Below are 115343 nucleotides of genomic sequence, written 5' to 3'. Positions count from 1 at the left end.
AAACCGGCACGACGTGATCCTGCTCGGCCGCGATCCATCCCTGATGGCCGACCTCAGGAGCGACCGCGTACATGAGGCGGCGCTGCCTGGCGTCGAACTGCCGGATGTGCTTGAATTTTCCGCCGAGCCGGATATTCTGACCAGTGCCGGCATCGTCCTCTTTGCGATGCCTTCGCAGGCTCATGCCGATGCGGCTCGTCATTATCGTCCTTATCTGGCTAATGACTCGATCGTCGTTACCTGCGCGAAGGGTATCGACCGGAGTTCCGGTCGGCTGCTCACGGAACTTCTGGAAGCGGAATTGCCCCGTCATCCGATCGCGGTTCTCTCCGGTCCGGGCTTCGCGGCCGATATTGCTCGAGGTCTACCGACGGCCATGGCGATTGCGGCGGAAGATGCAACAATAGCCGAGCGGCTTGCGACTACGATCTCCGGCAAGACCTTCCGGCTTTATGCCTCGACAGACCGCATCGGCGTGCAGCTTGGCGGCGCACTGAAAAATATCCTCGCCATTGCCGCCGGCATCGTTGAAGGCGCGGGCCTCGGCGATTCCGCCCGGGCGGCGCTGATATCGCGCGGGCTTGCCGAAATGTCGCGCCTCATCGTTGCCATGGGCGGCAAGGCCGATACGGTACGCGGCCTCTCTGGTCTTGGCGATCTGGTGCTGACCGCCACCAGCCACCAGTCGCGCAACCTGCGTTTCGGCATCGCGCTTGGCCGCGGTAACGGCAAGGACATGTCCGGCGGGCTGGTAGAGGGTGCCTTTGCGGCTGCCGTCGCCGCCCGGCTGGGAGAAAGTCACACCGTGGACATGCCGGTTACCGAAGCGGTGGCCGCTATCATCGACGGAAATCTGGATGTGGCGAGCGCCATGCAACAATTGATGACACGGCCCATCACAACCGAATAAGGCATAAGGAGACGAAAATGCTGTTCGCTTTTATCTGCAAGGACAAGCCCGGCCACCTGAACGTGCGCATGGAAACGCGCCCGGCGCATCTGGAGCATCTGAACAGGCTCAATTCCGAGGGCACGCTGAAGATCGCCGGGCCTTTTCTCGACGCCGAAGGCAAGCCGAATGGCAGCCTCGTCATCGTGGAAGCCGCCGATATCGATGCGGCCAAGGCTCTTGCCGAAGCCGATCCCTATGCAAAGGCTGGCCTGTTCGAAAGCGTGGACGTGAAGCCCTATAACTGGGTCTTCAACAATCCGGGAGCTTGAGCGGGCATGGCGAATTATTGGCTTTACAAGTCCGAGCCGTTCAAATGGTCGTGGGAGATGCAGAAGGCCAAGGGCGAGGCGGGCGAAGAGTGGACCGGCGTGCGCAATTATCAGGCGCGCAACAACATGCGCGCCATGAAGATTGGCGACAAGGGCTTCTTTTACCACTCCAATGAGGGACTGGATGTTGTCGGCATCGTCGAAGTCTGTGCGTTGTCGCATCCGGACTCGACCGCCGAAGGTGATCTGAAGTGGGATTGTGTCGACATCCGCGCCGTCTGCGATATGCCGCAGCCGGTTTCGCTAAAGGATGTTAAGGCCAATCCGAAGCTGGCGAATATGTCGCTTGTCACCTCCATGCGGCTTTCCGTGCAGCCGGTGACGGAAGAGGAGTATCTTGAGGTCTGCCGCATGGGCGGGCTCGCAAATCCTCCGAAATCCCCGGATTGAAGCGTCGGTGAGGACCGATCCCGAACGCTTCATCCTCGACAATACCGGCATCATGCATCCGCCTCATGTGCCGGAACTCTCCCTTCATCTCGCGACCGAAGCGCATGAGCTCTGGCTGAAGACGGAAGAGGAACTGGAGCAGATTGGCTTGCCGCCGCCTTTCTGGGCTTTTGCCTGGGCCGGCGGGCAGGGTCTTGCCCGTTATGTGCTCGATCACACGGAAAGCGTAAGCGGCAAGCGTGTGGTGGATTTTGCCAGCGGCTCCGGGTTGGTTGCCATAGCTGCTGCAAAGGCCGGCGCTGCGACCGTGCTTGCCGCCGATATAGATCCGTGGACGGAAACGGCTGTTCGCATGAATGCAGGCCTGAATGGGGTTGATATCGGCTTTACCCACGCCGATCTGATCGGCCGTGCCATTGAGGCTGATGTCCTGCTGGCAGGAGATGTCTTTTACGACCGGGCCTTTGCGGATCTCCTCGTGCCATGGTTTATAAACCTGACTGACCGGGGCGTCAGCGTTCTCGTTGGAGATCCAGGCAGAGCCTATCTGCCGAAACAGCGTCTTGAGGCCCTCGCGACCTATCAGGTTACCGTCAGCCGTGCGCTGGAAGACAGTGAAGTGAAGAAGACCACCGTCTGGCGCTTCCTCTGATCAGGGGCGAATAATGCAGACACCGTGCTGGTAAACGCAGGCATCATCCGCATTATCGGTATTCACGGTAATGATTTTTGCTCTGGGTGCCGGCAATAAACGGGGTCCGGTCGTGGCAATCTGCGGCGATATTTCGCTGCCAGTCGCGAAATAATTGCCGTTGCCTCGAACTCTTAGTGCGGAAATGCTTCCGACATAGGTGCCCCCAGGCAGCGTGGACGGCAGGCCGTCAGTTGAAAAGCTGACTTGCGATTGACTGTGACGATAGGAATTCTGACTATGAAAATCGCCCGCCAAAGAGGGCAGCGCGTAAGTTGAAATCCCGCCTGAAACGATCATGACCAAGGCAACGATTCGGTGCTGTAACATGAGCTTCATGCTCCGGTTTTTTGAGTTAACCAATCGTAAATTACACCTTTTCGGAATTACGTAAAGGTAAATATTTTGAGGGCGTAAATCTTGGAAACGCTCGATTTTTTATTTTCATGCAAAAAAATTCCAAAAAAAATCCGCGAACCAATCGATTAAATTGGAATCCGCCATGAAATGTGCTTGTGGTGATGCGCCCATGTGATTAAACGTCGCGGTTGGTGCAATGCACATTCCTTCGTCATGTGCTGTTGCTTGGGGGCGTCCTGTCTTGTGGACGCACGGGAAAACGCCGCGAGGTTCTGATGGCGAATGTGACAAATAACCGGCCTCTGTCGCCGCATCTTCAAATTTACAAGCCGATTCCGACGATGGTGGCCTCCATCATCCACCGCGTGACCGGTGGCGCGCTCTATTTCGGTACGCTCCTGGTCGCCTGGTGGCTTATCGCGCTGGCATCCGGTCCAGCTTATTATGACTGGGTCAGCTGGGCGATGGGCACCATCATCGGCAAGATCGTTCTCGTTGGCTACACCTGGGCGCTGGTTCACCACATGATCGGCGGCCTGCGCCACCTTATGTGGGACCTCGGGCACGGCTTCGAGAAGCACTTCACCACCAAGCTGGCAAAGGCCTCCTTCGTGGCGTCTATCTGTCTGACCGCGCTGATCTGGGTCATCGTCCTGATCGTGCGCTGAGGAGATACTTACATGGATATGCGTACACCTCTCGGGAAGGTTCGCGGTCTCGGCTCCGCCAAGGAGGGCACCGACCATTTCTGGCGCCAGCGCCTGACGGCCGTTTCGAACATTCCGTTGCTGACCTTTTTTGTTGTCTTCCTGATCAAATATGCCGGCGCGCCCTATCCGGAAGTCGTCGCTGCGCTTTCCAACCCGCTCGTCGCTGTCATCATGGCTCTGGTGCTGGTCTCCGGTCTCATCCACATGAAGCTCGGCATGCAGGTCATCATCGAAGACTACATTCACGCCGAAGTTTCGAAACTCGTTCTTCTGATGCTGAATACATTTTTCGCGATCCTCATCGGTGGCCTGTCTGTCTTCGCCATCCTGAAAATCGCATTCGTAGGATAAGTTCGTCATGGCTTCGATCAGTTCACCTTCCCAGAATGGCAAGGCCTACACCTATGTCGATCACTCCTATGACGTGATCGTGGTGGGCGCCGGCGGCGCCGGTCTGCGCGCTACACTCGGCATGGCCGAACAGGGTTTCAAGACCGCCTGCATCACCAAGGTTTTCCCGACGCGCTCCCACACCGTCGCAGCGCAGGGCGGCATCGCCGCATCGCTCACCAACATGACGCCGGACTGTTGGCAGTGGCACCTTTACGACACCGTAAAGGGCTCCGACTGGCTGGGCGATGTCGACGCGATGCAATATCTCGCCATGGAAGCGCCGAAGGCGGTCTATGAGCTGGAGCATTACGGCGTGCCTTTCTCGCGTAACGAAGAAGGCAAGATCTACCAGCGCCCCTTCGGCGGCCATATGCAGAATTACGGCGAAGGCCCACCGGTGCAGCGCACCTGTGCCGCCGCCGACCGTACCGGTCACGCCATTCTGCACACGCTTTATGGCCAGTCGCTGCGCAACAATGCGGAATTCTTTATCGAATATTTCGCGCTCGACCTCATCATGGCGCCGGATGGCCGCTGCACTGGCGTCGTTGCCTGGAACCTCGATGACGGCACGATCCACCGCTTCGCTGCCAAGATGGTGGTTCTGGCGACCGGCGGTTACGGCCGCGCCTATTTCTCGGCGACGTCTGCCCACACCTGCACCGGCGACGGCGGCGGCATGATCGCCCGTGCGGGCCTGCCGCTTCAGGACATGGAATTCGTGCAGTTCCACCCGACCGGTATTTATGGCGCGGGCTGCCTCATCACCGAAGGCGCGCGCGGCGAAGGCGGCTATCTCGTCAACTCCGAAGGCGAACGCTTCATGGAGCGTTATGCACCTTCCGCGAAGGACCTTGCCTCGCGTGACGTTGTCTCGCGCTGCATGACGATGGAAATCCGTGAAGGCCGCGGCGTCGGCAAGAACAAGGACCACATCTTCCTGCATCTCGATCATCTCGATCCTGCGATCCTGCATGAGCGCCTTCCGGGTATTTCCGAAAGCGCCAAGATCTTCGCCGGCGTTGACGTGACCCGGGAGCCGATCCCGGTCCTGCCGACGGTTCACTACAACATGGGCGGCATTCCGACCAACTATTGGGGTGAAGTGCTGAATGCCGATGCCAACAACCCGGAACGCATCGCGCCCGGCCTGATGGCGGTCGGCGAAGCCGGTTGCGCCTCGGTTCACGGCGCCAACCGTCTTGGCTCCAACTCGCTGATCGACCTTGTGGTCTTCGGTCGTGCCGCCGCCATCCGCGCCGCTCAGGTCATTAATCGTGACGAGGCGATTCCTGCTCTCGATACGGCTGCCTGCGACAGGATCATGGAACGCTTTGACAGCCTGCGTTATGCCAACGGCTCGACGCCGACGGCGGTGCTGCGCGACAAGATGCAGCGCGCCATGCAGGACGATGCGGCAGTGTTCCGCACACAGGAATCGCTCGAAAGCGGCTGCCGCCGTCTCTCGGCGATCTGGAAGGAACTGCCCGACGTCAAGGTCACCGACCGTTCGATGGTCTGGAATTCCGACCTGGTCGAAACGCTCGAGTTGCATAACCTCATGGCCAATGCCATCACCACGGTCTACGGCGCGGAAGCGCGCAAGGAAAGCCGTGGTTCGCATGCCCGCGAGGATTTCGTCGACGGTCCGTTCGGTGGTCGCGACGACGTGAACTGGCGCAAGCATACGCTTGCCTGGGTCAGCCCCGAAGGCGACGTGAAGCTCGACTATCGCCCGGTTCACACCGACCTGATCGCCGACGGCATCGATCCGAAAAAGATCGAGCCGAAGGCGCGTGTCTACTGATTTGAGGAACTGGATATGGTTGAACTTGCTCTCCCCAAGAATTCCCAGATCAACGAAGGCAAGGTCTGGCCGAAGCCGGATGGTGCCAAGAATGTGCGCGAATACCGCGTCTATCGCTGGAACCCGGATGACGGCCAGAACCCGCGCATCGACACTTTCTATATTGATGTCGATGATTGCGGACCGATGGTTCTCGATGCGCTTCTTTACATCAAGAACAACATCGACCCGACGCTGACGCTACGCCGCTCCTGCCGCGAAGGCATCTGCGGTTCCTGCGCAATGAACATCGATGGCACCAATACGCTCGCCTGCACCAAGGGCATGGACGAGATCAACGGCACGGTGAAGGTTTATCCGCTGCCGCATATGCCTGTCGTGAAGGACCTTGTTCCTGACCTGTCGAACTTCTACGCGCAGCACCGCTCGATCGAGCCCTGGCTGAAGACGGTTTCGCCCACACCCGCCAAGGAATGGAAGCAGAGCCATGAGGATCGCCTGAAGCTGGACGGTCTTTATGAGTGCATTCTCTGCGCCTGCTGCTCCACGTCCTGTCCCAGCTACTGGTGGAATGGCGACCGTTATCTGGGTCCGGCCGTTCTGCTGCAGGCCTATCGCTGGCTGATCGACAGCCGCGATGAGGCGACCGGCGAGCGTCTCGACAATCTCGAGGACCCGTTCCGTCTCTATCGCTGCCATACGATCATGAACTGCGCGCAGGCTTGCCCGAAGGGCTTGAACCCGGCCAAGGCGATTGCGGAAATCAAGAAGATGATGGTTGAGCGCCGCGTCTGAGGACGAATCGCAGACCACAGAGATTTATCGGGCCGCGGTCTCGACCGTGGCCCTTTTTTCAACCCGGCGTGGGAAAATTCGGTAAAAATTGACCGAAATGGTAATTATCCCGGCCATCGCTTGCGCAAGATAAGGCTTTGGTAATAATTCAGCCTTCTTGTTTGATCATCGTCTTTCCGGAAGCGAGAGAATCGGGAGCTTGATATGCAATTCAGATATGTGGTGACGGGCCTTGCGGTTGTGATGAGCCTTGCCGGTTGCCAACGTACCTCCTACGATTACAACAACAACGCCAGCAACAATCCCGGTTATACGCCGCCCCTGCAGGCGCAGCCGGTGCCCTCCGTTCAGTCTGGCGCCCTGCCGCCGCCCGGTGGTGCCAACGGCAGCCAGTTCCCGTCGGCGCCTGCTTCGGCGACACCCGGCGGCACCAATGTTGCATCCGCTGCTCCACCGGCAACAGCTCTCGACGTGACCAAGGAATCCATGGTCGGCAACTGGCGCGTTTCTAATGGCGGGGCCAATTGCGATATGTTCCTGACGCTCACCAATCTGGGCAGCGGATCGCGTGGCGGCACGCGTGGCTGCTCCGGCGAGCTGACGGCGATGGGGTCCTGGGAAGTATCCGGCAAGATGGTCGTCTTCAAGAATCGCTCGGGTGACACGATCGGCCGCGTCTACAAGAGCGCAGACGCACGCTTCGACGGCACGACCAATAGCGGGCAGCCGCTCAGCCTCAGCCGATGAGTTGTTCCGGTGCAGCCGGAACGTTCATTCTGCTCTAAGCCATTCCATTCGTCGCGGGTTCCGTGCTGCATCCGCGACCGGGGCGTCTTTTCATGAAGCCATTGCCTGATTACAATCATAGTGTCGTTGAACAGCTCAACGCATTGACGGCAGCTGGCACCTTGCAGGCCGATGCCGCCCAGCTTGGTGTGGCGGCCCATCTCGACAGAATTCTCGCCGATCTGAAGGCCCGCAAGCCTGCCAAGAAGAAGAGCGCGCTCGGCTGGATGTTCGCACGCAAGGCCGGTCCAGCAACGACGGTGAAAGGGCTTTATGTCTATGGCAGTGTCGGCCGCGGCAAGACGATGCTGATGGACATGTTTTACGAAATGGCGCCCGTTTCTTCCAAGCGGCGTTGCCATTTTCATGAATTCATGGCGGATGTGCATAATCGTGTGCATGCGCACCGGCAGAAGCTGAAGAATGGCGAGACCAAACAGGCCGATCCGATTCCGCCTGTCGCCGCCCAGCTTCTAGCGGAGGCCGAACTCCTGTGTTTCGATGAATTCACCGTGACGGATATTGCTGATGCGATGATCCTCGCGCGGCTATTCAGCGAGCTCTTCGCCAACGGCTGCACATTGGTGACGACCTCCAATGTCGTTCCGGACAATCTCTACAAGGATGGTCTCAATCGCGGCCTGTTCCTGCCCTTTGTCGAGCTGCTGAAGAAGCATGTGGAGGTGGTGACGCTGGACAGTCCCACCGATTATCGGATGGAGAAGCTGGAAAGCCTGCCGGTCTATGTGACGCCGCTTGATGGCGCGGCCGATCAGGCGATGGATATGGCGTGGCGGCACATGACCGGCGGGCACCTTGTTGCACCAACCGAGATACCCATGAAGGGTCGTTCCATCCTGGTGCCGCGTGCCAGCGGCCGTGTGGCGCGTTTTTCCTTTTCCGACCTTTGCGAGAAGCCGCTCGGGGCTTCCGACTTCCTTGCCATCGCCAATCGTTTCGACACGGTCTTCATCGACCACATTCCATTTTTGAACGCGGACAAACGGAACGAAACCAAGCGTTTCATCATCCTCATCGACGCGCTTTATGATCACAGCGTCAGGCTGTTCGCGTCGGCTGCAGCGATGCCGGAAGATCTGCTCGGCAAACGCAAGGGAACGGAAGGTTTCGAGTTCGATCGCACCGCCTCGCGTCTGTTTGAAATGCGTAGCGCCGATTATCTGGCGCTTCATCAAGAAAAACGGCAGAAAGTTTGACACTTTCGTGACGCATTTTCTTACGTTTACGTAAGAAAATATTGATCTAAACGATTGAAAATACTCAGCAGAAAAGAATCTGTTGCCTATTCTGGCCAATGGGTCTAATCGGAGTGCGACAATTTGGCTGCCGGTTTGGCGCGGTGAAATTGAATTGAAGCTCAAGAGGAAGCATTCGATGGCTCGCAAAAAGATTGCACTTATTGGTTCTGGCATGATCGGCGGCACGCTGGCGCATCTGGCCAGCCTGAAGGAACTGGGCGATATCGTCCTCTTCGATATTGCTGACGGCATCCCGCAGGGCAAGGGCCTGGATATTGCCCAGTCCGGCCCGGTTGAAGGCTTCAATGCAAAGCTCACCGGCGCATCCGATTACGCTGCCATCGAAGGCGCTGACGTGTGCATCGTCACCGCTGGAGTTGCCCGCAAGCCCGGCATGAGCCGCGACGATCTTCTCGGCATCAACCTCAAGGTCATGGAACAGGTCGGCGCCGGCATCAAAAAATACGCGCCGAACGCTTTCGTCATCTGCATCACCAATCCGCTCGACGCCATGGTCTGGGCGCTGCAGAAGTTCTCCGGCCTGCCGAAGAACAAGGTCGTCGGCATGGCCGGCGTTCTCGACAGCGCGCGTTTCCGCCTCTTCCTCGCCGAAGAGTTCAACGTTTCGGTTGAAGACGTCACCGCCTTCGTTCTCGGCGGCCACGGCGACACCATGGTGCCGCTCGCCCGTTACTCCACCGTTGCCGGCGTTCCGCTGACCGATCTCGTAAAGATGGGCTGGCTGACGGCCGAGCGTCTCGAAGAGATCATCCAGCGCACCCGCGACGGCGGCGCCGAAATCGTTGGTCTCTTGAAGACCGGCTCGGCCTATTACGCCCCGGCTGCCTCGGCAATCGAGATGGCTGAATCCTACCTCAAGGACAAGAAGCGCGTTCTGCCCGCCGCTGCCCACCTTTCGGGCCAGTATGGCGTAGACGACATGTATGTCGGCGTTCCCACCATCATCGGTGCAGGCGGTATCGAGCGCATCATCGAGATCGAACTCAACAAGGAAGAAGAAGCTGCCTTCCAGAAGTCCGTCGGCGCTGTCGCTGGTCTCTGCGAAGCCTGCATCAACATCGCTCCGTCGCTGAAGTAACAACTTCAAGCGGTTCCAAACAGGGATTATTCCATGAATATTCACGAATATCAGGCCAAGGCTCTTCTGAAGGGCTACGGCGCGCCGGTTGCCGAAGGCGTTGCCATTCTCAAGGTCGAAGAAGCCGAAGCTGCCGCAAAGCAGCTTCCGGGCCCGCTCTATGTCGTCAAGAGCCAGATTCATGCTGGCGGCCGCGGCAAGGGCAAGTTCAAGGAACTCGGCCCGGACGCCAAGGGCGGCGTTCGTCTGGCCAAGTCCATTGAAGAAGTCGTTTCCCACGCCAAGGACATGCTCGGCAACACGCTGGTAACGGCGCAGACGGGCGATGCCGGCAAGCAGGTCAACCGTCTCTACATCGAAGACGGCGCTGATATCGCTCGCGAACTCTATTGCTCGCTGCTGGTTGACCGTTCGGTCGGCCAGGTTGCCTTCGTGGTTTCCACGGAGGGCGGCATGGACATCGAAGCCGTCGCCCACGACACGCCTGAAAAGATCCACACCATCGCCATCAACCCTGAAAAGGGCGTTTCCGATGCCGACGTTGCTGCGATCTCCAAGGCGCTTGAGCTTGACGGCGTTGCAGCCGAAGATGCCAAGTCGCTCTTCCCGATCCTTTACAAGGCCTTCAGCGAGAAGGACATGGCTCTCCTCGAGATCAACCCGCTGATCGTCATGGAAAATGGCCATCTGCGCGTTCTCGACGCCAAGGTTTCCTTCGACGGCAACGCCATGTTCCGCCATGACGACGTCAAGGCGCTGCGCGACGAGACCGAAGAAGACGCCAAGGAAATCGAAGCCTCCAAGTGGGACCTCGCTTACGTCGCGCTCGACGGCAACATCGGCTGCATGGTCAACGGCGCAGGTCTTGCGATGGCCACCATGGACATCATCAAGCTTTACGGCAAGGAGCCGGCAAACTTCTGCGACGTCGGCGGCGGCGCCGGCAAGGAGAAGGTTGCGGCAGCTTTCAAGATCATCACTGCCGACCCGAAGGTCGAGGGCATCCTCGTCAACATCTTCGGTGGCATCATGAAGTGCGACGTTATCGCCGAGGGCGTTATCGCCGCGGTGAAGGAAGTCGGTCTGCAGGTTCCGCTCGTTGTTCGCCTCGAAGGCACCAACGTCGAACTTGGCAAGAAGCTTCTGAATGAATCGGGCCTTGCGATTACGGCTGCTGACGATCTGGACGACGCAGCCAAGAAGATCGTCGCGGCGATCAACGGCTAATTGAGGGACCGGAAATAATGTCTATTCTCGTTAATAAAGACACCAAGATCCTCGTTCAGGGTCTGACCGGCAAGACCGGTACCTTCCACACCGAACAGGCGCTTGCCTATTACGGCACGCAGATGGTCGGCGGTATTCATCCGAAGAAGGGTGGCGAAACCTGGACCGGTTCCAAGGGCGAAACCCTGCCGATCTTCGCAACGGTTGCCGAAGCCAAGGAAAAGACCGGTGCAGATGCATCCGTGATCTATGTTCCGCCGGCAGGTGCAGCAGACGCGATCATCGAAGCCATCGATGCGGAAATTCCGTTCATCACCTGCATCACCGAAGGCATTCCGGTCATGGACATGGTTCGCGTCAAGGCTCGCCTCGACCGTTCGAAGTCTCGCCTGCTCGGCCCGAACTGCCCCGGCATCCTGACGCCGGAAGAATGCAAGATCGGCATCATGCCGGGCTCAATTTTCCGCAAGGGTTCGGTCGGTATCGTATCGCGCTCCGGCACGCTGACCTATGAAGCCGTGTTCCAGACGTCCAACGAAGGCCTCGGCCAGACGACGGCTGTCGGCATCGGCGGCGACCCGGTCAAGGGCACCGAGTTCATCGACGTCTTGGAAATGTTCCTCGCTGACGACGCCACGCAGTCGATCATCATGATCGGCGAAATTGGCGGTTCGGCTGAAGAAGATGCGGCGCAGTTCCTGATCGACGAAGCCAAGAAGGGCCGCAAGAAGCCGATGGCCGGCTTCATCGCGGGTCGTACGGCTCCGAAGGGCCGCACCATGGGCCACGCCGGCGCTGTTGTTTCCGGCGGCAAGGGCGATGCGGAATCCAAGATCGCTGCCATGGAAGCAGCGGGCATCAAGGTTTCGCCTTCCCCGGCGCGCCTCGGCAAGACGCTGGTTGAAGTCCTCAAGGGCTGAGACCACATGAAACGGTGACGGGCGGCGCGGCTTCAAGCTCGCGCTGCCCGATGCCGCAAGAAGACAGACAGACGGCATACCGCCCCGGCGGCAGACAGCAATAATCAGAGCGGCAGGCCGGTCGAACGGCCCTAACGGCATCGAGGAGGCGGACGGACAAGTCCGCAAGAACACAATGGCAAGGCAAGAAGCGAACGAGCAGTTTCAGATCACGTCGTTTCTGGACGGCGCGAATGCAGCCTATATCGAGCAGCTCTATGCCCGGTACGAAGAGGACCCCTCTTCCGTGTCGCCGGAGTGGCAGAGCTTCTTCAAGGCACTGTCCGATAATCCGGAAGATGTGAAGAAGGCGGCCAAGGGCGCCTCCTGGAAGCGTGCCAACTGGCCGATCCCGGCAAATGGCGACCTGGTTTCCGCACTTGATGGCAACTGGGCCACGGTCGAAAAGGCCATCGAAAAGAAGGTTCAGGCAAAGGCTGAGGCCAAGAGCGCCGATACCGGCAAGCCGGTCAGCGAAGCCGAAGTGCTGCAGGCGACCCGTGACAGCGTTCGCGCCATCATGATGATCCGCGCCTACCGCATGCGCGGCCACCTGCATGCCAAGCTCGATCCACTCGGTATTGCCGTTGCCGTCGAGGACTATAACGAGCTTTCGCCGAAGTCCTACGGCTTTGAAGAAAGCGATTACGACCGCAAGATTTTCATCGATAACGTGCTCGGCCTCGAATATGCGACCGTGCGCGAGATGATCGATATTCTGGAGCGCACCTATTGCTCCACTATCGGCGTCGAATTCATGCACATGTCCAGCCCGGAAGAGAAGGCCTGGATTCAGGAGCGCATCGAAGGTCCGGACAAGGGCGTTGCTTTCACGGCCGAAGGCAAGAAGGCCATTCTGTCAAAGCTGGTCGAAGCCGAAGGTTATGAGCAGTTCCTCGACGTGCGTTTCAAGGGCACCAAGCGTTTCGGCCTCGATGGCGGTGAATCGCTGATCCCGGCGCTCGAGCAGATCATCAAGCGCGGCGGCCAGGAAGGTCTCGAAGAAGTCGTTCTCGGCATGGCCCACCGCGGCCGCCTGAACGTTCTGACCAACGTCATGGGCAAGCCGCACCGCGCCGTATTCCACGAGTTCAAGGGTGGTTCGTTCAAGCCAGACGACGTCGAAGGTTCGGGTGACGTGAAGTATCACCTCGGTGCCTCCTCGGACCGCGAGTTCGACGGCAACAAGGTGCACCTGTCGCTGACGGCCAACCCGTCGCATCTTGAAATCGTCAACCCTGTCGTCATGGGCAAGGCCCGTGCCAAGCAGGACCAGCTGGCCAAGGTGTGGGAAGGCGATGTCATTCCGCTTTCCGAGCGCGCCAAGGTTCTGCCGCTGCTTCTGCACGGCGATGCCGCTTTTGCGGGCCAGGGCGTGGTTGCTGAAATTCTCGGCCTCTCCGGCCTGCGCGGTCACCGCGTTGCCGGTACCATGCACTTCATCATCAACAACCAGATCGGCTTTACGACGAACCCGGCCTTCTCCCGTTCGTCGCCCTATCCGTCCGACGTCGCCAAGATGATCGAAGCGCCGATCTTCCACGTCAACGGTGACGATCCGGAAGCTGTGACCTATGCGGCCAAGGTTGCCACCGAATACCGCATGAAGTTCCACAAGCCCGTCGTCGTGGACATGTTCTGCTACCGCCGCTTCGGCCACAACGAAGGCGATGAGCCGGCGTTCACGCAGCCGAAGATGTACAAGGTCATCCGCGGCCACAAGACCGTCGCGCGCATCTATGCCGACCGTCTGATCGCCGAAGGCCTGCTCAGCGAAGGCGAATTCGAAAAGATGAAGGCCGACTGGCGCGCCCATCTCGAGCAGGAATTCGAGGCGGGGCAGTCCTACAAGCCGAACAAGGCCGACTGGCTGGACGGTCAGTGGTCCGGCCTGCGTGCCGCCGACAATGCGGATGAGCAGCGTCGCGGCAAGACCGGCGTGCCGATGAAGCAGCTGAAGGAAATCGGCAAGAAACTGTCGACCATTCCCGAGGGTTTCAACGCCCACCGAACGATCCAGCGTTTCATGGAAAACCGCTCGCAGATGGTCGAGACCGGCGAAGGCATCGATTGGGCGATGGCGGAAGCGCTTGCTTTCGGTTCGCTCGCCGTCGAAGGCCACAAGATCCGCCTCTCCGGTCAGGATTGCGAACGCGGCACCTTCTCGCAGCGCCATTCGGTTCTCTACGATCAGGAAACTGAAGAGCGTTACATCCCGCTCGCAAACCTCGCGCCGACGCAGGCCCGTTACGAAGTCATCAACTCGATGCTTTCGGAAGAAGCCGTGCTTGGTTTCGAATATGGTTACTCGCTCGCCCGTCCGAATGCGCTGACGCTCTGGGAAGCCCAGTTTGGCGACTTCGCCAACGGCGCACAGGTGGTGTTCGACCAGTTCATCTCGTCGGGTGAACGCAAGTGGCTGCGCATGTCCGGTCTGGTCTGCCTGCTGCCGCATGGTTACGAAGGCCAGGGTCCGGAACATTCGTCCGCCCGTCTGGAGCGCTGGCTGCAGATGTGCGCGGAAGACAACATGCAGGTTGCCAACTGCACGACGCCGGCAAACTATTTCCACATCCTGCGCCGCCAGGTGAAGCGCGACTTCCGCAAGCCGCTGATCCTGATGACGCCGAAGTCGCTGCTGCGTCACAAGCGCGCCACCTCTTCGCTGGCCGAGCTTGCAGGCGAGTCCTCCTTCCACCGTCTCCTGTGGGACGATGCTGAAGTCATCAAGGACGGCCCGATCAAGCTGCAGAAGGATTCGAAAATCCGCCGTGTCGTCATGTGCACGGGCAAGGTCTATTATGATCTGCTGGAAGAACGTGAGAAGCGCGGCATCGACGATATCTATCTGCTGCGTATCGAACAGCTCTATCCGTTCCCGGCCAAGGCGCTCATCAACGAGCTGTCGCGCTTCCGCAATGCGGAGATGGTCTGGTGCCAGGAAGAGCCGAAGAACATGGGTGCGTGGTCGTTTATCGACCCTTACCTGGAATGGGTCCTGGCGCATATCGACGCCAAGTACCAGAAGGTCCGTTACACGGGCCGTCCGGCTGCCGCCTCTCCGGCGACCGGCCTGATGTCCAAGCATCTGGCGCAGCTTGCTGCGTTCCTGGAAGACGCGCTGGGAGAGTGAGAACTCTCCCGCATCGCCCCGCAAAAAAGACACCTGAATAACGGAACTAGATCATGGCCACTGAAATCCGCGTACCAACCCTCGGCGAATCCGTCAGCGAAGCGACCGTCGGCACCTGGTTCAAGAAGGTCGGCGACACCGTCAAGGCCGACGAACCTCTCGTTGAACTGGAAACCGACAAGGTTACCGTCGAAGTCCCGGCGCCTGCCTCTGGCGTTCTGACTGAAATCGTTGCGCAGAACGGCGAGACCGTTGGGCTCGACGCGCTTCTCGGCCAGATCGCCGAAGGTGCTGCCGGCGCTGCGACCTCCGCACCGGCTGCCGAACCGGCAAAGCCTGCTGCTGCCGCGGCCGCCGCTCCGGCTCCCGCTGCTTCTGCCGCAAGCGCCATGCCGCCGGCACCTGCCGCTGGCAAGCTGCTTGCTGAAAGCAACCTGTCTGCCGATCAGGTCGACGGTTCCGGCAAGCGTGGCCAGGTGCTGAAGGGCGATGTGCTCGCTGCTGTCGCCAAGGGCGTTTCGGCTCCGGCCGCTCCGGCTCCTGCTGCTGCACCGCGTCCGGTTTCCGCCGAACAGGATCAGGTTCGCGAAGAGCGTGTGAAGATGACGCGCCTGCGTCAGACCATCGCCAAGCGCCTCAAGGACGCGCAGAACACCGCCGCCATGCTCACCACTTACAACGAAGTGGACATGAGCGCGGTTATGGACCTGCGTAACCGTTACAAGGACGTGTTCGAGAAAAAGCATGGCGTCAAGCTCGGCTTCATGGGCTTCTTCACCAAGGCCGTGACCCACGCGCTGAAGGAACTGCCTGCCGTCAACGCCGAAATCGACGGCACGGACATCATCTACAAGAATTATTGTCACGTCGGCATGGCTGTCGGCACGGACAAGGGTCTTGTCGTTCCGGTCATCCGCGATGCCGACCAGCTTTCCATCGCCGGCGTCGAAAAGGAACTCGGCCGTCTTGCGAAGGCGGCGCGCGATGGTTCGCTCGGCATGGCCGACATGCAGGGCGGCACCTTCACCATCACCAATGGTGGCGTTTACGGCTCGCTGATGTCTTCGCCAATCCTCAATGCACCGCAGTCGGGTATTCTAGGCATGCACAAAATCCAGGAGCGTCCGGTCGCCATCGGCGGGCAGGTCGTCATTCGCCCGATGATGTATCTGGCGCTCTCCTACGATCACCGTATCGTTGACGGCAAGGAAGCCGTGACCTTCCTCGTTCGCGTCAAGGAAAGCCTCGAGGATCCGGAACGTCTGGTTCTTGACCTCTAATCGCTCTTGCTTTTCGTTTCAGCGGGGCTTCAAGTGAAGCCCCGCTGAAAGACTAACAGGGAGAGCAGACGTGCAGCCGACATTTCTAGCCGCTTCGCCTTTTTTGCCGCTTGTCGGTCTGAGCGTTCTTCTCCTCGTCGTGCACGTCATGTTGCAGGGGATGACGGCGACCACGGAATTCGGGCTTGAATGGAATGCCGGCCCGAGGGATGGCAGCCGAGAGCCGGAGGGCAGGCTTTCCGGCCGTGCCTCACGCGCGTCTGCGAATTTCCGGGAAACATATCCGGCTTTTCTGGCGCTCGCTTTCGGGGTCATCATGGCGGGTGATCCTGCCGGTCTGGCGCTCACTGGCGCCTGGATCTGGCTGATCTGCCGGGTGATCTATATTCCGCTCTATCTGGCGGGCATCCCCTATATACGGTCTTTCGTCTGGCTGGGGTCGATGCTCGGCCTGGCGCTCATGTTTGTCGTGCTGATGTTCTGAAGGCTGCTTTACGATGCATCAATATCTCATCGAACTTGCATCCCTGATGGCGATTTTCTCCTTCGCGATCGTGTCGCCTGGCGCCGATCTCGCCATGGTCATGCGTCAGGCGATGGTGCATGGGCGCAAGCAGGCCATTATCACCAGCTTCGGCGTCGGGACATCGCTGATGTTCCATGTCACCTATACGATCCTCGGCCTTGGCCTGATCATTTCCCAGTCGATCTATCTGTTCAACATCGTCAAATGGCTGGGTGTCGCCTATCTGATCTATATCGGCATCAAGGCGCTGCGCGCTGGCAAGACCGAATTGCCCGCTGCCGAAGGTGAAGACGTTCAGGCGAAAAGCAGTCAGACGGCGCTGAAGGCGTTTACGCTCGGTTTTGCGGCCAATGCGCTCAACCCCAAGCCGGTGTTTTTCTTTCTGTCGATCTTTTCGACGGTGGTTCACGCCCACACGCCGGTGGCCGTCAAATTCGGATACGGTCTCGTCATGGCAAGCTGCCTCATCCTTTGGTTCGTCGGCGTCAGCCTGTTCATGACGACACCACGGATGCGCGCCGCGTTTCAGCGCGCCAGCCAATGGATCGACCGCACCAGCGGGGTGGTTTTCATCGCCCTCGGTATAAAACTCGCAACGGAAAAAGCGGCCTGAGTTTCAGGTCAAATGGAAGCTGGGCAATGATCCGATATCTTGCCCCTATAAAACAGGAACCAGAACATGGCATATGATGTAGTTGTAATCGGCACCGGCCCCGGCGGTTATGTTTGCGCGGTCAAGGCGGCGCAGCTGGGCCTCAAGGTCGCTGTCATCGAAAAGCGCGCGACCTATGGCGGCACCTGCCTCAATGTCGGCTGCATTCCCTCCAAGGCGCTGCTGCACGCGTCCGAAACCTTCGCACATGTTGCCCATGGTGTCGACTCGCTCGGCATCGAAGTTGCAGCGCCCAAGCTGAACCTTGAAAAGATGATGGGTCACAAGGACGGCGTGGTGAAGGCCAATGTCGATGGCGTTGCCTTCCTGTTCAAGAAGAACAAGATCGATGCTTTCCAGGGCACCGGCAAGGTTGTGTCGGCCGGCAAGGTTTCCGTCACCAACGACAAGGGCGAGACACAGGAAATCGAAGCAAAGAATATCGTCATCGCCACGGGTTCTGACGTTGCCGGCATTCCGGGTGTTCAGGTTGATATCGATGAAAGCGTCATCGTGTCCTCCACCGGCGCAATCGCTCTCTCCAAGGTTCCGGAAAAGCTGATCGTTGTCGGCGGCGGCGTCATCGGCCTTGAACTCGGTTCGGTCTGGTCGCGTCTCGGCGCCAAGGTTACCGTCGTCGAATATCTCGACAACATTCTCGGCGGCATGGATGCCGAGGTTTCCAAGCAGGCGCAGCGTCTGCTCGCCAAGCAGGGCCTCGATTTCAAGCTCGGCGCAAAGGTAACGGCTGTTGAAAAAACCGCTGCCGGCGCCAAGGTCGTGTTCGAGCCGGTCAAGGGCGGCGCTGCCGAAACGCTGGAAGCAAACGTCGTGCTGATCTCCACCGGCCGCAAGCCCTACACCGAAGGTCTCGGCCTTGCCGAAGCTGGTGTCGTGCTCGACAGCCGTGGCCGCGTTGAAATCGACGGCCACTACAAGACCAATGTCGATGGCATCTATGCGATCGGCGACGTGGTGAAGGGCCCGATGCTGGCGCACAAAGCGGAAGACGAGGGTGTTGCGCTTGCGGAAATCCTTGCCGGCCAGCGCGGTCACGTGAATTACGACGTCATTCCGGCAGTCGTTTACACGCAGCCGGAAGTGGCTTCCGTCGGCAAGACCGAAGAGGAACTCAAGGCCGCCGGCGTCGCTTACAAGGTTGGCAAGTTCCCCTTCACCGCCAATGGCCGCGCCCGCGCCATGCAGGTGACGGATGGTTTCGTGAAGATCCTTGCCGACAAGGAAACCGACCGGGTTCTCGGCGGTCACATTGTCGGCTTCGGCGCTGGCGAAATGATCCACGAGATCACCGTACTGATGGAGTTTGGCGGTTCCTCGGAAGATCTCGGCCGTACCTGCCATGCGCACCCGACCATGTCGGAAGCCGTGAAGGAAGCGGCGCTGGCAACGTTCTTCAAGCCGATCCACATGTGATCGGCGTTTGAGCCCGACGCTCGAATATTAAATTTCCGTCATCTGCTGAACCCCGGCTTGCCATGCAGGCCGGGGTTTCTCATACTCGCGCTAAAGCCTGTCTAACCTTTTGATAAAAGGCAATAAAATGGCGCATTCCACTCAAGTTTCCTTCTCCATTCCGCAGCGTGTCATCCATTGGACAATGGCGCTTCTGATTTTCTTCAACCTCTTGTTTCCCGATGCCATGGCCCATGCCTACCGGCTGATGCGGCGGGGTGAAACAGTGACGCCAGATCAGATTTCTTCTGCCAATATCCATGCCTATGTCGGCTTCGCCGTGCTGTTTCTTGCGGTACTGCGCTTCTGTCTGCGGCTGATCCAGGGCGTTCCGTCACATCCGCCTGAAGAGCCGCGTTTCGCGCAGATTGCCGCCAAGATGGCGCATTTTACGCTTTACGCGCTGTTCTTCATCCTGCCACTCTCTGGCATCGCCGCCTATTACTTTGGGGTGAGCGCGGCAGGGGAGCTACACTCCGGCCCGTTCAAGGTGCTGATGTGGGTTTTGATCGCGGGCCATGTCGCGGCTGTCCTTGTTCATCAGTTCTATTGGCGCACCAGTCTCCTCCGGCGCATGACACACGGCTGAGCGGCGGTTTGTCACGTTCCCCCTGCCGCGTAAAAACGGCATGTTTCCCTTGCTGCAAAGGAGCGGCTGGGGATCAAAGATGCCAAATATTGAAGATATATTGCCAGGTGCCGATTGGTACGATTGCTTTCAGGGTGAATTGACAACGCCTGTAACGTCCTCGCTCGATGTGAGCAGGCTTTTTCTGGAGCATCCTCCGGCATGGATCAGCGGCCTGATGTCGCTTCGAAACGGTATCGTTTCGATGGTCGGTTTAAAAACGGTCGAGCTGGCGGCGGGCAGTTCTGCGGGCGGGTTCCCGGTCATCACCTCCACGCCAGAGCGAACGGTCCTCGGCTTTGATGACCACCACCTCGATTTTCGCATCGTCATCGATCTCGAAGATGCGGCAGACCGCCAGCTGGCGAGCGTCACCACCATCGTCAGGCGCAAGAACCTGTTCGGTCGGTTTTATCTTCTTCTCGTTGGTCCGTTTCACCGCCGCATCGTGCCTGCGACGATGCGACCGTTCTGCGCCTCTATCCGGCCCGTCGAAACAGGAACTGTTCCGGTCACTCAACCCGCGTCAGCGTGAAGCCTTTCGCGCGCAGCAGTTCCACGAGGCCTCCTTCGCCCGGCAGGTGCAGCGCGCCGACGGCCATGAAGACATTACCCTTGGCAAGCTCATTGGTGGAGCGGTCCGCCATCACATGGTTGCGATCGGTGATGATGCGCTGTTCGAAAGCGGCGTAGCCCTTATCGTTGTCGGTGGCCTTCTTGGGATCCAGACTTTTCAGCATCGGCATGGTCATGCCGATGTCGCCCGCGACGTAAAGATCGGTCATGGTCGTCATCACGTCATCCATGCGGTCGCCAAGCTCAAGCGTTTCGATAAGCGCCTGCAGATGAAATTCCATCGGCAGTTCGGATATGGCGGTCAGTTGTTCGACCATGGTCTCCAGTCCGACGAGGCGCTTTCCGTTCGCAGCCGCATCTTCGGCAAGCTTCTTGTCGAGAAAGGAAAGGCCCGTTGCCTTGCGGGCAAACTCGCAGGCGGGAAGGGCAACGAAGCTCGAGAGCATCCAGGGCTTCATGCGCGACACGGCATTGAGTGGAATGCCGCGCTCCTTCAGGCCCTTTTCGAGGCGCGCGACATTGTCGGGCGGCAGGATGTCGGTGATCGATTTGCCGTCCAGAAACATGGTGAGTTCGGGCTTGCCCAGCAGGGATGCCGCTATTTTCTTGTCATCAAGGATCTCGTCCGATTCCACGATGACAGTCGCTGCCTTCTCAAAAGCGGGGCTGGCGGCGGCCGGCATCTCCAGAACGCGCGGATCGGTCACATGCATGGTGCCGAGAAGATAGGATGGGGCCGTATCTGCCTTTTCGATGCGCCAGAAATTGCCCTTGCCGTTCGGGATCGCGGCCGCTTCCTGTTCAATCTTTGCGAAAGCTTGCGGATCGGTTTTGCGCATCTCTACGAGAATATCGCTGCCCGTGCAGGTGATCTTCCGCTCTGTGGCCCCCGCTTCACTGAGTGACAGCAAGGTCATGAGCAGGATGGCAACGGCGGTGACATGCAGGGCGGCCAGCAGCCAGAGCAGCGCGTCGCCGGTCTTGCCCATCAGGGTGGCGGTGAGATTTTGAGGCTTTATCAGGCTGTGCATCGGTCCAATCCGGTTCTTGTTCGCTTATAGAACGGCGGTTTGGACGTCTGGTTAATGCCTATGGTTAACCATTTTCCTGCATCATGCACGTGGGTGAGCGTTGTCGTAGATCTCCAACAGTCTCGCCGTATCGACGCCGGTATAGACCTGTGTGGTGGAGAGGCTGGCATGGCCGAGCAGTTCCTGAATGGTGCGCAGATCCCCACCGCCGGCCAGAAGATGGGTGGCGAAGGAATGGCGCAACGCATGCGGGGTGGCGTTTTCCGGCAGGCCGAAAGCGCCGCGCAGCTTCTGCATTTCACGCTGGATGATTGCAGGCTGGAGCTTGCCGCCGCGTGCCCCGAGGAACATCGGTTCGTCCGCCGACAGGGCATAGGGGCAGAGCTTTTTGTATGTATCGACCGCTTCCGTCACCACTGCGAGCAGCGGCACGATCCGCGTCTTGTTGCCCTTGCCGGTGATGCGCAGGCTGCGCGCGCCGGGTGGGAAATCGACCGGGGTAAGACCCAGTGCCTCGGAAATGCGCAGGCCACAGCCGTAAAGCAGCGACAGGACCGCAGCGTTGCGGGCGGCAATCCAGGGTTCATCGTTCAACTGTGCCTCGGCCGTGGTGATCTTCAGCGCCTGACGGTCGGTCAGCGGCTTCGGCAGCGATTTCGGCTGTTTTGGCGCGCGCATTGCCGTGGCGCCGGCCGCATTGACGAGTCCCTTTTTCTGCAGGTGGTGCAGTAGCGAGCGCAGGCCCGCCAGATGCCGCCCAAGCGACCGCGCGCCGGCGCCCTCCTTGCGTCTATTGGCCAGAAAGGCGCGAAGATCAACGGGGCGCAGATCGGCAATATCGATTATGGAGGCTGGTTTGCCGATGTAGCCGGTCAGGAACGTCAGGAACTGACGCGTATCGCGCTCATAGGCCTCGACGGTGTTGTCGGAGAGGCGGCGCTCGCCTGCAAGCGCCGTCAGCCAGGCTTGGCGCTCGGCGAGCAGATCGGGTTCGGCAAATGTCAGGATTTCGGTCACGCGGCGCTCCATTCCACAATTTGAAACTATGCGCTTGTGGTCAGCATTTGGTTAAGAGGTGGACTTTGCGTGGCGCGGCCACTACATCCGGGCGGTTTCCTTTTTCCTGTCGCCGGGGCATGGTCGCCACATCATGGCAAAAGATTCGTCCGATCTGTTTGGGGCTCTGTTCGACCCGCCGTCGCCCACGCGCACGGTGCCCGTTCTTGTGCCCATGCCGGCGCCCGGGCCCTATAGCTACGCTGTGCCTGAAGATATGGTGGTGGAAACTGGTTCCGTTGTTCAGGTGCCGCTTGGCCCCCGGCAGGTGTTCGGCGTGGTGTGGGACGAAACCGGAGAGAAAGCTGTCGATCCGAAGAAGTTGCGGCCCATTACCAAGAGTTTCGAGTGCCCGCCCATGAAGACGGAAATGCGCCGCTTCGTGGACTGGGTCGCCGCCTATACGCTTTCTCCGCCCGGCCTCGTGGCACGCATGGCGTTGCGTGCGCCCGCCGCTTTCGATCCCGAACCGATGATCGAGGGGCTTCGGCTGACCGAAGGTAGGCCGGAGCGCCTGACCCCCGCCCGCGAACGGGTGATGGAGCTGGCGGCCGAAGGGCACGGCTGGACGAAGAGCGGGCTTGCCCACGCTGCAGGTGTTTCGACCAGTGTCATCGACGGGCTTGTCAAACAGGGCGTGTTCGAGACGATATTCCTGCCCGCGCCGCCAGTGGTGCCCGAGCCTGACCCCGATTATGTCGAGCCGCGTCTGGAAGGCCCGCAGAGACAGGCGGCATCGGAGATTCTCGAGGATGTGCGCAAGGGCGGTTTTCACGTCTCGCTCATCGATGGCGTGACCGGCTCCGGCAAGACCGAGGTCTATTTCGAGGCCGTGGCCGAGACGCTCAGGCAAGGCAAGCAGGTCCTCATCCTGCTGCCCGAAATCGCGTTGACGGCGGCGTTTCTGGAGCGTTTCCAGGATCGTTTCGGCGCCAAGCCGGCCGAATGGCATTCGGACCTGTCGCCGCGGATGCGCGAAAAGGTCTGGCGGCAGGCGGTGTCCGGCGAGGTGAAGGTGGTGGCTGGGGCACGTTCGGCGCTTTTCCTGCCGTTCGACAATCTTGGTCTCATCATTGTCGATGAAGAGCACGACCCCGCTTACAAGCAGGAAGATCGCGTCTTCTATAATGCCCGCGACATGGCGGTGGTGAGGGCGCGTATCGCCGAATTCCCGGTCGTGCTGGTTTCGGCCACGCCTTCGGTGGAAAGCCAGGTCAACGGCAGTTCGGGGCGTTACAACACCATTCACCTGCATACGCGTTTCGGCGATGCGGCAATGCCCGATCTGCATCTTGTCGATATGCGCCGTCATCCGCCAGAGCGGGGAGGGTTTCTGTCACCTGTCCTGCTCCGCGGAATCGGCAAGACCATCGAGAAGGGCGAGCAGGCGCTGCTGTTCCTTAATCGACGCGGTTATGCGCCGCTGACGCTGTGCCGCGTCTGCGGCCATCGTTTTCAGTGCCCACAATGTTCCAGCTGGCTGGTGGAGCATCGTTTCCGCAATCAGTTGCAGTGCCATCAGTGCGGCCATAATGAGCCGACGCCCGACCATTGCCGGGAATGCGGCACCTTCGATCATCTCGTGGCCTGCGGGCCGGGGGTTGAGCGCATCGCCGAAGAGGTGGAGAAACATTTCCCCGATGCCCGCACCATCGTGCTCTCTTCCGATCTCATGGGCGTCAAGCGGTTGCGGTTGGAGCTGGAGGCGATCGTCAAAGGCGAGGCGGATATCGTCATCGGCACGCAGCTCGTCGCCAAGGGGCATAATTTCCCGCTGATGACGCTCGTTGGCATCGTCGATGCCGATCTCGGCCTAGCCAATGGCGATCCGCGGGCGGCGGAGCGAACCTTCCAGCTGCTTTCGCAGGTGACGGGTCGCGCCGGACGGACGGGGCGCAAGAGTCATGGCCTGCTCCAGACCTATCAGCCGCAGCATCCGGTTATGCAGGCGATCGTCTCCGGTGACGCCTCGGCTTTTTACGAGAGGGAAATCGTGGAGCGCGAAAAGGCTGTCCTGCCGCCCTTCGGACGGCTTGCCTCGATCATCGTCTCAGCCGATACGCGCGCAGAGGCGGAAACCCACGCGCGTGGATTGCGGGCTGCGGCCCCGCAGGTAACCGGCATCATGCTGCTCGGCCCGGCGGAAGCGCCGCTCGCGCTCATCCGCGGCCGCCATCGCTTCCGGTTGCTGGTGCACGGGCGACGCAACTCCGACATGCAATCGTTCCTGCGAGCGCTTCTGGCAAATGGCCCTAAAGAGCGCGGCAGCGTGCATGTTCAGCTGGATATCGATCCGCAAAGTTTCCTTTGAACTTTAGCAAAGAAGGGCTTTTTCCTGCTGTCATGACCGTGTCATAACGCCAGCGGGAAACAGAATGATTTGGGGAACGATATGGAGTTTTATTTTCCGACCGAGTTCGGCGAACAATTGGCCTTCGGCGCGGCGGTGGTATCAGCCATCATCGGGCTGTTTTTCATGTTCGCACCCGGCTTGACGCTTCGCGCTTTCGGTCTGCTGCCCGCCGGCGAACGCCGGGATGGCTATGCGTTGGTGCGCTCGTCGCTTGCCGGCTTTTATCTGGGCCTCGGCGCCGCCGCCCTGCTTCTCGCTCAGCCCATGGTCTATCTCGCCTTCGGTGCGGCATTCGGCCTCAGCGTGTTCGGCGGGATACTCTCCATCCTCTCGGATGGTGGCGCAACCATGCGGAATCTCTTACTTCTGGTTGTGCACTTTCTGCTCGCCGCACTCTCGTTGAGCTACGTGTTCGGGCTGGTGTGAAGCCGGGTTTTTGCCTTTTGTGCCGCACAGGCACCGCATCCTGAGCGAAATCGGAAAATTTAACGCATTCCCCCTTGCCCAAACGGCGCTTTCCGCTATTACGCGTGTTGCGAGTCCCGGCATCCTATGCTAGACGGACCGCGAAATTGGGAAAAGGCAGGGGGGAATTCCGGTCTTTTTCGGGGAAATTGAAACGATTTCAAGAATTTGATGCGGTGGAGCCCCATCGCTGATGGTCTTGGACGATTAGCAGGGAAAAAGTGCCCGTGGCAGAGACCTCCCAGGGAACATCCGGTGTAGCGGAAAGGTATGCGTCGTCGCTTTTCGAGCTTGCTTTGGAAGCGGGTACGGTCGAAGCGGTTCAGGCCGAACTGGACAAGTTTGGCGCACTTCTCGACGAAAGTGACGATTTGAAGCGTCTGGTTGCGAGTCCGGTGTTCTCCGCCGAGGACCAGTTCAAGGCAATCACCGCTATTTGCGAAAAGGCCGGCATCACCGGTCTTGCGCTGAATTTCCTCAAGGTTGTTGCGAATAACCGCCGTCTCTTCGCCGTTCCCGGCATGATCCGCGCCTACCGCACCATTGCTGCCGCCCACCGCGGCGAAATTACCGCCGAGGTCACCTCGGCACATGCGCTCGACGAGGCGCAGGAAACTGAACTGAAGGCGGCGCTGAAGAGCGTTACCGGCAAGGATGTGGCGGTTTCCGTTACCGTCGATCCCTCGATCCTCGGTGGTCTGATCGTCAAGGTCGGCTCCCGCCAGATCGATACGTCTCTTCGCACCAAACTTTCCACCCTTAAGCTTGCACTGAAAGAGGTTGGCTGATGGATATCCGCGCCGCGGAAATTTCCGCAATTCTGAAAGATCAAATCAAAAATTTCGGCAACGAGGCGGAAGTCTCGGAAGTCGGCCAGGTGCTTTCCGTCGGTGACGGTATTGCTCGCGTTTACGGTCTCGACAATGTTCAGGCTGGTGAAATGGTCGAGTTTCCGGGCGGCATCCGCGGTATGGCGCTCAACCTCGAAGCCGACAATGTCGGTGTGGTTATCTTCGGTTCCGACCGTGACATCAAGGAAGGCGACACCGTAAAGCGGACTGGCGCTATCGTTGACGTTCCCGTTGGTCCGGAACTGCTGGGCCGCGTCGTTGACGCGCTCGGTAACCCGATCGACGGCAAGGGCCCGATCAACGCCGCCAAGCGTTCGCGCGTTGACGTCAAGGCTCCGGGCATCATTCCGCGCAAGTCGGTTCACGAGCCGATGTCGACCGGCCTCAAGGCCATCGATGCGCTCATCCCGGTTGGTCGCGGCCAGCGCGAGCTTGTCATCGGCGACCGCCAGACCGGCAAGACCGCAATCATTCTCGACACGATCCTGAACCAGAAGGCCATTCACGACAATGGTCCTGACGGCGACAAGCTTTATTGCGTCTACGTCGCTATCGGTCAGAAGCGTTCGACCGTTGCCCAGTTCGTGAAGGTTCTGGAAGAGCGCGGCGCGCTGCAGTACTCGATCATCGTTGCTGCGACCGCTTCCGATCCGGCTCCGATGCAGTACCTGGCACCGTTTGCCGGTTGCGCCATGGGCGAATACTTCCGCGACAACGGCAAACACGCCCTCATCGGTTACGACGACCTTTCCAAGCAGGCCGTTGCTTACCGTCAGATGTCGCTTCTGCTGCGCCGTCCTCCGGGCCGCGAAGCTTATCCGGGCGACGTTTTCTACCTCCACTCCCGTCTTCTCGAGCGCGCTGCAAAGCTCTCCGACGAAATGGGCGCCGGCTCGCTGACAGCTCTGCCTGTCATCGAAACCCAGGGTAACGACGTTTCGGCCTTTATTCCGACCAACGTGATCTCGATCACCGACGGCCAGATCTTCCTTGAAACCGACCTGTTCTATCAGGGTATCCGTCCGGCTGTTAACGTCGGTCTGTCGGTTTCGCGCGTTGGCTCTGCCGCCCAGATCAAGGCGATGAAGCAGGTTGCCGGCTCGATCAAGGGTGAACTCGCCCAGTATCGCGAAATGGCCGCCTTCGCCCAGTTCGGTTCGGACCTCGATGCCTCGACGCAGCGCCTGCTGAACCGCGGAGCACGCCTGACCGAACTCCTGAAGCAGCCGCAGTTCTCGCCGCTCAAGACGGAAGAACAGGTTGCGGTGATCTTCGCCGGCGTCAACGGTTACCTCGACAAGGTTCCGGTCGCACAGGTCGGCAAGTTCGAGCAGGGTCTGCTCTCCTACCTCCGGTCGGAAGGCAAGGCGATCCTCGACACCATCCGCACGGAAAAGGCTATCAGCGACGATACCAAGGGCAAGCTCAAGGGCGCTCTTGATAGCTTCGCCAAGTCTTTCTCTTAAATCAGGGCTCTTTTACTCGGACGGATAACGGATGCCTTCACTAAAGGATCTGAAAAACCGCATTGCCTCCGTAAAGGCGACGCAGAAGATTACCAAGGCGATGAAAATGGTCGCCGCGGCGAAGCTTCGGCGCGCCCAGGAAGCTGCGGAGGCCGCCCGGCCTTATTCTCAGCGCATGAGCGCCGTTCTTGCCAACATCGCGAATGCGGTCGAGGCGGACGTTGCTCCGGCGCTGATGACCGGCACCGGCAAGAACGACGTGCATCTGCTCGTCGTCTGCACGGCTGAGCGTGGTCTTTGCGGCGGTTTCAACTCGCAAATCGCCCGTTTTGCCCGCGATCACGCCCGCAAGCTGATTTCGGAAGGCAAGACGGTCAAGATCATCACGGTCGGCAAGAAGGGTTACGACGCCCTGCGTCGCGAATTTGCAGCCAACATCATCGAGCGCATCGAGTTGCGCGACGTGAAGAAGGTTGGTTTCGAAAATGCCGACCAGATCGCCAAGAAGGTGATCTCGCTCTTCAACGCCGGTGAGTTCGATGTCTGCACGCTGATCTATTCGGAATTCAAGTCCGTCATCAGCCAGATCCCGACCGGCCTGCAGCTCATTCCGGCCGCAACGCCTGTTGTGGAAGAGGATGCAGCAACGCAGAACGCTGTCTATGAATATGAGCCGGATGCGGCTTCTATTCTGGAAGACCTTATTCCGCGCAACATTTCGGTTCAGGTTTTCCGGGCTCTGCTCGAAAACGTTGCCGGTGAAATGGGCGCCAAGATGAGCGCGATGGATAACGCAACGCGCAATGCCGGTGAGATGATCAACAAGCTGACGCTGTCCTACAACCGTCAGCGTCAGGCTCAGATCACCAAGGAACTCATTGAAATCATTTCGGGCGCGGAAGCGCTCTGAGGTAAGGAAAGAGGGTAAGGATAATGGCTAAGGCAGCTACCCCCAAGAAAACCGCAGCGGTGAACGGCGCGGGCAAGGTTACCCAGGTTATCGGCGCTGTTGTCGACGTGGCGTTCGAAGGCGAACTGCCTCCGATCCTGAACGCGCTCGAAACCGAGAACAACGGCAACCGCCTGGTTCTGGAAGTCGCGCAGCACCTCGGTGAAAACGTCGTTCGCACGATCGCCATGGACTCGACCGAAGGTCTCGTTCGCGGTCAGAGCGTTTCGAACACCGGCGCTCCGATCTCCGTTCCGGTTGGTCCGGAAACGCTCGGCCGTATCATGAACGTCATCGGCGAGCCGGTTGACGAAGCTGGTCCGATCGTGACCGCTTCCAAGCGCGCCATCCATCAGGACGCTCCTGCTTACGTCGAACAGTCGACCGAAGCACAGATCCTCGTCACCGGCATCAAGGTCGTCGACCTTCTGGCTCCTTACGCCAAGGGTGGTAAGATCGGCCTGTTCGGCGGCGCCGGCGTTGGCAAGACCGTTCTCATCATGGAACTCATCAACAACGTTGCCAAGGCACACGGCGGTTACTCGGTATTCGCCGGCGTTGGTGAGCGTACCCGTGAAGGTAACGACCTCTATCATGAAATGATCGAATCGAACGTCAACAAGCTCGGCGGCGGCGAAGGCTCCAAGGCTGCGCTGGTTTACGGCCAGATGAACGAACCGCCGGGCGCCCGCGCTCGTGTCGCTCTGACCGGTCTGACGATCGCTGAAAACTTCCGTGACGAAGGCCAGGACGTTCTGTTCTTCGTGGACAACATCTTCCGCTTCACGCAGGCTGGTTCGGAAGTGTCGGCTCTGCTCGGCCGTATTCCTTCGGCCGTGGGTTATCAGCCGACGCTGGCAACCGACATGGGCCAGATGCAGGAACGCATCACCACCACGACCAAGGGTTCGATCACCTCGGTTCAGGCTATTTACGTCCCCGCCGACGACTTGACCGACCCGGCTCCTGCTACCTCGTTCGCCCACCTGGACGCCACGACGGTTCTGTCGCGCTCGATCGCTGAAAAGGGCATCTACCCGGCCGTTGACCCGCTCGACTCCACCTCGCGCATGCTCGACCCGATGATCGTCGGCGAAGAACACTATGAAGTGGCTCGTAAGGTTCAGTCGACCCTTCAGCGCTACAAGGCTCTTCAGGACATCATCGCCATCCTCGGCATGGACGAACTGTCGGAAGAAGACAAGCTGACGGTTGCCCGCGCCCGTAAGATCGAGCGCTTCCTGTCGCAGCCGTTCTTCGTTGCCGAAGTCTTCACCGGTTCGCCGGGCAAGCTCGTTGCGCTCGAAGACACGATCAAGGGCTTCAAGGGCCTGGTCAACGGTGAATATGACAGCCTGCCGGAAGCTGCCTTCTACATGGTCGGTTCGATGGAAGAAGCCATTGAAAAGGCCAAGAAGCTGGCTGCCGAAGCTGCCTGATCATGAATTGGCGGGCGCGTGGTTCAGCCGCGCGCCTTGCCGACAATGGTGGCGAAACCGATAAGGCTTTGTCGGCGTTGTAACAGACAAGTCCGTGACGCCCGCGTAATTGAAAAGAAGTGAATAGCCATGGCTGACAGTTTCAAATTCGATCTCGTTTCCCCGGAGCGTCTGCTCGTTTCCGAAACGGTTACGGAAGTCGTCATCCCGGCCACGCTGGGTGAAATGACCGTTCTGGCCAACCATGCGCCGACGATGACCACGATCAAGCCGGGTTTGGTCACGGTGAAGTTCGCTTCTGGTGAAACGCATAAATATGTCGTCTTCGGTGGCTTCGCCGATATTCTCCCGACGGGCTGCACACTTCTTGCCGAATCCGCTGTTTCGGCCGATGACATGTCTCCCGACACGTTGCAGCGTCGCATCGATGCGGCCAAGGCCGAAATCGAAGAAGGCAATCATCACCACGAGCATCTGACCAAGCTTGAAAAGCACCTTTACGAACTGACGAACCTGCATGAGGTTCTCGTCGCTGCTTGAAAGCACCGGGCGGGTTCGAAAGAATGACTGCCCACAAAAAATCCGAACCAGAAAGCGGCCGTCTCGGTCGCTTTTTTTGTTTTGACCTGCTGCTTAACGGGTCAGCGGGTACGATTGCCTTCGTCGTCCTCAGCCTGCCTACATAAGCTTCAAAATCACGTTGACCGGGTTGCATCAATTATCGCCTATGGAACATGAGTCCAGCAAAGGCGCGCTTCAACGATTGCGTTTCAACCGGGGCAGCCTCGGAAACCGATTCCGATTTTCAGAGCTTTCGTTTAGATGTGATATCCCGAAGAAATGCTGCTTGGGCTGTGCGCAACACGAAGCAGATTTGGTGATGGAGGAGTGATCGGCGTGTCGGCAAAAGCGAGCTACAGAGGGGTCGCGAGAACCGCGTTGCGGTCAGGGACCCTGATCGAGGGCGAGAGAGCGGTGCCCGAGGAAGTGCCGGTTGCTTTTTCCTATGGTGGCAGCACCCATGCCGTGATGATGGCCAGCCCCGCAGATCTTGTCGATTTTGCAGTCGGATTTAGTCTGACGGAAGGCATCATATCCACACGGGCGGAAATCCGGTCAATCGAGGTGATCGAGGCGGGGCAGGGCTTCGACGTTCAGGTGGATTTGCAGGATGCCAATGCGGATGCGCTCAGGGCGAGACGGCGGCATATGGCAGGCCCTGTCGGCTGCGGTCTTTGTGGCATCGAATCGATAGAACAGGCGGTCCGAGTGGTCCCGGTCCTGAGCGGCTCTGAACTCTCCGTCTACGGGGATGATATTGTTGCTGCGATGAAAGCACTGAATGAAGCGCAAAGCCTTAATCGCGAAACGAGAGCGGTTCACGGCGCGGGTTTCTACAATCCTCAAAAGGGGCTGCTTGCTGTTCGTGAAGACGTCGGTCGCCATAATGCGCTCGACAAGCTTGCAGGTGCAGTTGTCAATGCAGGCCTGCCGCCGAATGCCGGCATTGTGGTTGTGACCAGCCGCCTGTCGGTAGAAATGGTCCAAAAGACCGCCATCCTTGGCAGTCCCATTCTGGCGGCGATTTCCGCACCCACCGCGCTCGCCATCGAAACCGCTGAAAGCTCGGGTATCACCCTTGTCGCACTCGTGCGGGGTGAAGATTTTGAGATATTCACCAAGGCGGATCGTATCATTTTATGACGTAGAGGCCGCCGCTACCGACGGCCTTTAGACTTCAAAGAGACCCTTAGAACTCCGCCCATTCGGCTGCTGCGTTTCCATGAGACCTTGGCAAAGCAGCATATCGCGGTTGCGGCACCGGCAGCCTGGTGAGGACGGCTGGTTTCTTGTCGACGGGGCGTGCGGGTGACGCGTCGTGCGCGATTCTGAACTGCCGCAGCAGTTCATGCAGATTTTCCGCTTCTGTAGCGAGCCCGTGGCTGGCGGCGCTGGTTTCTTCTACCATCGCAGCGTTCTTCTGGGTGGCCTGATCCATAACGTTGACGGCCTGATTGATCTCCCTGAGACCGTTCGCCTGTTCGCGGGATGCTTCAACGATGGCCGAGACATTAGTGTCGATCTCGCCCATCTGCGACTGGATGTCCCGCAGGGCGTCGCCGGTTCTGCCCACCAGATCCACGCCGTTGGAGACCTGCTCGCGAGAGGTGTTGATGAGGGATTTGATCTCCTTGGCCGCAACGGCGGATCGCTGTGCGAGTTCCCGGACCTCCTGTGCGACGACGGCGAACCCCTTGCCCGCTTCCCCGGCGCGCGCTGCTTCAACGCCCGCATTGAGGGCCAGAAGATTGGTCTGGAAAGCGATGTCGTCTATAACGCCAATGATGTTGGTGATTTCGCCTGAGGACCTCGAAATCGCATCCATGGCGGAAATTGCCTGCTGAACGATGTCGCCGGAATGCTCGGCATGTTCTCTTGTCCGCAGCACCAGTTTACCGGCCTCACCTGCGCGGTGGCTTGCATCGGTTACGGTGGTGGTGATCTCCTCCAGCGCCGCAGCGGTCTCCTCCAGTGAGGCGGCTTGCTGTTCGGTGCGTTGCGAGAGCTGATCGGCGGCGATGCGGATTTCGCCGGATCCTGATGCGATTGTCGAGGCATTGTGCGCGATTGTCTGCATCGTGGCCTGCAGCTTGGCGACGACCTCGTTGAAATCTGCCCGCAGTTTTTCCATGCTGGGCACGAAGCTGTTGTCGAGGCGTTGTACAAGGTCGCCTTCGGCCAGCGCCCGCAGGGCATCTGCAAGCATGCGAATGGCGCTCATGCGCGGTGTGACGTCGGTGGCAAATTTCACCACCTTCACCACTTTACCGGTTTCATCGACAACCGGATTATAGGCGGCCTGGATCCATATTTCCTTGCCGTTCTTCCCGTAGCGGACAAACTCGTCCGAGATGAATTCGCCTGATGCCAGTCGTTGCCAGAAATTTGCATAGGCGGGCGAGGCGGCATAGGCAGGATCACAGAACATGCGGTGGTGCCTGCCCTCGATTTCCTTGAGGTCATAGTTCACCGCAGCGCAGAAGTTTGGATTGGCGGTGATGATCGTACCGTCAGGAAAGAACTCAATGGTGGCTTGCGAGCGGGAGAGCGCCTCCAGTTTGCCCGCATCTTCCGCGGCCGTGATCTTTTTTGCGGTGATATCTGTTGCGATCTTGACCACTTTATAGGGCTTGCCCGAACGGAAAACCGGGTTGTAGGAGGCCTCGATCCAGATCACCGAGCCGTCCTTGCGGATACGGCGAAATTCCCTGGCCTGAAACTCGCCACGGGCGAGAGAGTCCCAGAATTCCTGATAGGCGCGAGACGCGGCAAGCTCGCTGTCGCAGAATATGCGGTGGTGCTTACCGACGATCTCGGTGAGATCGTAACCCAGCGCCGCGCAGAAATTCTTATTTGCGGTGAGGATATTACCTTTGAGATCGAATTCGATGACCGCCTGCGATCTTGATATCGCATCGAGCATATTTCTACTGTCTGCGCTTTTTCCTAACCCCAGCATTACAAGTCCCCCAAAGTCAGCCCACGGCGCGGCAAGCCGCAAAGAAGATGCGGTCCACGCCATATCACGTTGAACACCGAACAGGTTTTGCCGCCGAAGGCAGCAATGCAGGCACTTCTCTATGTTGGCCCTGGGTCAGGTATCGGCCCGCGTATAGGCTTGCCGGCGCGGTACTGATCTATGGCGTTAATATTAGATATCTATAATATTAAAATGTTCTTATTTAATAAAATGCTTGAAAGAAAAAACAAAACCGCCGGCAGGTGCTCCGGCGGTCTGGATTGTTCCTTATCATTCTTCAGCGAGGCCTGCGCAGACCTTGTCAGGCCGCGAGATCTTCCGCCTCAGTGCCCTTGAACATTTTCGCAAGGTTCAGGAAGCAGATCATGCCATGTTCGTTGGCGATGATCCCTTCGGAATAGGACTTGTCGAAGGAGGCTGAAATTTCGGGAACCGGCTGGACCTGGTTTGCCGGGATCGTCAGAATGTCTGAAACGCGATCCACCAGCATGCCGATGACCATGTTATGCACTTCGGCCACTACGATTGCGCTGCGCTCATTGGCAACGGTGCTTTTCATGCCGAGTTTGTGAGCCAGATCGATGATCGGGATAACAGAGCCGCGCAGGTTCATGACGCCGATGACGTCTTTCGGTGCGTGGGGAATGGGCGTCGAAGGCGCCCAGCCGCGGATTTCGCGAATGGTCGTCGTCTTCACGCAGAATTCCTGATCATGCAGGCGGAATGCGATGATTTCGAGCGTCTCACCGCCAAAATTGGTAGAGTTAATCATTGCCATCAGAATTCTTCCCAATGCTCGCTGTGGAGGCCGGCGCAAGTGCACCGACACTTGCAATGCGAATTTGGCGTTCTGCCTGGTGCCTGAACAGCCGGAAACAATATTTCCGCCTTCAATGGAAGATTCCTAGCATGAGATGGTTTCGCAAACCTAAATGCGAACCATCTCAATACTCTTTCTCGTAAAATATGCCTGCTGCGCCTTCGCCATCGCCGCCCGCTTCCCCGCGCAGCTTCACACCGCGTCCTACGTCGAGATTGATGATGGCTTTTGCGCCGGATTCGCCGCTTTGCTGCAGCTCCAGATAGGTTCTTTCGTTCAGGTATTTACCGGCGGAAACACGGGCCTGTCCTTCGGAGTCGGTCGAAATATCAAGATCATCGACGCCGAGATTGCTTCTGAGCTTGTCGAACAGCGATGTGGAACGCCCGCCGGCCAGTTGAGCGGCGGCATCCGCCAACCGCGCGATCTGCAGCGCGGATAGTTTTGACATGGACTGGCCGAAGATCAGCTGTGCCATCACCTCATCCTGTGGCAGAGCGGGAGCCGAGGAGAACGCAAAGGTCGGATCGTTGGCAGTACCGGAAACAGATACGGTGATGGTCGTTGAACCAACCGTTGAGTCCGCCTTCATGTCGAGGACCGGAACGAGGCCGCCACCGAAACTGATATTTCCTGTCGTGAAATCAAGGCGGCGAGTGAGGATTTCAAGCCTGCCCCGACGCATTTCGAAGCCGCCGGAAATGACCGGAACCGCTGCCGTGCCACGGATCGTCAGATTGCCGGTCAGTTCTGCATCGATACCCCGACCGCGCACGAATATACCGCTCGGTGCATTGACCTGCAGATCGAGATTGATGGTGGACGAGCTCCCGCTTCCGCCCTGATCGGCTCCAAGCGCCTTGGCCTGCGCGCGTACCTTGGGTGGTGCGTTCTTGTGCTTGACGTCGATCTCCGTCAGTGAAGCCGGCAGCTTCTCCGGAATGGTGATGGCGCTTCTGTCCAGCGTCAGGTTGCCGCCCAGCACGGGGGAATTCAGCAACGGGCCTTTCAGCGTCAGCGTGCCGCTCACCACTGTCGTTACCAGCGTGCCGTCGTTGTAACCGGCGCGATTAAGCGTAATCGATATATCGGCAGGAAAACCCGAACCACCGGTTATGCCGACGCTGCCGGTTCCCGAGATCGTTCCACCGCCTGCCAGCCTGCCGGTCAATCGGGAGATGACGGCACGATCACGGTCGAAGGTGATGGTGGCGCCCAGATCGTTGATGGTGAGGTTTCGGCGCACGTCGGTCAGGCGCGTGCCATCAGTGGTGATGCTGCCGCTAATGACAGGTGCGGAAGCGCTGCCGGAAATCTTCACGTCGATGGCGGCGGTGCCATTCACATCGAGGCCCTGCGCTGCTGTTTGTGCCGCGACGGCTGAGAAAGGCAGTCTGCCGGAAAACGCCATCGAAAGCGGACGATTGCCGGCGATACCGAGCGAGCCGCCGCCTGAAAGCGCCATGCCGCCCTGACCGGAGACATTCGTGTCGATCTGCAGGGTGCCACCGGAAAATTGACCGTTCGCCTTGATGCCGAGGGCGGCGAGACCCGCCGCGCGCGTCTGCGCGACCTCGGCATTTACCCAGTTGAGATTATAGTCGACCGCAGGGTTCGATGCCGCACCCTTGGCCTTCACCGTGCCGGAGATGCTGCCCGCCGCATCCAGTCCGGTGGCAAAGGCATTTGCGAGACTTGCGGGCAGCGAACGGATATCGGCATTGATATCAAGCGTCGACCCGGCGGTGCCGTTGACCTCGACACGTCCTTCGCCCGTGATGATGGTCAAATCGGAGATCCGGGCCGTACCGTTCTGGATGGCAATGGTGGTGGGCTTTTCAAGGCGCACGGCAATGCCCTTGGGCGCGGCGGAAAAGGCGTCGAGTCTTACCGTCATGGGCGATCCGCCCGTCTCGGCGCTGCCATTCACCACCAGCGGTGCGTTGTCGTAACGCGCGTTGACGTCGAACTGCGTCGTTGTGCCGGAATGACCGATTGTGGCTTTCAGGTCAGATATCGCAGCCGCGCCGGCATTGACGGTATCGGCGTTGACCTTGCCGTTGATGGCGATTGCCTGAAGGTCGTCTATTGAAATATCGGCCGCCAACCCGGAGATCGTTGCCGTGCCCTGACGGATGCTGCTGCCATTGGCTTTGATCGTCGCGGCGATCCGGCCATTGGCGTTGCTAAGGGCGATGTCGCCGGCAATATCGCCATCCGCCTGCTGCGCAGCGAGAGCGGCGAGTAGCGCAAGGTCGGGAAAGTTGAAGGAAAGATTGCCGGATGGCAGAAACTGCTGCGAGAATTGCAGTTGCCCGTTCAAGATATTCCGGCCTACCGCCACGCGCAGCTCGGGAATCGCAGTGCCGTTTTCGGTTTGCACCAATTCGGCATTGGCATCGATCTTCTGTCGGTCAAGGCTGCCGCTGGCGGTAAGTTTCGCCTGAGGAGCGGCGGGATCGGCCTTGCCTGTCGCATTGACTTGCAATGATTCAAGCGTACGTCCGGCAAGGATTGCGCTCTCGGAAGTCAGGGTCACGTTGAAATCCGGCGCTGCCAGCGCGCCGGTGGCCTCGATCGCAAAATCGGCGACGCCCTTTGCCTGTGGCGTCAACTTTTCAAGAGCGAGAAATTTACCCGTCAGGCTGGCGCTCAATGCATCGTTTTCGAGACTGGCATTGCCTGTCGCCTCGATCGTTCCCGACTTGACGACGAGGTTTTCAACGCTGGTGCGTCCACCGATGGTCACGTCGACATCACCCTGGAGGGCGATGGTGGTGTCGAACTTTTCCGCGAGAGCCGGTGGAAGGGTAGCGGGCAGTGCGAAGAGCTGCACGCGGGAGGTGAGGCGGTTGCCGGTAAGGTCAAAACTGCCGTTCAGTGTTCCGCCAACGCTGGCGCTTTCAAGCGTCGCGCTGTCAAAGCCGATGGCGGATGGGCTCAGGCGGAGCGGTGCATTGATGGTGAGCGGCGCACGCACCAGCCGATCAATATCCGGGCTGACAAAGGACGATTGCGCTACGGAGAGAGCGGTGGCGATTGTGCCGCTCCGGTCAGCGATATTGAGATCAGCGCTTTGCGCCGTCAGTTTGACGTCGTCCAGCCTGCCTTGCGGCAAAGAGAGGCTGCGCAGGGAAACGGTCGTGTCAAGATGTGCGGCGTCTGCCCCACCCTTTAACGAAAGATCGAGGCCGTTGATGAGGGCCTGCACCTCCCCATCGCTCAGCGGCCAGCGAAAATCGACGGGCCCGGCTGTGCCGATGAGGTTGGCGGCAAGGTCGTTCTGGCCGTTCGGATCAATGGTGCCGGAGGCCGTCAGCAGCAGGGTGCCGGTTTCCAGTGTACTGCTGCCGATTTCGATGCGCCCCTGTGGGGAAAGGGTGGCGTTTGCGTCGAGCTTCGTCTCACCGGCAAAAAGCTGCCGGAAGGCGGGCGGCAGAAGCAGATCGGGCTGGCCGCCACCCGCAACTTCGATGCGGCGGGTGCCATCCTCCGCGAGGAGGTGCCGGCCGGTGACGTTGACAACAGGGTTACCAGCGACGTTGCCGCGCATGCTGCCGGTCCAGTTTGAAAGCGGTCCTTCGCCGTTAAGGTCGATGGCGACCGCAGGTGTGCCGGGCAGAGACAGCAGCGTGGCAAGAAGTCCGCCCTCAGGCTCCCGCATCTCCGCTTTCAGCTTCAGGACATTTTCGTTGGGAAGAAATGCGATGTCGGCGTTAACGGCCGCATCCGGGGCATTCAGCCGGTGGGCCGTGAGCGACAGTCTGATATCGTCGCTGGCGGCCTTGAGGTTGCCTTCGGCCGTCAGTTCAAAGGGGCGGCCGAGAAGGGGCTGGCCGAGACGAATATCGGGAAAGCTGAAATTGTCGATCGCTATTTCAATCGGCAGAGAGGAACTGCCGGAGCTTTTGCTCGTCGTTTCCTCCACCGGAACCGGTTGGCGCTGGACATCGATCGATCCCGCCGATACCCGGTCCGCATGGAAGGTGCCGGCAAGAAGCGAGAAGGGTGACCAGTCGACGGCGATCTGGTTCACGCGGGCATAAGGGCCCTGCCGATCCGAAAGAGTGACGTTGTCGAGCCTCAGATGCCCCGTCAAAAGCCCGCTGGGCGGAGAAATCTCGATTATCTGATCGGGTGTCGATACAAGCGATGAAATCTGCTTTGCGGCTATTCTCGCGCCCATCGGCGTAAAACCGACGAAAAAGGCTGCAAGCAACAGAAGTACCACGCCGCACAAGGCAGCGTAGCCCAGCCATTTCAGCAATCGAATCAACGTTTTCATAAAGGGTAATCTACACTCTGTTGCAAGGGTGTTCGACTGCGGCGTTTAAAAAGACTGACCGATGCCAGCATAAATGCCGAAACTGTTGCCGCCATCGTATTTGTCTAGCGGCGTGGCGACATCCAGACGCAGAGGCCCGAAGGGTGTCGCGTAACGCAGCCCGATACCGGCGCCAGCCCGAATGTCGGAAAAGTCCGGGGTCACGTCTTCCGAGACCACACCCGCATCGATAAAAGGTACGATACCGATCGTGTCGGTGACCTTGATGCGGGCTTCAATGGAGCCAACGACATAGGAGCGACCGCCGGTCGCGTCGCCTGCCGCATTATAAGGCGATATTTCCTGATAGCTATAGCCACGCACGGACCCGCCGCCCCCGGCATAAAAGCGGCGGGTGGTGGGGATGTCCTGCAGGTCGCTTCCGCCGACGAGCACGCCGCCCGACAGTTTTCCGGCCATGATCAGCCTGTCTTCGGCGCCCAGCCCCTTGTACCCGGTAATCGAACCTTCGAAAGAGGAGAAGAAGGTGCCGTTCAGGGCCTCATAGCTGGGCTTGGCGGCCACCGATGCACGAAAGCCTTCGGTTGGGTTGAGCTTGTCGTCGCGGGTATCGCGAACGAATTCCAGCGGAATGGACGTGGTAAGATATTCGTTCTTTCCGAAGGCGTCGTCTGTATCGGCCCACTGCACCTCCAGGCCCGCGGCAGCCGTGTCGGTATCGTTTAGTTCATAACTGAAACCGGCAGTCCCAGTCAGCGTCTTGGCTTCGTAGGTGTCCGGATGCTCGGTCTTGGCAATCAGGCTGGTCTTGAATGTCGTGCGGGGATTGAACATTCCGGGCTTCGTAAAGGTAATGCCCGCCGAATAGTCCATGCCTTCCACGCTCGATGCCTCTGCAATGCGCGAGACCGAGCCCTCGATGCGCAGCGATTCGGCCTGGCCGAACAGGTTTCTGTGGCCCCAGTAGCCCTGAAGACCAATGCCTTCGGTGGTGGAATATTGTGCGCCGACGCCGAAATAGCGGTGCTTGCCTTCGGACACTTCGATGGTCAACGGAATGGTGCCGTCGCGGGCGAGCGTTCCTGCCTCCTTGATCGTCAGGCTGGAAAAAACGCCGAGCTGGCGCAGGCGATCGGCGGCCTTGCGCAGTTTTTCCGGCGAATAGGGCTCGCCGCCATTGAGGCGCGAATAGCGGCGGATGAAATCCCCATCGACGGTTTTTTCACCGGTGACGGTGACCGTGCCGAGTGGGGCGACGGGGCCGCCTTCGGCCGCCATGGTGATGTCGACAGTGTTTGTCGCGTGGTTTGCAACGGCCTCGCGTTTCGTCAGCTTGGCAAGCGGGCGGCCTTCGGCCTTCAGATCATCGATCAGCTTGTTGCCGGCGCGGATGATCGCCAGGGAGCCGGCATCGCCGCCCGTCGTCAGGCCGTATTCCTCGAGATTGCGGCCTGTGACGTCGCCTTCGAGACGGATATTGCCGAGTGTGAATTTGGGACCGGGCGTAACGGTTATGACCACGGGAACGGGCGCGCTATGGTCGAAAACCGGGTTGGGCGGCAGGTCGTCGACATTCCTCCCGGCCACGGTGACATTGACAATACCGCCATAGCGGGCGTTTTCATAAAGCGCTGCAATCAGCCTGTCCCTGTCGTCCCTTGCCTTTATCAGGAGTCCGAGATCGCCTGAGGCAGGCTTGTCCTTGTCGGCCAAAAGAAGGGAACTGTTTTCGAGGCTGTCCGTCAGGGATTTGTCGGCGTCGGGAGCGTTGAGCGTGACGGCATATTTGACGGGGTTGATAACCTCGACCTCCGGTTCTTCCGAACCCCACAGGCGCATGCCGAACAGTTTAAAGGCGAAGGCATCACGCGCAAAAGCCGGATACAGGGCGAACGTCACAGCAACCGCAAGCGCGGTGCCAGCTTTCCGATACGCAATACCTGTCTTCGGGTTAGTTCGTGTTCTTCGCATAAGCTGCTTTATGGTTGAGCCTTTATTGTCGCCCTAACCCGTTTCCTCTCCGTTAACATTGCAATTTAATCATAAATAAACGGCTTTGAGGACCCTCGGCATCTGTTTTGCAGCCCATAACGCAAAAAGCCCCGGATGACCGGGGCTTCTGTGCAACGGTATTTCGCGAAGCGATTAGCGGCAACGTGCCGTGTAACGCTGGCCGTACTGGTCGCGGTAATAGCAATAGCCCGGCTCGGAAGCGTTGCCAATCAAAGCACCACCGACGCCACCGATCGCTGCGCCAACAGCTGCGCCACGAACGTTGCCAGTGACCGCGCCACCGATAACGGCGCCGGAAACGGCACCAATCGAAGCACCCTTTTCAGTCTGCGTGCAGCTTGCGAGCGACAGGCCGACCAGCGCAAATATGATTGCCTTTTTCATGAAACTCTCTCCAACGTTACAATGAGCTCTTTGGCTCGGTAGGCGTCCCATATTTATCTGCGGCGACTGCTACCTCCGACCGCCACAGATAACTAACAATTCGATGTCGTTTAGGGAAGCCTCCACTTAAGGCATTCCTCCGAGCGTAAATCGATTGTGCCCCAAACAACGGCGCGGCGCAAAAAAGGTTCCAAAAATCCGCTTTTTTGATGTGAATCAATTTTGCGCTTTTCATGAGCGGCTATAAACGGTTTATTGGAATGGTTCAAAACAACGGCGAATTGACGCAGTGGCGGCTAAAATAGCCCGGAAGGGTTGACGGTCCCGGCAACGAGGCAGAGAACGAGCTGGTCAATTCTGGAGCATGGCATGGACTTCGAGGCATTTTTCACGACGGAACTGCAAAGCCTGCATTCTGAGGGACGCTATCGCGTTTTTGCGGATATCGAACGCCAGCAGGGCAATTTCCCCCGCGCGACCCGGTATAACGCCAATGGTGAACGCAAGGACGTTACTGTCTGGTGTTCCAACGACTATCTCGGCATGGGCCAGAACCCGAAGGTTGTCGAAGCCATGAAAGCCGCCATTGATCACTGTGGCGCGGGTGCGGGAGGCACCCGGAATATTTCTGGCACCAACCACTATCACGTCCTGCTCGAGCGCGAACTTGCTGACCTCCATGGCAAGGAATCGGCGCTGATCTTCACCTCAGGCTATGTGTCCAACTGGGCTACCCTCGGCACGCTCGGCCAGAAGATACCTGGCCTGATCATCTTTTCGGACGCGCTCAACCATGCCTCAATGATCGAGGGCATCCGTTATGGCCGTTGTGAGAGGGTGATCTGGAAGCACAATGATCTCGAGGACCTCGAGGCCAAGCTCCAGGCCGCTGATCCGAACGCGCCGAAGCTCATCGCTTTCGAATCCGTTTATTCCATGGACGGCGATATCGCGCCGATCAGGGAAATCTGCGATCTTGCCGATCGTTATGGCGCCATGACCTATCTCGATGAAGTCCACGCTGTGGGCATGTACGGCCCGCGCGGCGGCGGCATTGCCGAGCGCGAAGGCCTGATGGATCGCCTGACGATCATCGAGGGAACGCTCGGCAAGGCCTTCGGCGTCATGGGGGGTTACATTACCGGCTCCACCGCGGTCTGCGATTTCATCCGCTCCTTCGCTTCCGGCTTCATCTTCACCACGGCATTGCCGCCGTCGCTCGCCGCCGGAGCGATTGCTTCGATCCAGCATCTAAAGGCAAGCCCTTTCGAGCGGGCCCGGCATCAGGACCGCGTGCGGAAGCTGCGTGGACTTCTCGATGCGCGCGGCATTCCGCATATGGACAATCCAAGCCACATCGTGCCGGTCATGGTGGGCGATGCTGCCAAGTGCAAATGGATATCTGATATCCTGCTCGACAGTCACGGCGTCTATGTGCAGCCGATCAATTATCCGACCGTGCCGCGTAAGACCGAGCGTCTGCGCATCACCCCGACCCCGCTGCATAGCGACGCGGACATCGAGCATCTGGTCGGCGCGCTGCATCAACTCTGGTCGCATTGTGCGCTGGCGCGTGCGGTGGCGTAAGGAAACTCTTCGGATAGGGAAATCGGGCCGCGTTTACGCGGCCTTTTCTTTGGTGGAGATGAGTTCGCCGGCATGGCGGCGGGCTTCCTCATCTGCCGCGAATACATCTTCGATCGTGCCAGCGCTGCGGCCGTCATCCATCCGGTCCATAACCGTTTCCACGATGTCCGCCATATCGAGGAAACCGATGGCGCCGTCGACGAAGGCGTGAAAGGCGGTCTCCTCGGCGGCGTTCAGGGCGGCACCCTGTAAGCCACCGCGCTCCAGCGCGGTTCGCGCCAGCCGAAGTGCCGGGAACCGTGCCTCATCCGGCGCCTCAAAATCGAGCCTCGCCAGTTTTGCGAAATCCAGCCGTTCGACGTTCAGCTGTCCGCGCTCAGGATAGGTAAGGGCGTAAGAAATGGCGGTGCGCATATCGGGAGATCCGATCTGCGCGATATAAGAGCCGTCGCTGTAGCCAACCATCGAATGCACGATCGACTGCGGATGGACTATTACCTCAACCTGATCGGGCCTGAGATCGAAGAGATATTTCGCCTCGATCATCTCCAGTCCCTTGTTGAACATGGAGGCGCTGCCGATGGAAACCTTCAACCCCATTGACCAGTTGGGATGGGCGCGGGCGACGTCCGCCGTGACATTGGCCATTTCTTCGCGCGACCATGTGCGGAACGGGCCGCCGGAAGCCGTCAGGATGATGCGTTCCACAGCCTCTCTGTGATCGCCCGTGAGGCACTGGAAGATTGCGCTGTGCTCGCTGTCGACCGGGATCAGCCTGCCGCCACCCTGCTTGACCGTGCGTATAAAAACATCGCCCGCCGAAACGAGGCACTCCTTGTTGGCGAGAGCGATATCTGCGCCACGCCTGGCCGCAGTCACCGTGGGGGCCAGACCGGGGGTTCCGGCAATGGCCGCCATCACCCAGCCGGCATCCATCGAAGCCGCCTCTTCAAGACCGGATTTGCCTGCCGCGGTCTTTATGCCCGTTCCTGCGAGAGCGGACTTGAGGTCTTCGTATTTGTCGTCCTCGGCGGTGACGGCAAGCTCCGCGCCGAATTGTCGCGCCTGCTCCGCCAGAAGGGCGATATTCCCGGCGCCGGTCAAAGCCACGATCTCGAATTGGCCCCTGCCGCCCAGTTGACGGACCACATCCAGCGTATTGGAGCCGATCGAACCCGTCGAACCCAAGATCGTCAGCTTGCGGGGCATTTCACTGGCATTCGTCATTTTCAGTCCGTCGGTCCGTTGCTGGTCGCAATTCTTCGGGCGTGCCGTTCTCCCGAAGGTACTGCACGTTTTCGGGCTATATGCTTTAGCCTCTACCCGCGAAAACAAGCCATAACAAGGACAAAGCCAGCCTATTGTTTTTGCGGATGGCAAAGCCATATGCAAGAAAAACGATGAGAGGATATTGATGCGGCGTTTTCTCGTTTCCAGCGGATGGATTTTTGCGGCGAGCCTTGTGCTGGTTGCGGCCTTTATCCCTTTTGATCCGCGCCTCTCGGAAAGCGCGCAGGCGTTGCCCGGTGCAGTGGTATCCTTTAATCGTGCGATTACCGATTTCGGAACTTTCCGCTGGATGCTTTATTCCGCCGGCGCGCTGGCCATTCTTGCCTATGTCGCGGCGCGGGTTCTCAGCGCGCAGACCTATCATGGCCGGTTGCGGACAGCGTGGCGGCTTCTCTCCTATTTCTTTCTGACAATCGGGACCGCGAGCATTCTCGTTCATACGCTAAAGTTCCTGATCGGCCGGGCGCGACCGGAGCTCCTTCTGGAAATGGGGGCGTATAGCCTCACACCCTTCACCGGAGACAATCTTTATGAAAGCTTTCCTTCCGGCCATTCCACGGCTGCCGGAGCGTTTTTCGGTGTCTTTGCCATGCTTATGCCGCGCTTTCGCTGGGCGTTTCTTCTGCTTGCCCTTGTGATCGGTGTCTCACGTGTCATTGTCGGCGCGCATTATCCGAGCGATGTGGCGGCCGGGCTGCTGCTCGGCATGTGGACGGCCATGGCCTTCGCCTTTATCTTCGCCAGGTCCGATATGTTGTTCCGGTTCGACGCACAGGGGTGGCCGCAACCGAAAAACGTGGCCTTACCTGCGCAAAAGACTTGATGGTGGTGGGGGATCGTATGGTTGCCGGGAGCCTTGACGCCGAAATGCCAGAGCGGAAGCGGATCATCACAAGGGTTGCCATTGCCGGAGCTGGCCCTGCCGGGCTCATGCTCGGGCTCCTCCTTGCGAGAGCAGGTATCGATGTCACCATCGTTGAAAAGCATGGCGATTTCCTGCGCGATTTTCGGGGCGATACCATTCATCCTTCCACTCTCGATATTGTTGAGCAGCTAGGCTTCATTCGGGAGTTTCTGGCGCTGCCGCATACGAGAGCGCAGAAACTTCATGCCGAGATTGCGGGTCGGACGGTCACCATCGCCGATTTTTCCCGGCTGCCTGCGAGAAACCGTTTCATCGCCTTCATGCCGCAATGGGATTTCCTAAGCTTTCTTGCCGGCAAGGCAGGGCAATATGAGAATTTCACGCTGCTCATGAATGCAGGTGTCTCGGGTCTGCGCGAGCGCGATGGCGTTGTTGCGGGTCTCGTGGTGGATACGTCCGACGGGCCGCTGGAGATCGATGCCGAGCTCGTGATCGGGGCGGATGGCCGCAATTCAATCGTGCGGGACAAGGCAGGTCTGTTGGTGGAAAGCTTCGGGCAGCCGACGGAGGTTCTCTGGATGAAACTATCCAGGCAGCCGGGCGATCCGGCGGAAACCATGGGGCATGCCGGCCCCCAGCAGGGTTTCGTCCTGATAGATCGCGGCGATTATTGGCAGTGCGGTTTTGTGGTCCGCCGCGGAACCTTCGCCGAGATGAAGGTTCAGGGTATCGCAGCGTTCCGCGATGCGGTGGCGAAAGTGTGCCCGCTGCCGCAGGAACGGCTTCTCGAACTTCAGACCTTTGACGATGTGCATCTGCTGACGGTCAGGATCGACCGGCTGAAGCGATGGTGGAAGCCTGGCCTCATCTGCATCGGTGACGCGGCTCACGCCATGTCGCCCATTGGCGGCGTCGGTGTCAATCTTGCCATTCAGGATGCCGTTGCCGCCGCAAATATTCTCATTCCCGTTCTTGCGCGGGGCGAAAAGCCCGGCGAGCGGGAATTGATGGCCATCGAAGCGCGGCGCTCATTTCCGACAAAGGCGACACAAAAGCTGCAATTGATGATGCGCAGCAGCCGGAAGAAGGATCAAGGCGATAGCCGCAAGGCGAAAGGGCCCCCCGCTTTCGTGCGCATCATTGCCCGCGTTCCGCTTCTCGCCCATCTCGCCGGCCGTTTGATCGGCCTCGGTTTCCGACGGGAGAAGTTGACCCGTTGATCCTTCGGTGGCGTGCAAGCGTCCGCTCAGGCCTCTTCGATCACCCGTGCATGTTTAAGCCCGAGAACGGCCGAGCCGATCAGTCCCGGTTCAATCCTGCAGATGGCAGGTACGACAAGCGGCCGGGCGAAGCGACGGAGAATTCGGGCTCTGACCGCTTCATCCAGTGTGGCAAGCAGTTCCCTGGAGTTTGACAGGCCGCCGCCGACCGGCACGATGGTTGCCCCGGTGACGTTTATCACCATCGCCAGCGGCGAAGCGAGAATATCGACAAGGATATCGATGGTTCTTGCGGCGTCCGGGTTGCCGCCCAGCCAGGCTGCGATGATCTCCTCGCTGGTCATGTCCTGCCGGTGGAGATGCATATGAAGCTTTTCCATGCCGCGGGCGCTGCCAATGGCATCGATACAACCCGTGAGGCCACAGCCGCATTCGAACCGAGGCAACTCGACCGGCGGGTTGCCGGCCCGCGTTGCAGCCACGGGTCCGTGGCCCCATTCGCCGGCGAAGCCACCCTCGCTGTTGATGAGCCGGCCGTCGATCACCAGACCTCCGCCGACACCGGTTCCGAGGATGACGCCAAAAACCACGCGATGGCCCCGCCCGGAACCGATCTCCGATTCGGCCATCACGAAACAGTCGGCATCGTTGGAGACGATGACAGGAAGGCCCAGCGCCTGTTCCAGTTCGTCCTTCAGCGCGCGGCCATGAATACTTGGAATATTGGCGACAGTGGCCCTGCCGGTGTCGGCATCGATGACGCCGGCAATCGACAGCGACACGCAGGCGGGTGTGCCGCCACTATTGTCGATGACGGATTTCAGGCCGGCGGCAAAGTCTTCAAAGCTGGTCTTTGGAGTCGGGATGCGCGGCACGGGGCGAATATCGTCAGGAGCGTAGGCAATCGCGCCCTTGATGGTCGTTCCGCCTATATCGAAACAAACGATCATGATTCAGCCTCCGGAGCGTGCGGCATCGTGGATCTTATCTCCGCCGATCCATGTCGAATGCATCTGAAGGTCAGGTGTAAGCATGACAAAATCCGCATCGAAACCAGGCAGAAGTCTGCCTTTGCCAGAAGCGCCGATTGCCTCGGCAGGATAGGCTGACGCCATTCTCAAGGCCTCTTCCAGCGGCGCGTCCAGCTTTTCGTGCATGAAGCGAATGCAGGAGAGCATATCGATATCCGCCCCCGCCAGCGTACCGTCTTCAAGCGTCAGCCGGCCGCCGTTGCGATAGACACGCCTGCCATTCAGTTCAAAACCATCATCGTCGGTGCCGATAGTCGACATGGCATCCGTGACGAGGAAGATGTGGGCCGGGCCATTCTTTGCGCGCAGCGCAATGCCGATCGCGGCCGGATCGACATGGAAACCGTCGGCGATCAATCCACAATCGAGCTTGCCGTTTGAAAGTGCCGCCCCCACGAGCCCCGGCTCGCGATGACCGAGCGGGCTCATGGCATTGAAAAGATGTGTGACCATCGAAGCACCTGCTTCGGCATAGGCAGTCGCCATGTCGAGTCCTGTGTCCGTGTGGCCGAGACTGACGACGATGCCGGCTTCTGCCAGCGCCTTGACCTGTTCCAAGGTTACATTCTCTGGGGCAACGGTCGTCATCACGAAGGGGAGTTTTGCCTTGCATCCGGTCAGCACCGCCAGATCAGGCGCTTCCATTTTGCGGATCAGTGCCGGATCATGTGTGCCCTTGCGGGCAACCGAAAGATGCGGGCCCTCGAAATGCAGGCCGAGAAAGCCGGGCACCCTTTCTCTTTGGGCGTCAATGCCCGCTTCGGCGGCTCGCAATGTGATATCCGGCCGGTCGGTGATGAGCGTGACCATTAGCGCCGTGGTGCCGAATTTCGCATGGGCAGAGCAGATCCGGGCTATTCCTTTCGCATCCGGCTGGTTATTGAACATCACCCCACCGCCGCCGTTGACCTGAAGGTCAATGAAGCCAGGCGTGATAAGCAATCCTGGCGCGTCGATGATCTCGGCTTCTGCCGGTGCGGACATGCGGCCACTGATGTCGCCGACACGGCCATCCACGGTCACGAGCACCCTGTCGTCGTGCCATGCGGCACCATCGAAAATGCGGGCGCCGACAAATGCCTTTATGCCGCTCATTGAGTTTCCGTCACCTTCTTCAACGCCACCGGCGCATCCGGGTTGAAGCCGCGCAGGCGCGACAATTGCTCGATGAAGCCGTAAAACGGCGCGATCAACAACAATGCATCGGTCAGCGGATGGTTGGTTTCCACGAAGGGCAGGGACTTGGCGGGGCTGCCTTTTGAGGATGTAACGAAAACATTGGCGCCCTTGCGGGAGAGATTTGCGGCAATTTCCGTCACGGAGGTCTCGGCGCGGTCACGGGCGGCAAAGGCGATGACCGGAAATCTCGGCGCGACCAGCGAAACCGGGCCATGCATGACTTCCGCCGACGAATAGGCTTCCGCGTGCAGTTCGCAGGTTTCCTTGCATTTCAGCGCGGCTTCCGCGGCGATGGCGAGAGCAGGACCACGGCCAAGCATATAAAGCGATTCCTCACCCTTGACCGCCTCGCCGATGTGGCTCCAGTCAAGGGCGACAGCCCGGGCGAAATTCTGCGGCAGGGCGCTGATCGCCTTGGCAAGCAGGTTGTCTTCCGTCCATTCGGCAAGGATCGCGAGACCGGCAACGATGGAGTTGACGAAGGATTTGGTGGCAGCCACGGCTTTTTCCGGGCCAGCCTGTATATCGATGGCGTGATCGGCGGCATCGCCGAGCGCAGATGGCAGGGTGTTGACGAGCGAGAAAGTGAGCGCGCCGCCATCGCGCGCACTTTGCGCCAAGGCGACGATATCCGGGCTCTTGCCCGATTGCGAAACGGCAATGGCCGCCGCCCGTTCCAGCCGCAGCTTGGTCTGGTAGATCGAGGCGAGCGACGGGCCGAGCGAGGCGACCGGAAGCCCGGTCTGCAGTTCGACGGCATATTTCAGGAAATGGGCGGCGTGATCGGAAGATCCACGGGCGATTGTGACGATAACGGCCGGATCACGGGCCTTCAGCTTGGCGCCGGCTTCCTGGAAGTCCGAATTGGCATTGTCGAGCAGGCGGGCGACTGCATCGGGAATCTCATCGATTTCCTGGCGCATCAGGGTTGTCATTGTTTCTGTCCTTGATCACTGGTGGTCACTCGGGGCCCATCGTCAGTTCGGCGACGAGGTCATAGGCGTCGCTGCGGTACAGCGCACGGGAGATTTCCATGAGGCGCCCGCTTTCCAGATAGGCCATTCGCTGAACGGAAAGCGCTGCCGAGCCCGGCGGAACGCCAAGCAGCAGGGTTTCTTCATCGGTAAGGTTACGGGCAGAGATGCGCTGGATGGCGCGCACCGGGCGAATGCCACTTTTCTCAAGCTCAAGATAGAGCGAATTTTCGACCTGTTGCGGGTCGGGCAGAATATCGCCTGGCAGGCTCGTGACTTCGAGCGCGATCGGCTGGTCATTGGCAAGGCGCAGACGGGTGAGCCGCGCCACCATGGCCGATTGTGAAAGACCAAGCGCCATCATTTCGTCGCCGGTGGGGTGAAAGAGGCCTCTGTCCAGCCATCGGGTGCTCGCCGTCATGCCACGCCGGCGCATGTCCTCCGTAAACGAAGTGAGCTTGGTCAGAGGCTGTTGCATGCGGGTGATCGGCTTGACGACAAAGGTACCGGAACCGTGCCGCCGGACGAGGAGGCCGTCGCGCACGAGGTCATCCACAGCCTTGCGCACCGTGACGCGGCTGACGCAGGCACTTTCCGCAATGTCGCGCTCTGGCGGCAAGGCATCGCCATGTTTCAGGCGGCCACCATTGATGGCGTCTTCAATCGTCTGGCGCAGCTTTAGGTAAAGCGGGCCGCCACCCGATTGCAGATCCTCCAGATTAAGCGCTGCCCCGTTCATCCATAACCTCTGTTACAATACGATATGGCTGCTTCTGGCTATACCACACAAGTCGCGATCAGCAATACCAAAATAGAACCATTGGCGAACTTGTATTATTAATCGGAGCTTTTTTCGTTCTAGTGCCTCAATTTAAGGCCTTATGATCGAAATTTCCGCATTAACCAAAAAAATTTTCTGAGCATTGTAATTGCTCTAGACGATTGGCATTTTTTTGGTATTGTTTTGGCATCGGTTGCCGGTGAATAGCTGTTGCGCGTCCTGCTGGCCTGGAAGAATCGGTTTCATATCCGCGACTTGCCAGAGTAAATCGAATTTTGCTTGACCGTTTTGAAAACTAATTTCATCATGGTTGGAAATTATCGCAGATAACTGAATAGCCAGCGGAGAATTGGCTGAATCTGCGAAAATTATTTACTAATGAGCAGGGAACAAAGTTCATGAAGGTGGGAATTATCGGACTCGGATTCCGTCTCGGTTATCTGGGCTACGTTTTTCATGAGATCGACAAGGATTTCGAGATCGTCGGTTATGTCGATCCGGCGCCGGCGGGCTTGCCGGGTCTCAAGGAAAAGGGGATCTCGGCCGGCAAGGCTTACGACAGCCCCGAGGCCTTGATCGCCAATGAAAAATTCGATCTCCTGATGATCGGTTCGCCGAACCACATGCATCTCGACCATATCCGCATCGGTCTTGAGGCGGGTTGCACCATCTTCTCCGAAAAGCCGATCGTCGTCAGCATCGAGGAAAGCCTCGAACTTGCCCGGCTCCTCAACAAGCATGGTCACGAGCGGTTGCTGGTGGGTCTCGTTCTGCGATATTCGCCGCTTTACCGCGATCTGCGCGCCGCACAGGCTGAAGGTAAGCTTGGCGATGTCGTTTCCATCGAGGCTTCCGAGCATATTCCGCCCTATCACGGCGCATTCTTCATGCGCGACTGGCGGCGTTATGAGCACTATTCCGGCTCCTTCATGCTCGAAAAATGCTGCCACGATCTCGATCTCTACAATGGTGTTGTCGGCGCGCGACCCCGTTTCGTATCGAGCTTTGGCGGGCGCAAAAGCTTCACGCCGGCCAATGCGCCGCAGAATGATGGCATCAACGACATGGAGGTTTACCATCGCAAGCCGAGCGGCTGGATGGGATCCGACAAGGTTTTCGACAGCGACGGCGACATCATCGATTATCAGACGGCGATCGTCGAATATGAAAACGGCGCTTCGCTTGCTTTCCATACCAATCTCAACGTTCCCGATGATTTCCGCCGTTTCTGCGTCATCGGCGCCAAGGGCATGGCGGAGGGCGATTTCGTGCGCGGTTTTCTCAACGTGCATAATGCCCGCACCAATGAAAAGACCCTGGCCAAGACCTATTCGGCGGCAACCACGCTCTCGCAGCATTATGGTGCGGACGAGCAGATGGCGGAGGATGTCATCGCCCATGTCGTCGAGGGCGCGCCGCTTCCGGTTTCCGCGCTCGACGCAATCGAGGCCGGTATTCTGGCGCTTGCGATGGATGAAGCGCGTCATGGCCGCAAGGTGGTCGATCTGAAGCCGGTTTGGGAGGCATATGATCTGGCCCTGCATGGGCAGCCGAAATCCCCCGCCGTGAAAACGGCTTGAGGGGCAGCGCGATGGAAGCGAAACGCAGCGCTGTCGTCTTTGCCTGGCTCCTTCTTTTGCCGGCGCTTTTATACATCACGGTTATCGTTGCTTATCCGCTTGTCGATACCTTCATCCTGTCCTTTACCGATGCGTCGCTCAGGAAAACGACAAATTGGGTCGGCTTCATCAATTACGAGAAGATCTTCAACGCTACTTTTGCCGATGTCATCACGCGGACCTTTATCTGGACGTTCTTTTCCGTCTCGATAAAGATGATCATCGGCACCTTTGGTGCAGTGCTGCTGAACTCCGCCGTTCCCGGCCGGGCGCTGTTTCGCATCCTGACAATGCCGCCATGGATCGTGCCGATGGCTATCGGCATCTTCATGTGGGGCTGGATGTATAACGGCCAGTTCGGCATGATTTCCGGCGTGCTGCAGAACCTCGGCCTGGTGGATGGTCCGGTCGCATTCCTCGCCTATGGCAGAACGGCATTCTGGGCAACGATCGTCACTGACGTCTGGATCGGCGTGCCGATGGTGACGCTCTATTTGCTGGCGGCCATCCAGGCCATTCCGCAGGATCTCTACGAGGCCGCATGGACAGACGGGGCAAGCCGCCTCTACCGCTTCCGCCGCATCACGCTGCCGCTGATGCTGCCCGCGATGATTACCATGTCGATGATCTCGCTGATTTCGACCTTTAATTCCTTCGATATCATCTGGATCCTGACGCAGGGCGGACCGACCGGCCAGACCACGACCATGATCATCGACACGTACAAGACGGCGATCGGCTCTTACAAATATGGTGAGGGTGCCGCGCGCGCCGTGCTGATCTGCATCTTCCTGTCGATCTTCACCTATTTCTACTTCCGCATTACCAGCCGCATCTCGCAGGAGGCCAGCCGATGACCGACAAGAATGCGATGATCAACCGCTACAGGTGGTATGAAATTGTCGGGATTTATTGCGGTATCGCCGTGTTCCTGACCTTCGTGCTGGCGCCCTTCGTCGAAGGATTCCTGGTTTCGCTGAAACCGCTCAGCCTGCTGTTTTCCTCGCCTTACAAGTTCTGGCCGACAAACGGTTCCTTCGAGGCCTACCGCACCATGTGGGTCAGCGTTCCGGGCTTCGCCCGCTACGTTTTCAACTCGTTCTTCATTTCGACGATCTCCACGATCATCGTTCTGCTTCTGGTGGTTCCGGCGTCATATGCCTTCGCCCGGTTCCAGTTTCGCGGCCGCGGGCAATTGCTCGGTGCATTTCTGGCGATCAACATGTTCTCCGGCGCCGTGCTCCTGATCCCGCTTTACCGGCTGATGCGCAATATGGGTGTGCTGAACACCTATCTGGCGATGATCATTCCCGGAGCCGCTTTCCTGATCCCGACCGCGATCTGGCTTTTGCGCACCTATATGCTGCGTATCCCGCGGGAACTGGAAGAGGCGGCCTATGTGGATGGCGCAAGCTACTTCTACACCTTCCGTCGGGTGATCCTGCCGCTTGCGATGCCGGGTATCGCCGTGGTCTCCATCACAACCTTCATCGGCGCTTATGCGCAGCAGTTCATCTTCGCGCTCACTTTCAATTCCAAGACCGAATATATGCCGCTGCCCATCGGCCTCTTCGCCTATTTCGGTCGTCAGGAAGTCATCTGGAATGAGTTGATGGCGGCCAGCTTCGTCGGCATTGCGCCGGCCATGGTCGTGATCTTCTTCATGCAACGATATCTCGTCAGCGGGCTGACCGCCGGCGCGGTGAAATAAACAACAACCGGAACGACCACCAAAACGGGAGACTACCTATGGCACTGAAACATTACGGATTGGCGCTCTGCGCTTTCGCATTTGCCGGTTCCACTGCCCTTACCACGGTGACGGCGCACGCGGCCGACAAGGAGATCAGCTGGATCTATTGCGGCGACAAGATGGACCCGATCCACGAAAAATACATCAAGGAATGGGAAGGCAAGAACGAGGGCTGGAAGGTTGTGCCCGAGGTCGTCGGCTGGGCGCAGTGCCAGGACAAGGCGACAACGCTTGCCGCTGCCGGCACGCCCGTCGCCATGGCCTATGTCGGTTCGCGCACGCTGAAGCAGTTCGCGCAGAACGATCTGATCGTTCCGGTGCCGATGACCGAAGACGAAAAGAAGAGCTATTACCCCAACATCGTCGACACGGTGACGTTCGAGGACACGCAGTGGGGCGTTCCCGTCGCATTCTCGACCAAGGCGCTCTATTGGAACAAGGACCTGTTCAAGCAGGCTGGTCTCGATCCCGAAGTGCCGCCGAAGACATGGGCTGAAGAAATAGCCTTCGCCAAGCAGATCAAGGAAAAGACGGGTATTGCCGGTTACGGCCTCCCCGCCAAGACCTTCGACAACACCATGCACCAGTTCATGCATTGGGTTTATACCAACAACGGCAAGGTGATCGACGGCGACAAGATCACGGTCGACAGCCCGCAGGTTGTCGCGGCGCTGACGGCCTATAAGGACATCACGCCCTATTCCGTGGAAGGCCCAACGGCCTATGAGCAGAATGAAATCCGCGCCATCTTCCTCGATGGTAAGGTCGGCATGATCCAGGCCGGCTCGGGCGCCGCAACACGCCTGCAGGAAACCAAGATCAACTGGGGTATCGCGACCCTGCCGCTCGGCCCGGAAGCCAAGGGTCCCGGCACGCTGCTCATCACCGACAGCCTGGCGATCTTCAAGGGAACCGGGGTTGAAGAAAAGGCGACCGAATTTGCCAAGTTCATCACGTCGCCCGGCCCTCAGGGCGAATATGAGCTGCAGGGCGGCGCGGGCCTCACCCCGCTGCGTCCGTCTGCCAAGGTAGACGAATTCGTTGCGAAGGATCCCTTCTGGAAGCCGCTGATCGACGGTATCGCCTATGGTGGGCCGGAGCCGCTCTTCACGGACTACAAGGGTTTCCAGGACGTGATGATCGAGATGGTTCAGTCTGTCGTTACCGGCAAGGCAACGCCGGAAGATGCGGCAAAGAAGGCTTCTGGCGCTCTCGAGCAATATAAATAATCCGATTGCGACGGTTGCGGGCGCAATGCCCGCAGCCGGTCCGTTTCGCCGTGAGATTGGTCGCCGCCCCCTGTGGCTGCTCTTTCTCGTGTTTTTCAACGGTTCCGGTCTGACGCGGTTTCCGCCTCATGGTCCGGAACGTCTCTGAATGCGGCCAGATTTCGGCCGCTGACGGGAGAGGCAAGTCTTGGGTCAGCTTTATCTCAACAACGTCCGCAAGAACTATGGACATTTCGAAGTCATCAAGGGCGTTCAGCTCGACATCAGGGATGGCGAGTTCGTCGTTTTTGTCGGCCCCTCGGGATGCGGCAAGTCCACTTTGCTGCGCATGATCGCCGGCCTTGAGGATATTTCCGGCGGCGACGTCGTCATCAACGGCGTGAAGGTCAATGAACTGCCGCCGGTCAAGCGTGGTATCGCCATGGTCTTCCAGTCCTATGCTCTCTATCCGCATATGACTGTTTTCGAAAACATCGCTTTTCCTTTGCGCGTCGAAAAGATGGAAGAGGGCAAGATCAAGGACAAGGTGGAGAGCGTCGCAAAGATTCTTCAGCTCGACCAGCGCCTGCAGCAACGCCCCGGCATGTTGTCCGGCGGACAGCGCCAGCGCGTTGCCATCGGTCGCGCCATCGTTCGTGAACCGAAGATATTCCTGTTCGACGAACCGCTTTCCAATCTTGATGCCGCCCTTCGCGCCGATATGCGCATCGAGCTCACCAATCTTCACAAGACGCTCAAGGCAACGATGATCTATGTCACACACGATCAGGTGGAGGCCATGACCATGGCGGACCGCATCGTTGTGCTGAATGCCGGCGAAATCGCCCAAGTGGGCGCGCCGCTCGAACTTTATCATAAGCCGGCGAACCTGTTCGTCGCGGGGTTCATCGGTAATCCGAAAATGAACTTCCTGAAGGTCACCTGCAAATCCGTCGGTCCCGAGGGTGTAACGGTGGCTTATGAGGGCCAGACGATCACCGTGCCGGTGGAACCTCGCGCTGCTCTGGAAGGCGCCCAGCTAACGCTTGGCATTCGCCCCGAACATACCGGCCTCGAGCCGGCGGACCTCAACATCAAGGTGGCTCCCAGTGTCATCGAGCGGCTCGGTGTGAACACGATTGCCTATGGCGTCGCGCCGACAGGTGAAAATTATTGCGCGCTGCTTTCCGGCTCCGCACCCGTGGTGGTGGACGAGCCCATCGTCACCGGCATCAAGGCATCGGATTGTCACCTGTTCGACGAAAGCGGCATTGCTCTCGAGCGGCGCGTCGATCTTTCCGTCCTCAAGCTGATACAATAACGGCTGGGAGTCGGGCCATGCACTCTGTCCTAACGCGCCCGGCTTTTCCTGATGCGATCGGTGTCCGGCGATTTTTGTCCGTCACCGGGCGAAAAAACAACGCCGGGCTTTTGGCCCGGCCTTCACTGAACTCCAGCATCTCCGTTGGATCACGGCATGGGGTTGGGCATGTAGCCGGTAAAGCCGCTGATCTTCCAGCGTCCTTCATGCAGCCGGCAGTAATAAAGCGTCTGCCACTTCATGACGTCGAAACCGCCATCGGCCCTGCGAATTCCGCCGTCGAATTTCTTGCGAACCAGCGCGGTTTCGCCTTCCACTTCGATTTCCTCAAGCGTGGTAGTGGTGAAGATCGCATGGCGTGGGTCTTCAGCAAATTGCTGGGTTTGGAAATCCTTCGCCTGCCGCAGCCATTCGTCGCGATAGGCGGCAAGGGAGGGGAAAGACAGGCGCCAGTTGTCAGGATTTGCATCCCGACTGGCATTGATGCCGAGGAAGCCGTCTTCAACGAAATCATCCGCTACCCTGGACCAGTCGGCTGTAAGGAAAGCGTCGATGTCCCGCGTTACCAGCATCTCCCAGATGGAATGGCGGGCGCTGTCGGTTTCGGCGAAGGGGTTTTGGAAGGGATCGCGCATGATTCTGGTCCGTTGTTGAAATTATTTTCAGGAATTGGAAATTTCTCTGGTGATTATTGTTGGCATATGCTCATCTTCCAATCAACAGAGAAAACCGTTTTCATGTCGAGGATGTCAGGCGTGTCTTCGGGAGGACGGAACAACGGCGGTTCCCGGCTTTATTCGGTTGACGGGCGGCCTGGATTAGGGTGCATCGGAAACGGGGCCAAGCCTTAAGTTTTGGCGGAACGGAGACCGGTGAGCATGGATATTTTCGCAAGAATACAGGAAGACAGGGGACAATTCTCGCAATCGGAGCGGCGGATTGCCGATATTCTGGTTTCGGATTTCGAATTCGCCGTCAATGCGTCGATCATTGAACTTGCCGCCCGCGCCGAAGTGTCGCCGCCGACGGTGACGCGGTTTTGCCGCCGGCTGGGCTGCCAGAGCTTTTCGGATTTCAAGGTCAGTCTCGCCAAGACGGCCTATGTCGGTATCCGGTACCTCACCTCCGAACCGTCCAGCACCGGCCCCTCGGACGTCGCGGAAGAGGTGCTTGCCAAGGCTCAGGAAGCACTTTTCCTGTTGGACAGGACGCTCGATCCTGCCCTTGCCGATGAAGCGGCGATCAAGATCGCCAATAGCGGCATGATCTATGCCTTCGGCGCGGGCGGCAACTCCTCAATGATCGCTTCGGAAATCCAGAACCGGCTTTTTCGCCTGGGTTTGCGTGTCTCCACCAGCGCCGATCACAGCATGCAGCTGATGATGACCGCCGCGGCCCGAAAGGAGGACGTGATTATCGGCTCCTCCTTTTCCGGCCGCAACATGGAGCTGGTGAAGTGTTTCAGGCTGGCTCGCGACATGGGGGTTACCACCATCGCGCTTACCCAGAGCGACACGCCGCTTGCCGCGGCCGCGGATATGGTGGTGGGTGTCAACGTGCCCGAGGGAAACAATATCTTCCGCCCGACTTCATCGCGCTACGCCTATCTGGCTGCCGTCGATGTTCTGGCGACGCTTGCTGCTTATCACCACCGGCAAAGATCGATGGTGACGTTGCGTCACATCAAGCAGCAGCTCGTGGAGCATCGCGATTCGGATGACAAGCAATTGCTCGGCGACTGAAGGTGGGATGATGAAAACGTGGGCTGCTCGGCCCGAGACCCCGCAACAGGGGTCGTGAAACTTCAAGGGAGTTGCAGGAGATGAAGGACAGGAAAGACCAGCTCGCCATCGTGACCGGCGCGGCAGGTGATATCGGGCGGGCGATTGCCGCGGCGCTTTCTGAAAGCCATGCGAAGGTGGTGCTGGTTGATATCGATGCTGAAGCCCTTTCCAATGCGCTTTCTCTGCTTTCCGGATCCGGTTTCGTTGCAAAAACCTGCGATGTCACCGATCCTGCAGATCTTTCGAGGCTGGCGGCTGACGTCGCGGAGCTGGGCGATGTCGCGACACTCGTCAACAATGCCGGTGCCGCGAGGGCTGTCAGTCTGCACGACACGACCGCCGAAATATGGCGGCAGGACAATGCCCTTAATCTCGAAGCACCGTTTCTCTGCTTTCGCGCTTTTGAAGACGCGCTGAAGCGGACACAGGGTTCCGTTGTCAATATTACGTCGGTCAACGGCATGTCGGTTTTTGGCCATCCAGCCTATAGTGCGGCGAAGGCCGGATTGATCCACCTGACGAAACTCATCGCCGTCGAATACGGGAAATTCGGTATCCGTTCCAACGCTGTCGCGCCGGGCACCGTTCGCACCCAGGCGTGGGAGGTGCGGGCCGCTGCCAATCCCCAGGTCTTCGAGGAGGCGAAGCGCTGGTATCCGCTGCGGCGCATCGTGAAACCCGAAGACGTGGCGAACGCGGTCGCCTTTCTGGCGGGACCGCAGGCGGCGGCCATCAGCGGCGTGTGCCTGCCGGTCGATTGCGGTCTCACGGCGGGGCAGGCGCCGCTGGCCCGCACTTTTTCGCAATCCGAACACTACTGACCGAGCCCTTTCATAGGGTCAAATGCGCAATAAAGGGGAGCATCATGGCGCTCGCAAACTATCGTCTCGAAAATTCATGGCATCCACTGGCGGAATCGGCATCCGGAGGCTTCACCTTCACGCTGATCAATCTTTCCCGAGAGCCGCTGAGGGATTTCCGTATCGTTTACACGTCGCTGACGCGGACGGTAGACAAGCCGGTTTGCGGCAATGCGGTTTATCTGCGCCGTAACGCCAATTTCCATGAATTCGCGCCGCCTGCCGGTTTCGTGCTGGAACCCGGCAAATCCTGGCGTTTCACCGTCGATGGGTTGCTGAGGCCCGCCAGGCATCGCACGGATGGTGCAAAATCCGCCTATATCAGCCTTGCCGACGGCACGCATCGCGCCGTTGATGTCGGGGACCTGATGTTGGACGGGCGTCACAGCGAGCCGGCGCCGGTGCTGCTTCCAGAAGGCAAGCTTGTTCTGCCTTTTGCCATCCAGCCCTGGCCTGCCGAAATCGATGCCGAACCCGGCGACGGCTTTCCCGTCGCGCTCTTCCCGTCGGAAGATGCCAAGGCCAATGAAGTCCTTGCGGTGGAAACCGTGCTTTCGCTGTTCCGCAGGCTATTTGCCGTCGGGCACGTGCCCTTCAGCCTCGCCCCTGTGCATGAGGGAAAGGCCCTGCACTTCAAACAGCATAGCGGACTGGAGGCGGAAGGTTATCGCCTTTCCTTTTCCTCTGACTTTGTTGTCGTGGAATACTCGGCCGCTGCCGGGCTGCAGTATGGCCTGACGGTTCTGGCGCAATTGCTGCATGGCGCCCGTCTCGATCCGAGGTTCCGTTTTCCCGCGTCCGGCACAATCAGCGATGCGCCGCGTTATAGCTGGCGCGGCTGCCACTTGGATGTCTCGCGGCAATTTTATCCGACGCAGGATGTCGTGCGGCTCATCGATATTCTTGCATGGCTGCGCATGAACCGCTTCCACTGGCATCTGACGGATGATGAGGCGTGGCGTCTTGAAATCAAGGCTTATCCGTTATTGACCACGGTCGGCGCCACACGCGGCCCGGATGCGCCGCTTCTGCCGCAGCTTGGCAACGGCGCGGAACCGGTCTCCGGTTATTATACCCAGGACGATGTGCGCATGGTCGTTGCCCATGCTGCGGCGCTGAATGTGGAAATCGTGCCGGAAGTCGATATTCCCGGCCATAGTACGGCTGCCCTCGTCGCCTATCCGGAACTGACGGACGGGCAGGAAGCCCCTGACAGCTATCGCTCCGTGCAGGGATATCCTAACAACGCGCTCAATCCGGCCATCGAACTCACTTACGAATTCCTCGGCAAGGTTTTCGACGAGATGGTAGAGCTGTTCCCGTCTCGGCTGATCCACATCGGCGGCGATGAGGTTGCGGACGGATCCTGGCTCGCCTCGCCACTCGCCAAGGCGCTGATGGAAAAGGAGGGACTGGATGGTACTTTCGGTATCCAGTCCCACTTCATGAAACGCATTCAGGCCATGTTGCACGAGCGCGGCCGTCAGCTGGCCGGCTGGGACGAGGTTTCTCACGGCGGCGGCGTCGACCCCGCGGGAACATTGCTGATGGCGTGGCAGAAGCCGGAGGTCGGCCTTGAACTCGCAAGGCAGGGTTACGATGTGGTGATGACCCCGGGGCAGGCCTATTATCTCGACATGGTTCAGGACGAAGCCTGGCAGGAGCCGGGTGCCAGCTGGGCCGGCACCGTTCCGCCTTCCCACACCTACTCTTATGAGGCGATCGGTGATTTTCCAGAGGAGTTGAAGGAGAGGATGAAGGGCGTTCAGGCCTGCATCTGGTCAGAACATTTCCTCAACCGCGCCTATTTCAACCATCTGGTCTTCCCGCGGCTACCGGCCATTGCCGAGGCGGCCTGGACACCGAAGGCGCAGAAGGATTGGTTGCGTTTTGCGGCCATCGTTCCCTTTAGTCCGGTGTATTGAGGGGAAGGTGACATGCGTATTGCCGTTGGTGGAATCCATACCGAGTGCAGCACCTACTCGCCGGTGTTGATGGGGCAGGAGGATTTTCGCGTCTTTCGCGGCGCGGAGTTGCTGGAGGCCGAATATTTCAACTTTCTCGCCGAAGGCGGAGCGGAGGTGCTGCCGCTTCTGCACGCCCGGGCGGTGCCGGGCGGTCCGGTGTCGCGCCCGGCCTACGACGCTTTCAAGCGGGAATTCCTCGAGCGTCTGAAAGCCTCATTGCCCTTGGACGGACTTTATCTCGCCATGCATGGCGCGATGAATGTTGAAGGCATGGACGATGCGGAGGGCGACTGGATTTCAAGCGCCCGCACCGTGGTCGGACCGGATGTCGTCATCTCCGCGAGCTACGACCTGCACGGCAATGTCAGCCAGACGATCATCGATCAACTCGACATATTTGCCGGCTATCGAACTGCGCCGCATATCGATGTGCGGGAGACGATGGTGCGCGCCTGGACGATGTTGATCAGGGCCCTGGAGACAGGGACAAGACCCGGTATCGCCTGGGCGAAAATCCCCGTTCTGCTGCCCGGCGAGAAGACTTCCACGGAAGACGAGCCGGCCAAGAGCCTTTATGCTTTCCTTCCTGATCATGACGCCCGCCCTGGCATCTGGGATGCGAATTTCATGATCGGCTACGTCTGGGCGGATGAACCGAGAGCGACTGCTTGCGCCGTGGTGACGGGAACGGATAAAGCGGCCGCACAGGCAATTGCGGCCGAGATCGCGCAATCCTACTGGGACGCCCGGCAGGATTTTCATTTCGGTCCCGTGACGGAGCCGCTCGCGAAAATTCTGGATATTGCGGAAACGACGACCACCCGGCCGATCATTCTGGCGGACTCGGGCGATAACCCCACTGGCGGCGGGGTGGGCGATCGCGCCGATGTTCTGGCGGCGCTCCTTGCGCGTGACTGGCAGGGTGCATTGGTGGGCGGCATTACCGACAGGCCTGCGGTCGAAGCCTGTTTTGCGGCGGGCGAAGGCGCGATCCTTTCCCTGAAGATCGGCGGAAGTCTTGATCCGAAGAGCCCGTCCGTCACCGTTGAAGCCGAGGTTGTGACACTGGACGATCCCGGTGCGGCGGATCAGCGACAGGCTGTGATCGTCATCGGCGGAATCACGGTCATTCTGGCCGCCCGTCGCCGGCCCTATCACATGATTTCGGATTTTACCCGTCTTGGCTTCGATCCGAAGGACGTGCGGCTTCTGGTGGTGAAATCCGGTTACCTGTCGCCGGAGCTTGCGCCGATCGCCAATCCCAACCTCATGGCGTTGACGGAGGGGGTAATCAATCAGGATATTGAAAATCTTCCCAATCGCCGTCGGGAGGGCGATTTTTATCCCTGGAAGCCGCACTTCGATTATATCCCGAATCCTGCCCTTTCGGTCCGCTGGCGATGACAGCGGTCCGGTAGCTTCAATCCAGCGATCCGGCTTTGCCGGATCATCTCAGGCGAACATCCATGCCGTCGGCTCTTTCCATCGTCATCAACAATCCGTCGATCCGCATCGGGGCGCTCGCCATCCTGTTCTTCGGATTTTCGAATGCGGCGACCGCGCCCTATCAGGCGGTGATCGGCATTCGCGAAATCGGGCTCAGCAACACCGTCTATTCGCTGCTGATGCTGTTTGCCGCCGTCATCAATGTCAGCGCCAGTGTGCTGATGGGCATCGTCGCTGACAGGCTGGGTGAATATCGCAAGCCAATGCTCTATATTGCGCTGTTCGGTGTCAGCGGTTACCTGCTGGTTTATCTCGCCGGTAATGCCACTGCCTTTGTGGCCTCCAAACTCGTGCTTTTGCCAATTTTCGGCGCTATGAATTCGCTGATCTTTGCGCATGTGCGTGCCGACGCCCGCAATCTTTCGACGGGCGAGATGATCGCGGTGAATTCCATCATGCGGGCGACGATCTCGCTTTCCTGGGTGCTGGTGCCGGGGCTTGTAGGGGTATTTCTGGTTAATTCCGGAAACATGCTGACCGCGTTTTTGTTCTCGGGCGTCTGCGCGCTCGTCTGTTTTCTGCTGGTGGCCTTCTGCCTGCCGCGCGCCGCCACGCCCGCCTCGGCCAGTACCGAAGCGCGTTTTGGCCTGCGCGCCTCGCTTGGTGAAATCGGATCACGTCGGGTGCTGCTTCGGATCGTCGCCATCGCATTGATCTGCTCGATGCTGCATTTGAACGATTCCGTGCGCTCCCTCATCATTACCGGCCAGGCCAAGGGTACGGTGGCCGATATCGGGATCGTCGCCGGTATCGTCGCCGCGCTGGAAATCGTTTTCATCCTGCTGTGGGGCTGGATAGAAAAGAAGGTGCCCCAGACGCTGACGCTTGCCGCGGGCGCACTGCTTTACGCTGTTTACCTGATCCTGCAGGGGCTCGCATCGGCGCCGTGGCATATCTATGCCCAGACCGTCATCAGCGCACTGGGGGCGGCGGCGATCATCAGCATACCCATCACCTACCTGCAGGAACTGATCGCGGACCGGCCGGGCCTCGGCAGTTCGCTGATCGCTGTCAATATTTTTCTTGGAGCGGGTCTGGGCGCCCTGATTTTTGCCCTTGGCACGCTCGTCTCCAATTATTCGGGAACGTCGATCCTCGGGGCGATCGTCGGGATTGGCGGGGTTTATATGCTCTACGCCCTTGATGGGATCGGTCGCCGCAGGTAACCGCCATCGAATGAAAGAGGCTATGATGATTCTCGAGATTTGCGTGGACGATGTGGCCGGCCTGGAAGCCGCAGTGAGAGGCGGGGCGGACCGTATCGAACTTTGCGCGGCACTGTCCGGCGGCGGGGTCACCCCGTCTGTCGGCTTTATGCACCGCGCTGCGGCTTATGGGTTGCCCGTCAGCGTGATGATCAGGCCACGCGCCGGCGATTTCGTTTTCACGCGTGATGAAGCGGATGTGATGAAACGCGATATAGATGCGGCGCGCGCCGCGGGCCTTTCCGGCGTGGTGCTCGGTGCATCGCGCGAGGACGGCTCCCTCGATCTTCCGTTGCTCGAAGAGCTGCGTCGTCATGCCAACGGTCTGGATGTGACGCTTCACCGGGCTTTCGATGTCGTTCCCGCCATGGATGAAGCCCTCGAGGCCGCCGTTGCGCTGGGCTTTTCCAGAATTCTCACTTCCGGCGGCGCACGTTCAGCGCTGGAAGGGGTGGACACTCTGGCCCGCTTGTCGGAGGTCGCTGCCGGCCGGATCGCTATCATGCCGGGTGCCGGCGTGCGTCCGCAAAGCGTGCAGACGCTGCTTGACCGGCTTCCAATCACCGAAATCCACGCATCCTGTTCCGCCGTTCCTCATTATGATCCGGAAAGCCGCGTGGCGAAGCTCGGTTTCACCGGGGCGGGGCGCAAAGTCACGGATGAGGCAGCGGTGCGTGAACTAAAGGCGATCCTTACCGCTCATCATAAAGCCGATGCAGCGTCCTAGCCGTCCCGGCGGCGCCATCGAGATTGAGGTGGACCGTACCGGGTGGCGGCAGGACGAGTGCCGCCTTGATCGCTTCGGCCATGGAGGCTGGCGAAATATCTTTCTCTTCCAGCACATGGGCAAGCCCAAGCCCGGCCAGCCGCTCCGCACGGGCGCTCTGTTCGGTTTCACCGCCGGCCGCGAAAGGGATGAGGAGCGAACGGCATTTTGCCTGAAGAATATCGCAGACGGTGTTGTAGCCGGCCTGTGATACCGAAAGGCGCGCGCCGGCGAGCAAGCTCGCGAAATCCTTGCGGAAGCGGAAAACGGAGATATTTTCCGGTGCCGCAGCCAATATCGCATCGAAATCCGCCTGTGGCATATTGGGACCGGTGACGAGACACCAGCTCTTGATACCGTCCAGCAGCGGCGCGGCCTCAAGGGCGGCCCGGACAAGGGCCGCACCGACAGCGCCGCCGCCGGCGGAGACCACAATATCGAATTTCTCGACCGGTTCCGGCGGTGGAAGCGGGGCCACCAGGCCGGTATAGACAATACGCTGACGTATCTCGCTGGCGAGGGGAAAGGTATCTTCCAGCCGGGCGAAATCCGGGTCGCCGTGCACGAGCACGGCGTCGAAATGTTTCTTTACCAGCGAGACGGTTTCTTCATCCCGGCCCGGCTTGGTTTTTCCTGCAATATATCTCGCAATGACGCCATGACGAGCGGGCGCGGTTCGCTATCCTCGATCTCATCGAGAAGCGGAAGCAGTTCGAACCGCACCTGCCTGCGGCCGAAGGGAAAAGCCTCAATGATGACGATATCGGGTTTGGCGCCATGATAGGCACCGATCAGCATATCGGTCCTGAGCCTCTTGAAGTCGTCATCCACCGGTTTGCCGGAACTGTCGACCAGGCCGGCAAAACTGCCATCGCTGACGGCAATCGGCGGCAATTCGACATGACGGATGCCTTCACCCGGAAAACCCGGGACAGGCGTTCCGCCCGTCACCAGAACTACGTCGAAACCATCCGTCTGAAGGGCATTGGCGATGCGGCTGGCGCGGGCTATATGGCCGATGCCAAGAAGATGCTGGACATAAAAGAAAACACAGGGCCGCTTTTCCATCTCGGTCATGGTGTCTTTTCCCATTCGGTCTCGAAGAGCGTCTTCAGTTCGGCAATGCTGGTGCGATGATCGAAGGCGGTGCGCACGCGGTTTTCGGCGGCGTTGCCAAGACGCAGGCGCAATTGCGGATCGGTAATAGCCAAGCGCAGGGCATCTGCGAAGGCCGCTGGATTTTCCGGCTCTGTGAGCAGGCCGTTTTCACCACCGACGAAGAACTCCGGAATGCCCGATATGTTGGTGGAGATGCAGGTCATCGCCTGGCTCGCAGCCTCGACCAACACGTTGGGAAGACCGTCGCGGTCGCCATCGCTGGTGATGCGGCAGGCAAGGGCAAAGAGGTCCGCTTGCCGGTAATTCTCCAGCACCTGCTTCTGGTCCATGGCTCCCGTCCAGACGACCCTGTCGGAGACGCCAAGTTCGTCCGCGAGTTTTTTCAGCGCAGCCAATTCGTCCCCGCCGCCGATATGGGTAAAGCGCCAATGGATATTGCGTGGCAGCGAGGCGAGCGCGCGCAACAGAATATCGATTCCCTTTTTCTTGACCGCACGGCCGACACTCAAAATCCTGACCGGATCCTCGGCGTCTGAACCGTCTCTCGCCGGCCGCGGCGTGTCGAAATGCGGGAAACGCGTGAGATCGAGGCCATGATAACTCAGATGCACGTTCTGCCTCACCCCGGAAAGGGTCGACAGATGCCGAAAGCCGCTGGCAGTGCAGGTCACGGCCCAGCGGGCGCTTTGCAGCTTGGCGGCAAGGTCACGGTCGCTGGAGGTCCAGATGTCCTTGGCGTGGGCCGAAATCGTCCAGGGCGTGCCCGTGATGAGATGGGTATAGGCCGCGACTGAGGCGGGCGTATGAATGAAATGCACATGCAGCCACCCGGCATCCTCCGGCCATTCATTGGCCAGCACGGCCGCCTGACCGAAACGGCGAAAGCGGTTGCGGCTGAGATCATGGGGCAGGTCGCTGAGAAACTGGCGAAGCGCCTTGGTGAAGCCCGGCTTTTTGCGACATACCCACAGGGCTTTCAGCACACGCAGAGGTTCCTCATGCAGATACTCCGGCAGGTAGGTGACGGGCGCGCGGATCTCATCATGAACGGGATGGCGTTTCTTGTCCGTTGGCCGGCGCATGGACATGAGTTCGAGCTTCAGCCCGGCCTTCTCAAGCCCCAGCAATTCCTGGGCGATAAAAGTCTCGGACAGGCGCGGATAGCCCTTGAGGAGCACCACGATTTTTTTTGCATCAGTCACGTTGCGCGCGTCTCTTCTGAACGTTGGTTGCCGAGGCCGGGTTACGCGCTGAGCGTGATCGGCGTCTTGTCGCCCTCGGGCGGCAGCCATTCGGCAATCCTGCGTGATATGTTTTCCAACCCGTCGAGCTTCAGCCCGCACGAATTGACGGATGGCGGCGCGCGGTGCGGCAGGGCTTTGAGGGCGGCCGCCATCTTGGCTGGGTTCTCGGCATCTTCCGGCAGGAGCATGTCGAAAAGACCCAGCTCCGATGCGCGGCTGGCGCGGATAAGCTGCTCCTCCCGCGGCACCGTGCGGGGCACGACGAGTGCGGGTTTGTCGAAGGACAATATTTCGCAGACAGTGTTATAGCCACCCATGGAGACCACGGCCTGCGCACCAGCGACGAGATCTTCCATGCGATTGTCGAATTCGATGATTTCGATGTGCGGTATATCGGCTACGCTGCTCATGAAGCGCTGGCGCTGATCCGCCGGCATATAAGGGCCGAGCACGACCAGCGCCTTGTGCGTCAGCTCCGGGTCATGTCGGTAGGCGTTGATGACGTCATCGATCAATTCACTGCCGTCGCCACCGCCGCCTGTGGTGATGAGAAGATAATCGCCTTCCGGCCGATGCGCCGCGGTCTCCGCCTGTGTCTTCGATCTCTGAAGAAAGCCCACGAAATCCATCTTGTCGCGCACCGTCTGCGGAACGTCGAGCCCTGTCAGCGGATCGTGGAAATCCGGCGGGCCATAGACCCAGACATGGTCATAGAACTGGCCGATCTTGGTCATGACGTTGTTGCGCTTCCACTCCGCCTCGAGCAGCTGCGGCGCATCCATGACATCACGCAGGCCGATAACGAGCTTGGTGCCCTGTCCCTTGAGATAAGCGAGTGTTTCCTCCACCTCGCCGCGAAGGCCCATCGGCTCCTTGTCGACGATGAAGATGTCAGGCTGGAAGCTTTCGGCGGTATGGTAGATGATGGACCGGCGCATCTTCAGCGTTTCCTGAAGATCGATATGCCTGTCCATCGAGGTGTATTCGCCATTGCGCAGCTTGATGACGCTCGGAATTTTCACGAAATCGACGCGGGCGCGATAATCGAAGGCACCTGCAATGGTAGCCCCTGAAATGATGAGGACGTTGAGACCGCGATAATCCTCCACCAGGGCATGCGCAATGGTGCGACACCGCCGCAGATGGCCGAGACCGAAGGAATCGTGGCTGTACATGAGAATGCGCGCGTCGTTCAAACGGGAGCTCATGGGCCACACCTCTTTTTGCCTTTCACGATGAAGGCGGCTTCGGAAGGGCAGTTTATCAAGGTGTATTCCATTTTATCTGAAGGGGTCCGCAGCATCACGTAGTCCGTCACCGAAGAAATTAAAGGCCAGAATGACGAGAACGACAGGGATCGTCGGGATGAGAAGCCAGGGATATAGCGCAATGACGCTGACGCTGCGCGCCTCCGTGAGCAGAATTCCCCAACTTGTGATCGGGGGGCGCAGGCCGAGGCCCAGGAAGCTGAGCGCTGTTTCGCCAAGGATCATGCCCGGTATCGTCAGGGTGGCCGAGGCGATAAGATGGGACATGAAGCCCGGAATAAGATGTCGGCCAATGATACGCGGTGTGCCCGCTCCCATCAATTGCGCAGCCAAAACATAGTCTTCCTCGCGCAACGCCAGTAGCTTTGAACGCACGGCGCGCGCTAGCCCGGTCCAGTCCAGCATGCCGAGAATGATGGTGATGCCGAGATAAACGAGGATCGGACTCCAGGTTACCGGCATGATGGCCGCGAGCGCCAGCCATAGCGGAATGCTGGGAATGGATTGCAGGACCTCGATGATGCGCTGGACAATCAGGTCAAACGTGCCGCCGCGATATCCCGCCAGGCCACCGATCACAATGCCGAGAACGAAGCTCATGGCGACGCCGAGGAGGCCGATGGTCAGTGAAATGCGCGCGCCGTAGATGATACGGGACAGCACGTCACGTCCGAGGCGGTCGGTGCCGAGAAGGAACAGTTCACCGCCTTCTGCCGGGCAAACGAGATGGGTTCTGCCCTCGAACATGCCCCAGAAACGATAGGTGTCACCCTTGCAGAAGAAACGCAGCGGCTGGATATCGGTCGGCACGTCCCGGTAGACACGCCTCAGATTTTCCATGTCGAGCGTCATTTCACGGCCATACACGAAGGGGCCGACAAATTTCCCGTCATTGAAGAGGTGGATGGCCTGGGGCGGGGCGTATATGTGTTCGATATTGCGTGTGTGGAGATTATAGGGGGCGAGGAACTCGCAGATCAGAATCGAAAGGTAAAGCACCACCAGAAAGGCGCCGGACCACACCGCGATCTTGTGCTGGCGGAACTGCCACCACATGAGCTTCAACTGCGAGGCTTTGCTGAAGGCCGCCATGCCAGACGTGTTGGGTTCGATCAGCGACGGGTCGAAGGGCGCGGTCGAGACATAGTGCGGCAGGGCTTCGCCGGGATTCGGAATGGATGAAGTCATTTGACGTTACCACCTCCGAAGCGGATTCTCGGATCGAGTATGGCAAGGGCGATATCCGACACCAGAACGCCGATCACCGTCAGGAACGCAAGGAACATCAGGAACGAACCCGCCAGATACATGTCCTGGCTTTGCAACGCCCGGATGAGCATGGGGCCGGTGGTCTCGAGCGACAGGACGACGGCGGTAATTTCCGCGCCCGATATGATGGCAGGCAGGATCGAGCCGATATCCGAGATGAAAAAATTCAGGGCCATGCGCAGCGGATATTTGGTCAATACCCTGAAAGGGTGCAGGCCCTTGGCGCGGGCGGTGACCACATATTGCTTCTGTAATTCATCCAGAAGGTTGGCGCGCAGGCGGCGGATCATGCCGGCCGTGCCCGCCGTTCCGATGATGAGAACGGGAATCCAGATATGCTCAAGGATCGACTTGAACTTCGCCCAGCTCATCGCCTGGTTCAGATATTCCCGGTCCATCAGATGGCCTATGGAGATGCCGAACCATATGTTGGCGAAGTACATCAGAATTAATGCCAGCATGAAGTTGGGGATCGCGATGCCGAGCAGGCCGAGGAAGGTTAGCCCGTAATCGCCCCAGCTGTATTTATGCGTGGCGGAATAGATGCCGATTGGAAAAGCCAGCAGCCAGGTGACAATGATGGTAACGAAGGAAACCAGAACCGTCAGCCACAGGCGATCTCCCACCACGTCGCTCACGGGTAGCTGATATTCGAAGGAATAACCGAAATCGCCGACAAGCATGCCGGTCGCCCAGCGGAAATAGCGGATCGGGGCCGGCTGATCGAAGCCGTAACGGACGCGCAGTTCCTCGATTTCGGCAAGATTTGCCGTTTCGCCCATGGCGCGCAGCTCAGCGACATAGCTTTCGAAATAATCGCCTGGGGGCAGTTCGATGATGGTGAAAACCAGCATCGAGATCAGGATGAGCGTCGGGATCATGACGAGGACGCGCTTCAGAATATACCGCAGCATATCAGGCGTCTCCGTCATACCAGAAGCTATCCGGCATGTAGACGCCGAGATAGGAAGTGGGTTCATAACCGAAAAGCGCCTTTTCCGGCACGTTCCGCATGCGCTTGACATGGACGACGGGCTGCAGCGCGCCGTTGACGATGCCGATGGAAAATACTTGCTGCGTATAGACGCCAAGCATTTCCAGCCAGATTGCCTGACGTTCTTCCTCGGTGACGCTTCGACGCCATTTTTTCAGAAGATCAAGCAAATGGGCCGCTTCCGGCAGATCGGGCTCTTTGCCTTCACGGCCGCCGGATAGATAGTGAATCCCCCAGACCGGCCATTGCAACTGGTCGTCACCGGTGGGGGCAAGGCCGGAAGGCAGCATGTCGGCCGTTGGCACGCCATTGTCCATACCCATCCACACCGACATCAGTACTTCTCCGCCCATGGCGCGCTTGCGGAAAACATCGCGCTGGGTGGGGCGTACAGAAACGGCAATGCCGATATGTCGCCAGTGATCCGTCACCAGCTCCATCACGTCTGTTTCGAGCGTGCTTTCGCCTGTCGTCTCGACAATGATATAGGCGGGTCGACCATCAGGCAGGAGCCGAAGGCCGGCACTGTCGCGCTTGTCGAGACCCGCTTCATCGAGCAGCCTGTTGGCCGCTGCGCGGTCGAAAGCGCTCCAGGCGTCCGCAAATTCCTGCCGGTAAAGCGGGCTTTCCGGCAGTACGGTATCTGCGCTTTCCTTCGCGAGCCCGTAAAAACAGACCATGTTGATTTCGTGCCGGTTGATCGCGAGCGAGAGCGCGCGGCGCACACGCACATCCTGGAAAGCGCTGCGCCAGACCGGGTCGGCGCAATTGAGATTTGGCAGCAGCGCGATGCGCGAGCCCTGGGAGCGCTTGTAGAGGTTAACTTTCAGGGGGAAGCGCTTTTCAGCATCCTTCAGGAAAGTGTAATCAGCGAAATCGAGGCCGAAATATTGCAGGTCGCTATCGCCCGACGCCGTCTTGGCCGAGATGATATCCGACGAGGTGACGTTGAGCAGGAAGCGGTCGAGATAGGGCAGTTGCAGGCCGTTTTCATCGACGCGGTGATAATAGGGGTTGCGTTCGAACACGAATTGTTCGGCCGGCGGCGCGGTGGTGTTACGCCAGGCATCGAGCGTCGGCAGATCCGGATTTTCGGGACGCACCTGCCGCGACATCTTGATATGCAGCCCGCTCCAGTCGTCTGTCTTGTTTTTCTTGATCAGCTTGGCGAGCTTTTCCGCCGTCTGATATTTGATGTGGAACTGTTTCATATAGGCGGCAGGCAAGAACAGCCGCGCCGGCGAGGCGGCCGCCAGTTTCGCCAGAAAATCTGGATTGGGGCCGTCCCAGGTGTATCGCACGGTCAGCCGGTCAACGACCTCGATCTGGGGCGGTTTGCCATTGACCAGAAGCTCGATCGGCGGACCGCCCTTGTGGATTTCCTTATTGAGGGCAACATCTTCCCAGAAATAGCGGAAATCCTCTGACGTGAAATCACTGCCATCGGACCACTTATGGCCTTCGCGCAGCCTGAAGGTGAAGATGCGTTCTTCCTGTACGTCGTAGCTTTCGAGAATATCCGGATGAAGTTCGAATTTTTCGTCGTAACCGACAAGGCGGGCATAGCTGCTGATCGGCATCAGGCGAATGTCGCGTTGGCCGCCAATGAGCATCCGTACCGAGCCGCCATGTTTCCCCGGCTCTCGGCCAAGTGCCTTCATGTCGATGACGCGCGGGTTTTTCGGCAGGCGCTCGGCGATGTCGGGCAATTCGCCCTTTTCGCGTTTTTCCTTGAAATAGGTGGGGTCGGTATAGGAGGCCCGCGCATAAGCCGGCACAAAGACAGAGGCCAAGAGGGCAAGAGCGGTGCGACGCGTGATCAAGGGCGAAGCTCCCGCATGTCGGCATTGCCGTTCGCAAGTACGAAATGGCCTTCCCCAAGATCGGCCGATACCATCTCGCCGTCCCCCTCGTCGCGGAACTGTTTGCCCCAGTCAAATTTGCCCGTCGCGCTGATCTTGCCGATGGTGCGGAAATCGAGCGGACGGTCGAGATCGGGGAAAGGCACGGCGGCCAGCAGGGATTTCGTATAGGGATGCACTGGAGCGCGCATCAGGATTTCCCGTGGCGCCAGCTCCACGATGCGGCCCTCGCACATGACCGCCACGCGATCGGCCATATAATCCACCACCGCAAGATTATGCGAGATGAAGAGGTAGGTAAGCCCGAGATCCTGCTGCAAATCTTTCAGCAGATTGAGAATTTGCGCCTGCACGGAAACATCGAGAGCGGAGACGGGTTCGTCGCAGATCAGCAGTTCCGGGCCAAGTGCGAGGGCTCTTGCAATGCCGATACGTTGTCTTTGCCCGCCCGAAAAACTGTGCGGATAACGGTTCAGCGCGCTTTCCCCAAGCCCGATGGCCCTGACGAGATTGCGCACTTTTTCGGAGCGATATTTCGCATCACCCCGACCGTGGATTTCCAACGGCTCGCTCAGGATGTTTCCCACGGTCATGCGCGGCGATAGCGACGATATCGGGTCCTGAAAGACCATCTGTATCTTCGACCGGAGCTCTTTCAGGTCATCGTCCCGGGCGTTGAGGACATCGATATCGCCCTGCGGACGGTGGAAGGTGACGGAACCCTGATCCGGGCGAACGGCGCGCATGAGGATTTTGCTGACGGTTGTCTTGCCGCTGCCGCTTTCGCCGACCAGCCCCAGACATTCTCCACGACGGATCTCAAAGCTGACGCTGTTTACCGCTTTGGTTGCGCTGGCGTCACCTTTGCGGAACCAGCTCGATTTGCGCGTCGTGAACGTCTTGCTGATATTGTCCACGGTCAAAAGCGGACCAGGGGTTTTGTTGACCGTCGCGGTTTTCTTGCCCACCAGGCTTTCATGGTCGACGTTGATTTCGCGTAGCGCCTTCAGCCTCTCGCCCGGCTTCATGTCGAAATGCGGAACGGCTGCCATCAAACCCTTGAGATAGGGATGGGCTGGCGATTTGAAGATATCATCGACCGTGCCGGCTTCCATGATCTCGCCCTGATAGATCACGGCAACCTCATCTGCAATGTTCGCCACCACGCCGAGGTCATGGGTGATTAGCAGCATGCTCATATTCAGCCTGCTCTGCAGGTCACGCAGCAGCTTGAGGATTTGCGCCTGAATGGTCACATCAAGCGCCGTCGTGGGTTCGTCGGCGATCAGAAGCGCGGGACGACAGATCAGCGCCATGGCGATCATGGCGCGCTGGCGCATGCCGCCTGAAAGCTCGAAAGGATACATGTTCACGACCTTCTTCGGGTTCGAAAACCCGACGAGATCGAGTGTCTCATACATTTTTTCCGCACGTTCCGCCGGCGAAAGGATGCTGTGGATTCTGAGCGCCTCGTCAATCTGGTTGCCGATGGTGTGCAGCGGCGAAAAAGAGGTCATGGGCTCCTGAAAGATCAGCCCGATGCGGTTGCCACGGATGGCGCGGATTTCGCGGCCGTCTTTGGGCAATTGCAAAAGATCGACGGGACCGCCCGCAGTGTTTTCCGGATCGGTGAACAGCACGCGGCCATTCACACGAGCGGTCTTGGGATGGATGCCCATGATCGTCTGGCCAATGACGGATTTTCCGGAGCCGGATTCACCGACCAATGCGGTTACTTTTCCCGGAAGAATGCGGAGGCTCGCCCCCCTGACTGCATCGATCGTTCCACCCATGAGAGAAAACGAGACCTGCAGATTTTCGATACGGAGCAAATCTGCGCCTGCGCTCATGCCAAAGGGTTCCTTGCCGCCTCTTTATCGTTGCCTTGTGACAATTGCTCGGGAGGGCTTAAAGCAACGTTATCGCAGGGTTTGTTGTCTGTCTATCCTTCTGAAACATCGAATTCTTTAGCAAATTTGAAGCCGGCTTCCGAAATGCTGCGACTTGCCCCACCGCGCTTGTTTCGTAATATGCTGACGGGAGCTTTCGAACGAGGATCCATGTCCGACAAGAAATATTACGACGCCAAGCTGAACGATGCGCGTCAGTTGCAGAATAACGGCCAATATGCTGAGGCGAACGCGCTTCTCTTATCGCTGGTTGCAGCAAAGGACGGGCATCTGATGGGAGAGCAGACGGTGCTCGGCCTGCCGCGCCGGCTGCATGCCGCACGGCTGCGTCTTGCCAAGGCCGAAGGCGATATGGTCGCGAAGATCGGTTATCAGTATACGCTGGTGCCACCCCCGCAGGTGCTGGAAAAATATGCGCGATTTTCCGTGGAAGAACGCCGCACAATAAACCTCAAAAGCCGGGAGGATGTGCCGAGGCTCATTCATCAGATATGGATTGGCGAGAAATCGCCGCCCATGTCGGTCGAGGCCTGGGCTGCCCATGCGCTGAAGCACGGCTACGATTATCGCCTTTGGCGGGAAGCCGATCTTGAGCGGGAAGGGGTTTTTGCGAATAGCGTCTTTAACAGGATGCTGGGCGAGGGCGACTATCCGGGTGCTGTTGACGTCGCCCGCTACATCCTGCTCGAGCGGTTCGGCGGCATCTATCTCGACTGCGACTGGTATCCGGTGCGCGACGACGTGAGTTTCGATTCATTCCTTCCCCTTGCGGGTCTCACGGCATTTGATGAAAAAACGCCGAGGAATACCGGACAGGGAAGTATGCTTCTCGCTAATTCCTTTATTGCCGCTCCAGCTGCGCATCCGGTCTTTCGCAAAATGCTGGCCGCCTTTCCCGACATTCTCGAAGAAATGCCGCGCGCGCCGGCGTGGTGGTCCACCGGCCCGTTGATTTTCACCGTTATTGCCCGGCAGGGAAGCATCAGCCTTGCACCGGCAGCGTTTGTCGCGGCATCCGTTCCGGACCGAACGCCGTTTGATACAGTTGATGCGATCAGGCGGGATCTGGCCAAGGATGCCGGCGGGCTGCTGATCGCCTGGAAATCATGGTGAGATTGCTTCGACGAGGTCTTCAGAGGAGCACCAGCGTGCTGCGCGGTGCCGTGCGGTCACCTCGAAAAGCCGCCGGAGGAAATGCCAGACGGTGTCATCGTGCACGAGATGATGGGTAAGGATGCCGATTGTGCCGCCTTCCTCGGCAGCGCGCAGGATGCGGGCCGCCGTCTCGGCAAACAGGACATCGTGGTCACGGCCGCCGCGGCTGCCATGCCAATCGATCACATCCACATGCGTATTCAGACATGGCGGCGCTGTGTCCTTCTCCGGACCGAAAACGGAGAGGGCCCGATATCCAAGCCCTGTCAGTTCCCTCACTATATGGGCGTCGATGCGGTTCCATGGGGGCACCAGCATGGGCACGACACGTGGTCCATGCAGATCGTAGAGTTTTTCCAGCCCGGACTGCAGCTCGTCGAGAACGAGGGGAAGTTCCCGGTGGAGGCCAAGCTCCTGTTTCTTTTGTCCATCGCCGGCATAATTGGTATGCGACCAGCCGTGAACCGCCACCTGGGCAATGTCCGAGGCATCCAGATGCTGCGCGAGCCTGCGGGTCGTCGTTTCGGGAATGACCGCGAGGGTGACCGGAACCGAGAAACTTTCGCAAAGATCAAGCAGGGTATCGAGTGCCCCCGTCGGGTCCACTGCATCGTCGTCCCTGAGCCACAGATCGGCCGAAATGCCGCGACGTCCGCATTCGTCCAGTGCTGCGACGAGTTTTTCGAGACTCATGATCTTCGTGCCTTTGCTTGCATCAAAATATCGTTCAGCTTGGTTGCGGCATTTTCCAGAGACCGTTCATGCATGACGAACCGGCGGGCTGCTTTTGCCAGTTCCTGTCGCCGCCTGTCGTCGTAGAGCAAGGCCTTGATCGCATCGGCATAAGCGGCACTATCATTTTCAGGTGTCAGTAATCCGGTGGCGCCAGATTTTACGACTTCGGGAACGCCCGCCACTTTTTCGGCGATGACGGGCAGGCCGGCTGCCTGTGCTTCCAGATAGGCAAGGCCGTAGGCCTCGCCGTGACCCGGCCAGACATAAATGGCAGCTTTCGAGAGAAGCGCTGCGATCTCGTCTGCGGCTTTTTGCCCGTGCCAGACGAGGCGATTTTCAGGGAAGCCGCTGAACATGGCTCGCACCGCCTCGCGTTCCGGACCGTCGCCAACGATCTCAAGTGTCCAGTCTAGGTCTTGTGGTAGCAGGGCGAGAGCGTTCGACAGGGCGCGATAGCTCTCAAGTTTGTCGCCCGCCCTCATCATGGCGACGGTGATGAGCCGTGTCCGTTTCGGCTGGGGAACAACCTTGAGGAAGGGCGCGGGGTCGATGAAAGGCGGAAGCATCGCCCATTGAAGCCCAGGAGAGGCCTGTACGAGCCCTTCGCGATCCCGTTCGGTGAAGCAGATATTGACTGCGGCTTCGTTCAACGACGACAACAACCCGTCCTGCACTGCCTGCCAGCCCATGGCGTTGCGCTTTGGCGAATAGGATGCTTCGGCGGTGACGTAGGATATATTGAAACGGCTGGTGAGTTCCGGTCCGAGCAGGTCTGGAGCCTTGTAGTACGGGTGATAACAAAACCACAGGTCCGGTGCGCCGTGCAACCGCCAGCGCTCCGCAATAGTCTCTACTTCACGTTCGGCCCGGTCGGCGAGGGACGACCGCTCGGGATCATCCGGCTGTCTCAGGAAGCTTCGCAGCTCGGACGCGACAAAAACCTCATGGCTACCCATTGCCATCGCCTGCATCAACAGGCGGGCCATCAACCGGTCGCCGGAAGGAACGGGGTGGTTGGGTGCTTTGAGCGGCGAATAAAACGCGATCTTCATGCGGATGGTTGTGCGTTGGTCGTGCCTCTGGCGTCAACCGGAATTTGAAGACGCGGAGCCTTGACAGCCTCGCCATTCTTGCCCAACTGAAAGACATCTTTTGCACATGCGCGGAGCGTGACACGCTTTGACTTCTCCAGACATTTCCCAAGCCCTGCTTTCCAGCATCGAGAACAAGAGCGCCAAAGCGGGCGTGATCGGCCTCGGCTATGTGGGCCTGCCGCTTGCCATGACAATCGCCAGAGCTGGTTTCAAGGTTGTCGGTTTCGACATCGACCCCGGTAAAATTACTGCGATAGATGCGGGTCAGAGCTATATCGAGGCGGTTTCGGATGCCGTGCTCGCAGGAGCCAGGCAAAATGACGGCTTTGTTGCCACATGCGACTTCTCCAGATTGGCCGAGTGTGACGTGATCGCCATCTGCGTACCGACGCCGTTGACGAAGTATCGCGAGCCAGACCTTTCCTATGTCGAGAAGACCTGTCACGACATTGCCGCGCATCTGCGCAAGGGGCAGCTTGTGGTGCTGGAATCCACCACCTATCCCGGCACTACCGATGGGATTGTGAAAACCATTCTGGAGAGCACCGGTCTCGTCTCAGGTATCGATTTCTTCATCGGCTTTTCCCCTGAGCGGGAAGATCCCGGCAACCGGGACTTTGAAACGTCGACCATTCCGAAGGTCGTTGCGGGTGACGGCGAGGCTGCTGGGCAGCTAATGGCGGCTTTTTACGGATCGGTGGTCAAGAAAATCGTTCCGGTCTCGACCAACGCGACGGCGGAGGCCGTGAAGATCACCGAAAATGTCTTCCGCGCCGTCAATATTGCGCTCGTCAACGAACTTAAGGTCGTCTACGAGGCCATGGGTATCGATATATGGGAAGTCATCGATGCGGCAAAAACCAAGCCGTTCGGTTTCATGCCATTTTATCCCGGCCCCGGTCTTGGCGGTCACTGCATACCGATCGACCCTTTCTATCTCACCTGGAAATCTCGCGAATATGAATTGCCAACGCGGTTCATCGAGCTTGCAGGTGAAATCAACACCGGCATGCCGCGCCACGTTGTGGGGCGGGTTGCGGAAGCGCTCGACATCCATTCCGGCAAGGCGCTCAGCCGCTCGAAGGTGCTGGTCGTCGGTCTCGCCTACAAGAAAAATGTGCCCGATATTCGTGAAAGCCCTTCATTGAAGCTCATCGAGCTTGTTCAGGAGCGCGGTGGCGAAGCGGCCTATTTTGATCCGCATGTGGCCGAAATCCCGAAGACACGGGAATACAGCCACCTGATGGGCATGAAGTCCGTCTCCTGGGACAGGCAGTCCATCAGCGCTTTCGATGCTGTTCTGGTTGCGACCGACCATGACAATGTGGACTATGCCGCCCTTGCCGAATGGGCTCCGCTGATCATCGACACGCGAAACGCCTTCGCGCGCCGGGGCATTTCCGCAAGACACATCATCAAGGCCTGATAACGGACGGATCATGAGCAGACTGGACAGTTTCATTCGCCGGTTGACCGCGCAGCGTGACATTCTCAATCATGTCGCCGCCAATCTTGATATGCCGGATGAGGGTGCGCTCATGGAAATCGGCCTTGGAAACGGGCGAACTTTCAATCATCTGCGGGAACTGTTTCCGGGGCGCAGGATCATTGCGTTTGACAGGGCCATGGGTGCCCATGCCTCGTCCGTTCCGGCAGACGAAGACCTGGTGATCGGCGAGATATCGCAGACCGCTCCCGCATTCGTCGGTGCGGAAGCGGCAATGGTGCATGCCGATATCGGCACGGGCTATCCGGAAAAAGATGCGATCACATTGACATGGTTGCCCGATCTCGCCGCCGGCATGCTGGCGAAAGGCGGCGTCGCTGTCAGCGGTCTGCCTCTCGATCATCCCCTGCTGAAACCGTTGCCGGTTCCGGAGAGCGTGCCGACGGACCGTTATTTTCTCTATCGCAAGATATAAAAGATCGGTCCGACCCCAAACTTCCGGGTCCTGTCACAAATAGCGTTCGCTCTCTTCCTCCGAGAGTAGAAACACCTTCATTTGTGAGTTTCGACCGCGAATGGCGACCTGTTCGCTTCTGAGATCGGTAATATCCTGTCCCGCCTGTATGATGGCCGGTTCGGAGACCACGATTGCGGCGCCAAATTCCTTGGCTTTGGATTCAAGCCTGCTTGCCACGTTGACGGTATCGCCAATGGCCGTCAGCGTTTTGGCAGCCCCATATCCCATGACCCCGACGATGCTCGGACCTGCGTGAATGCCAACCACCACCTCAAGACGCACGGCGAATTGTTTCTCCAGCCCTTCGTTCAGGATCGCAATATCGCGCAATATGATTGCTGCCGCCTTCATGGCATTGCGACAGGCGTGCTGGCTGTCGTCGCCTAGTCCAAAAAGCGCCATGGCGCCGTCACCGATAAATTTGTCGAGATGGCCCCCTGCCTGTTCGACGGCCTGGCCGACGATGGTGAAATAGCGGTTCAGGAGAAAGACGACATCGTAGGGCAGCTTCGCTTCCGACAAAGTTGTGAAATTGCGCAGATCGCAGAAGAGAATGGCGATCTCCTCTTCCCGGCCCGGCCGGGCCGGCTGGGCGTCCGCCGGCAGGTCACTGTGCTGGGGCGGTGAAACCAGAAGGGCAACGCCGAGATCATGGGTGGGACGCAGCTGGCAGCCGAGCCGCACATCCGAATCGGCATGGATGCGCCTTAATGTGGTTTGCTCGATGTCTCCGGGTGGAGGGAGCGGCCCCTTGCTTTCCATGACTCTAACCCGGCAGGTCGAACATCGTCCTTTACCGCCGCATACGGAATAATGCGGGATGCCTGCCAGACGGCTGGCTTCCAGAATGCTGAGTCCCGCCGGCACGCGCGCCTGCGCACCATGTTCGTAGCGGATTTCGATGGCCGTCAACCGCTGTCGCCAGCTTCTTACACCGCGCATCGCGAAGACCAGCATCACCGCGCCGGCAAAAATCGCCTCTGTCGTCCCGGTGATAAACCGGATTCGTGTTTCCATCTCCCGCTGCAGCGGAAGTTCGTCTCTCTGAACGATGGTGTCGCCCAGTCCCGGAGGGAGCGCATATTTGCGGTCGACTTCCTCGAGCCAACGGCCGGCATCACTGAAGCCCAGCAGCGCCAGAAGCGGCAGCATTACAGCTATGGTCATGAAGATGCCGGCGATTTTCGGGTACCAGTCGCGATAACGCAGCCAGAAATAGAGGCCGATACATCCGTGTATCCAGATGACGATCAGGGCGAGACTTTGCCACGCGCCACCCATGGGATTGTTGATCCAGAGCCGGCGGACGACGGTATAATAACCGATGTCGATGCCGTAGAGCATGTGCGACACGCGGATATTCACTGCATGGCTCAGAATGAGGAAGGGGATCGACAGGCCGAAGATGACCTGAAGCGCTTCACGAAGCGGCATGCGCAACGTTCGGCGCTGGTAAAGCGAGCGCAGGACCAGGCTGACATGCACCAGGACCGAGCCGTAGAAAAGCAGGCTGCTAACAGGGTTGAGCCAGATGAGGCTGAACCATTTTCGTGCCCGTTCGGCGGTGTCGATGGAAATGAGCGCAAGGGAATGATTGAAAAGATGCGAAAAGACAAAGGCAAATATAATCAGGCCGGATAAAATCCGGGCGCGTCTCAAACTGGTTTCCGAAAAGAAACGGATCATGCAAATCCCATCGTGAGGTCGTTCGGCCCAGAATCATCAGTCGGTCGATCGTCGCGTCTTTAGTGCATGACATCTCGTGGCAATATCGTGGAGCAAACGAGCGGCGATGGTCAATTATGCGTGTTTAAGTACCCGAAGCCACCAATGACTGGTGAGGCCCCTTCAGATTTCCGGTCAAATAGTCACGCGAAGTCAAAAACACCATGACGGCGGCTATCAGATTTCGATGACCTGACCGTCCATGGCTGCGAATGCGCCGCTGAACAGGGCTTTCGCCTGTTTTTCGATCATGTCCAGCTCTTCGTCGCTGCGGCTTGGGGCGTGATGGATGAAACCGACATTTTTCGCATCGGCCAACTGGGCGAGGCGGATCGCCTGCTGCCAGGACGAATGGCCATAGCCGCGATAAAGGCCCATCTCGTCATCGGTAAACATGGCGTCATAAAGGAAAAGATCGGTATCCCGGATGAGATCAAGCACAGTTTCGTCGATGCCGCCGGGCTCGTGTTCGGTATCGGTGATGATGGCGAGGGACTTTCCCTCCCAGTCCAGCCGGTATCCGACGGCGTTGCCAGGATGGTTCAGCATGCCGGTTCGGATCGAGAGGCCCGGATGGACGTCTAGGGTATCACCGGGCATGAAATCCCGCGTGTCGATTTTTGCGCAGCAAATTTCCAGCGGCACGGGAAACCAGGGCGGGCTCATGAAGTCCTTGAGCATTTCCCGTGTCGTCATGGCGCCCGCGAGATGACCCGACCAAATCGAGACGTCATTGCAGCTATTATAGAATGGCTTGAAATAGGGAAAACCGACAATGTGGTCGTAGTGGCAATGGGAGAAGAAAAGATCGACGTCGGTAACCCCCTCCGCCCGAAGCGCCATGCCCGCAGGATGAAGTCCCGACCCCGCATCGAACAAAAGGACATGGTCGCCGCATCGAACCTCGATGCAGATGGTATTCCCACCGTATTTTCGGAAGTTTTCACCTGAAACAGGAAGCGTTCCCCGCGCCCCCCAGATCTTCACCCGAAAATTTCTGTTACTTTCCCGACCCGCAGTGTCGGAATTGAACGCCATGACACACCCCAATGACAACGGAATCTTGCACGCTTTCCTCCCATGAAGCCCGTTGTCTCTATAGATCTTATTTCCCGCCCTTTTCGGGCGGATGCCTTTACCCCTTATTCAGTCAGCATTTCATTTATATTGCAATAGTACGACATTTATTTTTCCAATATCGACCGCCGGGGTAGCATAGAATTGCCGCTTATGTTCTGGCGTTTGTCCTGGCTTTGCTGAGTTCAGCCGTCGTCTGGGTGAGACGTTCGGCCAGAACGCGCATGACCTTGATAGTGATATCGGGGAAATCAGACATCAGCTTGAAGAATTGTTCCTTGCCGATCCGAAGAGCTTCCACATTGGTGGAGGCGCGGACGGTGGCGGTTCTGACGCTGTCGCAGAGAATTGCGATTTCCCCGACGATGGCGTTGCCGGTCATTTCCGCCACTTTCAAAGTGCCAGAGGGAGAATCGACCAGAACATCCACCTTTCCAGTCAGCAGCACATAGGCCGCGTCGCCGACGTCACCCTGCCGGAACAGCACGTCGCCGGCGTGATAGGAAACGCGGTCCGATGCGAATGCGAGCAGTTTCAACTTGGAGGGTTCCATTTCGGAAAAAAACGGCACCCTTTTCAGCATCTGAATTTCGTCTTTGAACAGCATTGCCTTACCCTGTTATTGTTCCACCTCGGTCACATTCTTGGAATTATGTCGCGACCATCTCCTTGAATGTACCGTTTTCCTCGACCAGAGTCTCGTAACTTCCGTCAGCGGTGATCAGCCCCTGATGAACAACGATGACCCTCTCGAACATGCGCGAGAGGTGCGCATTCGACAGAACCCATATGATCGAGGGGTTATTGTTGTTCTGTTTCAGGAGTGTGATGACCCGTTCAACAATTTCTTCCTGCTGTCTCGGGTCGAGGCCCGGAAGCGGGCGGTTGAAGACGTAAATGTCGGATTTCCGGATCAGCGCCCTTGCCAGATTAAGCTTCTGGCGCTGTAGCGGGCCTAGCCGCTTGCCGCCTGCACCCAGATTGAAATCCAGACCCACCGCCAGCACCCGTTCGTAAACGCCCTGCTTGCGCATGACGTCAGCAACGATGCGGGTGATGCGCCTTGAAGCATCGGTGTAGCGGTGGCTTACCTTGCCGAAGAGAATATTATCCAGAAGACTGGTGGCGCTCATGTATTTGGTCGGATCGTAGATTTCGATCACATTTTTCAGACTGTCGGGCAGCTTCTCGTGGAACATGTGCCGGACCTCGACGATGCGGTTCATGATTTCCGGCGTCAGCAGGCCGAAACGCTGGCGGGGCTCGATATAGAAGAAGCTCAGCCGCAGCATCGCGCGTTTTTCGCTTTCATTGGCCTCGTCGAAATTCCGGCCCTGAAGGCGTTGCAGCATCTGCTGATAGACAGGAATATCGTCAGGCGTCATGAAGGTGAGCTGCTGGAAGAAGGGGTGATCCCCCGGCAGATCGGCGAAGATTTCCACGATGTTCTCGGCGATCGTGTAGCCCATTTCGAACAGGGTTTTGACCAGGCCGGTCTCGCGCATCAAAGAGCGGAAATAGTCGCTTTCGATGACCGTCCTGATTGACTGGGACGAGTCCCGCATGGTGCCGAAAAGCAGGTTTTCGCCGACCGTCGCCTCGCTATTGTAGCTCTCCAGCTCGAAAGGCGCGATCAGGCCGCTCAGATTTTCCTTTTCCAGCTCGGCGCGCAGGACATGTCGCAATTCAACGATCCGGGCGGCGAGATGCAGGTCTGTCAACGGGTCGATCGACGATCGCAGGGCGAATTCCAGAATGTCCTGCGACAGTTCCACACTGTCGAGAACAGCTAGAATCGCCTGTATGAGATTTTCCGGTTTGCCGTCGCCTGCCGGACTCGAAGCATAATCGATCCATTCGCTGTTGATGTCGATCAGCGGATTGCCGGCCATCTTCGCTTCACGGATTTCCCATTTGCGATGGTCCAGCGCCGGGCCCTCATAGTTTTTCTCTGCAAGCGGCGCGTGTTTGAGACCGTATAGCAGGTTGTCCTTCAGGCTGGCATGGAAGAAATAGCTGTCCGAGGACACGTAGGAGATGCGCCGTCCCGTCAGCGATTCCGGCAATTCCAGAATGTCGACGTCGTTGATGCTGATCTTGCCTGAGCTCGGCCAGAGCGTGCGGCCTATCGCATCCGCCAGTGCCTCGCCTCCCGCACCACCGACGATGGCGATAACCTCACCCGGCTCGATCTTGAGGGATGCCTGTTCCAGAAGCCGGCTGCCGCTATCGTCTTCGAGCGTCAGATTGGCGACGACGAGCGGTGCGCTGATGGCTGCGACGGCACCGGGAGAAAGTTTCTGCACCTTCTCGTCGATCATGTTCGGCGCATCGAACTGTTCGAAGACCTGCTCGTACTTTACCTGCACATCCTGCCGGGCCTGATCCCAGTCGATCAGCTCCTTCAGCGGACCTGGCAGTTCCTTATAGGCGTTGATGACGGCGACCAGCTGCCCCACATCGAGGCTGCCCTTCAGGGTCAGATATCCGCCCAGCGCATAAAAGAAGAAGGGGGTCAGCTGGGCAAGGAAGTTATTGATGAATTTGACCAGAAACTTCCACTGGTAGAGATCGTAGCGAATCTTGAAGATGTCGCCGAGGCGATGCGAAGCATCCGCACGCTCGTAATTGGACGTGTCATAGGCATGAATCGTGCCGATGCCGTCGACCATTTCACCGATACGTCCGGCGAGCTGGCGTGCACTCAGCTGCCGCTGACGGCCGAGTTCGATGAGGCGGCGGCGCATCTTGGGAATGATGCCGACCTGAATTGCTGCCATGAAGGCCGCGATCAGGCCGAGCCAGAAGTTCTGCACGAGAATGAAGAAGAGGGCGGAGAGCGCCTGGCCGCCGAGAAGGGCCGGCTGCACGAAGGCGTCGCCGGTAAAACCGCCGAGCGGCTCTACCTCGTCCTTCACCATGCTGGAGATTTCTGCACCCTTCACCCGTTTGAAATGGCTGGGCGGAAACCTCAGGATCTTGTCGATAAGTTCGAAGCGAATACGCCGCAGAAGCCGTTCGCCAAGCCGGCCCTTGTAGGTATTGATGTAATATTTGAAGAGCCCATTGATGATAACAAGCGCAAGGAACGTCAGGCTGAGCGCCATCAGCATCGACATGCGGTTGAGCTCAAGCCCCGGGAACAGGGTCACGGTGCCCCAATACGGGATATCGACCGTGAGATGCATGAAGAGCTGGGTTGCATTCGCTCCTTCGAAGCCGTCTCCCTGAATGGGGCCGTTGACGATCTGCTTGGGCAGGTCGAAGGCGAGGAAATAAGGGATCATGGACAGGGCGACGATCAGCAGAATGAAAAGCTGCTGCCGCTTGGTATGCGACCAGATGTAACGCGTAAGGCTTTGTTCCATATAAAACTTCTATGACCTGTCGGGGCGGGCCCGGCGTGTTGGTTTGCGCGGTGTCTAGATGATCCGGCGGCCGGGTGGCGCAACCTCCTCCTGCAAATAGGTATGTGACTCGCTATTTATCAGCATATTCAAGCGGTTTCGAGAAAAATAGCGGCTCAAACGCGACCTGTCGCCACGCGAAGCCATTCTGTCTGCATCGCATGCGTTTTCGTCGATCCAGACGACATGGTATTTTTAGGATTCTCTAATGTTATTGTTTTTATTGTAGAACAGGCATTAAGACACTTCGGTATAGTGATCCCGTAATGGTTGAGCCCGACGCTGGCGCAATGGTGGCAAGGTCTATGGCAATAGATATTTCAGAGCATACAAGCAGCAATTCTTCCCTCGATGCATTATTGCTTTCCGGCACCGCGGCGGACGGCACGATCGCCCGTCCGGTTTCCTTTGACGGGCTTGCGGGTATTTTTCATCCGGCACGCCAGGACTTGCGGCAGGAACACGCCGTTCTTTTTGTCAGTCCGTGGGGCATGGAGGAGCTTTGCAGCCGCAAGTTCCAAAGGGTTCTGGCCGAACGGCTTGCGGCTTGCGGCGTCGCCAGCCTGCGGTTTGACTATCTTGGCACCGGAGATGCACTTGATCCGGAAGATGCGAGCCGCGTGGCGGACTGGCTTTCCGATACGCGGGCGGCGCTGAACTATCTCAGGCGCCTCTCCGGATGCTCGGGCGTGGTCGTCATCGCCCAGGGCCTCGGTTGCCCGATCGCTGCCGAGGCGCTTGCCGGAGCCGCCAGTTCCATGGCGTTTCTGGCACCCGTCGTCTCAGGACGTGCCTATCTGCGCGAACTGGCGATGTGGTCCTCGATGATCGACGATGGACTTGGCCTGCGTGCCAGCCAACGCATGCCACAGGCTGGTGCAATCGCCGGCATGGCGATGCCAGCCGGTGTGGCCGATACCGTCAAGAAGATCAATCTTTCGAATCTCGATGCCGCTCCGGCTCGCCGCATTCTCGTTTTGTCGAGGCCGGGCCGCGTCACGGACGGTGATTTCGCCACACACCTCACCGCAATCGGCGGTGAGGTGGAGGAGGCCGAATTTTCGGGCTATGACGATCTCGTTTCCAGTCCCACGCTGTCGAAAATATCGGAAAATGTGGTGAGCCGGCTGGTGGGCTGGGTCTCTTCTCAGACACAGGCCTCAGGCTCCGCGGCCTGCCCGGCTGATTTCGTCATCAACGCGGCGCAGCGCGGTCAGGGTTTTTTCGAACAGCCGGTGCAGTTTGGTGAGGGCGGGCGACTTTTTGGCGTTTCCTGCACACCGGACGACCGGCGTGCGGTCTCCTCGGTTTTGCTGCTCGGGGCGGCCTATGACCGGCACGCGGGCTGGGGCAGGCTTTCGGTGCAGATCGCCCGGGCGCTTGCCCGGGAGGGTGTCGCTTCCCTCCGTTTCGATGCGGCCAACATTGCCGATAGTCCGCCGGTCAAAGGCGTGCCGGATCAGGTTCTTTACGATGCCGCGCAGAATGACGATGTGTCCGCCGCGCTCGATTTCCTCGAACGGGGCAGCAATGGTCCGTTCATCGCGGCGGGCCGATGTAGCGGCGCATACCTTGCCTTTAATGGCGCGCTTGTCGATGACAGGATTGAAGCGGTGGTTGCCGTGAACCCGGTTGTCTTCCACTGGCGGAAAGGCCGTTCGGTCGATGAGGCGTTGCACAAGCGGCCTCGCTCCTTTGGGGAATACAGTCAGCGGTTTCGTCAGGGCGCCACGTTCAAGCGTCTCATCAGCGGCGATGTGGATGTTGTCAGTGCCGGATTGAATATCGTCAAGGCGACGATGAAGAAGCTTTCGACAAAAACGGCGAGGCTGTTCCGCCGTGGCAGCGAGGAGGGACGGGCCGTATACCGCGCTTTCGATCTGCTGAAAGCAAAAGGGACTGCCGTCAATCTGCTTTACAGCGACAATGATGATGGTCTGGAGCATTTCCGCTATTATTTCGACGCCGACGGGCAGGGGCTGTCCGCCTATCGAAATGTGTCGCTGACCATCATCCCCGATGCCGACCACAACCTCTCCACGCCTGAGGCGAAGAGAACCTATATGGAGACCGTGAAGAGCGTGGCCCTAAAAGGAAAATTGTCGTCTGGACCCCAATGACACCACGTCACCGGAAGGAGGCGTCTGAGATCCTACGGTCTCCGGCACAAGGCCGATCTTTCTGCTCTCGTCGGGGGCAAGGTGGAACCAGTTTTCCGAAGCGCGGTAACCTTCTGCGGCAACATGGACGGACTGCGCCAGACGGTCAGTGCCGATCTCAAGCGACCAGATATCGTTGTTTTGGCTGATGGCGACCTGGAGGTTTGCCGCGTGCAGCGCCTTTTTCCGGCCGAGCGGAAAATGGAATGCATCAGCAATGACTTGTCCGGTCGCAACGTCGCGAAGCCGGGCCACCGTGACATCATGGGACGGCGGGCCGAAACGGTAAGTGTAGGTCGTATCGAAAAACGCCCCGAACAGATCAGTCGCGGCAATCGTCTGGCTCTGTCGCGATGACAGCGTGATCGATCGCTTGGCATGAACCACGGGTTGGGCGCCGTCGCGCAGGCAGGTGAGTTCGAGCATGCCCTCCAAGGCGTTGCCGGTCTCGTTGATCAGCTGAATGTCCAACCCGTTCGTGCCCTCGTCGAGCAGATTGACCTGGACGGGGCGAAACGCCCTTTTCAGCGCATGCCAGACGGATTTCGGCCTGCCGGTGGCATCGATGATACCCCAGCCTGCACCGGGAAGGAGGTCCTGCAGGGTCCAGACAAGAGCGCCCTGGCAGGGTGAACCGCTGCGCCGCCATTCGGCGAAAGTCGCCTCCATAACTTCGGCCGTCGCGGCCCGGGACATGTCGAGATAAAGACCGCCGTCTTCTCGCCGCAGAACGTCCGGTTCGACATCATAAAGCAGCTTCAGATAGTGATCGCGAACATCCTCGAAATCCCAGGAGGCGCCGCGATCACGCGGTGCATGCGCTTTCCACCGTGGATCGTGCACGGCCACGCCGGGTAGATACCTGTCCAGCGTTTCCTGTTCGGGTACATTGGCGAAGGCCAGGCACTCTGCGGCAAAGCGCAGACCGGCGCGACGCGCATCTTCCAGCGGACGGCAATAGGCGCCGACGCCGTAATAATGGCCGACCCCGGTGTTCGGAAAAAAGGGCAATGCGCCGCCGGAGGGGGAATTAGCGACATAGGCCGCGTCCGGCCGCTTGTCGGCAAGAAGTTCCGGCAGAACCTCTTCGGTCAGCGTTCCCTTCCATATCTGTTCCGGAAGGCCGAGCATCGCGCCCTGCTGGTACATTTCACTGCCACCGCAAAAAATGGCGAGCGATGGAGAAAGCGCGGTGGCTTCAAGGAACTGCGAGATTTCCGTGACGATGTGCTGGCGCAGACTCTCGTCCCTTGCCGGATAATCGAAATTGGCGAGCATGGCGTCCTGCCAGACCATGATGCCGAGTTCGTCGCAAAGTGCGAAGAATTCCGGGGTCTCATAGGTCATGGTGCCGCCGATGCGGATCATGTTCATGCCCGCTTCCGCTGCTTTTCGAAGCCATGGCTCGTAGTCCGGCCTCGTTCCCGGCAGGCGCACGATGTCGGCCGTCGTCCAGACCGCGCCACGGCAGAACACCGGTTGACCGTTCACCCTGAGGCCGAAACCTTTACCGTCTTCGCCGTGATCGATCTCGACCTGCCGGAAGCCCGTGCGTGCAAGGCGATGTTGCGTGCCGTCCAGCTCAAGAACGACGTCATGCAGAGTTGGCCTGCCATGCGTGTGTGGCCACCATTGCTCCACATCAGTTATGCGCAGTTCGCCGGAAAGTGTGCCGCCTTCGTCTAGAGAAAGATCGGCGCTGTAACCGGCGCAGCCAAGCTTTGCCGACTTTATCGGGCGGCTACCTTGTAGCGCGATGCTGACCGTTCCCGTTCCGGCCCCGTCCAGCGAAGATTGCAGCGTGCAGAGAATTCCGTTCTGCCGTATCAGGCTGATGGGTCGCCATGGGCCGGCGGCGTGTATTTCCGGGCACCATCCAGGCATATAACCCAGTGCAGTGGTGCGGATCAGCCGCAGCCCCTGCGTATTCATCATTTGCGGCCGCCAGCGAGCGCGGGGACCGGTTTTTTCAAGTCGGGGTGCCAGCGCTCTGAAGCAGATCGCGAGTTCATCCGCACCCGTCAGTTCCACAGGCACTTCCAGTCTTTCAAACATGCTTTGGCTTGCCGCGATCAGCTCACCGTTGAAGAAGATCTCCGCGATGGTGGAAAGACCGTCGAAGCGCAGGGTGGCACGCTCCCGGACATCGGAAATCATCGTCAGCCTGTACCAGGCGTCCCTGTCATTGAGGGGCGTCGGAGCGAGGCGGTCGAACTTTTCAGCGGCTTCCAAAGCCTGCGCCACGGTTCCGGGAACGGAGACATGGAGGCTTTCGAGCGAGGCGGGAATATCGGAGGGCGTTTCATAGGCATCGGCGGGCGTCAGCGCCAGCGTCCAGCCTTCGCTCAGCAATTCCTCGCTTTCACCCGGAAGATAGGTCCTCACGCGGCCTCGCTGGCATCAGACAGTTTTTTGCCAAGGCTTTGCATCAGACCATCCCATGCATCCGCGGCCGGATCGAGAACGGTGGCCAGCGCATCGAATTTGCGGCGGGTGACGGCGCGCGCAAGCTGGAACTGCACGGTCTTGGCAACCTCGGAGATTTTTAGCGCGTGGTTCTTTGCCTCAGAAAAACTATCCGCGTCCAACCATTCGAAGTGGCTTGCCGCCAGTTCGAAATTGGCACCGAGCTGGCGTAGCGTATTGAACGCGTATTTGTGGAAAAACCCGAAGGGCCGGTCTGCGACCTTTTCCACCTGTGCCGGAAACACCTTTGCAAAGGCCCGGACCGGGTTGGAGGATGGCCGCCGGGAAAAATGAAACTTCAGGAGCCGTTCGGCGGTCTTGCGAACATGCGCCGGCGAAGGATTGCCGTCCGCGAATTTCGCAAATTCCGTATAAGGCAGGAAAGGCGGGTCGGTTTCAGCCAGATGATGCTGGAAAAGCCCATCAAAGTCCTCGCCGGAGAGATGGAAGAAGCCGGCATTGTGGAAATAGTCGAGTTCCCGCTTTTCGAGATCGAGCCGGTTGATGGCGATCGTGGTCTTGCCGTGTTCCTTGCGGTAGCCCACCCCATGGGTATCGGGCATATAGAAACTGTCCATCTCGATCAGACAGATGCGGCCGCGTTCCAGCTGCGCCTCGATGTGGTTTTCCACCTTATCGAAGATCGCAAGCTCGGTGGCGCGAACGCCATAAAGGGCTTCGAGGTCTTCCAGCGGCACCTTGAAGAAGGTGAATTGGTCGCCTTCGAAGTCCTGCGTCAGGGTGAAACCGAACATGGCTTCCGGGGATAAGCCTTTCGAAGCCAGCACCTCGATCCATAAATCAATATAGCAATTGGTTTCCGGCCACATTCTTTCGGAAGAATGAAGCGGATGCTGCACATAGTTTTTGGGATCGAGACCGGGAAAAATCTGCTGCATGGATAATCAGCCCCAGAGTGTTTCCACGACTTTCGCAGGCCATTTCTTCACATCGAGACCGTGATGGGCAAACAGTGCCAGCGCGATGCGTTCAAGGCCGAAACCGACGCAGGCGGTGTGGGCGACATCGCCATTATCGAGGTTCAGACCCCATTTCTGGCCGAAGGCGTCCTGATGGTAGTTAAAGCTCATGCAGGCTGTCGGGCTGGTCGTTGACGTGACCGGGATCAACAGTTCGAATTTCAGGTTCTGGTCGCGCTGGTTGTTGGCGAGCATCTTGCCCGCGCGGCCGAAGAAAGGATCGTTGGCGATATCGATGGTGACATCGAGCCCGACCGCTTTCATCATCTCAACGCCGCGATCCATCCAGGTCTGGCGGAATTCGGTGACGTTGGCCTCGGTGCCCATGCAGACATATTCGCGCATGCGGAAAAGCTGCTGGCGGGCCGGATCCTTGGAGGGCTCGTGGCGGAAGCAATAGGACTGGATGTCATAGAGACCGCCGCCGGCAGGCAGCGCGCCACGCTTGGCGATCGTTGGATAAAGCGGGTAGCAGGCCGCTGGCGTCAGTACGATATCGGTTGCTTTCTGATCCTTGGTCCAGTCGCCGCCCTCATCCATGGTCTTCAGCAGGCTGACATGGTCCAGTTCGCAGCCGCAAAAGGAATGGACCGTGCCGGCGAGCTGCGGGAAGCTCTTCATGTAACCGCTTTTTTCGAAATAGGCGCGGTTGATGCCGGGCGGGAAACGGATCGCTTCAGCGCCATCGGCGCCACCGGTGCGGTCGATCAGCCGCTCGAAAGCGGCAATCACGTCCTCGAACTGGCCGCTGCGTCCATAAAGACCGTCCACACCCGTTTCAATCAGCAGGCCTTCTTCGAACAGTCGATCGAGGAACGATGTTTGCATGTCCATGGTCTTATCCCAAGAGGCTGGTGTCCTGCCTGTGAACCAGCAGGAGATTGGCGGAATTGCCGAGAATACGGTCGTTGGAAATCATCAGACGGGCGGAGTGCGCGTCGCGCAGATGCCGGCCGAGGCTGTAGGGCGTGCCATTCTTGTAGCCCATGATGCCGCAGACCAGCATGGCGTGGTGGATGATCTCGAGAATGGTTTCCGAAGAGCAGATTTTCACATTGTTCATGGCAACGGCAAAGGCCATCGACATCAATTTTTCCGGATCGCTCTTGGTGTCCTCATAGGCCTTGATACCGGCTATGATGTTGGATTTCACCACCTGCAGCTTGGTGGAAACCTCGGCAAGGCGGATCGCGCCGGGAGGAGCCGTTCCGGGCGACTTGCGGGCCGCAGCTCTGACAAAAGATTGGGCGCGCAGCACCGCATCCGACGCGATACCATACCAGACGGCGCTCCACAGCAGATGCGAGCTTGCAAGCATGGATTGTGCAGCGATTTCTGCGAAAGGCTTTGGGAAAATCTGCGCCGCCGGCGCTTCGCCGCGGAACAGGAAGCCGTCCGAACAGGTGCCACGCATGCCGAGCGTATCCCAAACATGGGTCTTCTCAAGCGTATACTGGTTTTTCAGGAAGACGGTCATCACCTGATCGGCGGGCGCGGCATCCTTGTGGGCGCGCGACGTAATCAGGATCGCATCGGCGTTGCTGCCATAAGAAATGACCGTGGCGTCCTTCTCCAGCCGGCAGCTATCACCTTCGACTTCGATTGCGCAGATGGAGTTACGCAGATTGCCGCCGATGCCGCCTTCGGTGGTGGCGGAACCGAGCAGAAGCTGTTCGCCGGCGACGCGGCGCATGAAGTCCGCGTGCCATGCGCTCGCCTCTCCATGTTCCACAAGACTCGACAGTTTGATGTGGTGCATGGCGAAAATCATCGCCGTTGCCGAACAGCCCTGCCCAAGCCGGGCGCAGATATCGGCGATTTCCTGAAGGGAGGCGCCTTCGCCGCCCAGCAGTGAGGGGACCTGTATGCCGAGCAGACGTTCCTGCCTCAATGCATCAATGGCTTCCTGCGGAAAGCGACCGGTGACATCCACCTCGTCCGCATATTTGGCGGCAATTGCCGCGACACGGCCCGCGCGCGCGGACAGCGTTTCATCCTGCGGCGCGACGGTGACGTTCATCAGGCTGCCTCTTTACCATCGAGAATGAGTTTAACAGTGTCTTCAATGGCCTTGATGCTGGCGAAAGACTTGCGGTTCAGCAGATTGTCCGGGAATTCGATATCGAATGCTTCTTCGATGCCGAGCATCAATTGCACCGATGCAAAGGAAGAAAGGCCCGCCGCGTAAAGATCGGCTTCATCTGCAATCGTATCGACGGGGGTTGGAAGCTGGCCGAATTTTGCCAGTATTTCACGTATAGTCGCATTCATTCCGACGTATCTCCCATGAATTTCACATCAGGATGGTTTGTGCTTATGGTTACGTTGCAAACGATAATATTCGCCTAAACCGTTAGGTTAATTACAACTAACGGCAGCATGCGCCATTCCCGCACCTTTGCCAAGCATGGATCGCCGGTCTTGACAAAAGCCTAAGGGTGTTTTTTGCTGGGGCCATTCACCAGGGGTGTCCCGTCAAGGGGCTGAGATTCTGCTTTCATGCGCAGTGACCCGTTGAACCTGATCCAGTTCATACTGGCGTAGGGACGGTGCAAAGACCTGATGTCGGGCGGCGCATGGCGCCGCGTTTCGGCACACAGGTATTTTCCATCATTCCGGCTCGAACTGGGTCTCCACTGTTAAACTTTGGAGCCTCAAGATGAATATCGCTGCCAAGACTATACCGCTTACGGTCACCACCGGACCGCATGCCGCCTCCACGAAAATCCATAAGCCCGGAATTTTGCATCCGAATATCCGCGTGCCGATGCGCGAGATCGCGGTGCACCCGACGGCGGGCGAGCCGCCGGTGACGGTCTATGATTCCTCCGGCCCTTATACCGATCATGCTCATACAGTCCTTATCGAAAAGGGTCTGCCGCGTCTGCGTCATGACTGGATCGTCGCGCGCGGTGATGTCGAGGCCTATGAGGGTCGGCACGTCAAGCCGGAGGATAATGGTTTTGCCACCGGTGAGCGCCTGACGCCTGAATTTGGTGTACGTCATCAGCCGCTGAAAGCGACGGCGGGCAAGGCGGTGACGCAACTTGCCTATGCGCGGGCGGGCATTATCACGCCCGAAATGGAATTCATCGCCATTCGCGAAAATCTCGGGCGCGAGGCAGCGAAGGAGAAGCTCGCGCGTGACGGTGAGAGTTTCGGCGCGCATATTCCTGATTATGTCACGGCGGAATTTGTGCGTCAGGAAGTGGCGTCGGGCCGCGCCATCATTCCAGCCAATATCAACCACCCTGAACTTGAGCCGATGATCATCGGCCGTAATTTTCTGGTGAAGATCAACGCCAATATCGGCAATTCCGCCGTCACCTCCTCAATGGCGGAAGAGGTTGAGAAGATGGTCTGGGCGATCCGCTGGGGTGCGGATACGGTCATGGACCTTTCAACCGGCCGCAACATCCACAATATCCGCGAATGGATCATCCGTAATTCGCCGGTTCCGATCGGTACCGTGCCGCTTTATCAGGCGCTGGAGAAGGTGAACGGCATTGCCGAAGACCTCAATTGGGAAGTGTTCCGCGATACGCTGATCGAGCAGGCGGAGCAGGGCGTGGATTATTTCACCATCCATGCCGGCGTGCGGCTGCATTACATACCCCTCACCGTCAACCGCGTCACCGGCATCGTCTCACGCGGCGGCTCGATCATGGCCAAGTGGTGTCTGCATCACCACAAGGAAAGTTTCCTCTATGAGCATTTCGACGAGATTTGCGACATCTGCCGCGCTTACGACGTCTCCTTCTCGCTGGGCGATGGCCTGCGTCCCGGCTCGATCGCTGACGCCAATGATGCGGCGCAGTTTGCGGAGCTGGAAACGCTGGGCGAGTTGACGCAGATCGCCTGGGCAAAGGATTGCCAGGTGATGATCGAAGGCCCCGGCCACGTGCCGATGCACAAGATCAAGGAGAATATGGACAAGCAGTTGAAGACCTGCGGCGAAGCGCCCTTCTATACGCTTGGGCCGCTGACCACGGACATTGCGCCCGGTTACGACCACATCACGTCTGGCATTGGTGCTGCAATGATCGGCTGGTTCGGGACCGCCATGCTCTGCTACGTTACGCCGAAGGAACACCTCGGTCTGCCGGATCGTAATGACGTGAAGGTGGGTGTCATTACCTACAAGATCGCCGCTCACGCCGCCGATCTTGCCAAGGGTCATCCGGCCGCGAAAGTGCGGGACGACGCGTTGTCACGTGCAAGGTTCGAGTTCCGCTGGGAGGATCAGTTCAACCTGTCGCTCGATCCCGATACGGCTCGGTCCTTCCATGACGAGACGCTGCCGAAGGAGGCGCACAAGGTTGCGCATTTCTGCTCCATGTGCGGACCGAAATTCTGCTCGATGCGGATTTCCCACGATATCCGCGCCGAGGCGCAGAAGGAGGGGCTTGAGGCCATGGCCGCGCGCTTCAAGGAAGGCGGTGAGCTTTACATGCCGCTTCCGACGCCTGCGAATGCCGAATAAAATGCACGTCCTTGTCAAGGGAACGGGGGTCGCCGGTTTGACGGCGGCCTTCGAATTGGCACGGAGGGGCGTTGTTGTCGAGGTGTCGGAGCGCAGTGGCGAGCCTTCTCGTGGAGCGTCGTTTTATGCCGGCGGCATGCTAGCGCCCTGGTGCGAGCGCGAAAATGCGGAGGAAGCGGTCCTGACGCTTGGCAAGGTGGCGCTTGACTGGTGGGACGAGGCAACTCCCGGCCTTGTGGTTCGCAATGGCACGCTGGTCGTCGCGCCAGAACGCGACAGGGCAGAGCTCACACGTTTCGCATCGCGGACCACCGGTTATCGCTGGGTGGATGAGGGCGAGATCGCCGCTCTGGAGCCTGATCTTGCGGATCGCTTCCGCTCCGGGCTTTATTTCCCGGGCGAGGGGCATCTCGATCCGCGTCTCGCGCTGAAATCGCTGCATGAGCGGCTTTCTGCCATGGGTGTGCGGTTCCACATGGGCATCCCCGTCGATGAACGATTGTTCGACCGGGTGGTGGACTGCACCGGAGCTGCGGCAGTGGGAGAAATTTCCAACCTACGCGGCGTGCGTGGAGAGATGCTCTACCTCGCTACGTCGGAGCTATCCCTCTCCCGTCCCGTCCGGCTGTTGCATCCGCGCATTCCGCTTTACATCGTCCCGCGCGAGTCTGGCCGCTTCATGGTGGGCGCCACGATGATCGAGACGGAGGATGCCGGGGCCATTTCCGTCCGTTCGATGATGGAGTTCCTGAATGCCGCCTATGCCGTGCATCCGGCTTTTGCGGAAGCTCGGATCATCGAATCCGGCACGGGTGTGCGTCCTGCTTATCCCGACAATCTCCCCAAGGTCATGCAGGACTGCCGGACCATTTTCATCAACGGCGCGCACCGGCACGGCTTTCTGCTTTCTCCGGCCATGGCGCGGCAGGCGGCTGACATCATTCGCCAAACTCTCTCAGAAGGAACAGGATCATGAAACTTCTTGTCAATGGCGAGGAGCTTGATCTCGCCGCCGAGACGCTGGCCGGCCTGCTCGCCAGCCTCGAATACGAAGGCGATTGGCTGGCGACGGCGGTGAATGGCGAACTCGTGCACTCGGAAGAGCGCGCCGATTATCAACTGAAGGATTTTGACCGTGTCGAAATTCTCTCGCCGATGCAGGGAGGCTGAGCTATGCTGATGCTTTATGGCCGTGAAATCTCGTCCCGTCTTCTCCTTGGTACGGCGCGATACCCATCCCCCGCCGTGCTCGCGGATGCGGTCCGGGCCAGCAACACGGATATTCTGACGATTTCGCTGCGCCGGGAAATGGCGGGCGGCAGGAAAGGCGGGCAGTTTTTCGAACTGATCCGCGAACTGGATCGAAACGTCCTGCCGAATACGGCTGGCTGCCACACCGCCAAGGAAGCTGTGCTGACGGCAAAGATGGCGCGCGAGGTGTTTCGCACCAACTGGATCAAGCTGGAGGTCATCGGCCATCACGATACGCTGCAGCCCGATGTCTTTGCGCTTGTGGAAGCCGCGAAAATCCTCTGCGACGATGGTTTTGAGGTCTTTCCCTATACGACCGACGATCTGGTCGTCGCCGAGAAGCTGCTGGAGGCGGGCTGCAAGGTTTTGATGCCGTGGTGCGCACCGATTGGTAGCGCCATGGGACCGCTCAATCTGGCGGCGCTGAAATCCATGCGGGCGCGTTTCCCCGACACACCTTTGATCGTTGATGCCGGTATCGGCCGCCCGTCGCATGCAGTCACCGTAATGGAGCTTGGATACGATGCCGTTCTGCTCAACACGGCGGTGGCGGGAGCGGGAGACCCGGCGGGCATGGCCGAAGCTTTTGCTCTGGCGATAGAAGCCGGCCATCAGGCATATCTTTCCGGACCGCTGGAGCCGCGGGACATGGCCGTTCCCTCGACGCCCGTGATCGGGACTGCGGCTTTTTCCTGATCGCGGCTCGTCGCCGACCTCAGGCGTGTCACGTTTTGCGTTGACAGTGCCTGATGGTGGCGGGATACCGGGAGAAAAGGGAAAAGGCATGGCGGCACTCACCAATCTTCTGACTGACATAGACGGCGTTTCGGTCGGTAATGTTACCGATCTTTCCCTCGGCTCCGGTGTTACGGCGATTGTTTTTGAAAAGCCCGCCATTGCCTCAGTTTCTGTTCTGGGCGGTGCGCCTGGCGGGCGTGACACGGGCCTGCTCGACCCGGCGATGACGGTTGAAACCGTGGATGCCTTCGTGCTGTCGGGCGGCTCGGCCTTTGGGCTGGATGCGGCAGGCGGCGTTCAGGCCGGGCTGCGCGAGATCGGCCGCGGCCTTCAGGTCGGTTCCACCCGCGTTCCCATCGTGCCGCAGGCGATCCTCATGGATCTTCTGAATGGCGGCGACAAGGACTGGGGTTTGCATTCGCCCTATCGCGACATGGGATATGCGGCTTTCAAGGCGGCGCGTGCGGCGCCCTTCGAACTCGGGACGGTCGGTGCCGGGACGGGAGCAACGACCGCGACCTTCAAGGGAGGGCTGGGGTCGGCAAGTGCTGTCAGTTCCGGCGGATATAAAGTGGCGGCTATTGTCGCCGTCAATGCGCTTGGCTCGGCAACCCTCGGCGCGAGCCGCCATTTCTGGTCGGCTCCGTTTGAGGTGGCGGATGAGTTTGGCGGAAGCGGTTTTCCGCAACGGTTTGAGCCTGAAAATACCGCCTTGCGCCTCAAGGGGGTCAATCTCACGGCAACGACCATCGGTACGGTGGTGACGGATGCCGCACTCACGAAAGCGCAGGCACATCGCCTTTCCATCATGGCGCATGACGGGTTGGCCCGCGCCGTTCTGCCCGCCCATTTGCCGAGTGACGGTGACACCATGTTCGCGGCCGCGACGGGCGAGAAGCCGCTTGAGGGCGGCGTTCATTTCGCCGAACTTTGCCATCTTGCCACCATTGTGATGGCGCGGGCCGTGGCGCGTGGCGTCTATGAGGCGACGGCCTTGCCGGTGGATGGAGCGCAAAAGGCCTATCGCGATCTTCATGGACGGAGCCTTTAACCGATGAGTGAGGCTCTTCCGCCACTGAAACCTGTCCTTCGCATTGATTTTCCGCCCGGAGAACGCCTCGGCCACGGCAAGATCGAATTGATGGAACTGATTGTCGAAACCGGCTCGATCTCCGCCGCCGGGCGGGCGATGGACATGTCATATCGCCGCGCGTGGCTGTTGGTGGATGCGCTGAACCATATGTTTCGACAACCGGTTATCGAATCGCAGCGCGGCGGCAAACAGGGCGGCGGGGCGGCGCTGACCGTCTTCGGCACCGAATTGCTGGCGCGTTATCGCGACATGCAAAAGCGGATGAACGAGGCCTTACATCAGGATATCGACTGGCTGGAGGCCAACCGCAATCCTGACGCTGCTCTCAATAGGGATCGATAGCCGCTGACTTTATGATTGCATGCACCGGTTTTCCGGGTTCCAGCTGCAACCTTTCGCGAGAGAGGTCTGTGATGCGCGACTGGATGATGTCACCGCCGCAATCCACCTGAACCGTGACCATGGCGTCTTCGCTCACGGAAACGTTTGCGACACGGCCGTTGAGAATGTTGAGCGCGCTCAAGCCTTCAGGTTTTACGGTTGCAAGCATTACATCGCGTGCGGGTATGAGCACGCGCACCGGGCTGCCGCATATTCCGCTTTTTGCCGGAACGTGAAGCAGCATGGTTTTTAGCTTTACGGCGGCAAGCCCATGCCGCTCGTCGAAGCTTTCAATGCGCCCGGAAAGAATGCTGCCCGCCTCGCGCCTTTCGAGATGGGTGCTGAAATCGGGTCTTGCCAGCACTTCGGCGGCTTTTCCCTGCGTTTCCACCGTTCCGTCCTTCATAACAACGATGCGATCGGCCAGACGGGCGACCTCGTGGATCGAGTGGCTGACATAGACAACAGGGATTTTCGTCTCGTCCCGCAGCCGTTCGAGATAGGGAATGATCTCCGCTTTCCGCTGTTCGTCCAGCGAGGCGAGCGGCTCGTCCATCAGCAGCAATCTGGGTGAAGAAAGCAGGGCGCGGCCGATAGCCACACGTTGCTTTTCGCCGCCGGAAAGTTTGTTCGGGCGTCGGTGCAGAAGATGGCCAATGCCGAGCATGTCGACGATATGGTCCCCATCCGTGCCCGTCGTTTTATTTGCAGTGAACCACCTGCCATAGTTCAGGTTTTGGGCGACGCTGAGATGCGGGAAGAGCCGCGCTTCCTGAAAAACATAACCGAAATGGCGTTTATGTGCCGGTAGAAACAGTCGTTTTTCGCTGTCGGTCAACACTTTGCCATCAAGTGAAACCTGTCCATCATCCGGCCGCAGCAGGCCGGCGATGATGCGCATCATTGAGGTTTTGCCAGAGCCCGAGCGCCCGAAAAGCGCGGTCACTCCGCCTTCGGACGTGAATGACGCGTCAAGTTCGAAGGCGCCAAGACGGTGGCGGATGGAAACCGAAAGCGTCATTCCATGCTAATCCGTTTGCCGATTACGCGGGCCAGCAATTCCGAGAGGAGCAGAGCGAGCATGGAGATCGCAACCGAAACGATTGTAAGCCGCAGCGCACCGGCGTCGCCGCCCGGGACCTGCGTGAAGGTGTAGATGGCGGCGGACAATGTCTGCGTTTCACCCGGAATGTTTGAGACGAAAGTGATGGTCGCGCCAAATTCGCCCATGGCCTTGGCGAAAGCGAGAATCATGCCGGCGATGATGCCGGGCAGGGTCAGGGGCAGGGTAACGGTGAGGAACACCCAGAGCGAATTGGCCCCCAATGTTCCCGCCGCCTCTTCCAGCTTGCGATCCACCGCTTCGATGGAAAGGCGGATGGAGCGCACCATCAGCGGAAAGGCCATGACAGCGCATGCGAGAGCTGCCCCCGTCCACCGGAAGGAGAAGACGATGCCGAACCAGCTGTCGAGAAATTGTCCGATGGCGCCCCGGCGGCCGAAGAGAACCAGCAGCAGAAAACCGGTTACGACGGGCGGCAGGATAAGCGGCAGGTGGACGATGCCGTTGAGGAGAGACTTGCCCCAGAAGCGGCCGCGCGCCAACGCCAAGGCGATGAGAATGCCGAACGGCAGGCTGGCGAGCATGGCAACGGAGGACACCCACAGGCTGAGCCTGATCGCCGTCCATTCTTCAGGGCTGAGTGTCCACCAATGCAACGCCATATCCCGTAACCGTCATCTCTTGCGGCCCCCTGGGCCAGGAAAAGCAGTTTATTTCAAAACCGTAAAGCCTTGCTTTTCGAAGAAGGGCGTTGCCTTTTCGGACTTCAGGAAATCCAGATAGGCTTTTGCCGCTGGCGATTTTGCCTCCGAAAGAATGGCCACGGGATAGATGATCGGTGGATGGCTGTCTTCAGGGAACGTGCCGACGATCTTCACACCGGGATCGGCAGCCGCATCGGTCTGGTAGACGATGCCATAGGGCGCCTCTCCGCGCGAGACGAGCAGCAGGGCGGCACGCACGCTTTCCGCGCCGGCGACCTTTTGTTCGACCGACGACCAGACGCCGAGTTTTTCCAGCGCGGCCTTGCCGTATTTGCCGGCGGGTACGGAATCCACCGCGCCCATGGCCAGGCGGCCGTCACCTACCAGAGCCCCAAGATCAAAGCCCTGCTTGATCTCGACCGGCTTGGCCTTGTCGGCGGGAGCGACGAGAACGATGCGGTTGCCTAGAAGATTGGAGCGGCTGTCAGCGTTGATCAGCTTCTTTTCAGCGACATAATCCATCCATGCAAGGTCGGCGGAAATGAAGATATCCGTTGGTGCGCCCTGCTCGATCTGCTTGGCGAGCGCTGAACTTGCGGCATAAGAAGCCGCCGCTTCATTACCGCTTTCCTTCGCCCACTCGGCGTTGATGCCGTCCAGTGCGTTTTTCATGCTGGCTGCGGCAAACACCGTGACTTTTTCGGCGGCATGGGCCGGAACGGCTGCAAAGGAGGCCGCCAGCCAGAAGGACGTCACTGTGGCGATGGTTTTGAAGAAGCTGCGACGCAAAAGTCTCATGGTGTGATGCCCCGGTACGAGATATTCCTATGAATATATCGATAGGCCTATCGCGCATTCATTATATTTTCAAGGATATATCGAAGGATGACAAAATTCCCGGGGTTGGGGGGCTTCCAACCTCAGTTCTCTGCTTGCAACAGGAATGCATGGGATGAGCGTCTGCGCCACGGGAGTGTCTTTTCAGACCGAAGATTTGGGCTGACTGAAACGCCGTGACAGCTGTGGGGGATGGCAAGCACACAAGAAACGGCAAAAGGTCGTAATCAGATATCGGGCCCGATGTTTCTGTCGGACCGTAAGTCGGATCAAAAACGCTCGCCGGCGAAATGGGCTATCTGTGCACCTGCTTCGTAATAGGCTTCCTTCAGAGCCCTGAAGGGCTGCGCTTTTGGTTCCGTTAAAGGCAAAGGCAATTCCGCCTCGGTTATCTCACCGAGAACATGCTGTGCAATGACTTTGCCGAAGGCCGTGCCCGGTGCGATGCCGCGGCCATTATAGCCTGAAAAGCCGACGACATTTTCGGCGAATTTGTGAAAGCGGGGCACGGCATTGTCGGTCATACCGATCTGGCCATACCATTCACACTCGAACTCGGTATCCCCAAGCTGCGGAAAAAGCCGCTTCAACGACCGTTTCGCCCAGGCGCGGTGAATGGCGGCACCCGTGCCGCGCAGCGCCCCGACACTGCCGAAGACCAGCCGGCCAGCCTTGTCCATGCGGAAGGATGAGAGAATTTCCTTCGTGTCCCAGCAGCCCTCGCGGCCGGGGAGGATGCTTTTCTGCAGATTGTCGCCGAGAGGTCTGGTCGCGAAGTTGAAATAGGGCAGATAAATCTGTTCATCGCGAACGACCTGCCACGGTCCCGTGCTGTAGGCTTCGGTCGCCACCACGATCCATTTGGCGGTTACCGATCCGTTTGGCGTCTTCACGACCCATTGTCCACCGTTGCGTTCGGTGGCTACCACGGGGCTATCCGTATACAGCCGTGCGCCCGCCTTCTGCGCGGCAGCGGCGAGACCGCGAACATAGGCGAGCGGCTGAATTGTGCCTGCGCGGGTATCCAGAAGTGCGCCGGAATAGGCTGTCGTGCCCGTGCGTCTGGCCGTTTCCTCTGCATCGAGAACACGAACGGGCGCGCCCCTTTCGGCCCATTGTTCGCAGCGTTCGCGGATTTCACGGAGCCCTTTTTCACCAACTGCGCAATGCAGCGTTCCGTTTTTTTCGATCTCGCAGGGAATTGCGTGTTTTTCCACCAGGTCTCGCACGAGAAGTGGCGCATTGCCCAGAAGGCCGAGAAGCCGCTCGCCGTAAGTTTCGCCCAGCACGCCAGGCAATTCCTTCGGCATGACCCACATGCCGCCATTGACAAGGCCGACATTGCGCCCCGCGCCGCCGAAGCCGATTTTCCTGGCTTCGAGCAGGGCGACATCTATGTTCCGGTCGGCAAGGTGGAGCGCCGCAGATTGCCCGGTGAAACCGCCACCGACGATAACGACATCGGCAGCCACGGAGCCTTTTAACGCAGCTGTTGCGGGTGGCTGCGGCGCGGTCTTTTCCCAGAGGCCGTGCGAGCGGGGGTCATTATACATCGTTCCACCATGTCCGGGCGAGTTCATTTGGTTTTTGTATGAGTGACAAGCCCTTGTTTATAAGACTTTACAAGCCTCGCCGCCTGTTGAATATCGACATATCGTCAAGAGTTCATTCCGTGAGGGAATATGGTTCTGCCGCCCCGCCGTTTTTTGCCGTCGCTTTCGCTACTCGCGGCATTCGAAGCCGCTTCGCGCACCGGCAGCGTTACCGCGGCTGCGCGGGAGCTCGGCCTGACCCAGGGTGCCGTCAGCCGGCAAATCCTGGCCCTCGAAGAACAGCTCGGGGTGGCGCTGTTCCTTCGCGAGCGACAGACGATCCGGTTGACAAGGGCAGGGGAGGGTTATGGCCGGGAAATACGCGAAGCCCTGCGGCGCATATCGACGGCTTCCCTCAATCTACGCGCCAATCCGGATGGCGGCACGCTCAATCTCGGGGTGCTGCCAAGCTTCGGCACACGCTGGCTCGTGCCGCGCCTGCCCGCTTTTATCGCACGCCACCCGGGTATTTCCGTCAATCTTCTGACGCGGTCTTCGCTTTTCGATTTCAAGACCGATACGGTCGATGCGGCGATTCATTTCGGCTTGCCGCACTGGCCGGGTACCGAACTTGTTTTCCTGATGCACGAAAAGATCGTTGCCGTATGCAGCCCCGCTTTCAAAACGCGACACCGATTTTCAACGCCTGATGATCTGCTTCATGTGCCGCTACTCCACATGACAACCCGACCAGATGCCTGGGAGCAATGGTTTCGCAGTCACGGCGTGGTATTCGACAACGTACACGGCATGCTTTTCGATCAGTTCACCACCATCGCCGAAGCGGCGAGCGCCGGTCTCGGTGTGTCGCTCATTCCTGCTTTCATGATCGAAGAGGAGTTGCGAAGTGGCCGACTTGTCGCGGCCGTTGCCGGCGAGGCGGAAAGCGAGGAGGCGTATTATCTCGCCTGCATGCCGGATCGCGCCGGTTACGCGCCGCTTGAAAGCTTTCGGCGCTGGATCGTTTCCGAGGCAGGAGGTGGAACCGGCGTCGAGGCCGGGGAGTTTTCCGCTTAAACCCTTGCGCGGTCTTGCAAGAACGATGCGGCTCAGCCAATAGTGCGCTGTGACGCGTGGCGCCAGAGCCGTGCCCTGAAAGTTTCAATACGGGAGATGTCCGTGAAGCCCATTTTTGTTCAGCTTCAATGCGAGCCCGGCAAGACTTATGATGTCGCCGACGCCATCTATAAAACCGAACTGGTTTCCGAACTTTATTCCACCAGCGGTGAATATGATCTTCTGCTGAAAATCTATCTTCCGCCGGAAGAGGATATCGGCAAATTCATCAATCAGAACATCGTCAATATTCCGGGCATCGTTCGTTCGCTGACAACGCTGACCTTTACGGCCTTCTGACATCAAACTTGAGAGTCAGCGACGGCCTCTCATTCTGCCCGTCCCGGGAGCCTGTCAGCTCAGCGCCTTGTCGGAACAAGGAAATGTGGGGGCTTAGGCGCGTTTGCGAATTTCGCAAAAACCTGCATAGGCAGACCTATTAAAGTGGAAGGCGGTGTCTTGCAGGCAGGACTGTCAGCCAAGGAAAAGCGCGCCGCAGGCCCACAATGTCGGGTCCGATATGGGGCGCGCTTTCGTTTTGACGGTTTTGTAAGCGGGCGATGGCTTTCGCGCATCAGGCTACCGCGGCCAGGTTCCGATTACGCACGAGGTCGCGAATCGCGATCCGCACATCGTCCGCACTGTCGAACTTCTGCTCGTCCAGATCGTGAACGTGGAACTTCACCGCAATAAACTTCAGCCGGTCGTTGTCCGGGATGACGATGCCGACGGGCTCGCCGGCGAATTCAATAACTTGCTTCTGCATAGATAAACTCCCGCTGTGGCTACTTCTCACAGCATGTTGTCGAACTGATTTTCAGGAAATTGAGACTGTTAAGTCACATTCGACAGCAGCGGGAACACGTGGATTTAAATCCAGCATTCCAGGATTCAAGACCAAGGATTGCGTTGATGCGATTGTATTTTGACATGACACACTCCCTGTATTGGTGTTGATCCGGAATCAGGAGACTCGTTCTCCAGTTCCACACTGATAACCCAGACCAGCACTAAAATCAATGCTGATTGTTATAGGTAGAATATTTTTCTTTATGATGACAGGAGAGGGGCGGAATTGTGAAATTTTTGTTTCCGCTCGGGGCCGGCGTCAAAAGGCCCGGCGCAAAGGGCTTTTTTAGCTTTTTTAATCGCGTCCGGATGGCTGCGGCGGATAAATATGATCGTTTCCGTTGAAGTCAGATATTGAAAAACGGCCGTCCCGGGTCTTTTCGGCCGCATTTCCGCCAATGGGCGCCTTGCCGTGGCCGCCGGGTATGTCGAGAACATAGGTCGGCTGGCAGAGACCGGAGATGCGTCCACGCAGGGCAGACACGATTCGCTGCCCTTCTTCTATCGACAGGCGGAAGTGGCTGGTGCCGGGCGCCAGATCGGGGTGGTGAAGATAATAGGGCTTGATACGGGTCTCGACGAATGCCCGCATCAGTTCGGCAAGAATCGCCGGATCGTCGTTGACACCTTTTAAAAGCACGGTCTGGCTGACCATGGCGATCCCCGCATCAATGAGGCGTGCCGAGGCTAGTCTTGCGGCGTCGCCGAGTTCCCGCGCGTGATTCGCATGCAGGGCAACATAAGTCGTCTTGCCGCTGGATTTCAGCGCGTCGATCATCGCTTCATCGATGCGATCGGGATCGACTACGGGCACGCGGGTGTGGAAGCGGACGATCTTCACATGCGATATGTCTTTCAGTCGTTGCATCAGATCGAAAAGTCGCCGCGGGGAGAGCACCAGTGGATCGCCGCCGGTGAGGATGACCTCCCAGATCGCCGGGTCCGCCTTTATATAGTCGAATGCGGCGTCCAGCTGCTGCGGGCTCATCATGCCATTACCCTGCGGCCCGACCATTTCACGGCGAAAACAGAAACGGCAATAAACGGGGCATATATGCACCGCCTTTAAAAGAACCCGGTCCGGATAACGGTGAACGATGCCATGCACGGGGCTATGGGCGTCATCGCCTATCGGATCCTCCCGCTCTTCGGCAAGATGGATAAGCTCGGCCGCATCCGGCACGAACTGCCGGGCGATGGGATCGTTCGGATCGCCGATGTCGATCAGTTCGGCAACCGCTGGCGTGATAGCCAGTGCGTAACGCTGCGTGACCGGCCGCAGGTTGTCGAGTGCGTCGGCTTCGATCAGCCCTGCTTCCAGCAGTGCCTCCGGTGTCTTGATGGTATCAGAGCCTGTCATCGTCCGTATTCCGCAACCGGGGCCCACATGACGAGATCGATGCGGGGTGCGCCTGTGGCCAGCATCACCAGCCGGTCGAAACCCAGGGCTATGCCGCTTGCCGGCGGCATGATGGCGAGCGCAGCCAGAAAATCCTCGTCCAGCGGATAGGTCTCGCCATACACGCGCTGCTTTTCCGCCATCTCCGTTTCAAAACGCCGCCTCTGCTCGGCAGCGTCGGTCAATTCACCGAAGGCATTGGCAAGTTCCACGCCGCAGGCATAAAGCTCGAAACGTTCCGCCACGCGCGCATCCCTCGGGGATCTGCGGGCGAGGGCTGCTTCGCTTGCCGGATATTCATCGAGAATTGTCGCGCGTCCGAAGCCAAGTTCCGGCTCGACCCGTTCGACGATGACACGGCTGAACATATCCGCCCAGGTATCATCCTCGGCCACCCGGATGCCGGCACTGGCGAGGCTTGCGGCAAGGTGCCGGCTGTCGGTCTCGCCGTCTCCGCTGATTGTGGCCAGAAGGTCGATTCCGGCATAGCGTTCGAAGGCCTCAGCGACACTCAGGCGTTCGGGCTCGAGAAAGGGATCAACGCTGCGCCCGCGATAGGAAAAATGTTTCGTACCCGTGGTTTCGGCCGCGAGAGCGAGAAGAGTGGCGCTGTCCTTCATCAGGCTCTCATAGGTTTCGCCTGCGCGATACCATTCCAGCATGGTGAATTCGGGGTGGTGCAGCGGGCCCCGCTCCCGGTTCCTGTAGACATGGGCGAAACAGGAGATGCGTTTTTCACCCGCGGCAAGCAGCTTCTTGCAGGCGAATTCCGGAGACGTGTGAAGATAAAGCGGCACGGCGTCGCCGCCCGGCGTCACGCCTTCAGTGGCAAATGCGTGGAGATGTGCCTCGTTGCCTGGCGAGATCTGCAGGGTGGAGGTATCGACCTCCAGAAAATCGGCGCGGGCGAAATAGCCGCGAAAGGCCGACTGGACGGCGTTGCGGCCAAGCAGGAAGGCGCGACGGTCGGCATGGACGTCGGGCGTCCACCATGGCGACATTGTTTCGTTGCTTGCGCGCATCGTTCTTCGTTTCCGTCTTCTGCCCCGCCCCGGATTGCGGATAAACAGGCTGCAAAACACCTGGTTGCGTTATTTAAAGCGGTTCCGGGGCGAAAACCGCTAGGTACTCTTCCGCGAATTGCTGTAGAAGGCTGGCAATCCGTGCGGATTTAAGGTAGTTGCGCCCCAGAAAAAAGACAAAACGTCTGCCGGGGCTGGTGCTGCCGCGCAGTCCTTTACGACGCATTTCATCGAGTTACAAGGAAGTCATATGGTCAAGGTTATCGCCTCATCCGTCCGCAAGGGCAATGTTCTCGACGTGGACGGCAAGCTTTACGTCGTTCTCACCGCGCAGAACTTTCATCCCGGCAAGGGCACGCCGGTCACGCAGGTGGACATGCGCCGCATCGTCGATGGCGTGAAGGTCTCCGAGCGCTGGCGCACCACCGAGCAGGTCGAGCGTGCTTTTGTTGAAGACCTGAACTTCCAGTTTCTCTATGAAGATGGCGAAGGCTTCCACTTCATGAACCCTGAGAATTACGATCAGGTCGTGGTGGATGCGGAGACGATGGGTGACCAGAAGGCCTATCTTCAGGAAGGCATGACCTGCGTTCTTTCCATCCACGAAGGCAATCCGCTGGCCGTCGAACTGCCGCGCCACGTCACGCTTGAGATCACGGAAACCGAGCCGGTCGTAAAAGGCCAGACGGCGTCTTCTTCTTACAAGCCCGCCATTCTTTCCAACGGGATCCGCACCATGGTGCCGCCGCATATCGATGCCGGCATTCGCGTGGTCATCGCGACGGAAGACAATTCCTACGTCGAGCGCGCCAAGAACTGATCCTGGCGATCGAGTAGACAAAAAAGCACCGGTTCCCGGTGCTTTTTTTATTCCATGCCGCGAATAACAAAAAGCCCGCGTCGAGACGCGGGCTTTTTGCCTTTTCGGGCTGTTGATTACATGCCCTTGGCCGCCGTGACGGTCGGGCCTGCCGGTTTCTTCGGCGCGGTCGTCTGGCCAAAGGCATAACCGCCGCCCAGCGCCACGTTCAGCGACACATAGTCCTGCGCGGTCTGCTGGATCGCCGTGGCAAGGCTTGCCTGTGCGGCTGACACCTGACGCTGCGCATCGAGAACGTCGAGCAGCGAAGAGGCACCGTCGCGGTAGCTGGCGGTCGAGAGCTGCAACGCTTCCTGGTAGGAAGCGACCGTCTTGCGCAATGCGTCGGCGGTGCGCTGGTCGCGATTGACTGCGGCAAGGGCGTTTTCAACCTCTTCGACGGCGTTGAGGACCGTCTGCTTCCATGCGAGATATTCTTCGCGCGCCTGCGAGTTGGCGAGGTCGATATTGGCGCGGATGCTGCCGCCATCGAGGATCGGAAGAACAAGGCTCGGGCCGAAGGACCAGCTGTTTGCCGTACCTCTGTTGCCGCCGCTTACGAAGTTGTAGCTCGGGGTGATGGCGCCGCCGAGTTCAATGCTCGGATAAAGCTGCGATTCGGCAACGCCGATCTTTGCCACGGCTGCCGCAAGTTCACGCTCGGCGACGCGGATATCCGGACGATTGCGAATGAGATCTGCCGGAATGCCGGTGCGTGGCACACTGCGGGCCACGGGCTGACGCGCGCCCTTCTGCAACTCGGCGATCAGCGACGAAGCTGGCAGGCCGAGCAGCGTGGCGATGCGGTGCGCCGCCTTGCGGAAGTTGGTTTCGAGGCCCGGTATGTCGGACAGGGTGGAGTTGACCAGACCCTCGGACTGGACAACGTCGAGTCGCGAAGCCGCACCGGCTTCAAGCTGAAGCTTGGTCAGATCCAGTGTTTCACGGCGGGAAGCCAGGTTATGGCGGGCGATCGCCAGACGCTCCTGATAATAGCGTACGTCGATGTAAGCCGAGGCAACCGAGGAAATCAGCGTCAGGCGCTGAACGTCGACGCTTGAATAAGCCGCATCGAGCGATGCATTGGCGCTTTCCGTGGCGCGACGGTAGCGGCCGAAGAGATCGAGCAGCCAGGAAACGCTGAGGCTGCCGGAAGAGACGTTGGTAACAGGAACGTCGCGGTAGCTGCCCTTCGTTTCGCTGGTCGTGTGGCTGCCATTGGCGGTCAGGCTGGGCAGGCCGCCTGCGCCGGCTGAAATCACGTTGGCTTCAGCCTGGTTGATACGCTCTATGGCCTGCATCACCGTCAGGTTCTGCTTCAGGCCGGTAGCAACGTAACCGTTCAGGCGGCTGTCATTGAAGGCTGTCCACCACGCAACGGTGCTGATGTCGCCGTTACTGGTTTTTCCGGCTTCCGCAAACTTTCCCGGCAATTGGATTTCCGGTGTCTTGTGGTCGGGTCCGACAACGCAGCCTGAGAGCAGCAGCATTGTCAGGGGAAGAGTAGCGCGAATAGACAGCATATAATTTTCCCAATTCTCTGGTTGGCTTACCGAGCGCGGCTTGGTGAAAAATGGGCTGCGCGGTCGATCTGCCGTAGAAACGTGCAATTGCCAAATCGGCAACATTTCTAGCAGCGTATTAACGGTTGGCACAGCCCATTTTTGTTTTGTTAACGCCTTGAAAGGCGACGAATGATGACGAAAAAGGACGGAACGAAGAAAATTCCGAGCAGTGTTGCAGAAAGCATACCACCCAACACTCCAATCCCGATTGCATTTTGGGCGGCTGAACCCGCACCGGTTGCGATTGCGAGAGGCACAACACCGAGGATGAAGGCCAGCGATGTCATGATGATCGGCCGCAGGCGCAGCTTCGCGGCCTCCAGTGTCGCTTCCATGAGACTCAGCCCGTGCTCCTGTCTCTCCTTGGCGAATTCGACGATCAGGATCGCATTCTTTGCCGCGAGGCCGATGGTCGTCAGCAGGCCCACCTTGAAGTAGACGTCGTTCGACTGGCCGAAGAAATGCGCCGCGGCCAAGGCGCCGAGGACACCCACCGGCACGGCCATGATGACGGAGAAGGGGATGGACCAGCTTTCATAAAGGGCGGCAAGGCAAAGGAACACGATCAGCACCGAGAGCGCATAGAGCATCGGCGCCTGTGAGCCGGAAAGGCGTTCCTGATAGGAGATGCCCTGCCACGCGACCGTGTAACCGCCCGGCAGGCTCGCCGTCAGCCGTTCCATCTCGTCCATGGCATCACCGGAGGCTACGCCTGCGCCGGCAGTGCCTTCGAGCGAGATGGCGCCCGTGCCGTTAAAGCGCGCCAGAGACGGAGGAGCGTTGATCCATTTCACCTCGCTGAAGGAAGAGAATGGCACCATCTCGCCGCTGGTGTTGCGGGCATACCAGAACTTGAGATCGTCCGGCTGCATGCGGTAAGGCGCGTCGCCCTGGACATAGACGGGCTTGAGTTCACCGTTGAGGGTGAAGTCATTGACGTCACGGCCGGCGAAGATCGTCGACAGCATCAGATTGACAGAGGAAAGATCGACACCCATTGCCCCCATCTTCTCCTGATCGAGGATGATCTTCATCTGGGTTTCGTTGTCCTGGCTGTCGCTTCGAAGCGAGCTGATCTTCGGATTGCCGGTGGCAAGCGCAATCAATTCCTTGGACGAAGCGGTCAGGGCATCGGTGCCGTTGCGGCCGCTATCCACGAGATACATCGAGAAGCCGCTCGATGTACCCATGCCCTGAATGGCCGGCGGCAGAAGCGGGAAGACCTGGGCATCGCGGAAACCGAAGAAGGTGCCCATGGCGCGCTGGACGATGGCGCCCGCGTGCTGGTCGGGAGCCGTTCGCTCGGCGAAATCCTTGAGTTTGGTGAAGACGATGGCGTTGTTCTGGCCCGAACCACTGAAGCTGAAGCCGAGAACGCCGAAAACCGATTCGACATTGGCGGCTTCCTTTTCGCGGAAGTAGTTTTCAACCTGCTTCACCACCTCATTGGTTCGCTCGATATTCGAACCGGTCGGCGTCTGGATGATGGTCAGGAGCACGCCCTGGTCTTCCTGCGGCAGGAACGAGCTGGGGAGCTTGCTGAAGAACCAGACGCAGCCGCCGATGACGATTGCGAAGATGATCATGACGCGCAGGGGCCGCTTCAGCAGATAACCGATGGAGGACACGTAGCCGTCCGTCGTCTTGCCGAAGCCGCGGTTGAACCACGCGCCCGGCCCGCGCTGCTTCTTGTGATGGTCGATCGGCTTCAGCATGGTGGCGCAGAGCGCCGGCGTCAGCACGATGGCGACTACGGCCGAAAGCAGCATGGCCGAAACGATGGTGATCGAGAACTGGCGGTAGATGATGCCCGTCGATCCGCCGAAGAAGGCCATAGGAATGAACACGGCGGTGAGCACAAGCGCGATACCGATGATGGCTCCGGTGATCTCACCCATCGACTTCTCGGTGGCCTCGACCGGCGACAAACCCTCCTCCGACATGATTCGTTCGACGTTTTCGACAACGACGATGGCGTCATCAACGAGCAGACCGATGGCCAGAACCATGGCGAACATGGTGAGCGTATTGATGGAATACCCGGTGAGCGCGAGAACGCCGAAGGTGCCGAGAAGCACGACCGGCACGGCGATCATCGGAATAAAGGTGGCTCTGAGGTTCTGCAGGAACACCAGAAGCACGACGAAGACGAGGATGATCGCCTCGATCAGCGTATGCACCACTTTTTCGATCGACAGTTTCACGAACGGCGTCGTGTCATAGGGATATTCGATCGCGACGCCTTCAGGCAGCGAACCTTCGACGTTGGTCAGGGCAGCTTTTACACGCGCCGCAGTGTCGAGCGCGTTGGCACCCGTGGCAAGGTTGACCGCGAAACCGGCCGAAGGGCGGCCATTGGAGCGGGAATCGCCGCCATAGGTTTCCTGGCCGATTTCAATACGGGCAACATCGCTGAGGCGGACGGTTGCGCCATCCTTTTCGACTTTCAGGATGACCGATTCGAAGTCGGCGACAGTGGTGAGCTGGCTCTGCGCCGTCACCGTCACGTTGAGCTGCTGACCCTTGACGGCGGGAACGGCACCGAGCGAACCGACCGAAACCTGGGTGTTCTGGCTTTCGATGGCGCCGGTGACGTCTGCGGTGGTCAGCTGGTATTTGTTGAGCTTGAAGGGATCCAGCCAGATACGCATCGCATATTCGGAGCCGAAGACATTGATGCTGCCCACGCCTTCCAGGCGCTTGATCTGGTCTTCGACACGCGAGGAGAAGACGTCGCCGAGATCGGCCGAATTGCGCTTGCCGTCGGTGGAGATCAGTGCACCAACCATCAGAATGCTCGATGTCGAGCGGCTGACCTGGATACCCCGCTGCTGCACGGTATCGGGCAATTGCGACTGGACAAGCTGCAGCTTGTTCTGCACCTGAACCTGCGCGATGTCAGGCAGGATGCTGTTACCGAATGTCAGCGTCACTTCGGAACTGCCGGTCGAGGACGACGAGGTCATATAGGTGAGGTCATCGAGGCCGGTCATGCCGTCCTCAATGATGGTTGTCACCGATTTTTCCACGGTCTCGGCGCTGGCGCCATTGTAGGTCGCGCTGACGCGGACCGTTGTCGGTGCAATGTCGGGATATTGCGAAATGGAGAGAGTCCAGATCGCAAGGGCGCCGCCCAGCATGATGACGATGGCGATAACCCATGCAAAAACGGGGCGCCTGATGAAGAAATGGGCCATGGCAGTCCTTGCCTTACCTTTTACGAGCTTCGACCGGAGGTCTCGCGCTCATGCTTATTTCGAAGGCGCGGCGGCAGGCTGAGCCTGCTGCGGCACAACGACGATACCCCGATCGTCAATGGTCACTTCCACCGGCGCCACGGTTGCGCCGTCCGCGATCCACTGGAAGCCGTCGACAATGAGCTTGTCGCCATCCTTGACGTTTTCCGTCACCAGCCAGGCGTTGCCCGACTGCTGGCTGGAAGGGAAGGTGCGGGTTTCCACCTTGTTTTCCGCCGTCACGAATTTTGCCGTCAGCTCGCCATTGGCGTTTCGGCTCGCCGCGCGCTGCGGGATACGGAAGCCCTTTTCCTTGCCGATGGTCAGCGTGGCGCGAACATAGGTGCCGGGAAGCAGGAGATCGTCCGGATTATCGAAGAGGGCGCGGATGGAGAAGGTGCCTGTCGTTTCGCTCACCGCCATGTCAGACATGTCGATCTTGCCGTCATGCTTATATTCGGTGCCATCTTCCAGTGTCAGATGAATGCCGGTCTCTTTCGTGTCGCCACCAAGCTGACCGGACGATATCGCCTTTTTCAGACGCAGGAGATTGGTGCTGGATTCCATCAGGTCGATGTAAATCGGATCGATGCGACGAAGCGTCGTCAAAGCGGTCGTCTGGTTCGCGGTCACCACGTTGCCGATGCTGAAGGCCGTTGCGCTGGTAATGCCGTCGAAGGGTGCACGGACCTTCGTGAGATCGAGATTGATCTCCGCCGTTTCCAGCGCCGCCTTGGTCTGGGCCACATCGGCCTGCGCCTGCAGCAGCGTCACCTTAGCGTTTTCATATTCGATCTGGGTGGCACCGCTGTTAACCAGCCGTTCGTACCGGGCAAGGTTGGCTTCGGCGCTCGGGACACTCGCTTCCGCCTTCGCCACGTTTGCCTTGGCCTGCGCCACTTCCGCCAGATAGGTATTGTCTTCGATCTGGTAGAGAACGTCGCCCTGCTTCACCTCGCTGCCTTCCTTGAAGGGAATTTCACGGATGATGCCGGTGACCCGCGGCCGGATTTCAGCCGTCTGGAACGCGCTGGCGCGGCCGGGCAGAACAGTGGTCAACGGATATTCGCTGGTCTTCATCAAAATGACGCTGACCGGAGACGGCGGACGCGCTGCGCCCTGGGCGGCGTTCTGGCTGCTTTCGCCGCCATCGCTGCAGCCCGCCAGAATCGCGGTCACACACAGAGAAGCAAGTAGGGGTAAAATACGTCGGCTCATTGTTCTTCCCTGCGTATCGATCGCATTCAACTATAAGCGCAATGTCGCTCGGCGGATGCGCGTCCGGAGACAGATACGACAGGCGAAGGCCTTGGAAGGGACCCGATTCGCTTATTCTATCCGGACCGCATGCGCATAGAAGCGCAGGCTTTTGCGCTTCGCAAGCAACTGCGAGAAGGTGACGTAAATTGGGAATCGTCACTTAGCAAGCGGATTGCGCAATCCCGCATCGACTAAATCGACGAGTTGATCGCAACGTGTTGCCAAATTGCCGATATCTTCCCGCGCGATAAGGACGGGATGAATGACGCTGGTCAGCGCATGGAGCACGGTTTCCGCCAGAGGAGAAACATCCGTGGCGGCATAGATTCCGGCTTCGATCCCATCCTGAATGATCTCGCCGAGCAGCTTCACGATGACGGACTTGTAATAGTCTCCGCACTTCATGTCCTGCTTGGCGGTCATCAGGATCATTTCGAAGACATAGGGGTTCTTATTGAGATCCTGATGGTGTTGCTCCATCAGGTTGCGCGCCAGATGACGCAATCTGGAAAGCGGCGCATGGCTTTTGTCGAGCGGACAGATCTGGCGTTCGAAAGCACCGATCTGTTCGAAGCCAAGGGCGTCGACAAGGGCGTTCTTCGAGCTGAAATTCTTGAAGACATTGGCGGGAGACATACCGAGCGCCGCGGCGATATCGGCAATCGCAACGGCATTGAAACCGCGCTCCCGGAAAAGCTCTTCCGCCTTGGCGAGAATGTCCCGCCGGGTTTCCTCGGCGGAACGGCGGGGCCGGCGTCTGACAGGACGGTCACCCTTCCTGTCGGCCTTTCTCGCCTGTTCGATCATTTTGTTCACAGTCAGACTCCGGGGAAGAACCGCTCCAGATTCCGGCGTACTCTTGCAAGCGGCGTCTCGCCGCTATCGTCGGGAACGAAGCTCTGTCCGGTGATACGTTCGTAAGCATCAATATAGACCTTCGAGGTTTGCAAGACGAGGTCCTGCGGAATTTCAGGCACCTCGTCCTTGTAAGGGTCGCAGCGTTCGGCAACCCAGGCTCTGACAAAGTCCTTGTCGAAGCTTGCCGGCCTTGTGCCGTTTCGAAAGCTTTCCTCATAGCTGTCAGCCATCCAGTAGCGGCTGCTGTCCGGTGTGTGTATCTCGTCGGCCAGAATGATCGTCCCGTTTTCATCCGTTCCGAATTCGTATTTCGTGTCAACGAGAATGAGGCCCTGTCTGGCGGCAATCTCCTGCCCGCGCTTGAACAGTGCCAGCGCGTAATGGGAAAGCACGTTCCATTGCTCCTGCGTCAGGAGTTTCTTCTCTACGATCTCCGAAGGCGTCAAAGGTTCATCATGGCCGCCATCAAAGGCTTTGCTGGTGGGTGTGATCACCGGTTCGGGCAGGATCTGGTTGTCCTTCATCCCATCGGGCAGGCTCATACCGTACATCTGCCGTTCGCCCTTCTTATAAAGGGTGAGGATCGAGGTGCCTGTCGTGCCGGCCAGATAACCGCGAACGACCACTTCGACCGGCAGTATTTCGAGCCGCTTGCCGATGACGACATTGGGGTCGGGATATTCGACCACATGATTGGGGCAGATGTCCTTCGTCAGCTCGAACCAGTAGCGGGCCGTCTGTGTCAGAACCTGCCCCTTATAAGGTATGCAGGTGAGGATACGATCAAAGGCGCTGAGACGATCGGTGGATATGATGATGCGATTGCCGTCGGGCAGGTCGTAATTTTCCCGCACCTTGCCGCGGTAGTAATTCGGCAGCTCGGGAATGACGGCTTCATCGAGAATGCGCACGGGCTCTCCAATTCTTGTCTTTACAGGACGTCAAACGCCCTGATCGGTCTAAATTCCTGCTCGATCCTATTACATGTTTCCCGAAACAGGACCAGACGCCATGTTATCGGCCGACAAAGGTCGGTATTTCAGCCGGTTCTGGAAACTATCATTCTAAAACAACG

General features: G+C 58.8%; 97 protein-coding genes, 2 pseudogenes and 1 riboswitch (1 of these 100 running past the window's edge). Of the genes and pseudogenes, 55 read left to right on the top strand and 44 right to left on the bottom strand.

The window, feature by feature from the left end; all coding sequences use genetic code 11:
• The 4 genes in view from AGR2A_RS00500 to AGR2A_RS00485 are tightly spaced (at most 17 nt apart) and all read left to right on the top strand, a layout consistent with a single transcriptional unit that may run on beyond the window.
• Positions 1 to 910, top strand: the 3' portion of a protein-coding gene (locus tag AGR2A_RS00500) for an NAD(P)H-dependent glycerol-3-phosphate dehydrogenase (RefSeq protein ID WP_072495138.1). The gene continues 74 nt to the left of window position 1, outside the view; the window shows 910 of its 984 coding nt (coding positions 75-984); its start codon lies off the left edge, out of view; its stop codon occupies positions 908 to 910.
• A gap of 17 nt (positions 911 to 927) precedes the next feature.
• The gene (locus AGR2A_RS00495) at positions 928 to 1221 is read left to right on the top strand and encodes a YciI-like protein (protein WP_004443827.1); all 294 of its coding nucleotides are present in this window, start codon (positions 928 to 930) and stop codon (positions 1219 to 1221) included.
• A 6-nt stretch (positions 1222 to 1227) separates the two neighbouring features.
• A complete protein-coding gene (locus AGR2A_RS00490; RefSeq protein ID WP_004443825.1) occupies positions 1228 to 1671 on the top strand; it encodes an EVE domain-containing protein in 444 nt (147 codons plus the stop codon).
• Between the two features lie 7 nt (positions 1672 to 1678).
• Positions 1679 to 2323 carry a class I SAM-dependent methyltransferase gene (locus AGR2A_RS00485; protein ID WP_004443822.1) on the top strand — a complete coding sequence of 215 codons (645 nt, stop codon included), beginning with the start codon at positions 1679 to 1681 and terminating at the stop codon, positions 2321 to 2323.
• Here the strand turns inward: AGR2A_RS00485 and AGR2A_RS00480 are convergent, their stop codons facing one another.
• On the bottom strand, positions 2324 to 2692 hold the full coding sequence (locus AGR2A_RS00480; RefSeq protein ID WP_004443820.1) for a hypothetical protein: 369 nt from the start codon (positions 2690 to 2692) through the stop codon (positions 2324 to 2326).
• A gap of 305 nt (positions 2693 to 2997) precedes the next feature.
• Here AGR2A_RS00480 and sdhC point away from each other — a divergent pair, with 305 nt between their 5' ends.
• The 16 genes from sdhC to AGR2A_RS00400 all read left to right on the top strand — a co-directional run bounded on the left by sdhC (position 2998) and on the right by AGR2A_RS00400 (position 19984).
• The gene (gene sdhC / locus AGR2A_RS00475) at positions 2998 to 3390 is read left to right on the top strand and encodes a succinate dehydrogenase, cytochrome b556 subunit (RefSeq protein WP_004443817.1); all 393 of its coding nucleotides are present in this window, start codon (positions 2998 to 3000) and stop codon (positions 3388 to 3390) included.
• A gap of 12 nt (positions 3391 to 3402) precedes the next feature.
• Positions 3403 to 3783: a succinate dehydrogenase, hydrophobic membrane anchor protein gene (sdhD, locus tag AGR2A_RS00470; protein WP_006698234.1), complete on the top strand. Its 381-nt coding sequence runs from the start codon at positions 3403 to 3405 to the stop codon at positions 3781 to 3783.
• A gap of 7 nt (positions 3784 to 3790) precedes the next feature.
• Positions 3791 to 5632: a succinate dehydrogenase flavoprotein subunit gene (gene sdhA / locus AGR2A_RS00465; protein WP_004443812.1), complete on the top strand. Its 1842-nt coding sequence runs from the start codon at positions 3791 to 3793 to the stop codon at positions 5630 to 5632.
• A gap of 15 nt (positions 5633 to 5647) precedes the next feature.
• Complete coding sequence (locus tag AGR2A_RS00460) at positions 5648 to 6427, top strand: succinate dehydrogenase iron-sulfur subunit (protein ID WP_004443810.1); 780 nt, start codon at positions 5648 to 5650, stop codon at positions 6425 to 6427.
• A 204-nt stretch (positions 6428 to 6631) separates the two neighbouring features.
• Entirely contained in the window at positions 6632 to 7174 is a 543-nt protein-coding gene (locus tag AGR2A_RS00455; protein ID WP_004443808.1) for a protease inhibitor Inh/omp19 family protein, read from the top strand.
• A gap of 92 nt (positions 7175 to 7266) precedes the next feature.
• A complete protein-coding gene (gene zapE / locus AGR2A_RS00450) occupies positions 7267 to 8430 on the top strand; it encodes a cell division protein ZapE (protein ID WP_004443806.1) in 1164 nt (387 codons plus the stop codon).
• 178 nt (positions 8431 to 8608) lie between these two features.
• Positions 8609 to 9571: a malate dehydrogenase gene (gene mdh / locus AGR2A_RS00445; protein ID WP_004443804.1), complete on the top strand. Its 963-nt coding sequence runs from the start codon at positions 8609 to 8611 to the stop codon at positions 9569 to 9571.
• A gap of 33 nt (positions 9572 to 9604) precedes the next feature.
• Positions 9605 to 10798 (top strand): ADP-forming succinate--CoA ligase subunit beta, encoded by a 1194-nt coding sequence (gene sucC, locus AGR2A_RS00440; RefSeq protein ID WP_004443803.1) that lies wholly within the window; start codon positions 9605 to 9607, stop codon positions 10796 to 10798.
• Between the two features lie 17 nt (positions 10799 to 10815).
• A complete protein-coding gene (gene sucD / locus AGR2A_RS00435) occupies positions 10816 to 11718 on the top strand; it encodes a succinate--CoA ligase subunit alpha (protein WP_006698231.1) in 903 nt (300 codons plus the stop codon).
• Between the two features lie 175 nt (positions 11719 to 11893).
• A complete protein-coding gene (locus tag AGR2A_RS00430; RefSeq protein ID WP_004443801.1) occupies positions 11894 to 14890 on the top strand; it encodes a 2-oxoglutarate dehydrogenase E1 component in 2997 nt (998 codons plus the stop codon).
• Positions 14891 to 14943: 53 nt separating this feature from the next.
• Complete coding sequence (gene odhB / locus AGR2A_RS00425) at positions 14944 to 16170, top strand: 2-oxoglutarate dehydrogenase complex dihydrolipoyllysine-residue succinyltransferase (RefSeq protein ID WP_072495137.1); 1227 nt, start codon at positions 14944 to 14946, stop codon at positions 16168 to 16170.
• A 70-nt stretch (positions 16171 to 16240) separates the two neighbouring features.
• Positions 16241 to 16654 (top strand): MAPEG family protein, encoded by a 414-nt coding sequence (locus AGR2A_RS00420; protein WP_035210284.1) that lies wholly within the window; start codon positions 16241 to 16243, stop codon positions 16652 to 16654.
• A gap of 13 nt (positions 16655 to 16667) precedes the next feature.
• Complete coding sequence (locus AGR2A_RS00415) at positions 16668 to 17309, top strand: LysE family translocator (protein ID WP_006698228.1); 642 nt, start codon at positions 16668 to 16670, stop codon at positions 17307 to 17309.
• 66 nt (positions 17310 to 17375) lie between these two features.
• Entirely contained in the window at positions 17376 to 18782 is a 1407-nt protein-coding gene (gene lpdA, locus AGR2A_RS00410) for a dihydrolipoyl dehydrogenase (RefSeq protein WP_004443790.1), read from the top strand.
• 127 nt (positions 18783 to 18909) lie between these two features.
• Complete coding sequence (locus AGR2A_RS00405; protein ID WP_072495136.1) at positions 18910 to 19410, top strand: cytochrome b; 501 nt, start codon at positions 18910 to 18912, stop codon at positions 19408 to 19410.
• A gap of 79 nt (positions 19411 to 19489) precedes the next feature.
• Positions 19490 to 19984, top strand: coding sequence for a DUF2867 domain-containing protein (locus AGR2A_RS00400; RefSeq protein ID WP_006698225.1), 495 nt, complete (start codon positions 19490 to 19492; stop codon positions 19982 to 19984).
• Here the strand turns inward: AGR2A_RS00400 and AGR2A_RS00395 are convergent.
• Entirely contained in the window at positions 19962 to 21056 is a 1095-nt protein-coding gene (locus tag AGR2A_RS00395; RefSeq protein ID WP_072495135.1) for a TraB/GumN family protein, read from the bottom strand. The genes AGR2A_RS00400 and AGR2A_RS00395 overlap by 23 nt on opposite strands.
• 81 nt (positions 21057 to 21137) lie before the next feature.
• Entirely contained in the window at positions 21138 to 22085 is a 948-nt protein-coding gene (locus AGR2A_RS00390) for a tyrosine recombinase XerC (protein WP_080822325.1), read from the bottom strand.
• Positions 22086 to 22206: 121 nt separating this feature from the next.
• On the opposite strand from AGR2A_RS00390, the gene AGR2A_RS00385 reads away from it, so the two are divergent.
• The 8 genes from AGR2A_RS00385 to fdhD all read left to right on the top strand — a co-directional run bounded on the left by AGR2A_RS00385 (position 22207) and on the right by fdhD (position 31339).
• Entirely contained in the window at positions 22207 to 24423 is a 2217-nt protein-coding gene (locus tag AGR2A_RS00385; protein WP_045533543.1) for a primosomal protein N', read from the top strand.
• An 81-nt stretch (positions 24424 to 24504) separates the two neighbouring features.
• Positions 24505 to 24891 (top strand): AGROH133_08824 family phage infection protein, encoded by a 387-nt coding sequence (locus tag AGR2A_RS00380; protein ID WP_004443775.1) that lies wholly within the window; start codon positions 24505 to 24507, stop codon positions 24889 to 24891.
• Positions 24892 to 25151: 260 nt separating this feature from the next.
• Complete coding sequence (locus AGR2A_RS00375) at positions 25152 to 25718, top strand: F0F1 ATP synthase subunit delta (protein WP_004443773.1); 567 nt, start codon at positions 25152 to 25154, stop codon at positions 25716 to 25718.
• Entirely contained in the window at positions 25718 to 27247 is a 1530-nt protein-coding gene (gene atpA / locus AGR2A_RS00370) for a F0F1 ATP synthase subunit alpha (protein WP_004443771.1), read from the top strand. The genes AGR2A_RS00375 and atpA overlap by 1 nt, the downstream gene beginning before the upstream one ends.
• A 31-nt stretch (positions 27248 to 27278) precedes the next feature.
• Positions 27279 to 28157, top strand: a complete 879-nt coding sequence (locus tag AGR2A_RS00365) for a F0F1 ATP synthase subunit gamma (RefSeq protein WP_004443770.1) — start codon at positions 27279 to 27281, stop codon at positions 28155 to 28157.
• Between the two features lie 23 nt (positions 28158 to 28180).
• Positions 28181 to 29635: a F0F1 ATP synthase subunit beta gene (atpD, locus tag AGR2A_RS00360; RefSeq protein ID WP_004443768.1), complete on the top strand. Its 1455-nt coding sequence runs from the start codon at positions 28181 to 28183 to the stop codon at positions 29633 to 29635.
• 129 nt (positions 29636 to 29764) lie between these two features.
• Positions 29765 to 30175, top strand: a complete 411-nt coding sequence (locus AGR2A_RS00355; RefSeq protein WP_004443766.1) for a F0F1 ATP synthase subunit epsilon — start codon at positions 29765 to 29767, stop codon at positions 30173 to 30175.
• A 348-nt stretch (positions 30176 to 30523) separates the two neighbouring features.
• A complete protein-coding gene (gene fdhD, locus AGR2A_RS00350; protein ID WP_072495134.1) occupies positions 30524 to 31339 on the top strand; it encodes a formate dehydrogenase accessory sulfurtransferase FdhD in 816 nt (271 codons plus the stop codon).
• Positions 31340 to 31385: 46 nt separating this feature from the next.
• On the opposite strand, the gene AGR2A_RS00345 is transcribed toward fdhD, so the two are convergent.
• The 5 genes from AGR2A_RS00345 to AGR2A_RS00325 form a co-directional block, all read right to left on the bottom strand.
• The gene (locus AGR2A_RS00345; protein WP_080822323.1) at positions 31386 to 33155 is read right to left on the bottom strand and encodes a methyl-accepting chemotaxis protein; all 1770 of its coding nucleotides are present in this window, start codon (positions 33153 to 33155) and stop codon (positions 31386 to 31388) included.
• Between the two features lie 322 nt (positions 33156 to 33477).
• Positions 33478 to 33954, bottom strand: coding sequence for a chemotaxis protein CheW (locus AGR2A_RS00340; RefSeq protein ID WP_003504949.1), 477 nt, complete (start codon positions 33952 to 33954; stop codon positions 33478 to 33480).
• A gap of 166 nt (positions 33955 to 34120) precedes the next feature.
• Positions 34121 to 38281 carry a translocation/assembly module TamB domain-containing protein gene (locus AGR2A_RS00335; RefSeq protein ID WP_072495132.1) on the bottom strand — a complete coding sequence of 1387 codons (4161 nt, stop codon included), beginning with the start codon at positions 38279 to 38281 and terminating at the stop codon, positions 34121 to 34123.
• 45 nt (positions 38282 to 38326) lie between these two features.
• Entirely contained in the window at positions 38327 to 40252 is a 1926-nt protein-coding gene (locus AGR2A_RS00330) for an autotransporter assembly complex protein TamA (RefSeq protein ID WP_052114193.1), read from the bottom strand.
• 174 nt (positions 40253 to 40426) lie between these two features.
• Positions 40427 to 40678 (bottom strand): YMGG-like glycine zipper-containing protein, encoded by a 252-nt coding sequence (locus AGR2A_RS00325; protein ID WP_004443753.1) that lies wholly within the window; start codon positions 40676 to 40678, stop codon positions 40427 to 40429.
• Positions 40679 to 41047: 369 nt separating this feature from the next.
• Here AGR2A_RS00325 and hemA point away from each other — a divergent pair, with 369 nt between their 5' ends.
• The gene (gene hemA, locus AGR2A_RS00320; RefSeq protein ID WP_004443751.1) at positions 41048 to 42265 is read left to right on the top strand and encodes a 5-aminolevulinate synthase; all 1218 of its coding nucleotides are present in this window, start codon (positions 41048 to 41050) and stop codon (positions 42263 to 42265) included.
• A 33-nt stretch (positions 42266 to 42298) separates the two neighbouring features.
• On the opposite strand, the gene dxr is transcribed toward hemA, so the two are convergent.
• Positions 42299 to 43492 (bottom strand): 1-deoxy-D-xylulose-5-phosphate reductoisomerase, encoded by a 1194-nt coding sequence (gene dxr / locus AGR2A_RS00315; RefSeq protein WP_037090241.1) that lies wholly within the window; start codon positions 43490 to 43492, stop codon positions 42299 to 42301.
• Between the two features lie 187 nt (positions 43493 to 43679).
• Between dxr and AGR2A_RS00310 the strand changes: the two genes are divergently transcribed.
• Together AGR2A_RS00310 and AGR2A_RS00305 are read left to right on the top strand one after the other, a co-directional pair.
• Positions 43680 to 44378, top strand: a complete 699-nt coding sequence (locus AGR2A_RS00310; RefSeq protein WP_072495131.1) for a phosphatase PAP2 family protein — start codon at positions 43680 to 43682, stop codon at positions 44376 to 44378.
• Positions 44379 to 44395: 17 nt separating this feature from the next.
• Positions 44396 to 45640 carry an FAD-dependent oxidoreductase gene (locus AGR2A_RS00305; protein WP_427832649.1) on the top strand — a complete coding sequence of 415 codons (1245 nt, stop codon included), beginning with the start codon at positions 44396 to 44398 and terminating at the stop codon, positions 45638 to 45640.
• Between the two features lie 26 nt (positions 45641 to 45666).
• On the opposite strand, the gene AGR2A_RS00300 is transcribed toward AGR2A_RS00305, so the two are convergent.
• Genes AGR2A_RS00300 through AGR2A_RS00285 form a run of 4 tightly spaced genes read right to left on the bottom strand, consistent with a single transcriptional unit; the run spans position 45667 to position 49563 of the window.
• Positions 45667 to 46590: an ROK family protein gene (locus AGR2A_RS00300; RefSeq protein ID WP_035210269.1), complete on the bottom strand. Its 924-nt coding sequence runs from the start codon at positions 46588 to 46590 to the stop codon at positions 45667 to 45669.
• Positions 46591 to 46593: 3 nt separating this feature from the next.
• Positions 46594 to 47766, bottom strand: a complete 1173-nt coding sequence (gene nagA, locus AGR2A_RS00295) for an N-acetylglucosamine-6-phosphate deacetylase (RefSeq protein WP_035210268.1) — start codon at positions 47764 to 47766, stop codon at positions 46594 to 46596.
• Complete coding sequence (locus AGR2A_RS00290) at positions 47763 to 48785, bottom strand: SIS domain-containing protein (RefSeq protein WP_072495130.1); 1023 nt, start codon at positions 48783 to 48785, stop codon at positions 47763 to 47765. The genes nagA and AGR2A_RS00290 overlap by 4 nt, the downstream gene beginning before the upstream one ends.
• 25 nt (positions 48786 to 48810) lie before the next feature.
• Positions 48811 to 49563: a GntR family transcriptional regulator gene (locus AGR2A_RS00285; RefSeq protein ID WP_006698212.1), complete on the bottom strand. Its 753-nt coding sequence runs from the start codon at positions 49561 to 49563 to the stop codon at positions 48811 to 48813.
• 440 nt (positions 49564 to 50003) lie between these two features.
• Between AGR2A_RS00285 and AGR2A_RS00275 the strand changes: the two genes are divergently transcribed.
• The 5 genes from AGR2A_RS00275 (at position 50004) to AGR2A_RS00255 (ending at position 55506) form a co-directional block, all read left to right on the top strand.
• Positions 50004 to 51185 carry a Gfo/Idh/MocA family protein gene (locus tag AGR2A_RS00275; RefSeq protein WP_004443731.1) on the top strand — a complete coding sequence of 394 codons (1182 nt, stop codon included), beginning with the start codon at positions 50004 to 50006 and terminating at the stop codon, positions 51183 to 51185.
• Positions 51186 to 51196: 11 nt separating this feature from the next.
• Positions 51197 to 52081 carry a carbohydrate ABC transporter permease gene (locus tag AGR2A_RS00270; protein ID WP_004443728.1) on the top strand — a complete coding sequence of 295 codons (885 nt, stop codon included), beginning with the start codon at positions 51197 to 51199 and terminating at the stop codon, positions 52079 to 52081.
• A complete protein-coding gene (locus tag AGR2A_RS00265; protein ID WP_004443724.1) occupies positions 52078 to 52935 on the top strand; it encodes a carbohydrate ABC transporter permease in 858 nt (285 codons plus the stop codon). The genes AGR2A_RS00270 and AGR2A_RS00265 overlap by 4 nt, the downstream gene beginning before the upstream one ends.
• A gap of 38 nt (positions 52936 to 52973) precedes the next feature.
• A complete protein-coding gene (locus tag AGR2A_RS00260; protein ID WP_072495129.1) occupies positions 52974 to 54206 on the top strand; it encodes an ABC transporter substrate-binding protein in 1233 nt (410 codons plus the stop codon).
• Positions 54207 to 54393: 187 nt separating this feature from the next.
• Entirely contained in the window at positions 54394 to 55506 is a 1113-nt protein-coding gene (locus AGR2A_RS00255) for an ABC transporter ATP-binding protein (protein WP_022556917.1), read from the top strand.
• A gap of 149 nt (positions 55507 to 55655) precedes the next feature.
• On the opposite strand, the gene AGR2A_RS00250 is transcribed toward AGR2A_RS00255, so the two are convergent.
• Positions 55656 to 56141, bottom strand: a complete 486-nt coding sequence (locus tag AGR2A_RS00250) for a hypothetical protein (protein ID WP_072495128.1) — start codon at positions 56139 to 56141, stop codon at positions 55656 to 55658.
• Between the two features lie 243 nt (positions 56142 to 56384).
• Here AGR2A_RS00250 and AGR2A_RS00245 point away from each other — a divergent pair, with 243 nt between their 5' ends.
• The 6 genes from AGR2A_RS00245 to AGR2A_RS00220 all read left to right on the top strand — a co-directional run bounded on the left by AGR2A_RS00245 (position 56385) and on the right by AGR2A_RS00220 (position 63555).
• Positions 56385 to 57248, top strand: coding sequence for a MurR/RpiR family transcriptional regulator (locus AGR2A_RS00245; protein ID WP_072495127.1), 864 nt, complete (start codon positions 56385 to 56387; stop codon positions 57246 to 57248).
• 80 nt (positions 57249 to 57328) lie between these two features.
• Positions 57329 to 58111, top strand: coding sequence for an SDR family oxidoreductase (locus AGR2A_RS00240; protein ID WP_072495126.1), 783 nt, complete (start codon positions 57329 to 57331; stop codon positions 58109 to 58111).
• A 44-nt stretch (positions 58112 to 58155) separates the two neighbouring features.
• Positions 58156 to 60075: a beta-N-acetylhexosaminidase gene (locus AGR2A_RS00235; protein WP_072495125.1), complete on the top strand. Its 1920-nt coding sequence runs from the start codon at positions 58156 to 58158 to the stop codon at positions 60073 to 60075.
• A 12-nt stretch (positions 60076 to 60087) separates the two neighbouring features.
• Positions 60088 to 61521, top strand: coding sequence for a M81 family metallopeptidase (locus AGR2A_RS00230; protein WP_072495124.1), 1434 nt, complete (start codon positions 60088 to 60090; stop codon positions 61519 to 61521).
• Between the two features lie 62 nt (positions 61522 to 61583).
• The gene (locus AGR2A_RS00225; protein WP_072495123.1) at positions 61584 to 62789 is read left to right on the top strand and encodes an MFS transporter; all 1206 of its coding nucleotides are present in this window, start codon (positions 61584 to 61586) and stop codon (positions 62787 to 62789) included.
• Positions 62790 to 62814: 25 nt separating this feature from the next.
• A complete protein-coding gene (locus AGR2A_RS00220; RefSeq protein WP_022556912.1) occupies positions 62815 to 63555 on the top strand; it encodes a copper homeostasis protein CutC in 741 nt (246 codons plus the stop codon).
• Here AGR2A_RS00220 and AGR2A_RS00215 read toward each other — a convergent pair.
• The 7 genes and pseudogenes from AGR2A_RS00215 to AGR2A_RS00185 form a co-directional block, all read right to left on the bottom strand.
• A pseudogene (locus tag AGR2A_RS00215) lies at positions 63521 to 64671 on the bottom strand (glycosyltransferase family protein). The gene AGR2A_RS00220 and the pseudogene AGR2A_RS00215 sit on opposite strands and share 35 nt — an antisense overlap.
• A complete protein-coding gene (locus AGR2A_RS00210) occupies positions 64668 to 65915 on the bottom strand; it encodes a glycosyltransferase family 4 protein (protein WP_072495121.1) in 1248 nt (415 codons plus the stop codon). Before AGR2A_RS00210 ends, AGR2A_RS00215 begins: the two are co-directional and overlap by 4 nt.
• 41 nt (positions 65916 to 65956) lie before the next feature.
• Positions 65957 to 67165, bottom strand: coding sequence for a glycosyltransferase family protein (locus AGR2A_RS00205; RefSeq protein ID WP_006699094.1), 1209 nt, complete (start codon positions 67163 to 67165; stop codon positions 65957 to 65959).
• 72 nt (positions 67166 to 67237) lie between these two features.
• Positions 67238 to 68413 carry an ABC transporter permease gene (locus tag AGR2A_RS00200; protein ID WP_072495120.1) on the bottom strand — a complete coding sequence of 392 codons (1176 nt, stop codon included), beginning with the start codon at positions 68411 to 68413 and terminating at the stop codon, positions 67238 to 67240.
• Positions 68410 to 69408 carry an ABC transporter permease gene (locus AGR2A_RS00195; RefSeq protein WP_004443698.1) on the bottom strand — a complete coding sequence of 333 codons (999 nt, stop codon included), beginning with the start codon at positions 69406 to 69408 and terminating at the stop codon, positions 68410 to 68412. The genes AGR2A_RS00200 and AGR2A_RS00195 overlap by 4 nt, the downstream gene beginning before the upstream one ends.
• Before the next feature lies 1 nt (position 69409).
• Positions 69410 to 71311 (bottom strand): ABC transporter substrate-binding protein, encoded by a 1902-nt coding sequence (locus AGR2A_RS00190; RefSeq protein WP_072495119.1) that lies wholly within the window; start codon positions 71309 to 71311, stop codon positions 69410 to 69412.
• Positions 71308 to 73200 (bottom strand): ABC transporter ATP-binding protein, encoded by a 1893-nt coding sequence (locus AGR2A_RS00185; RefSeq protein ID WP_004443693.1) that lies wholly within the window; start codon positions 73198 to 73200, stop codon positions 71308 to 71310. The genes AGR2A_RS00190 and AGR2A_RS00185 overlap by 4 nt, the downstream gene beginning before the upstream one ends.
• A 210-nt stretch (positions 73201 to 73410) precedes the next feature.
• Between AGR2A_RS00185 and AGR2A_RS00180 the strand changes: the two genes are divergently transcribed.
• Positions 73411 to 74373, top strand: a complete 963-nt coding sequence (locus tag AGR2A_RS00180) for a glycosyltransferase family 32 protein (protein ID WP_072495118.1) — start codon at positions 73411 to 73413, stop codon at positions 74371 to 74373.
• Here the strand turns inward: AGR2A_RS00180 and AGR2A_RS00175 are convergent.
• Together AGR2A_RS00175 and AGR2A_RS00170 are read right to left on the bottom strand one after the other, a co-directional pair.
• On the bottom strand, positions 74365 to 75108 hold the full coding sequence (locus tag AGR2A_RS00175) for a polysaccharide deacetylase family protein (RefSeq protein ID WP_072495117.1): 744 nt from the start codon (positions 75106 to 75108) through the stop codon (positions 74365 to 74367). The two genes, AGR2A_RS00180 and AGR2A_RS00175, sit on opposite strands and share 9 nt — an antisense overlap.
• Entirely contained in the window at positions 75105 to 76202 is a 1098-nt protein-coding gene (locus AGR2A_RS00170) for a glycosyltransferase family 4 protein (protein ID WP_072495116.1), read from the bottom strand. The genes AGR2A_RS00175 and AGR2A_RS00170 overlap by 4 nt, the downstream gene beginning before the upstream one ends.
• A gap of 127 nt (positions 76203 to 76329) precedes the next feature.
• On the opposite strand from AGR2A_RS00170, the gene AGR2A_RS00165 reads away from it, so the two are divergent.
• Together AGR2A_RS00165 and AGR2A_RS00160 are read left to right on the top strand one after the other, a co-directional pair.
• Positions 76330 to 77670 carry a nucleotide sugar dehydrogenase gene (locus AGR2A_RS00165; protein WP_072495115.1) on the top strand — a complete coding sequence of 447 codons (1341 nt, stop codon included), beginning with the start codon at positions 76330 to 76332 and terminating at the stop codon, positions 77668 to 77670.
• A 13-nt stretch (positions 77671 to 77683) separates the two neighbouring features.
• Positions 77684 to 78166: a class I SAM-dependent methyltransferase gene (locus AGR2A_RS00160; RefSeq protein WP_072495114.1), complete on the top strand. Its 483-nt coding sequence runs from the start codon at positions 77684 to 77686 to the stop codon at positions 78164 to 78166.
• A gap of 33 nt (positions 78167 to 78199) precedes the next feature.
• Here AGR2A_RS00160 and AGR2A_RS00155 read toward each other — a convergent pair whose 3' ends face one another.
• The 4 genes from AGR2A_RS00155 to AGR2A_RS00140 all read right to left on the bottom strand — a co-directional run bounded on the left by AGR2A_RS00155 (position 78200) and on the right by AGR2A_RS00140 (position 84378).
• Positions 78200 to 79894, bottom strand: a complete 1695-nt coding sequence (locus AGR2A_RS00155; RefSeq protein ID WP_072495113.1) for an adenylate/guanylate cyclase domain-containing protein — start codon at positions 79892 to 79894, stop codon at positions 78200 to 78202.
• Between the two features lie 216 nt (positions 79895 to 80110).
• Complete coding sequence (locus tag AGR2A_RS00150) at positions 80111 to 80971, bottom strand: MBL fold metallo-hydrolase (RefSeq protein WP_051634456.1); 861 nt, start codon at positions 80969 to 80971, stop codon at positions 80111 to 80113.
• Positions 80972 to 81161: 190 nt separating this feature from the next.
• Positions 81162 to 81617, bottom strand: coding sequence for a cyclic nucleotide-binding domain-containing protein (locus tag AGR2A_RS00145; RefSeq protein ID WP_004443676.1), 456 nt, complete (start codon positions 81615 to 81617; stop codon positions 81162 to 81164).
• A gap of 43 nt (positions 81618 to 81660) precedes the next feature.
• Positions 81661 to 84378 carry an ABC transporter ATP-binding protein gene (locus AGR2A_RS00140; protein WP_072495112.1) on the bottom strand — a complete coding sequence of 906 codons (2718 nt, stop codon included), beginning with the start codon at positions 84376 to 84378 and terminating at the stop codon, positions 81661 to 81663.
• 344 nt (positions 84379 to 84722) lie between these two features.
• Between AGR2A_RS00140 and AGR2A_RS00135 the strand changes: the two genes are divergently transcribed.
• A complete protein-coding gene (locus tag AGR2A_RS00135) occupies positions 84723 to 86537 on the top strand; it encodes an alpha/beta fold hydrolase (protein WP_185933297.1) in 1815 nt (604 codons plus the stop codon).
• Here AGR2A_RS00135 and AGR2A_RS00130 read toward each other — a convergent pair.
• Genes AGR2A_RS00130 through AGR2A_RS00110 form a run of 5 tightly spaced genes read right to left on the bottom strand, consistent with a single transcriptional unit; the run spans position 86505 to position 92293 of the window.
• Positions 86505 to 88961, bottom strand: a complete 2457-nt coding sequence (locus AGR2A_RS00130) for a glycoside hydrolase family 2 protein (RefSeq protein ID WP_072495110.1) — start codon at positions 88959 to 88961, stop codon at positions 86505 to 86507. The two genes, AGR2A_RS00135 and AGR2A_RS00130, sit on opposite strands and share 33 nt — an antisense overlap.
• The gene (locus tag AGR2A_RS00125) at positions 88958 to 89941 is read right to left on the bottom strand and encodes a DUF1839 family protein (RefSeq protein WP_006699104.1); all 984 of its coding nucleotides are present in this window, start codon (positions 89939 to 89941) and stop codon (positions 88958 to 88960) included. Before AGR2A_RS00125 ends, AGR2A_RS00130 begins: the two co-directional genes overlap by 4 nt.
• A gap of 6 nt (positions 89942 to 89947) precedes the next feature.
• Positions 89948 to 90856: an amino acid--[acyl-carrier-protein] ligase gene (locus AGR2A_RS00120; RefSeq protein ID WP_004443662.1), complete on the bottom strand. Its 909-nt coding sequence runs from the start codon at positions 90854 to 90856 to the stop codon at positions 89948 to 89950.
• Positions 90857 to 90860: 4 nt separating this feature from the next.
• Positions 90861 to 92042, bottom strand: a complete 1182-nt coding sequence (locus tag AGR2A_RS00115; protein ID WP_072495109.1) for an acyl-CoA dehydrogenase family protein — start codon at positions 92040 to 92042, stop codon at positions 90861 to 90863.
• A complete protein-coding gene (locus tag AGR2A_RS00110) occupies positions 92042 to 92293 on the bottom strand; it encodes an acyl carrier protein (protein ID WP_003504852.1) in 252 nt (83 codons plus the stop codon). Before AGR2A_RS00110 ends, AGR2A_RS00115 begins: the two co-directional genes overlap by 1 nt.
• Before the next feature lie 182 nt (positions 92294 to 92475).
• Positions 92476 to 92587, top strand: a riboswitch (TPP riboswitch).
• A gap of 94 nt (positions 92588 to 92681) precedes the next feature.
• On the opposite strand from AGR2A_RS00110, the gene thiC reads away from it, so the two are divergent.
• The 6 genes and pseudogenes from thiC to AGR2A_RS00080 all read left to right on the top strand — a co-directional run bounded on the left by thiC (position 92682) and on the right by AGR2A_RS00080 (position 97929).
• Positions 92682 to 94505 (top strand): phosphomethylpyrimidine synthase ThiC, encoded by a 1824-nt coding sequence (thiC, locus tag AGR2A_RS00105; RefSeq protein WP_072495108.1) that lies wholly within the window; start codon positions 92682 to 92684, stop codon positions 94503 to 94505.
• A gap of 1 nt (position 94506) precedes the next feature.
• A pseudogene (gene thiO / locus AGR2A_RS00100) lies at positions 94507 to 95509 on the top strand (glycine oxidase ThiO).
• Entirely contained in the window at positions 95478 to 95675 is a 198-nt protein-coding gene (gene thiS / locus AGR2A_RS00095) for a sulfur carrier protein ThiS (protein ID WP_072495106.1), read from the top strand. The pseudogene thiO and the gene thiS overlap by 32 nt, the downstream one beginning before the upstream one ends.
• A 3-nt stretch (positions 95676 to 95678) precedes the next feature.
• On the top strand, positions 95679 to 96452 hold the full coding sequence (locus tag AGR2A_RS00090) for a thiazole synthase (RefSeq protein WP_072495105.1): 774 nt from the start codon (positions 95679 to 95681) through the stop codon (positions 96450 to 96452).
• An 88-nt stretch (positions 96453 to 96540) separates the two neighbouring features.
• Positions 96541 to 97545 carry a P1 family peptidase gene (locus tag AGR2A_RS00085; RefSeq protein ID WP_072495104.1) on the top strand — a complete coding sequence of 335 codons (1005 nt, stop codon included), beginning with the start codon at positions 96541 to 96543 and terminating at the stop codon, positions 97543 to 97545.
• Positions 97546 to 97548: 3 nt separating this feature from the next.
• Positions 97549 to 97929 carry a winged helix-turn-helix domain-containing protein gene (locus tag AGR2A_RS00080; protein WP_035210229.1) on the top strand — a complete coding sequence of 127 codons (381 nt, stop codon included), beginning with the start codon at positions 97549 to 97551 and terminating at the stop codon, positions 97927 to 97929.
• Here the strand turns inward: AGR2A_RS00080 and modC are convergent.
• The 4 genes from modC to AGR2A_RS00060 all read right to left on the bottom strand — a co-directional run bounded on the left by modC (position 97913) and on the right by AGR2A_RS00060 (position 102125).
• A complete protein-coding gene (modC, locus tag AGR2A_RS00075; RefSeq protein WP_072495103.1) occupies positions 97913 to 98989 on the bottom strand; it encodes a molybdenum ABC transporter ATP-binding protein in 1077 nt (358 codons plus the stop codon). The genes AGR2A_RS00080 and modC overlap by 17 nt on opposite strands.
• Positions 98986 to 99693, bottom strand: coding sequence for a molybdate ABC transporter permease subunit (modB, locus tag AGR2A_RS00070; RefSeq protein ID WP_072495102.1), 708 nt, complete (start codon positions 99691 to 99693; stop codon positions 98986 to 98988). The genes modC and modB overlap by 4 nt, the downstream gene beginning before the upstream one ends.
• A 48-nt stretch (positions 99694 to 99741) precedes the next feature.
• Entirely contained in the window at positions 99742 to 100533 is a 792-nt protein-coding gene (gene modA, locus AGR2A_RS00065) for a molybdate ABC transporter substrate-binding protein (protein WP_072495101.1), read from the bottom strand.
• A 308-nt stretch (positions 100534 to 100841) separates the two neighbouring features.
• Entirely contained in the window at positions 100842 to 102125 is a 1284-nt protein-coding gene (locus AGR2A_RS00060; protein WP_072495100.1) for an NAD(P)/FAD-dependent oxidoreductase, read from the bottom strand.
• A gap of 129 nt (positions 102126 to 102254) precedes the next feature.
• Here AGR2A_RS00060 and AGR2A_RS00055 point away from each other — a divergent pair, with 129 nt between their 5' ends.
• Together AGR2A_RS00055 and AGR2A_RS00050 are read left to right on the top strand one after the other, a co-directional pair.
• Complete coding sequence (locus AGR2A_RS00055; protein ID WP_072495099.1) at positions 102255 to 103181, top strand: LysR family transcriptional regulator; 927 nt, start codon at positions 102255 to 102257, stop codon at positions 103179 to 103181.
• 102 nt (positions 103182 to 103283) lie between these two features.
• Positions 103284 to 103520, top strand: coding sequence for an Lrp/AsnC ligand binding domain-containing protein (locus tag AGR2A_RS00050; protein WP_065116059.1), 237 nt, complete (start codon positions 103284 to 103286; stop codon positions 103518 to 103520).
• Between the two features lie 274 nt (positions 103521 to 103794).
• On the opposite strand, the gene AGR2A_RS00045 is transcribed toward AGR2A_RS00050, so the two are convergent.
• The 3 genes from AGR2A_RS00045 to epmA all read right to left on the bottom strand — a co-directional run bounded on the left by AGR2A_RS00045 (position 103795) and on the right by epmA (position 106490).
• On the bottom strand, positions 103795 to 103986 hold the full coding sequence (locus tag AGR2A_RS00045) for a hypothetical protein (RefSeq protein ID WP_003492264.1): 192 nt from the start codon (positions 103984 to 103986) through the stop codon (positions 103795 to 103797).
• A 378-nt stretch (positions 103987 to 104364) separates the two neighbouring features.
• Positions 104365 to 105429: a lysine-2,3-aminomutase-like protein gene (locus tag AGR2A_RS00040; protein WP_072495098.1), complete on the bottom strand. Its 1065-nt coding sequence runs from the start codon at positions 105427 to 105429 to the stop codon at positions 104365 to 104367.
• Positions 105426 to 106490: an EF-P lysine aminoacylase EpmA gene (gene epmA, locus AGR2A_RS00035; protein ID WP_072495097.1), complete on the bottom strand. Its 1065-nt coding sequence runs from the start codon at positions 106488 to 106490 to the stop codon at positions 105426 to 105428. The genes AGR2A_RS00040 and epmA overlap by 4 nt, the downstream gene beginning before the upstream one ends.
• Before the next feature lie 250 nt (positions 106491 to 106740).
• Here epmA and efp point away from each other — a divergent pair, with 250 nt between their 5' ends.
• Positions 106741 to 107310, top strand: a complete 570-nt coding sequence (efp, locus tag AGR2A_RS00030; RefSeq protein WP_004443607.1) for an elongation factor P — start codon at positions 106741 to 106743, stop codon at positions 107308 to 107310.
• 116 nt (positions 107311 to 107426) lie between these two features.
• On the opposite strand, the gene AGR2A_RS00025 is transcribed toward efp, so the two are convergent.
• The 5 genes from AGR2A_RS00025 to AGR2A_RS00005 form a co-directional block, all read right to left on the bottom strand.
• A complete protein-coding gene (locus AGR2A_RS00025; RefSeq protein ID WP_022556884.1) occupies positions 107427 to 108872 on the bottom strand; it encodes an efflux transporter outer membrane subunit in 1446 nt (481 codons plus the stop codon).
• A 149-nt stretch (positions 108873 to 109021) separates the two neighbouring features.
• Positions 109022 to 112111 carry an efflux RND transporter permease subunit gene (locus AGR2A_RS00020; RefSeq protein WP_004443603.1) on the bottom strand — a complete coding sequence of 1030 codons (3090 nt, stop codon included), beginning with the start codon at positions 112109 to 112111 and terminating at the stop codon, positions 109022 to 109024.
• A 54-nt stretch (positions 112112 to 112165) separates the two neighbouring features.
• Positions 112166 to 113368, bottom strand: a complete 1203-nt coding sequence (locus AGR2A_RS00015; protein WP_006699119.1) for an efflux RND transporter periplasmic adaptor subunit — start codon at positions 113366 to 113368, stop codon at positions 112166 to 112168.
• Positions 113369 to 113566: 198 nt separating this feature from the next.
• On the bottom strand, positions 113567 to 114226 hold the full coding sequence (locus AGR2A_RS00010) for a TetR/AcrR family transcriptional regulator (RefSeq protein ID WP_004443597.1): 660 nt from the start codon (positions 114224 to 114226) through the stop codon (positions 113567 to 113569).
• A gap of 2 nt (positions 114227 to 114228) precedes the next feature.
• Entirely contained in the window at positions 114229 to 115179 is a 951-nt protein-coding gene (locus AGR2A_RS00005) for a phosphoribosylaminoimidazolesuccinocarboxamide synthase (RefSeq protein ID WP_035210214.1), read from the bottom strand.
• Between the last annotated feature and the right edge of the window lie 164 nt (positions 115180 to 115343).

Origin of the sequence: Agrobacterium genomosp. 2 str. CFBP 5494 (genome assembly GCF_900013495.1) — a bacterium.
GTDB classification, from domain to species: Bacteria; Pseudomonadota; Alphaproteobacteria; order Rhizobiales; family Rhizobiaceae; genus Agrobacterium; species Agrobacterium pusense.
This window is presented reverse-complemented; position numbering and strand designations above follow the sequence as displayed.

Coding starts and splice junctions, on each gene's coding strand:
- AGR2A_RS00495 (WP_004443827.1), top strand. CDS start 928: ATGCTGTTCGCTTTTATCTGCAAGGACAAGCCCGGCCACCTGAACGTG.
- AGR2A_RS00490 (WP_004443825.1), top strand. CDS start 1,228: ATGGCGAATTATTGGCTTTACAAGTCCGAGCCGTTCAAATGGTCGTGG.
- AGR2A_RS00480 (WP_004443820.1), bottom strand. CDS start 2,692: ATGTTACAGCACCGAATCGTTGCCTTGGTCATGATCGTTTCAGGCGGG.
- sdhC (WP_004443817.1), top strand. CDS start 2,998: ATGGCGAATGTGACAAATAACCGGCCTCTGTCGCCGCATCTTCAAATT.
- sdhD (WP_006698234.1), top strand. CDS start 3,403: ATGGATATGCGTACACCTCTCGGGAAGGTTCGCGGTCTCGGCTCCGCC.
- sdhA (WP_004443812.1), top strand. CDS start 3,791: ATGGCTTCGATCAGTTCACCTTCCCAGAATGGCAAGGCCTACACCTAT.
- AGR2A_RS00460 (WP_004443810.1), top strand. CDS start 5,648: ATGGTTGAACTTGCTCTCCCCAAGAATTCCCAGATCAACGAAGGCAAG.
- AGR2A_RS00455 (WP_004443808.1), top strand. CDS start 6,632: ATGCAATTCAGATATGTGGTGACGGGCCTTGCGGTTGTGATGAGCCTT.
- zapE (WP_004443806.1), top strand. CDS start 7,267: ATGAAGCCATTGCCTGATTACAATCATAGTGTCGTTGAACAGCTCAAC.
- mdh (WP_004443804.1), top strand. CDS start 8,609: ATGGCTCGCAAAAAGATTGCACTTATTGGTTCTGGCATGATCGGCGGC.
- sucC (WP_004443803.1), top strand. CDS start 9,605: ATGAATATTCACGAATATCAGGCCAAGGCTCTTCTGAAGGGCTACGGC.
- sucD (WP_006698231.1), top strand. CDS start 10,816: ATGTCTATTCTCGTTAATAAAGACACCAAGATCCTCGTTCAGGGTCTG.
- AGR2A_RS00430 (WP_004443801.1), top strand. CDS start 11,894: ATGGCAAGGCAAGAAGCGAACGAGCAGTTTCAGATCACGTCGTTTCTG.
- odhB (WP_072495137.1), top strand. CDS start 14,944: ATGGCCACTGAAATCCGCGTACCAACCCTCGGCGAATCCGTCAGCGAA.
- AGR2A_RS00415 (WP_006698228.1), top strand. CDS start 16,668: ATGCATCAATATCTCATCGAACTTGCATCCCTGATGGCGATTTTCTCC.
- lpdA (WP_004443790.1), top strand. CDS start 17,376: ATGGCATATGATGTAGTTGTAATCGGCACCGGCCCCGGCGGTTATGTT.
- AGR2A_RS00405 (WP_072495136.1), top strand. CDS start 18,910: ATGGCGCATTCCACTCAAGTTTCCTTCTCCATTCCGCAGCGTGTCATC.
- AGR2A_RS00400 (WP_006698225.1), top strand. CDS start 19,490: ATGCCAAATATTGAAGATATATTGCCAGGTGCCGATTGGTACGATTGC.
- AGR2A_RS00395 (WP_072495135.1), bottom strand. CDS start 21,056: ATGCACAGCCTGATAAAGCCTCAAAATCTCACCGCCACCCTGATGGGC.
- AGR2A_RS00390 (WP_080822325.1), bottom strand. CDS start 22,085: ATGGAGCGCCGCGTGACCGAAATCCTGACATTTGCCGAACCCGATCTG.
- AGR2A_RS00385 (WP_045533543.1), top strand. CDS start 22,207: ATGGCAAAAGATTCGTCCGATCTGTTTGGGGCTCTGTTCGACCCGCCG.
- AGR2A_RS00380 (WP_004443775.1), top strand. CDS start 24,505: ATGGAGTTTTATTTTCCGACCGAGTTCGGCGAACAATTGGCCTTCGGC.
- atpA (WP_004443771.1), top strand. CDS start 25,718: ATGGATATCCGCGCCGCGGAAATTTCCGCAATTCTGAAAGATCAAATC.
- AGR2A_RS00365 (WP_004443770.1), top strand. CDS start 27,279: ATGCCTTCACTAAAGGATCTGAAAAACCGCATTGCCTCCGTAAAGGCG.
- atpD (WP_004443768.1), top strand. CDS start 28,181: ATGGCTAAGGCAGCTACCCCCAAGAAAACCGCAGCGGTGAACGGCGCG.
- AGR2A_RS00355 (WP_004443766.1), top strand. CDS start 29,765: ATGGCTGACAGTTTCAAATTCGATCTCGTTTCCCCGGAGCGTCTGCTC.
- AGR2A_RS00345 (WP_080822323.1), bottom strand. CDS start 33,155: ATGCTGGGGTTAGGAAAAAGCGCAGACAGTAGAAATATGCTCGATGCG.
- AGR2A_RS00340 (WP_003504949.1), bottom strand. CDS start 33,954: ATGGCAATGATTAACTCTACCAATTTTGGCGGTGAGACGCTCGAAATC.
- AGR2A_RS00335 (WP_072495132.1), bottom strand. CDS start 38,281: ATGAAAACGTTGATTCGATTGCTGAAATGGCTGGGCTACGCTGCCTTG.
- AGR2A_RS00330 (WP_052114193.1), bottom strand. CDS start 40,252: ATGCGAAGAACACGAACTAACCCGAAGACAGGTATTGCGTATCGGAAA.
- AGR2A_RS00325 (WP_004443753.1), bottom strand. CDS start 40,678: ATGAAAAAGGCAATCATATTTGCGCTGGTCGGCCTGTCGCTCGCAAGC.
- hemA (WP_004443751.1), top strand. CDS start 41,048: ATGGACTTCGAGGCATTTTTCACGACGGAACTGCAAAGCCTGCATTCT.
- dxr (WP_037090241.1), bottom strand. CDS start 43,492: ATGACGAATGCCAGTGAAATGCCCCGCAAGCTGACGATCTTGGGTTCG.
- AGR2A_RS00310 (WP_072495131.1), top strand. CDS start 43,680: ATGCGGCGTTTTCTCGTTTCCAGCGGATGGATTTTTGCGGCGAGCCTT.
- AGR2A_RS00305 (WP_427832649.1), top strand. CDS start 44,396: ATGGTTGCCGGGAGCCTTGACGCCGAAATGCCAGAGCGGAAGCGGATC.
- AGR2A_RS00300 (WP_035210269.1), bottom strand. CDS start 46,590: ATGATCGTTTGTTTCGATATAGGCGGAACGACCATCAAGGGCGCGATT.
- nagA (WP_035210268.1), bottom strand. CDS start 47,766: ATGAGCGGCATAAAGGCATTTGTCGGCGCCCGCATTTTCGATGGTGCC.
- AGR2A_RS00290 (WP_072495130.1), bottom strand. CDS start 48,785: ATGACAACCCTGATGCGCCAGGAAATCGATGAGATTCCCGATGCAGTC.
- AGR2A_RS00285 (WP_006698212.1), bottom strand. CDS start 49,563: ATGAACGGGGCAGCGCTTAATCTGGAGGATCTGCAATCGGGTGGCGGC.
- AGR2A_RS00275 (WP_004443731.1), top strand. CDS start 50,004: ATGAAGGTGGGAATTATCGGACTCGGATTCCGTCTCGGTTATCTGGGC.
- AGR2A_RS00270 (WP_004443728.1), top strand. CDS start 51,197: ATGGAAGCGAAACGCAGCGCTGTCGTCTTTGCCTGGCTCCTTCTTTTG.
- AGR2A_RS00265 (WP_004443724.1), top strand. CDS start 52,078: ATGACCGACAAGAATGCGATGATCAACCGCTACAGGTGGTATGAAATT.
- AGR2A_RS00260 (WP_072495129.1), top strand. CDS start 52,974: ATGGCACTGAAACATTACGGATTGGCGCTCTGCGCTTTCGCATTTGCC.
- AGR2A_RS00250 (WP_072495128.1), bottom strand. CDS start 56,141: ATGCGCGATCCCTTCCAAAACCCCTTCGCCGAAACCGACAGCGCCCGC.
- AGR2A_RS00245 (WP_072495127.1), top strand. CDS start 56,385: ATGGATATTTTCGCAAGAATACAGGAAGACAGGGGACAATTCTCGCAA.
- AGR2A_RS00240 (WP_072495126.1), top strand. CDS start 57,329: ATGAAGGACAGGAAAGACCAGCTCGCCATCGTGACCGGCGCGGCAGGT.
- AGR2A_RS00235 (WP_072495125.1), top strand. CDS start 58,156: ATGGCGCTCGCAAACTATCGTCTCGAAAATTCATGGCATCCACTGGCG.
- AGR2A_RS00230 (WP_072495124.1), top strand. CDS start 60,088: ATGCGTATTGCCGTTGGTGGAATCCATACCGAGTGCAGCACCTACTCG.
- AGR2A_RS00225 (WP_072495123.1), top strand. CDS start 61,584: ATGCCGTCGGCTCTTTCCATCGTCATCAACAATCCGTCGATCCGCATC.
- AGR2A_RS00220 (WP_022556912.1), top strand. CDS start 62,815: ATGATTCTCGAGATTTGCGTGGACGATGTGGCCGGCCTGGAAGCCGCA.
- AGR2A_RS00205 (WP_006699094.1), bottom strand. CDS start 67,165: ATGAGCTCCCGTTTGAACGACGCGCGCATTCTCATGTACAGCCACGAT.
- AGR2A_RS00200 (WP_072495120.1), bottom strand. CDS start 68,413: ATGACTTCATCCATTCCGAATCCCGGCGAAGCCCTGCCGCACTATGTC.
- AGR2A_RS00195 (WP_004443698.1), bottom strand. CDS start 69,408: ATGCTGCGGTATATTCTGAAGCGCGTCCTCGTCATGATCCCGACGCTC.
- AGR2A_RS00185 (WP_004443693.1), bottom strand. CDS start 73,200: ATGAGCGCAGGCGCAGATTTGCTCCGTATCGAAAATCTGCAGGTCTCG.
- AGR2A_RS00180 (WP_072495118.1), top strand. CDS start 73,411: ATGTCCGACAAGAAATATTACGACGCCAAGCTGAACGATGCGCGTCAG.
- AGR2A_RS00175 (WP_072495117.1), bottom strand. CDS start 75,108: ATGAGTCTCGAAAAACTCGTCGCAGCACTGGACGAATGCGGACGTCGC.
- AGR2A_RS00170 (WP_072495116.1), bottom strand. CDS start 76,202: ATGAAGATCGCGTTTTATTCGCCGCTCAAAGCACCCAACCACCCCGTT.
- AGR2A_RS00160 (WP_072495114.1), top strand. CDS start 77,684: ATGAGCAGACTGGACAGTTTCATTCGCCGGTTGACCGCGCAGCGTGAC.
- AGR2A_RS00155 (WP_072495113.1), bottom strand. CDS start 79,894: ATGATCCGTTTCTTTTCGGAAACCAGTTTGAGACGCGCCCGGATTTTA.
- AGR2A_RS00150 (WP_051634456.1), bottom strand. CDS start 80,971: ATGGCGTTCAATTCCGACACTGCGGGTCGGGAAAGTAACAGAAATTTT.
- AGR2A_RS00145 (WP_004443676.1), bottom strand. CDS start 81,617: ATGCTGTTCAAAGACGAAATTCAGATGCTGAAAAGGGTGCCGTTTTTT.
- AGR2A_RS00140 (WP_072495112.1), bottom strand. CDS start 84,378: ATGGAACAAAGCCTTACGCGTTACATCTGGTCGCATACCAAGCGGCAG.
- AGR2A_RS00135 (WP_185933297.1), top strand. CDS start 84,723: ATGGCAATAGATATTTCAGAGCATACAAGCAGCAATTCTTCCCTCGAT.
- AGR2A_RS00125 (WP_006699104.1), bottom strand. CDS start 89,941: ATGCAGCAGATTTTTCCCGGTCTCGATCCCAAAAACTATGTGCAGCAT.
- AGR2A_RS00120 (WP_004443662.1), bottom strand. CDS start 90,856: ATGGACATGCAAACATCGTTCCTCGATCGACTGTTCGAAGAAGGCCTG.
- AGR2A_RS00115 (WP_072495109.1), bottom strand. CDS start 92,042: ATGAACGTCACCGTCGCGCCGCAGGATGAAACGCTGTCCGCGCGCGCG.
- AGR2A_RS00110 (WP_003504852.1), bottom strand. CDS start 92,293: ATGAATGCGACTATACGTGAAATACTGGCAAAATTCGGCCAGCTTCCA.
- thiC (WP_072495108.1), top strand. CDS start 92,682: ATGAATATCGCTGCCAAGACTATACCGCTTACGGTCACCACCGGACCG.
- thiS (WP_072495106.1), top strand. CDS start 95,478: ATGAAACTTCTTGTCAATGGCGAGGAGCTTGATCTCGCCGCCGAGACG.
- AGR2A_RS00090 (WP_072495105.1), top strand. CDS start 95,679: ATGCTGATGCTTTATGGCCGTGAAATCTCGTCCCGTCTTCTCCTTGGT.
- AGR2A_RS00085 (WP_072495104.1), top strand. CDS start 96,541: ATGGCGGCACTCACCAATCTTCTGACTGACATAGACGGCGTTTCGGTC.
- AGR2A_RS00080 (WP_035210229.1), top strand. CDS start 97,549: ATGAGTGAGGCTCTTCCGCCACTGAAACCTGTCCTTCGCATTGATTTT.
- modC (WP_072495103.1), bottom strand. CDS start 98,989: ATGACGCTTTCGGTTTCCATCCGCCACCGTCTTGGCGCCTTCGAACTT.
- modB (WP_072495102.1), bottom strand. CDS start 99,693: ATGGCGTTGCATTGGTGGACACTCAGCCCTGAAGAATGGACGGCGATC.
- modA (WP_072495101.1), bottom strand. CDS start 100,533: ATGAGACTTTTGCGTCGCAGCTTCTTCAAAACCATCGCCACAGTGACG.
- AGR2A_RS00060 (WP_072495100.1), bottom strand. CDS start 102,125: ATGTATAATGACCCCCGCTCGCACGGCCTCTGGGAAAAGACCGCGCCG.
- AGR2A_RS00055 (WP_072495099.1), top strand. CDS start 102,255: ATGGTTCTGCCGCCCCGCCGTTTTTTGCCGTCGCTTTCGCTACTCGCG.
- AGR2A_RS00045 (WP_003492264.1), bottom strand. CDS start 103,986: ATGCAGAAGCAAGTTATTGAATTCGCCGGCGAGCCCGTCGGCATCGTC.
- AGR2A_RS00040 (WP_072495098.1), bottom strand. CDS start 105,429: ATGACAGGCTCTGATACCATCAAGACACCGGAGGCACTGCTGGAAGCA.
- epmA (WP_072495097.1), bottom strand. CDS start 106,490: ATGCGCGCAAGCAACGAAACAATGTCGCCATGGTGGACGCCCGACGTC.
- efp (WP_004443607.1), top strand. CDS start 106,741: ATGGTCAAGGTTATCGCCTCATCCGTCCGCAAGGGCAATGTTCTCGAC.
- AGR2A_RS00025 (WP_022556884.1), bottom strand. CDS start 108,872: ATGCTGTCTATTCGCGCTACTCTTCCCCTGACAATGCTGCTGCTCTCA.
- AGR2A_RS00020 (WP_004443603.1), bottom strand. CDS start 112,111: ATGGCCCATTTCTTCATCAGGCGCCCCGTTTTTGCATGGGTTATCGCC.
- AGR2A_RS00015 (WP_006699119.1), bottom strand. CDS start 113,368: ATGAGCCGACGTATTTTACCCCTACTTGCTTCTCTGTGTGTGACCGCG.